Source organism: Allobosea sp. RIT-PG3_2, assembly GCF_057321085.1.
Genome location: NZ_JBXWCA010000004.1, coordinates 167,328 through 282,417 on the forward strand (window position 1 = coordinate 167,328; position 115,090 = coordinate 282,417).

Genomic DNA, 115,090 nt, shown 5'->3' on the forward strand with positions numbered 1-115,090 from the left:
CGATGCGCTCGTAGCTCTCCTTGCCGCCGTCGACCGAGATCAGCGGTATCTGGCCCTTCTTCACGCCCTGCGCCTGCAGCAGGTCGTCGATGATGTAGGCCTGTCCGTCGAAGGACGCCCAGATGCCGTTGATCTTGCCCTGGTTCTGCAGCAGCAGTGCCTGCATGCCGGCGCGGACGTCGTCGCGCCAGCTCTGGGTGCGCGCCATCGAGAATTTGCCGAGTTCCTTCACCGCCTGGTTCTCGGCGAGCACGGCGTCGAGCAGACGGCCGCGAATACGCGAGGCGACGTTGAGGTCGAAGCGGGCGCTGACGATGTTGCCCTGATAGCCGAGCTGGCCGAGCAGATAGAGCGCGGCCTCGGCGCCGACCTTGTATTCGTTGGTCTGGATGTCGAAGAGCGCGTGCGGGCTCGAACCGGACTGGACCGTGATGACGGGGATCTTGGCGTCCTTGGCCGCCTTGAACTGGGCGTCGGCCTCCACCGGCTTGCCCATGGCGATGATGATGGCGTCGACCTTCTTGGCGATCAGCGCGTCGAACTGCTCGGCGTGCTTCGGCAGCGCGCCTTCCGAGTTCAGCAGCGTGACGCCCCAGCCCTTGGCCTTGGCGGCGGCGGCCGCGGCGTTGGCGACGCGGGCATGCGTCTCCGACGAGAACTGGAAGCCGATGATGCCGACCTCGAAGGCCCCGGCCGGTTGCCCGAGCGCGACGAGCGCGGCGGCGGCCACCAGCATCTTCCTCAAACCAAGACCACTCCTGCCGAACATCGAAACCACTCCCCTCGTTATGGATCGTTTATATCCGCACTAGACCTTGAACGCCGCCTTCTTCATCGCGCTGGCCGAGAAGGCGACCGAACCGATGATGATCGCGCCGAGCACGATGTCCTGAATGTAATAGGGCGCGCCGAGCAGCACCAAGCCGTTGCCGAGCACCTTCAGCACCAGCGCCGCGAAGACCGTGCCCGGTATGTTGGGCTTGCCCGGATCGAACATGGTCATGCCGAGCAGAACGGCGGCGATGGCGTAGAGCAGGTAGTCGCCGGCCATGTTCGGCGCGGCCGAGGACAGGTTGGCCGCCAGCAGGACCGCCATGATGCTGGCGAAGACCCCGGCGAGCAGCAGTCCGATGCGCTTCATCCGCGCCGTTGCGATGCCGGCGAGCCGTGCGGCTTCGTCGGCCTCGCCGGTTGCGACCATATGGGCGCCGGTTCTGGTCCATTTGACGAGGCCCCAGGCGAAGAGCGTGGCGCCGGCCATCCAGAGCACGAGATTTGGGATGCCGAAGCTGTAGCCGCGCGCCAGCCCGGTGAAGCCGACCGGCCAGCGCCCGACGAAGGCGACGCCCTGGGTGATCATGAAGGCGAGGCCCTTGGCGATCGCCGCGGTGCCGAGCGTCATGATCAGCGAGGGGATGCGCAGCACGGTGACGCCGTAGCCGTTGAGCGAGCCGAGCACGATGCCGACGCCAAGTGCCGCCGCGACGGCGACGATGGGCGGATATTGCAATTGCACCAGCCAGCCGCAGACGACCGCGGCCAGGCTCGCCATCTCCGCCACGGAGAGATCGAGCTCCGCCACGGTGAAGGCGAGCGCGAAGCCGAGTGCCAGGATGGCGAGGAAGCTCGTATCCTTCAGCACGTTGATGATGTTGGTGGCGCTTGCGAAGTTCGGCGCGAAGATCAGGAAGAACAGGATCAGCGCCAGCCCGGCGAGAGCCGTGCCGTAGCGCCCGATCACCTCACGCGGGTCGATGCGGCCCAATTCAGGCCCCCTTCGCGATGGTGGAGATCGGCGAGAGAATCTCGATGCCGCCGGTGATCGGGATCAGCGCCCCGGTGACGAAGGCGGCGCCCGGCGAGAGCAGGAAAGCGATCACGTTGGCGACATCCTCGGGCCGTCCTAATCTCCCCAGCGGCGTACGCAGCGCCGCGCCCTCGACCAGCGCGTTGAACTGCTGGGCGAATCCGTTCCTCACCATTGGCGTATCGATGATGCCGGGCGCAACTGCATTCACGCGGATGCCGTGCCGGCCGAGCTGCTGGGCCATGCCGTAGGTCAGTGTCGCGACGCCGCCCTTGGCCGAGCCATAGGCGAGATTGGCGCCGCCATTGGCATGAGCGATCGAGGAGATGTGGACGATCGCGCCGCCTTCGCCTTGATCGATCATCTGCCTGGCGGCGGCCTTCGAGATGCGGAAGACGGCCGAGAGGTTGATGTCGACGAGCCTGTCCCACTCGTCATCCTCCATCTCGACCAATGGCACCGGGCGCGAGGCGCCGGCACCCGTGACGAGATGGTCGAGCCGGCCGAAGCGGGAGGTGGCGAGATCGACGGCGGCCTGCGCGAAGTCGCGCTCGCGGACATCGCCGGCCAGCGTCGCCGTTTCGCCCCCTGCGGCCGCGACCTCGGCGGCCACAGCGTCGAGCCCGGCCGGATCGAGCCCGCAGAGCACGAGGCGATGGCCTGCCGCTGCAAGCGCCAAGGCAAGCGCCGAGCCGATGCCGCCGGAGGCGCCGGTGACGAGGGTGACGGGCTTTGCGGGTGCGGGCCTGTCCATCTCAGGCGGCCTTGCGGGCTTCATAGGCGCGCACCAGCGCCTCGGCGCGCTTCGGGTCGACCGGATTCAGGGTCTGGCGGTCCTTCTTGATCGAGGTGCCGATGATGAAGATCTCGGCGACCTCCGCGAGCCGTGCGATATTCTCCTCGGCGACGCCGGTGCCGACCGCGACGGGCGTGTCCGAGACTTGCTTCGCGACGCGCTCGATCACCGCGATATCGGCCTCCTTGCCGGCAGCGGGCCCGCCGACGCAGACGATATCCGCAAGCCCGATGAAGACCGCGCCGGAGGCGAGCTGCTCGACCGGGCGATTGTCGAGGTTGATCGAGAAGCCCGGCGTGACGTTGCAGATGATGCGGATGTTCTCGGCGCCGAGATTGGCGCGCAGGCGCAGGGCGCGGGCGCCATCCGGCGTCATCATGCCGATATCGCCGGCGAGCAGCCCGGTCAGGAAGGCGCGCACGAAGCGCCCGCCCGTGGCATGGGCGACGGCGATGGAGGCTGGCGGGTCGATCAGCATGTTGACGCCGTGCGGCAGCTTCGTCCGCGCCTGGCATTCGGCGATCACCTCGGTCATCGCCGCGACGACCTCGACCGGCATGTTCGACTCATAGGGCATGTCGGATTCGTTGGTGTAGAGCAGAGCGTGGAAGCCGGCCTCCTCCAGGATCCTGGCTTCTTCCTTCGCCTGGTTGATGATCTTCCGCATGCCGCCGCTGCGGTCGTAGAGCGGCGTGCCGGGCAAGGCGAGCGTATGGACGCAGCCGACCAGCAGGTGGTCGCGGCCATATTCGGTCTGAACGAGGGTCTTCATGGCGTCGGGTCCTTACGGAAGCGATGGCGGGGTATGGATGCCGGGCAGGCTGCCGGCGCTGCGCGAGAGCCCGGCGAGATCTGCCGAGACGGGAGCGAGCGCGGCTTCGGCGCGCCGGAAGACGGAAAAGAGGGCGTCGTAGGCGTCGCGGCGGGCGGGGCTTGGCTCATAGCGGCGGGCAGGAGCGACGAGTGCCTCCTGCGCTGCCGCGAGCGAGGGGAAGCGGCCGAGGCCGGTCCAGGCGATGATGGCGGCGCCGAGCAGGCCGGGTTCCTTCGCCGCGCCGACCACGACCGGGCGGTTGCAGATATCCGCCTTGATCTGCGCCCAGACCGGGTTGGAAGCAGCGCCGCCGCCGAAGCGGATTTCGCCGACCGGGCCACTGAGGGCGGCTTCGGCCCGTTCGAGCACGATGCGGTTGAGGAAGGCGACGCCCTCCAGCACGGCGTAAGCGAGATCGGTCGCGCCGTGCTGGCGGCCGAGGCCGAGGAAGGCGCCGCGCAAAGCCGGATTCCAATAGGGTACGCGCTCACCCTGGAGATAGGGCAGGAAGACGAGCGGCTGCGGATGCCGGCGCCCGGCGAGGAGCCTGCCGATGCCGTCGCCGACGCTGGCGAAACCGGGTTCCGTGCCGTGGAGCAGCGAGACCAGCCAGGCGGCGGTATCGGCACCGTTCTGGCTGGGGCCGCCAAGCTGCCAGAGGCCGCGCCAGTCGACCGTCAGCAGGCCTTCCGCGGCAGCGGCGTTCTCGCCGACGACGCCGAGGACTTCGGTGGTGCCGGAGATGTTGTAGGCGAATCCGGCCCGCATCGCGCCGAGCCCGGTGACGGCGACCCATGTGTCGCTCGACGAGCAGAAGACGGGGACGCCCGCCAGCCGGCCGAGCGCACCCGGCAGACCGGGCTGAACCGGTGCCAGCACCGCACAGGGCTCCAGCACTGGCGGGATGACGGAGGCCGTCAGCCCGATGGCCGCAAGGGGGGCGCCGCTTTCCGTCCCTTCGGTGCAGGCCATGAGCCGGGCCATCGAGACGGGGTCTCCCCCTTGCTTGCCGGTGAGGCGGAAATTGAGCCAATCCTTCGGCTCCAGCACGCTGGCCAGGGCTCTGAAGCACGCGCTTTCTTCCTCGGCCAGCCAGGCGAGGCGAGCCAGCGGGTGGAAGGCGTTGATGCGCTCGGCCTCGGGATGGCTGCCGAGCCGGCCACGCAGCCGCGCCGCCGCGGCTTCCGAACGGGTATCTTTCCAGGTGATGGCCGGCCGGAGCTGGCGCCCGTCACGGCCGAGGAAGACCTGTGTGCGCGTGACGCCGCAGATGGCGATGCCCTCGACCGCGCCGAACAGCTCCGGTTCGGCCTCGGCGAGTTGGTCGGCCGCTTCGCTGAAGATCGTCCACCAGGCTTCGGCATCGACCTCCGACCAGCCCATGCGGTCGATCAGCGTCGGGCCGATGATGACGCTTTCCGCAAGCGTACGGCCCTGCGCGTCGACGAGCGCGGCGCGGAAGCTGGTGCCGCCGAGGTCGCAGGCAAGAACCACACTCATGATGCGGCGCTCCCGACCTGCCGGCGGATGGTGAAGCGGTAGATGTCGCCGCGGATCAGGTTGTCGCTGACCTCGACGACGGCTCCGATCCCATCGCGGGCGACGCGCTGCGAGCGGAAGATCGCCGTGCCGGCGGGGATGCCGAGATGGCCGGCATCCTCGACGCCCGCAGCGAGGGGCTCCAGCGTTTCCTCGACCGTGGCGACATGGATGCCGCGGCATTCGGCGAGATAGCGATAGAGCGAGGCGTTCATCAGCGCGTCCGCCTTCGCCTCGCCGAGCACGGCGGCACCGAGGCGCGAGCGCTGCAGCACGGCCGGCTGATCGTCGAGGCTGCGCAGGCGCAGGAGCTCGACGATGCCGTCTTTGGCGATATCGCCGCCGAACAGCGCGAATTCGGCCGGCGTCGCCCCGCGGGAGGTTAGAGCGAGAACCTGCGTCTTCGGCACGCGGCCCGCCATGCGGGCCTCGCTGTGGAAGTCGACGATGCTGCCGAGATGCTTGGTGATGTGGCGCGGCCGGTAGAAGGTGCCCTTGCCCTGCCGGCGCTCGATCAGCCCCTGGTCCTGCAATTGCTTCAGTGCCGCGCGGATCGTCGTGCGGCTGGCGCCGTAGCGTTCGCAGAGCTCATGCTCCGAGGGAATCGCCCGGGCAGCGTCCCCCCCGGCCGCAAGGCCGAGTTCGAGACTGTGGGCGATCTCCTGATAGCGAACCATGCGGCACTCCCGGCGGGATGCCGTATAGGAAGATACAAATCAGATACAAGTCAAGCGCTGCGGCGCGCTGCCTGCAAAATATCGTCGACGAGCCTTTGCGAGCTCAGCGCCTCCTCACCGGTGACGACGGGGTCGCGGCCTTGCGCGATCGCGTCGATGAAGTCGGCGATGACGGCCCGGTGGGCATCATGCGGGAAGTCCATGATGTTGGCGCCGCTTCCGGTCGAGCCCTCGGCCTCGACGATCTCCTCGCTTCCGTCGAGGAAAGCGAGGCGCAAGCGCCCGCCGATCAGGGCTGCGAAGCCTTTGGTGCCGGTGATCTCGATACGCTCGGGATAGCCGGGATAGGCGGCGGTCGTCGTCACCAGCGTGGCGGGCGCACCATTGCCGGTTTCCAGCAACGCCGAGACGTAGTCCTCGGTCTCCATACGATGGAGCGCGGTGGTGCGAGCCTGTGCCGCGACGACCGTGGAGACGCCGACGAGCGAGCGAAACAGGTCGAGCGAGTGGATCGCCTGCGTCAGCAGCACACCGCCACCATCGCGTGCGAGCGTGCCCCGTCCGGGCTCGTCGTAATAGCTCTGCGGGCGCCACCACGGGACGGAGAGGAAGGCGGCTTCGATCGTGCCGAGTTCGCCCGATTGCAGGGCGGCCTTCAGGCGCAAACTTGCCGGGCGGAAGCGGTGCTGCAGCACGACGCCGAAGGTCTTGCCGGTGCGGCGCGCGGTGTCGACGAGGCGCTGGCCGCGCTCGCTGGTCAATTCCAGCGGCTTCTCGACGAGAACATGTTTGCCGGCTTCAAGGCAGAATGCGGAGACGTCGAGATGGCTGCTCGGCGGGGTCAGGACGATGGCGGCATCGACGGCAGGGTCTGTCAGCACGGCATCGAAATCGGTGGTCGTCGGGAAGGGGAATTGTCTGGCATAGGCTTCGGCGCGATCCGGCGTCCGGCTCACCGCCCAGCGGACATCCGCACGATCGGCGAGGTCGAGCAGGCTTTTGGAGTGCGGCAGGGAAGCCGGGCCGAGCCCGATCACGGCGATGCCGAGCTTGCGTGTCATGTCAGGCGATCCCCGTCCTCGTTAAATCGTTCAACCGCGGTCATCCCGGACAAGCGGCGAAGCCGCGCTGATCCGGGATCCATGCCGGAGCGCTTCCGGCAAAGGTTCAGGCGTGGATCCCGGGTCTCCGCTGCGCTGCGACCCGGGATGACATTCATGCGTTATTCGGTCGAGCCGGCAGCCAGGCCGCCCTCTCCTGCGCCTCCAGCGCGAGCCGACAGACGGTGAAGGCGTGGCGCTGGCTCATCGCGGTTTCGGTCCGCGCGCCGATATCGGCGACCAGATTGCGGAAGTAAGTCAGCGGCTCGCTGGAAGCGTTGATGTGGCGGGTGCCGGCCTTGTCGACCAGGAAGACGTGGTCGGTGCCGGCGCGGCCGGCGATATCGACATATTTGCGCAGCTCGATCGTGCCTTCGGTGCCCAAAATGGTCAGGCGCCCGTCGCCCCAGGTCGACAGCCCGTCGGCGGTGAACCAGTCGACGCGGACATAGCCGCCGGCCCTGTCGCTGCGCAGCAGAACCTCGCCGAAATCCTCGAAGTCGGGCAGATCGGGGATGCCGAAATGGCCGACGCCGGAGGCGATGATCTCGGCGCCCTCCGAGCCGGTGAAATGCAGGAACTGGTCGATCTGGTGCGAGGCGATGTCGGTGAGGATGCCGCCATAATGGCGCTTGTCGAAGAACCAATCCGGCCGGATCGCGCGGTTGAGGCGGTGGGGGCCCACACCAAGCGTCTGTACGACGCGGCCGATCGCGCCATCGGAAATCAATTTGCCGGCTATGATCGTGGCGGGAACGATGAAGCGCTCGGAGAAGCAGATCGAGAAGATCCGCCCGGTCTCTGCGACGGCTTTCTCCACCGCGACAAGCTGATCGAAGCTGGTGACGCCGGGCTTGTCGACCATCACGTCCTTGCCAGCCCGCATGGCGCGGATGGCGATGTCGGCGCGCCCCGCCGGAATGGCGGCACAGACGATCAGGTCGATGGACGCGTCCTCGATCAGCCGGTCGGCCGTGCTCTCCGCCAGATCGGGAAAGCGCTCGCGGAAGCCGGTGAGGACGCGTTCATCGCTGGTCGCGGGGTCGAAGCCGACGCAGGTCGCGCCGGCTTCGAGGAGACCACCGACCATATGGTAGATATGGCGGTGGTCGAGGCCGATGGCGGCAAAGCGCATGGCTACTGGGGAGCTCCGTGGCCGATGCCGATCTCCTGGTCCCAGCGCCGGAAGGCGGCGACGAGGCGCTCGGGCGTCAGCGGCGGGCGGGTCGGCAGGCTGGTGATCAGCCCGTCATATTCCGGCCGGCCATATTCGGCGAGGATGTCGCGGCTTTCCTGCGGCGCCATGGCGAGCGTCACGCCCTTCACGGCCGGGCCAGGATAGAAATAGCCCTTGTCGTAGGTCACGGCCTGCGCCTCGGGCTTGAGCATATGGGCCATCAGCGCGACGAGGGCCGGCATCTTGTCGGCTCCCACGCCCCTGGGGATGCACATGAACTGGGTGTCGGGAATCCAGTGCGTGTTGGCGAGGACGAAGACCTTGGCCTCCTTCGGCACGATGCCGAGGACGCGGGGATTGATGTCCCAGCCCAAGGTCGAGACGATGACGTCGCGCGTGCCTTCGCCGAGCTCCTTCATCGTCGCGGCGGTGCCGCCCGGATAGTAGTCGACGCCGGTGCCGAGCTCCTTGAGATAGGCCCAGCTCTTGTCCCAGCCCTTGATCGGGTCGGTCGGGTCGGCATCGCCGAGGATGTAGGGCAGGCCCATGAGCCAGGTCCAGCCGGGGCCTGAATTGACGGGGCGGGCATAGGTGAAGCGCTTCGGGTTCTGCTTGACGTAGGCGAGCAGGTCCTCGGCCGTCTTCGGCACGCTCTTGAGGCGCTCGGGCGCATATTCGAAGAGCGGGCCCGACGGGGAATACACGACGGCGACGCCTTCGTTCTGGCCGAAGTTGCGCTGCATCATCAGCGCCTGCTCGTGATAGACCTCCTCCGGCTTCGGCAGGTCCTTGGCGTGGGACTTCCACACGTCGACCCAGAGCCCCTGCTGGATGCCGTCCGACATGGCGCCGGGGCCGGTGAGCACGAGGTCGATGTCGACGCGGTTGGCCTGCTGCTGGGCTTTGAGTTTGGCGGGCAGCTCCGGGGAAGGCGCGCGCGAGAAGTTCAGCCGCGAGATCAGCTTCGGATTGTCCTTGGCGAACTTCTCGATGGCCGCCTGCGTCAGCTGCAGGTTGCCGGCTACGTCGATGATGTTGAGTGCCACGGGGGCGCTCTGCGCCAGCGCTCCGCCGGCTTTCAAGGCGGCGAGGCCGGCTGCTCCGGCCATGACGGTACGGCGTGTCGGATAAGTCATGTTCTCTCCCTGGGTTCACGGCTCTCTTGTGTCGATGCCGTCCGCGGCATCGGGAGCTCTAGTCTGGGATACTAGTGCACCACTCGTGCGTGCGCCAGCGCATTCCGCGGCATGGCGGGCATCGGATTGGAGAATATGGCGCGGGTGGATCAGCCCCTTTCCAGCAGCAACGCCTCGGTCGCGCGGCTGAGCAAGGGCGCGGCGGCGCCGTGAATCTCGTAGAGATGGCTGGCTGGCACGCCTGCGAGGTCCGGTACCGCGAAGCCGTCCATCGTGCCTTCGGCGCGGAACAGCGTGTTGAACCGGGCCCAGAGCTGGGGATTGGCGGAGAACGGGCCGCTCACCGCGATCCGCGTGGGGAAGAGCAGGCGGCAGGCATTGGCGAGCGCGCGGGCGAGGAGTTGTGCCGCCGTCTCGATCTCCGGCAGGGCCAGCAGATCGAGACCGGCGAGCTGCCGGGCGAGGCGGATCTCGTCCTGGTCGAGGTCGGGCCAATGGCGCCGCAGCGCCGGCAGCAGCGACCAGAGCGCGGCGCCGGTCTCGAGGCAGGCGGTGTTGCCGCAGCCGCAGGGGCGCCCGTCCAGAGCCGCCAAGCGCCAATGCCCGATCTCGCCGAAGGAACCGGCCGGCGCGAAGGGCTCGCCGTCGACCGCAAAGCTGAGGCCGATGCCCCAGCCCCAGTGCAGCAGGATGGTCCCACCCGCGAATTGCTCGGGCTCGCGCGCGGCGCGGGCCCGCAATTCGGCGTCGAGGTTGCGGCAGATCTCGACCGGACCGGCAACCGGCGCGAGCACCGCGCCGATATCGAGCCCGCGCATGCGTGGCCAGCGCGAGGCCAGCAGCCATTGGCCGCGCTTCAGATCGATCAGGCCGGATAGCGAAACGGCGGTGCCGGCATGGCTCATGCCGGGTGGCATCGCGTCGAGCAGGTCGCGCGCCAGCTCCGCCATGGCCTCGGCGATCGCGGCATTGTCGGCTTGGCCGGCGATGGCGCGGCGGCGTTCGGCGACGAGATGGCCGTTGAGATCGACCAATGCGCCCGAGAGGGACTGGCTGGAGACATAGATGACGGAAGCGCCGATGCGGCGGGTATGGGCGACGAGGATCGCCGGCGGCCGCCCGCGTCCGGCGGCCTCGCCGACGGTCTCGATGACGAGGCGGCGCGCGATGAGATCGCCGACGACGCGGGAGACGCTGGTCGAGCGCAGTTCGAGCATGCGGCCGATATCGGTGCGCGAATGGGCCTGGCCGTTCAGGATCAGCCGGTAGATGCGCGCGCAGTCCCGATCATGGGCGAGGGACAGGCGGTTCTCGTCGAGGGTCAGCAGCGACACGGCAGGCTCTATTAAGAACGGTTGCGTTCAAAATTAATCATTGCGTTTCGGGCTGAGCTTCATAAGCTCGTTGCTAGAATATCGAAAATTTCCTGACGTAAAAGGTTCAAAAATCGATGATCGAGATGCATCTCGCCTCCGACAAGGAGACGCTCGGCCGGCAGGCAGCGGCGCTCGGAGCGCAGGCGATCCGGGATGAGCTTGCCCGCCACGGCGAGGCGACGATCATCGTGGCGACCGGCGCGAGCCAGTTCGAGATGCTGCAGCACCTCGTGGCGGCCGAGGGCATCGACTGGTCCAAAGTCACGGCGTTCCATCTCGACGAATATGTCGGCCTGAGCGAGAGCCATCCGGCAAGCTTCCGCCGCTATCTGCGCGAGCGTTTCATGGCGCCGCTCAACGACGCGCCGCGCTTCATCCCCGTCGACGGCGAGGGCGACCCGCAGGCGGCGGTGGAGCAGCTCAATACGCTGATCGCTGGCCGGCGCATCGCCGTCTGCTTCGCCGGGATCGGCGAGAACTGCCACCTTGCCTTCAACGACCCGCCGGCCGATTTCGAGACCGAGCAACCCTATCTGGTGGTGACGCTGGACGAGGCCTGCCGGCAACAGCAATTCGGCGAGGGCTGGTTCCCGAGCTTCGAGGCCGTGCCGCAACAGGCGATCTCGATGAGCATCCGCCAGATCCTGAAGAGCGAATTGATCATCCTGGCGGTGTCCGACACGCGCAAGGCCGAGGCCGCCAAGGCCGCGCTGGAAGGGCCGGTGAGCAATCTGGCGCCCGCCTCGATCCTGCAGACGCATAAGCGTACCGTGCTGTTCATCGATCCGGCCGCCGCGTCTCTGCTGAGCCGGAAGGGCTGACGATGCGCACGCCCGGTCTCGTCGATCTGCAGGTCAACGGCTTTGCCGGAGTGGACTTCAACTCCGGCACGATCACGGCCGCCGAACTGGACCGGGCGCTGGAGGCGATGCTGGCGACGGGCGTCACCATCTGCCTGCCGACGATCATCACCGCGCATCCGCAGGAGCTGGAAGAGCGCTTCCGAGCGCTCGACAGGGCGGTCAGCGAGAGCCGGCTCGGGCGGCTGATGTGCCCGGGCTATCACCTCGAAGGGCCGTTCCTGAACCCGTCCGCCGGCTATGCGGGCTGCCATCCGCCGGAGGCGATGACGGCCGCAACCGCCAAACTGGTCGCGCATCTCGAAACCTTGCTGTCGCGGCCGATCCTGATGGTGACGCTGGCGCCGGAGGTCGAGGGCGGCGTCGCGCTTGCCGGCAAGCTGGCGGGAATGGGCAAGGTTGTCGCCATCGGGCATTCCGCCGCGGATTTCGAGACCGTCGCGGCCGCTGCCGATGCAGGCGCGACGCTCTCGACCCATCTCGGCAACGGCCTGCCGCAGCAATTGCACAAGCTCGTCAATCCGCTTTTCGCGCAGCTCGCGGAAGATCGGCTCATGGCGGGCTTCATCGCGGATGGCATCCATATCCACCCGAAAGCCCTCAAGAGCCTGATCCGGGCCAAGGGGTTCGAACGCTCGATCCTCGTCACCGATGCGGTGGTCGCAGCGGGCGCCGTGCCGGGGCGCTACAGCTTCGCCGGCATGCCGGTCGACCTCGCTGCCGATGGCTCGGTGCGCCAGCCGGGCGGCGCTTCGCTGGCGGGCTCGGCGCTGAAGCTCGACGATGCCGTGCGCAACGTCGTGTCCTGGGGCCTCGCGACGCCGGAGGAGGCGGTCGCCATGGCCTCGACCCATGCGCTGGCCTGCATCGCCGCAGCGCTCCAAGCGGCGGGCGTCGCCCTGCCGAAGAGCGAGATCGAATGGTCGCCGGAGCTGCACGTCCGCAGCGCGCGGATCGGCGACCTCACCCGCGACTTCGCCGCCCATGCGGCAGCCTGAAGACGTCACCATCCAAAGCAAGAAGGGGAGAACAATGACTGAATTTTCCAAGGGCGTGGATCGCCGCACCGTTCTGGGCGGGCTCGGCGCGTTGACCGTCGGCGGCAGCGGCGCCTTCGCCGCCTCGCCGCCGCTGCCTTCGGCACCGGTCGGCATCAACATCATCGATGTCGGCGGCGCGCTGGCGCTGATGCAGCAGGCCTTCGACGATTATCGCAGCGCCAATCCCAAGCTGGTCTCGCGCATCACCTATGTGAAGGCGCCGGCGCCCGAGCTGGCGAGCAAGATCAAGGCGCAACAGGATGCGGGCCGCGCCGATCTCGACCTCATCCTGACCGGCTCCGACGGTCTCGCTGCCGGGCTGGAGCAGAATCTCTGGCTCAAGATCTTCCCGGATTTCGCCGACAAATTCCCGAAGATCGAGGAGAATTACGAGCCGGCGGCGCTCAATCTGCACAAGGCGCAGGGCGCGGGCTTCGGCACGGTGGTGAACTACTACCCCTCCGGCCCGCTGCTCGAATACATGCCGGACCGCGTCAAGCAGGTGCCGACCACGGCGGAAGAGCTGCTGGCCTGGGCCAAGGCCAACCCCAACAAGTTCATGTATGCGCGCCCGACCAATTCCGGCCCGGGCCGCACCTTCATGATGGGCCTGCCCTATCTGCTTGGCGACAAGGACCCGCAGGATCCGGTCAATGGCTGGGACAAGACCTGGGCTTATCTGCAGGAACTCGGCGAGCACATCGAGTATTATCCGGCCGGCACCGGCGCGACGATGAAGGAGTTCGGCGACGGCTCGCGCGACATCATCATCTCGACGACGGGCTGGGACATCAACCCGCGCGCGCTCGGCATCGTGCCGAAGGAAGCGAAGATCCAGACGCTGAAGGGCTTCCACTGGGTCTCGGACGCATTCTTCATGTGCGTACCGAAGGGCATTCCGAACGATCGCCTCGCCGTCGTGCTCGACATCATGGCGCATGTGCTGACGCCGAAGATGCAGGCCTATTCCTATGACGAGGGCTATCTCTATCCGGGCCCGGCGGTGAAGGACGTGCCGCTCTCACTGGCGCCGAAGCGCAGCCAGGACGTGATCGCGGAGTTCGGCCGGCCCGAATATGCCGATCTGATCGCCAAGAACCCGATCGAGCTGCCGCTGAAGCCCGACAAGATGGTCGTCGCGTTCCGCAAATGGGACGAGCTGGTCGGCGCCAAGCGCAAGCGCTGAGTTATTCTACGCCGTCGTTCCCGGGCGTCGCATCAGCGGCGACCCGGGAATTTTCGGGCGAGAAGGCTGGAGCCTCCTCCGGCATGAGATGCTCAGGTCTGGCCCGAGCATCGCGCAATTCAGGCTGAGGCCGGCGCCTCGGCCTCGCCCAGCCGCCAGAACAGCCTGACGCCGCCGTCTTCGGTGCTTTCGAGGCCGGGAACGGCGGCAAGCAGCTTGCGCGTATAGGCGTGCTGCGGATTGTCGAAGATGTCGTCGCGGGGACCTTCCTCGACGATGCGGCCGTCCTGCATGACGATGACGCGGTCGGCGACCTGCTCGACCACGCCGAGATCATGGCTGATGAACAGGCAGGAGAAGCCGTGCTTCTTCTGCAATTCGTCGAAGAGCTCGAGCACCTGCGCGCGGACGGTGACGTCGAGCGCCGAGACCGGCTCGTCGGCGATCACGAAGCCCGGCCGGCGCACGATGGCACGCGCGATCGCGATGCGCTGGCGCTGGCCGCCGGAGAGCTCGTGCGGATAGCGGTCAGCGAAGCCGTCCTTCAGACCGACCTCGGTGAGAACCTCGGCGACGCGCGCCTTCCTGTCGGCCGGAGTCATGTCCGGTACGAGGCGCAGCGGCTCGGCGACGAGCTGGCCGATGGTCATGCGCGGGTCGAGCGAGGAATAGGGGTCCTGGAAGACCATCTGGCAGTTCAGCCGATAGTCCCAATAGGCCGTCTCGCTCCGGGTGATCGGTTTGCCATTGAAGCGGATCTCGCCGCCGGCCGGCTTCACCAGCCCGGCGATCGACTGGCCGAGCGTGGTCTTGCCCGAGCCCGAGCCGCCGACCACGGCGACGACCTCGCCCGGCTGGACGTCGAGGCTGATGCCGTGAAGCGCGCGCTTGGCTGCCTCCTTGCGGAAGAAGCCCTGCCGGCCGGGATATTCGACGACGAGGTCGCGCACCGAGACGATCGGCGTCTTTGCCTGCGGCAGGAGTCGCGCCGGCAGCCGATGCGGCATCGCCGAGAGCAGCTTGCGCGTATAGGGGTGCTGCGGCCGGGCGAGCAGGTCCTCGGCCTTGCCCTGCTCGACCACGTCGCCCTGGCACATCACGACGATGCGGCTGCAATAGCGCGCGACCATGCCGAGATCATGCGAGATCAGCAGCACGGCGGTGTCGTTGGCCTTGGTCAGGTCGACCATCAGCTCCATCACGTCGCGCTGGACGACGGCGTCGAGGGCCGTGGTCGGCTCGTCGGCAAGCAGCAGCGCCGGCTTCAGCAGCATCACCGAGGCCAGCATGATGCGCTGGCGCATGCCGCCGGAGAACTGGTGCGGATAGGCGGTGAGCGCTCCTTCCGGATCGCGCAGGCCGACGCGGCGGAGCATGTCGAGGATCAGCGCGCGGCGCTGGGCCGCGTCGAGCTTGCGGTGCAGCGCCAGGCCCTCGTCGAGCTGGCGGCCGATCAGCATCGACGGGTTGAGCGAGGTCATCGGCTCCTGGAAGACCATGCCGACGCGGGAGCCGCGCATGGCGCGCAGGTCCTTGCCGCTCATCGCCATGACATCCTGCCCGTCGAAGCGGATGGTGCCGGAGGTGAGCGCGACTGCCGGCGGGATGAAGCCCATCACGGCGCGGGCGGCGAGCGTCTTGCCCGAGCCGGATTCGCCGACGATGCCGACGATCTCGCCGGGGAAGACCTGGAAGGAGACGTCGTTGACGACGCTGCGGCCGGAGGCGCCGATCTTGAGCGTCAGCCCGGAGACGTCGAGGAGGGGAGCGGCGCTCTTGTTCACCGCGTTGTCTTGACGCGAACCGATGCCCACTTCGCTTGAAAACGCTTGTGTCATCGCGAGCCCCTCATCCGCGGGTCGAGCCTGTCGCGCACGGCGTCGCCGAGCAGGTTGATGCCGAGCAGGGTCAGCGAGATGCACAGGCCCGGGAAGATGCCGAGCCAGACGGCCTGGCCGATATAGGGCCTGGAGCCGGCGAGCATGTTGCCCCAGGTCGGGGCCGGCGGCGGCACGCCGAGGCCGAGGAAGGAGAGCGCGCTCTCGGCCAGCAGCACATAGCCGAACATCGAGGTCGCCAGCACGGTCAGCGGCGCGATGCAGTTCGGCAGGATATGGCGGGCCATGGTGAAGGCCTCGGAGTTGCCCATGACGCGGGAGGCGGCGATGAACTCGCGCTCGCGCAGCGAGAGCACCGTGCCGCGCACGACGCGGGCGACCGAGGGCGTGTAGGCGATGCCGAGCGCGACGATGATGCCGTATTTGTTGGCCCCGACGACCGCGAGCAGGCCGAGCGCCAGCAGGATGCCGGGGAAGGCGAGCAGCGCATCGTTGAAGGCCATGATCACCCGGTCGATCCAGCCGCGCATATAGCCGGAGAACAGGCCGATCAGCGTGCCGAAGACGACGGCGAGCGAGACGGTGAGCAGGCTGATCCAGACCGAGGTCGCGGCGCCCGCCATCAGGCGCGAGAGCACGTCGCGGCCGAATTCGTCGGTGCCGAGCCAATGGGCGGCGCCGGGCGCCACGAGCTTCTCGCGGAAGGAGAGCTTGAGCGGATCGTAGGGCGTCCAGAGCGCGCCGGTGCCGGCGGCGGCGAGAAGGATGCCGATCAGCGTGCCGCCGACGATCGCATTGGGGGCGGGGAGTTTCATTCGGCCGGGCTTCTTCATGGTGCCGCCACCGCTCGTTGTGCTGTCGCTGCTCATTGCGCAGCCACCCTTGGATCGAAGACCGGATAGCAGAGGTCGATGACGAGGTTCACCAGCACATAGGTGAAGGCGACGAAGAGCATGCAGCCCTGGATCACGGGGTAGTCGCGCGCGAAAATCGCATCGACCAGGAGGCGTCCGAGGCCGGGGATGGTGAAGACCGTCTCGACCACCGCGATGCCGCCGAGCAGGTTGCCGAGCACGAGGCCGATCAGCGTCCAGGTCGGGCCGAAGGCGTTCTTGAAGGCATGGCGCCACAGCACCGCGCTCTCGGAGAGGCCCTTGGCGCGGGCATGGGTGATGTAGTCGAGCCTGAGCACTTCCAGCGTCGAGGCGCGCGCCATGCGCAGGATCACGCCGATCTCGTGCAGGAACAGCGTCATGATCGGCATGACGAGGTAGAGAATGCCGGCCCAGGGGTTCTCGGCGATCGAGACATAGCCGACGACGGGCAGCCATTCGAGCTTGAGGCCGAAGAAGAGCAGGAGCAGCAGGCCGAGCCAGAAGGTCGGGATCGAAAGCAGCAGCGTCGCCGTGGCGACGAGGCCGAGATCGATCGGCGTGTCCTGCTTCCAGGCGGCGATCACGCCGGCCGGCACGGCGACGAAGCTTGCCAGCAGCACGGCGACGAGCACGATCTGCGCTGATATCCAGAAGCGCTGCAGGATGAGCGGCAGCACGGCCTGCTGCGACGAGATCGACTGGCCGAAATCACCGGTCAATACCTTGCCGAACCAGATGCCGAACTGCGCCGGCAGGCTCTGGTCGAGGCCGAGCCGGGCGCGCAGGTCGGCCAGGCTCGCGGGCGTCGCCAGGTCGCCCAGCATCAGCTGGGCGGGATCGCCGGGAATCAGCCGGATCAGGACGAAAACCGAGACCGACACGATCAGCAGTGTCGGCAACGCCATCGCGATCCGCGTCAACGCAAATCGAAACATCGAAGACCCTCCCAAGCCTTGTTGCCGGCCCCGTCCGATGCCGCGGCCGGCTGCGCCGCCTTACTTCGCGACGCCGACTTCCCAGAGCCGCAGCTGCGACGCCCACGGCGTCACGCCGGTCACGCGCTTCGAATGGGCGATGATGTCGAGGTCGTTATGGGTGAAGATGGTCGGCACCTGATCGATGAAGCGCTTGTGCAGCTCGTCGAAGATCTTCTGGCGCTCGGCCGTGTCGGTCACCACCATCGACTTCTGGATCAGGTCGAGCGCTTCGGGATCCTCCCAGACCTTGCGCGGCTGCTTGTCCTTCGGGCCGGCGATCTGCTCGAAGCCCAGCGCAGGGTCGAAGCGGCTCGAATAGGAGAATGCCTGGATCTGGTAGTTGCCCTTGTTGTAGCGGTCGAGCTGCGTCGCCCATTCCAGCACCTCGATCTCGGCGTTGATGCCGGCCGCCTGCATCATCGCCTGCGCGATGACGGCGGTGTTGAAGCTCGGCACGCTCGAGCGCTTGTTGGCGAGGATCACGATCTTCTCGCCCTTGTAGCCGGCCTTCTGCAGCAGGGCCTTGGCCGCGGCGGGGTCGTATTTGAAGCCCTGCTTCTCTGCCTCGCCGTAATATTTCGAGGTCGTGTAGACCGGCGAGTTGTTGGGCTTGCCGAGGCCGTTGCTGACATTGGCGACGAGCTCGGGGAAATCGATCGACGCGGCGATCGCCTGACGCAGGGCCTGGTTCTTCAGGAGCGGATCGCGGGTCTGGATGATGAGGCTGTGCCGGACCGGATTAGGGGCGATCGCGAGCGCGACGTTGGGCGCGCCCTTGAGGTCGGGCACGTCCGATTCCGGCATCAGCGCCATGTCGAGCGAGCCTGCGAGCAGGCCTGCCTTCACCGTCGCGGCGTCGGGGATGACCATGAAGCGGGCTTCCTTCACCAGCGGGCGCTTGGAGCCGATATAGCCGTCGCGCTTGTCGCCCTTGGGCGATGTGTACTGGTCGAAGGCGAGGAGCTGGACCGACTGGGCGCGCTTCCATTCGCCGAGCATGAAGGGACCGGTGCCGATGGGCTTGTCCCAGCTGCCGTCGGCCTTCACAGAGTCCTTGTGGATGACGGCCGTGCCACCGCAGTCGGCGCGGGCGAGCGAGTCGAGGAAAAGACCGTTCGGCTCGTTGATCTCCATAACGAACGTGTCGGCATCCGGAGCGGTGGCCGAGACGACCTTGAGGCCGTTGCGACCGTCGAAATCGGAGAGACAGCGCCAATCGGTCTTCGGGTCCATGTAGCGGGTCCAGCTCCACAGCGCGTCCGCCGAGGTCATCGTGGCGCCGTTGTGGAACTTCACGCCCTTGCGCAGGCGGAAGGTATAGGTCTTGCCGTCCGCGGAGATGTCGACCTTCTCGGCGAGCAGCGGGCCGACCGAACCGTCTTCGGCATAGCCGACGAGCCCCTCGACGAAGTGCAGCACGACCGCGTCGGTGTTGCCGTCCCGGTTCACGCCGGGATTGGTCGAGCGGATATCGGCATTGAGCACGGCTGTCAGCGTTTGCGCGTGCACCGCGCCCGCCGAGAAGGCGAGCGCGAGGGCGGAAGCGAGCAGGCGGTTCATGGTCATTCCCCTGTTGTCGTGGGCGACATTCTCGTTAGGCGTTCGTGCCGGCGCCGATCGTCAGGCCGCCTTGCGGGCGGCGCGGAGGCGGATGAGCTCGGCGGCGAAGAAGTCCTCGACGACCGGCACGACCTTCACCCCGTCATGCGGCGTGTTCGGCACCAGGTCGAACCGCGCGGCAATGCCGTTCTCCTTGAAGGAATCGCGCAAGCTCGCCAGCCGCTCGGGCCGCGTGGCGCCGGCATGGTTGGCGTCCGGCATCCAGTTGCGGCCGCCCGGCTTGTGGGTGATCTCCCAGGTCTCGAGATCGGCGGCGCCGACGACCATCTGCACCGGCACCTTCTTCATGGCGGGGATGTCGAGCTGCTGGCCGAAGAGCTCGGCGAAATTGCGCGTACCGACCCACCAGTCGCGAGTCGGATCGAGCAGGGTCACCGAGCCCGGCGCGCCGATCGAGACGCCCCAGAGCTTATGCGGCTGCAGCATCAGGAAGCGATGGGCGAAATGGCCGCCGCCGGAATAGCCGAAGAGGCCGAAGCGGTCGAAGGCGATGCCGTAGCGTTCGGAGATCTCCTCGACGATGGCGAGCAGCACATGGTCGTAACGGAGATTGCCCTCGCGCATGTATTTGAAGCCGTCGCGATAGCCGTCGCCCATCACGCCGATCGGGAAGAGCGGCGCCAGGATGATGCAGTTGTTCCAACGGGCGAAGGACGAGAAGGCGTCGCGATAGCCGGTGAAGCCGCGGCCGGTGCCGTGCATCGCCACGACCAGCTCGGGCGCCTCGCCGGTCTTGCCGAGGCCAGGGGGCACATACAGGCAGTAAGCGAAGCGGGGATCGTGTTTTGACGCATAAATCGAGGTCGGGCCGTATTCGTAGAGCGCCTTGGCACGCGCTGCCGCCTCGATCTCGGGCTTGCCGGTCTGTTCTGCCACGGCGCTCACGGTCTCTCTCCTCTGGCGAATTTATTGGCGCCAATTATGTCGCATGTTATGGTTCGATCCGCAACCAACTTCTGTCGCGCCGTCCGAATCCTGCTAGAGAGCCTTCCATGACGTCCGAGCGGAAACGCAAAAACACCAGCCCGCGGCGGGCCATCCTCGCCAACGAGATCGCGCAGGCGATCCGGCTGCGCATGTTCAGGCCCGGCGAATGGCTGCGCCAGATCGACCTCGAGGAGCGTTTCCAGGCGACGCGTTTCGATGTGCGCAGCGCCCTCGACGAACTCGCCGTGCGCAAGACGATCGAGCATGTTCCGAACCGGGGCTATCGCGTCGCCGAGATCGACATGAAGACCTACAAGGAGATCCAGGCGACGCGGGTCATCCTCGAGACGGCGGCGGCGCACGGCATCGTCGCGCATATCGACGCGGCGGCGGTCGCTCGGCTGACGGCGGTCGCGGAGCAGTTCTCGGCCGTGGTGCTGACCGGCAGCCGTACCGAGCAAAGCGAGATCAACCGCGTCTTTCATCAGCTGCTTTATTCCTTCTGCGGCAATGCCGTGCTGGTGGAGATGATCTGGGGACTGCGCGACAGGGAGCGCGGTACGCAGATGACGGTCTGGAGCTCGCATGAATCGCTGCTGCGCAGCGATCGCGAGCACTATGCGATGATCGAGGCCCTGCAGGCCGGGGATGCTCCGCGTCTCGCCAAGGTGATCGCGGAGCATATCGTGACGGGCGGTACGCGCGCGCCGGCGGCGACCGGGGTCGCCTGACCGGCACATAGCCGCGAAGGTCACTTGGCGACGCTGACCTCCCAGAGGCGCGGCTTCGAGGCCACCCAGGGGGCGAAGCCCTGCAGGCGCTTGGAAACGACGGCCGTATCGACCTGATTGTAGAGGAAGATCAGCGGCGCATCGGCCAGCATCATGACGTGGAGCTGGTCGAAGATCTTCTTCCGCTCGGCCTCGTCGTTGATCAGGGTCGCCTTCTCGATGAGGGCATCGGCCTCGCGGTTGTCCCAGACCTTGGAGGGCAGCTTGTCCTTGGGGCCGGAGAACTGGTTGTAGCTCTGGGCGGGGTCGATCCGGGCTGAATAGCTGAAGGACATCATCTGGTAGTTGCCCTTCGAGAACCGGTCGAGCTGCGTCGCCCATTCCAGGATCTCGATATCGGCCTTGATGCCGGCGGCCTGCAGCATCGCCTGCGCCATGATCGCGACGGGGTAGCTCGGCACGGTCGAGCGCTTGTTGGCGATCAGCTTGATCGTCTCGCCCTTGTAGCCGGCCTCGGCCAGCAGCTTCTTCGTCCGGGCGGGATCGTGCGCATAGCGCTTCTTCTGGACCTCGTCATAGAAGGGCGAGGTGATGTAGACCGCGGAGTTGTTGGTCTTGCCGAGATCGTTCGAGACGGCGCCGACGATCTCGTCGAGGTCGAGCGCGGAAGCGATCGCCTGCCGCATGCGCACATCGCTCAGCAGCGGGTCGCGGGTCTGGAGCAAGATCGTGTGCTTGGTCGCGCTCGGCGCGGTCAGCACCTGAAGGCCGGTCTTCTTCATCTCCGGCACGTCCTGATCCGGCACGTCGGCGACATCGAGCGCGCCCGACATCATGCCGGCCTTGACGGTCGCGCCATCGGCGATCGACAGGAACTTGACCTCCGGCACCAGCGGGCGCTTGGAGCCGACATAGCCGTCGCGCTTGTCGCCGGGCGGCGACGCGTAGGCATCGAAGCGCTTCAGCAGGACATATTCGCCACGACGCCAGTCGGCGAGCTGGAACGGGCCGGTGCCGATCGGCTTGTCCCAGCTGCCATCGGCCTTGACCGAATCCTTGTGCAGGATCGCGACCATCGCGCAGTCGGTGCGCGCCATCGTGTCGAGGAACAGCGCGCTCGGCTTCGCGAGCTTCATCACGAAGGTCGAGGCGTCCGGGGCGGTCGCCTCCGTGACCTTGAGCCCGATGGCGCCGTCGAACTCCGCCTTGCAGCGCCAGTCGGTCTTCGCATCCATGTAGCGGTTCCAGCTCCACAGCACGTCGGCCGAGGTCATCTCGGCGCCGTTGTGGAACTTCACGCCCTTGCGGAGATGGAAGGTGTAGGTGAGGCCGTCCGGCGCGATGTCGATCGTCTCGGCGAGCAGCGGCGCGACCGCGCCGTTCTCGCGATAGCCGACGAGACCCTCGACCATGTGCAGCACGACGGCGTCGGTGTTGTCGTCGCGGTTGACGCCCGGATTGGTCGAGCGGATGTCGGCGTTGAGCGCGACATTGATCGTCTGCGCCTGCGCCGCGCTGCCGATCAGCGCGAGCGCCAGGGCAGAAGCCGAAATGCGGATCATTCCCGTTCCCCTTGTTGTTCTGTCGTCCGGCATGCCCGGAAAGGGCATGCCGTTGCGCGAAAGCCCGAAGGCGAGGGAAGGGCCGCTATTCGCCGACCGTGACTTCCCAGGAGCGCGGCAGCGAGCTGACGGTCGAGACGTAGCCCTTGGTCTTGGCGCCCATCGCGCCGCCGACGATGCCGTTATAGAGCATCACCATCGGCACATCGGCGAGGAAGCGCTTGTGCAGATCGTCGAAGATCTTCTGGCGCTCGGCCCGGTCGGTCACCACCATCGACTTGTCGAGCTGGGCCTGGACCTGCGGATCGTCCCAGAGCTTGCGCGGCTGCTTGTCCTTCGGCCCGGTCATCGACTCGAAGCTCAGCGCCGGATCCATGCGGCCCGAATAGGGGAAAGCCTGGATCTGGTAGTTGCCCTTGGAGTAGCGGTCGAGCTGCGTCGCCCATTCCAGAACCTCGATCTCGACATTGAGGCCGACCGCCTGCAGCATCTGCTGCGCGACGACCGCGGCGTCGAAGCTCTCGGGATAGCGCTTGTTGGCGAGCATCACGAGCTTCTCGCCCTTGTAGCCGGCCTCGGCGACGAGCTTCTTGGCGGCTGCGGGATCGTATTTCCAGCCTTCCTTCTGCACCGTGCCGTAATAGGCGGAGAGCGCCGGGACGATCGAATTGTTGGCCGTGCCGATGCCGTCGCTGACGGCGGCGACCAGCTCCTTGGAGTCGATCGCGGCGGCGATCGCCTGGCGCAGCTTGACGTTCTGCAGCAGCGGATCCCGGGTCTGGATGATCAGGCCGACGAGGCCCATGCTGGTGACGACGGAGGTCTTGACCCTGTCGTTCTTCTTGAGCTCCGCGATGTCGGTGTTGGCGATGTCGGGGACGATGTCGATGTCGCCACGCAGCAGGGCCGCCTTGGCGGTCGCGTTGTCGGGAATGACGAGGAAGCGGACTTCGTCGACCAGCGGTCGCTTGGCCCCGGTCAGCCCGTCGATCTTGCCGGGCAGCGAGGCGTAGCCCGCGAAGCGCTCCAGCTTGATGTATTCGCCGCGCTTCCATTCGCCGAGCTTGAAGGGGCCGGTGCCGATCGGCTTGTCGAAGCTGCCATCGGCCTTGAGCGAATCCTTATGGAGGATGCCGGTCATGGCGCAGTCGGTGCGGGCGAGCGAGGAGAGGAAGAGCGCGCTCGGCTTCTCCAGCTCGAACACGACCGTCTTCTCGTCCGGCGCGGAGACCTTCTCAACCTTGACCTGGCCGCGGCCGTCGAATTCCGAGAGGCAGCGCCAGTCGGTCTTCGGATCCATGTAGCGGTTCCAGCTCCACAGCACGTCGGCCGCGGTCAGGGGCGCACCGTTGTGGAACTTCACGCCCGGGCGCAGCGTGAAGCTGTAGCTCTTGCCGTCCTGGGAGATGTCGATCTTCTCGGCCAGCAGCGGCTTGGGCAGCGCGTCCTCGCCATAAGCGACGAGGCCTTCGACCATCTGCAGGACGACGCCATCGGTATTGGCGTCGCGATTGACGCCCGGATTGATCGAACGGATGTCGGCGCGCAGCTGGATACGCAGCGTGCTTGCCTCGGCCAACTGGACCAGACCGCCGCACAGCAGTGCGGCGGCGAGGGCGGTGGCGTTCAGGATCGGTCGGCGCATCATGTTCCCCTGTTGTTTTTTCGGTTGTGACGCGGGGCCGGGGCGGGTTATTCGGCCGCTTCGGCGAGCAGGATCGGATCCTCTGTCAGGCTGTAGCGGGTGAAGACGCGGTTCTCGGCCGGCAGCGGCGCCACCTCCATGATCCCCTTCACCGGCTGCATGATCACCATCGCGACCGTCGCCGAGAGATTGCCGGCCTCGTTGGGGCGGGCGGGGCGGCAGACCGAGTAGGGCGAGAGGAAATCGTCGAAGAAGGCCTGCTTGAGGTCGTCGACAGTGAGCTTGCGGCCGGCCTCGTCGAGCAGCTTCTTCACCCGCCAGTCGCGGTAGAAGCTTTCGGGCACGCGGGGGATGCTGGTGTTCTTCACCTTGGTCAGCGCGATCTGGCCCACCCAGTGATTGGCATGCACGATCAGGCCGTCTTCGGGATAGATCGGGAAGGCCTCGTCCGGCGCGCATTCGAAATCGATGCCGAAGCCCTTCACGGTCGAGAGCATCATGTTGTTGGAGCAGGCCTTCGGCGTGGCCGCCACCGCCTTGATTGCGAAGGCTAGATGCTCCTGCTCCAGCACCTTGCGGCGGATCAGCGCGAGCGGCACGCCGGTCTGGGTGAAGTCGCGCTCGCATTCCAGATAGTTGGCGGTGATCGAGACGCCGGCCGCGTTCATGCCGCAGCGGGCGAGGCCGCCGGCCTCGACGAAGGTCAGGAAATCCGGGCCGTCGTCACGGCGCACGCGCAGCACGATCGCCGTCTCCGCGCATTCGGCGCGCCAATCCCAGTTCTGGCCATGGATGAGCTCGCCGGTGGCGCTGCGCTCCGGCAGGATGATCGCGCCGGTGCAGCCGTCGTCGAGTTCTTCGGTCGCCTCGACCGGCTTGTTCTTGACCATCCGCGCCTTGGCGATGACCTCGGTGCGGGCATTGATCATGATGACGTCTTCGAGCGCGACGCCGGCGCCGTCGGCAATGCCGCGCATCTCCTCGACGTAATGGGCACCGAAGGCCTCGATCTCGCGGGCGAACTCGCCGATCAGGGCGGATTTCGCCTTGGCGTCGTAGCCGAGATCGCCGAGTTGGCCGCCATAGAGCTCGATCGAGCGTTTCACGCGCTGCGGCACGGCCGCGCCATGCTGGCGGCCGCGCTCATAGGGCGAGCCCGAAACGTCGACGAAGGGGCAGGGCTGGACCATGGCGCACAACTTTCCGATATGCTGGCGTGAGACTGTTCTCTAATGTATTTCATTGCTAACTAAAACAATCAAGGGCTCTCCCGATGGCGATGCCGACTCGGCTTCAGCAGGAGATCGCCGAGCGCATCCTGCAACTGGTGCGCGACGATGCGCTCAGTGCCGGCGCCTGGCTGAACGAGAACGCGACGGCGCGGCGCCTCGGCGTTTCGCGCACGCCGGTGCGCGCCGCGCTCGACCATCTCGCCGAGCAGGGCATCGTGCGCCGCCAACTCAACAAGGGCATCGAGATCCTGAAGCTGCCCGTCGCCGCCGACAGCGCGCTGCCGCCGGAGGCGATCGAGCTGGCGATGGTGCGGCTGGCGCATGAGCGGGAGAACGGGCTCCTGCCGGACGAGGTTTCCGAACTGGAAGTGATGCGGCGCTACGAGCTCGGCCGGCCGGAGGCGCAGAAGCTGCTCGCCCGGCTCGCCGATCTCGACATGGTCGAGCGCAAGGCGGGCTATGGCTGGCGCTTCCTGCACGAGCCGCGCGACAAGCGCCTGCGCGACGAGAGCTATCGCTTCCGCATGATCGTCGAGCCGATGGCGATGCTCGAACCAGGATTCCACCTCGATCCCGGCTGGATCGCCGAGATGAGGGCGCGGCACGCCGAAGCGCTGCAACGGCCCTGGCGCGAATCCTCCAGCATCGCTTTCTACGAAATGAACGCCGATTTTCACGAGGGCTTGGCCGCCGCTACGGGCAACCGCTATTTCCATTCGGCCGTGAGGCGCCAGAACCAGCTCAGGCGCCTCTCGAACTACGACTGGGGCCTCGGCTTCGAGCGCGTGCAGGTCAATTGCACGGAGCATTTGGGAATGCTCGACCATTTGGAAGCCGGCGAGAACGAGGTCGCCTCGGCTCTGATGCGCAGCCATCTGCTGCGGGCAAGCAAGCTCAGGCTCGGCACTAAGCCGGCTGAACCGACCGCGTGAAAGCGCGTCGCCCGATCACCGGATGGCTGCCCTGCCACCGCGACGGTTGACCCGGCGGCGATTTGGGCGAGCAATGGCTGATATCCCGAATCCGACAGGTCGAATGCCATGACTGCTCATCAGCGCCCGCAAGCCATTGATCCCGCTAAGCTCGACAAGCTGGCCGAGGTCGCCATCCGCGTGGGCTTGAACCTCCAGCCGGGGCAGGACCTGTTCCTGACGGCGCCGGTCGCGGCGCTGCCGTTGGTCCGGCGCATCGCCGAGCACGCCTACAAGGCCGGCGCCGGCATCGTGACGCCGATGCTCGCCGACGAGGAGATCACGCTCGCCCGCTATCGCTATGCCCCCGATGCGAGCTTCGACAAGGCGCCGGGCTGGCTCTATGAGGGCGTCGCCAAGGCCTTCTCCGCCAATACCGCCCGTCTCGCCGTGGTCGGCGACAATCCGATGCTGCTGGCGAACGAGGACCCGGCCAAGGTCGGGCGCGCCAGCAAGGCCAATTCGGTGGCCTACCAGCCGGCGCTGGAGAAGATCGCGGGCTTCGACATCAACTGGAACATCCTCGCCTATCCCAGCGCGGCCTGGGCGAAGCAGGTGTTCCCGGATGATGCCGAGGAGGTCGCTGTCGGCAAGCTGGCCGAGGCGATCTTTGCGGCGTCGCGCATCAACGAGGCCGACCCGGTCGCGGCCTGGGCGGCGCATAATGCGGCGTTGCGCACACGCCGCGACTGGCTGAACGGCCAGCGCTTCGCCTCGCTGCACTTCACCGGGCCGGGCACCGATCTCACGGTCGGGTTGGCAGATGGGCATGACTGGCAGGGCGGCGCCTCGCCGGCCAAGAACGGCGTCGTCTGCAATCCCAATATCCCGACCGAAGAGGTCTTCACCACGCCGCATGCGCGCCGGGTCGACGGCCACGTCTCAAGCACCAAGCCGCTTTCCTATCAGGGCTCGCTGATCGACCAGATTCAGGTGCGCTTCGAGGGCGGACGGATCGTCGAGGCCAAGGCCTCGCGCGGCGAAGCCGTGCTGAACAAGGTGCTCGACACCGACGAGGGCTCGCGCCGGCTCGGCGAAGTCGCGCTGGTGCCGCATTCCTCGCCGATCTCGAAGAGCGGCATCCTGTTCTACAACACGCTCTTCGACGAGAACGCCTCCTGCCACATCGCGCTCGGCCAGTGCTATTCGAAATGCTTCGTCGACGGCGCCAACCTGACGCCGGAGCAGATCGCGGCGCAGGGCGGCAACAAGAGCCTGATCCATATCGACTGGATGATTGGCTCGGGCGAGGTCGATATCGATGGCGTCCATGCCGACGGGCGCCGCGTGCCGGTGTTCCGCAAGGGTGAATGGGCCTGAGCCGCCCGAGCCGTCATGCCCGGGCTTGACCCGGGCATCTCAGGACCAGAAGGCGCCTTTTCCGGCATGAGATTCTCAGTTCTGCGCTTCGCCTCGCCCGAGAATGACGTCGAAGGTTTTCGGCTCAGGCCGGATTGGCGTGCAACCAGTCGCCCAGCGACGGACGATAATGCCCGGCCCGCCCGGTGGTGGCGGGTGCGGCCGCCATCGCGTTGAGCACGGCTTCCTGCGTCGCCTCGGTCGCGGCGCGGAAGAGAGTGTCGATGCGGTTCTCGTTGAGGGCGCGGAGCGATACGAGATCGCCCGGCTGGTCGTGGTCGATCGGATCGGCGGTGGTGAAGGCGACGGCGATGTCGCCGCTGCCATTGCCCCAGAAGGCGCCGAGCCGGGCGAGGCCGGCGCTACCGCGCCTTGCAATTCGTTGAAGCTGTCGTGATTCCAACGGCACGTCGGTCGCGATGACCAGGATCACCGAGCCACGCTCGGCTTGCAGTTTCACCTCCGGCGGAACTGGGCGGCGGCCATCGGGCAGGACGAGGTCGCCGGCATTGCCGAAATTCGCCAGCGCCAGCACGCCGAGCGTGTGATCGGTGCTGTCCAGAGTAAAGCGGCGCGAGGCCGTGCCGATGCCGCCTTTGAAGCCGAAGGCGCTCATGCCGGTGCCGGCGCCGACGGCGCCCTCCGCGACGGAGCCTGATGTGGCGGCATCGAGCGCGGCGAAGGCGTGGGCCTCGGTCAGCGCGCGGGCGCGGATATCGGAGAGATAGCCGTCATTGCATTCGAGCACGAGCGGATTGACCGTGCCGGTCTCGCGACCGATGTCGGGATTGGCGGCGAGTGCGCGTGTCACCAGCGCGTCGAAGCCCGTGCCGACCGCCAGCGTGTTGCAGAGCAGGAGCGGCGTTTCGATCTGGCCGAGCTCGGCGAGCTGCATCAGCCCGGCGCTCTTGCCGAAGCCGTTGATGACATCGACCGCAGCGCGGACCTTGCGGCGGAAGAGGTTGCCGTCATGCGGCAGCAGGGCGGTGAAGCCGGTGAGGATATCGCCCTCATGCAAGGTGCGGTGGCCGATCTTCACGTCGGGCACATCGGTGATCGCGTTGAGCGGGCCGGGCTGCATGATGCCGCAGGTGATGCCGAAGTCGCGCAGGCGCTGAGTCATGGTGCGGGGTCTCGATGAGCGTGCGGCGGGAATAGCATGCACGCCTGCCGGCACAAGCGCGGGGCGCAGAGCTCATCGAACGCCGAAGCTCCATGCGCGTTTGGAGAGTGATGAGCGCCAGCTCGTAGCCGACACCCGACCAGGGAGTGCGCCATGCCCGATCCGTTCCCGTTGCAGCGCTTCCTCGATGCGCAGGAGGATGTCTGGCAGACCGCGCTGGCGGAGCTGAAGGACGGTCTCAAGCGCACGCATTGGATCTGGTTCGTCTTCCCGCAGATGCGCGGGCTGGGCCTGTCACCGACCTCGGAGTTTTATGGCGTGGTTTCGCTCGACGAGGCGCGGGCCTATCTGGCGCATCCGGTTCTCGGCGCGAGGCTGGCGCGCTGCACCGAGGCGGTGCTGGCCCATGAAGGGCGAGGCGCCCATGCCATCTTCGGTTCGCCCGATGATATGAAGCTGCGCTCCTCGATGACGCTCTTTGATGCCGCGAGCGCAGAAGGCGACAACCTGTATCGCGCGGTGCTGCGGGGTTTCTTCGACGGTGTGCCCGATCCACGCACGCTGGAGCTGATCGGGAAAGACTAGCCCCTCAGCGCGGCAGCTTCGTCCCGAAACCCTGAGCACGGGCCTTCGTGACGACGAGATGGGCAAGGGCGAGATCGGCGAGAGCGACGCCGCGGAAGGCGAAGAAGGAGCGGCCGCCCGAGGCCGTCGGATGCGGGCCTGCGGCCAGCTCGATCAGATCGTACTGGAAGGCGACCGTCGTGACCGGGTTGCCGTCGGCGCCATAGGGCGCATGAGACTGTTCGAGGCTGTCGGTGGCGAGCACGTCGAAGGCCGGCAGCGCCTCGGGCTTCCAGCTCCGGCCGGTGTCGACAGCCGCCGCGAAGGCCACAGGCTTCATGCTGTTTGCATCGAGGAAGGGCGCCATGCCCGCCATACCCGGCACCATCGAGATTACGATGTCGCTGCGCGACAGCAGCGCCTCGGCATCATCCAGGACCTGCGCCGAGAGTCCGGCGGCCTGTGCGGCTTCGGCGAGTCGCTCTGCCGAGGCGCGGCTGCGGCTGAGCATCAGGGCGGTCGTCAGGCCGGGATAGAGATCGCGGAAGGCGGCGAGATGGGCGTGGGCCTGCAAGCCGCAACCGACGAAGCCGATGGTCTGCGGCGCGGCAGGCGCCAGGCGCGAGGCGGCAGCGGCGCTGATCGCCGCCGTGCGGATCAGGGTGATCTCGTCGCCGTCCATCACGGCCATCGGCAGGCCCGTCGCATAGTCGCTGACGCAGATCAGCGCGCTGACGGCCGGAAGCGGCGAGCCGGCGGCCACCGGCGCCATCGCCACCCATTTCATCGCGGCGATCCCCTGAGCGGAGGACGCCGCCGTCATCGCCTGGAAGCCATGGCCCGGCCCGAGCGAGAGCGTGTTCTTCGGCAGGCTGCGGTTCAGCCCGGCGGCATGGTCGCGAAAGCCCTGCAGCACGGCCTCGCGCGCCTCGCCGGGCGAAATGGCCAGCGCCCGGATGTCGCCGCGCGAGAGGTAGAACAGCGTATCGCTCATCCGGTGAACTCCGTGGCGGCAAGGCAGGCGTGTGCGCCCGGGACTGGCGAGGAGGCCGGGATACAGCCAAGCCCGGCTGGCGTCGAGGCATGCTGACACTCCGCAGGCAGGCACGCAGCCGAGCCGGTCACAGGATTGACATCTTCATTAACCTGCGTATTGTTCCTTTTATTGCAACTCAAGTTCCATTGAATGGAACTTTACCGGTAGCCGCGATGTCCATCCTGTCGTCGGCCGTGGATGTTCTCCGTTGCTTCTCCAGCATGCGTCACGACGTGACCGTGACCGATCTCGTTTCGCTTCTGGGCATGCCGAAGAGCAACGCGTCCCGCCTGCTGCGGGCGATGCGCGACGAGGGGCTTCTGGAGACAGTCGGCGACAGCAAGCGCTACCGGCCGTCGCTGCTGCTCAACCAGGTCGGCCATCTCTACCGCTTCGCCGCATCGCTGATCGACCGGGCGGACACCGTCGTCGGGCGGATCTCAGACCAGATCGGCCATACCGGCTATATCAGCGTCCGGCGCGGCAACGAGATCGTCGGCGTCACCGCCCATCCGGGGCGCCACGCGCTCAGGGTCGTCACCGCGATCGGCGATCGTCTCCCCGCCTTCGCCTCCAGTACCGGTCGTGCCCTCCTCGCGCGGCTCACGGATGGCGAGGTCCGCGCGCTTTATCCAGACGGCCTCACCGCGCCGTCCGAGACCGCGCCGCAGGACATCGACGAACTGCTGGCCCGCCTCGCGATTGTTCGGAGTGCCGGCTTCGCCGAATCCCATGACGAGGCCGTGCGCGGGGTGCGCGCGATCTCGGTCGCGGTCGGTGATCCCGCCACCGGCGACGAGGTGGCGATCTGCATTTCCTTCCCGGCCGCGACCGTCGAGCCGGCCGAGCGCCTCGCCATCATCCGTTCGCTGGGGGAAGGCGCCGCCGAGATCGCGGCCCTGACCCAGGACAAGCGCTTCACACCCTTGAATCTCTCAACCGCGGAGACCGCTCCATGAGCAATCGCTGGCGCATCGGCTTCGACATCGGCGGCACCTTCACCGATTTCATCCTCTATGACGGGCAGGAGCGCTCGGTTCGGCTCCATAAGCGCCTGACCACGCCGCACGATCCCTCGGAGGCCGCGCTGATCGGCCTCGGCGAACTCGTCGAGATGGCCGGCATCACGCTCGCCGATGTCGGCGACATCGTCCACGGCACGACGCTGGTCACCAATGCCGTGATCGAGCGCAAGGGCTCGAAGCTCGGGCTGATCACCACCAAGGGCTTCCGCGACATCCTCGAAATGGGGACCGAGCAGCGCTACGACATCTACGACCTGTTCCTGACCTTCCCCGACCCGCTGGTCTCGCGCGAACTGCGCCTCGAAGTAGCCGAGCGTATCGACCGCGACGGCAAGGTCGTGACCGCACTCGATGCGGAGGCCGTCCGCAAAGCAGCCCGCGAACTCGCCGCCGCCGGTTGCGAGGCGATCGCGGTCTGTTTCCTCAACAGCTACCGCAATCCGGCGCATGAGCAGGAAGCCGGCCGCATCGTCCGCGAGACCTGCCCCGAGCTCACCGTCTCGCTGTCGAGCGAGGTCGTCGCCGAGATCTGGGAATACCAGCGCTTCGTCACCACGGCGGCCAATGCCTATGTCCAGCCGCTGATGCGCCGCTATCTCCAGCGGCTGGAGCGCGAGCTTGCGGCCCGCTCCTTCACGGGCGCGCTCAGGTTGATGCATTCGGCTGGTGGCCTCGTCTCGCCCGAGACGGCGCGAACCTTCCCGATCCGCCTGCTCGAAAGCGGCCCGGCCGGTGGCGGCCTCGCCACGGCCCTGTTCGGCGAACTCGCCGGCCACAAGGACGTGATTTCCTTCGACATGGGCGGCACCACCGCCAAGGCCTGCATGATCGAGGATGGCCGCGCCGAGATCGCGCCCATGCTGGAGGCCGGCCGCGTCAACCGCTTCGCCAAGGGCTCCGGCCTGCCGATCAAGGCGCCCGTCATCGACATGATCGAAATCGGCGCCGGCGGCGGCTCGATCGCCGCGATCGACGAGGTCGGCCTGCTCAAGGTCGGCCCTCACTCGGCCGGCTCCGATCCGGGCCCGGCCTGCTACGGCATGGGCGGCACCAAGCCGACCGTGACCGACGCCAATCTCGTGCTCGGTTATTACGATCCGAGCTTCTTCCTCGGCGGGCGCATGGCGCTCGATCTGGAGGCGGCGCGCAAGGCCGTCGCCACGGTCGCCGAGCCGCTCGGCCTTTCGGTCGAGGAAGCCGCCTGGGGCATCCACAAGGTCGTGGTCGAGAGCATGGGCGCGGCCGCCCGCGTCCATCTCGTCGAGAAGGGCAAGGACCCCCGCCATTACGCCATGGTCGGCTTCGGCGGTGCCGGACCTGCGCATGCCGTCGACGTCGCACGCGTGCTCGGCGTCAAGCAGGTCATCATCCCGCCGGCCTCGGGCGCGGCTTCGGCGCTCGGCTTCCTCGCCGCGCCGCTCTCCTTCGACATGGTGCGCTCGCTGCCGGTCGAATTCTCCGAAGGCTTCGACGCCGCCGCTGTCAATGCGATGCTCGGCCAGCTCGAGGAAGAAGGCCGCAAGCACCTGATCGAGGCCGGGGTGAAGCTCGCCGATGTCACGGTCGAGCGCTCGGCCGATATGCGCCTCGTCGGCCAGATGCACGACATCGCCGTGCCGCTGCCGGCCGGCACCATCGATGCGTCGAGCCTCGAAGCCATCCGCGCCGCCTTCGGCAAGGCCTATTCGGCCCGCTACACCTCGGTCTATGAGGGCGCGCGGCTGGAGGCGATCAACTTCCGGGTCCGCTGTGCCGGCCCGGTGCCGACCCTGTCGCTTTCCGGCGCTGCCGGCGGCGGCGACGCGGCCGCCAAGGTCAAGGGCACCCGCAAGGCCTGGTTCGAGGGCGGCTGGAGCGAGGCCACCGTCTATGACCGCTATGCGCTCCGCTCTGGCGACACCGTCAAGGGCCCGGCGATCATCGAGGAGCGCGAGGCGACCACGATCGTGCCGCCGGGCGATAGCGTCGCCATCGACGATGTGCTGAACCTCATCGTCCATGTCGGTCAGGCCAATGCGGTCGAGACCTCGATCACCGCGGACATGCCGCTGGCCGAAGCCGCGCGCCGGATCGAGGCCGATCCGATCTCGCTGGAGATCATGTGGAGCCGGATGATCAACGTCGTCGAGGAGATGTGGCTGACCGTCTGCCGCACCGCCTTCTCGCTGGTGATCTCGGAAGCGCAGGATTTCGCCTGCGAACTGCTCGATCCCGAGGGCGAGACGCTGGCGCATTCGCCCCGTGCCATGCCGGTGTTCAACCTGACCCTGCCCCGCGCGGTGAAGGCGCTGCTGGAGCGCTATCCGGCCGAGACGCTGAAGCCCGGCGACGTGCTGATCACCAACGATCCCTGGCTCTGCGCCGGCCATCTCTTCGACATCGCGGTGGTGACGCCGGTCTTCCTCGGCGACCGCGTCGTCGGGCTGATGGGCACCGTCGGCCATGTCTCCGACATTGGCGGCACCAAGGATTCGCTGCGGGCCCGCGAGATCTACGAGGAAGGCTTCCAGATCCCGCCGATGAAGCTCTACGAAGCCGGGAAGATCAACGAGACGCTGGTGCGCCTGCTGGCCGAGAACGTGCGCAATTCCGAGCAGGTGCTCGGCGATCTCCACTCCTTCGTCGCGGCCAATGCCATCGGCGCCGAGCGTCTGCAGTCCTTCCTCGGCGACTACGGCATGCAGGATCTGCGGGCGCTCGCCCATGTCGTGCAGAGCCGTTCCGAGAAGGCGATGCGCGAGGCCATTCGCGCGCTGCCTGACGGCACCTATCACGGCACGGTCTCGAACAACCCGCTGGGCACGCCGATGACCTATCCGCTGGCGCTGACGGTGAAGGGCGACACCATCCATCTCGACTTCGCGGGCGCGCCGCCCCAGCTGCCGCAGGGCGGGCTGAACTGCACGCTCAACTATACGATGGCGCATGCGACCTACCCGTTGAAATGCATGCTGACGCCGGGCGTGCGCGGCAATGCCGGCTGCTATCGCGCCTTCTCGATCGATGCGCCGAAGGGCTCGATCCTGAATTGCGACAAGCCATTGGCGGTGAACCTGCGCACCCGGACCGGCTGGTATCTGGCGCCGAACATCTTCCGCGCCTTGTCGAAGGCGGCGCCGAAGCAGGTGCAGGCCTTCACCGGCCTGCCGGTGGCAGCAAGCGTCTATGGCCGCGACCAGGCCGGCGACACCTATTCCGACATGCTCTTCGTCGGCGGCGGCCAGGGCGGCTCGGCCCATGGCGACGGCAAGTCGGGCCTGCTCTACCCGACCTCGGCGGCCAACACCTCGATCGAGACCTTCGAATCACGCGTGCCGGTGCTGGTGGTCGAGAAGACCTATCTCACCGACTCAGGCGGCGCCGGTCAGCATCGCGGCGGCCTCGGCCAGCGCGTGCGTTTGCGCAAGCTTTCCGATGACGGCCTGCCGACGCTGGTCTCGCTCTATCCGGAAGGCGTCAACAACCCGATCCCGGGCCTGTTCGGCGGCAAGGCCGGAGGCAGCGCCTCGGGCCGGGTCATCGACGAGCAGGGCCATGTGCTGAAGGACGTCGGCACCGGCGAGCTGGTCCAGGTCAAGCAGCCGCATGAGATCGTCGAGCTCGTGCTCGCCGGTGGTGCCGGTTACGGGGCCGCTTCAGAGCGCTCACGAGAGGCGATCGCCCGCGACATCGCGCTCGGTCTCGTTTCGCCGGAAGCCGCCAAGCGCGACTACGGCGTGCAGGGGGCGCATGCCACGCAGGACGTGGGCGAGGCCAAGGCCGGCATCCTGGTTGCCTGACGGCAAGGATCGAAACGCAAACAGCCCGTAAGGGGCGAATAGGGGACTGAGGCATGAACAATCCGACTGAAGGGGTGCCTCAGCGGCACCCCAGCCTGTTCGAACCGGCGACGCTGCTGCTCATCGCGATTCTCTGCGTCTTCGGTGCGATCATCGGCATGCAGCTGCTGGTGTCGCTCGGCATCACCGCGAACACCTCGCTGATCGGCGCACTTGCTGCCATGGCGCTGGCGCGCGTGCCGCTTGCCGCCTTCACGCGCTACCGCTCGATCCATGTGCAGAACCTGGCCCAGAGCGCGATCTCCTCGGCCACCTTCGGCGCGGCGAACAGCCTGCTCCTACCAGTCGGCATTCCCTGGCTGCTCGGGCGGCCGGACCTCGTGCTGCCGATGCTGGCGGGCGCCTTCTTCGCGATGCTGCTCGACGCCTATCTGCTCTACCGGATGTTCGATTCCCGCGTCTTCCCCGCGACGGGCGCCTGGCCGCCGGGCGTCGCTGCCGCCGAGGCGATCAAGGCCGGCGACGAGGGTGGACGCAAGGCAGTGCTGATGGGCGTAGGGTTCGGCACCGGCATCCTCGTCTCCTTCGTCAAGATCCCGCTGGCCTGGATCGGCTTCGCCGGCTCGGCCGCCGTCTCGGGCATCCCGATGTCGGCCTTCGGCGTCGCCTTCATCGGCAATATCTGGGCGCTGCTGATGTTCGGCATCGGCCTCCTGCTGCGCGGCTATTCCGGCCAGCTCTTCGGCGGGCCACTCTTCGAGACCGTCATTCCCAAGGGCGACCTGATGGCCGCCTATATCCCGCACGGCTTCATGATCGGCGCCGGCCTCGTTGCGCTGCTGCAGGTCGCGCTGCTGCTGTTCCGGCGGGCGGAACCGACCAAGCCCGGCGAGGTGGGCGCAGGCGTCTCCGACGCCGAAGTGAAGCGGGCGCTCGGGCTGGGCACAGTCGGCTATCTCGTCATCGCGGTGTTCATCGCGCTGGTCGGCGGACTGATGAGCGACATGTCGATCGGCATGCTCATCCTGTTCGTGCTCTATGCCGCCTTCGCCGCCTATGTGCATGAGCTGATCGTCGGCCTCGCCGCGATGCATTCCGGCTGGTTCCCGGCTTTCGCGGTCGCGCTGATCACGCTGATCATCGGCATGCTGATCGGCTTTCCGATGCCGGCGCTGGCGCTGCTGGTCGGCTTCTCTGCCGCGACCGGGCCCGCCTTCGCCGATATGGGCTATGATCTCAAGGCCGGCTACCTGCTGCGCGGCAACGGCGCCGATCCCGCCTTCGAGCGCGAAGGCCGCCGCCAGCAGCTCTTCGCCGCGATGTTCGCCTTCGTCATCGCCGGTGCGGTCGTCCTGTTCTCCTACCAGTCCTTCTTCGACCAGAACCTCGTCGCCCCCGTGAACAAGGTCTATGCCGCGACGATCAAGGCCGGCGTGGCGCCCGGCGTCGCCTGGCAGCTCTTCCTCTGGGCGATCCCCGGCGCGATCCTGCAATTCATCGGGGGGCCGAAGCGGCAGATCGGCGTGCTCTTCGCCACCGGCCTGCTGATCAACTTCCCGATGGCAGGCTGGGCGGTGCTGGCCGGCATCCTCTGCCGGATCATCTGGGAGAAGCTGCGCGGCGCGAGCGGCGAGGGCGACATGGAGGTCTTCGCCGCCGGCGTCATCGCCGGCGATGCGATCTTCTCGTTCTTCGACTCCGTCTCCAAGAACTTCTGGAAGCGCTGAACAAGTTGGACCTGGGCGGAAAGCCACCCGGGTCCTTCGCTTCATGGAGGGCGGACAATGAGCATGCTGGGAACCCTGACCATCGGCCAGGCGCCGCGCGCCGACATCACGCCGATCCTCGACGCGGTGATCGGCGCCAGTGTGCCACAGCGCCATGCCGGCGTTCTCGACGGCCTGAGCCGCATCGAGATCGAACGGGATTTCGCAACGGAGCCGGGCCAGCCGGTGCTGATCACCAAGCTCCTCGACGGCAGCGCGGTCGTCATCGACCGCGCCCGGACGGAAGCTGCGGCACAGCACAAGCTCGCCGTGATCGAGGCCGAGGGCTGCGGCACCATCCTGATGCTCTGCACCGGCCATTTCGCGAGCCTGTCGACCGAGAAGGCGCGCCTCGTCGAACCCGACCGCATCCTGCCGCCGGCCGTGGCGGCGCTGACGCAGGGCGCGCAGCTCGGCATCATCGTGCCGCTGGCCGAGCAGATTTCCTCGGAGGCCGGCAAATGGGCGCCGCTCGGCCGCCGGCCGCTCTATGCCGCCGCGTCGCCCTATGGTGGTGCGGGCGTTTCGATCGCGGAGGCCGCGCGGGAGCTGGCCGGACGCGGCGCACAGATCCTGCTGATGGACTGCATGGGCTTCGTCGAGCGGCATCGCCGCGAGGCGGCGGAAGCCGGCCTGCCGGTCATCCTCTCCAACAGCATGATCGCGAAGCTGGTTTCCGAGATCGTCTGACGGCGGGCTGCATCCGCCACAAACGAAAAAAGGCCGCCCGTGAGGCGGCCTTTGTGCTTGTTCGGATGGAGCGGGGTTTATTTCGGCGCGAAGATGCCGACGCTGCTGGCGGTGATGTCGAAGGAGAGCGTTCCGACGACAGCCGCACCGCACCAGTTCGAACGACCCGTGCCGTTGGAGATTCCGCGCGGATCGGCGGTCAGCAGGAAGCACTCGCTCTTCGACAGGGTGGTGTCGTGGTAGCGCAGGTCGGCGGTGACGTTCTTCCAGGTGTAGGAGACGCCGGCGTTCCAGTAGCTGTAATCGGGCAGATTGGTCGGCGGCACGGTCGACCAGATGGCGAGGTTGGTGGTGCCGAGCCAGTAGTGGCCGAACTCACCGGAGACCGAGAGACCTTCCAGGAAGGGCAGGTTGTACTTCGCCGTCACCGAGGCGTAGGTGCCGCTCGCGCCGGTGCCGAGCCAGTCCCAGGCGTAGAAGACGTTGCCGCCCACCGTCAGGCTTTCGGCGAAGGTGTAGGAGACCTTGCCGTAGACCTCGGTGAAGTCAGTGTTCTTCGGTGTCCAGAACACGCCGGCAGCGTCGATCAGCTGCTTCTCGCTGGGGTAGTAGTACTGCCAGACACCGAAATCGAAGGCGAGATCGCCGAATTTCGGGCGGACACCGGCATAAAAGTCGATCTCGGCATCGGGCCTGGTGGCCAGGTCGACGCTCGATCCGTAGACGCCGAGATAGAACATGTTGTTGTAGATCTGCAGCTCGGCGCCGCCCTGAATCGCCGGCTTGCGGTCCGTTTGCGAGATGCCGCGGAAATTATAATCGGTCATGCCCTTCACGCTGACCGCGATATCGAACCAGGTGATCGCGGGGACGACGGGCGCGGGCGGCGGCCCTTTCTTGCTCGGCAGGTCGGAGGCCTGCGCCGCGCCGACGGCGGCAGCCAAAGCCAGTCCCATAATCGAGGAACGGAAAAGATCGGACATCTACGGAAACCCCTCGCCGCGCGTTGATTTGCGCTGTCGCACCATGAAACGGGCGAGCCCGGCTTGGCAGCAAGACGAGGTTTTGGGCGCTCCGCTCACGGAAAAAGCAAAAGACCTCCCAGGGGGAGGTCTTCGCGCCTGCAAAACAGGCAGTCTCGATTATCTGTCCGGCTGTTGCATTTGCGTCACGACGTGACGGCGGCCGGGCAGGGCCTCAACGCATCGCCGGCTGGCTCGCATAGCCCGCCGTCGACTGGTCGAGGCTCGACGTTTTCAGCCCGTTGGCGCGGCGGGGCGGCAGCGGCGGGCTGGTGGCGGCCGGTGTCGCGGGCGCGACGGACGCGACCGGAGCGCTGGCCACGCCTTGATCGGCCGTGGCGCTGGAGCCGCCGCCGAAGACCGGCATGAAGCTGAGGGCGCGCTGCAGCAGAGGCTTCTCCTCGGTCGGCGCGACCGGGTTCGAGGCCGCGCTCGCGAGCACCGGCGCCTGCAGGGCGTTGCCGGGTGCGACCTTGGCGAGCTGGGTAGCGGCCGGGGCTGCCGCCGGGCGCGGTGCGGCGGCCGGCTTCGCCTCGACCTTGGCAGCGTCGGGCTTTGCAGCTTCTTCCGCAGGGGCTGCGGCGATCGCGGCGAGAACGGCGTCGTTATCGGCCGAAGCGGCGCGGACGGTCGCCTTCGCCTTGCCCTTGTCGTCGAGGACGACGACCCGAGGACCGACCGACAGGGCATCGGCACGGCTGACGCCGACATCCTTCGAGGCCCAGGAAGCCGAGCGGTTGAGCGCGTCGGAGCCGCCGGTCATCAGCGCCTGCTTGAAGGAGGCGTGCTGGTCGCCGTCGTCATAGATCAGCTTGATCGCCGGTGTGCCCTTGGCGACGAGCGAAGCGACCTGGATCTCGTCCCTCTGGCGCTTCTCGGCGACGGCTGCCGGCGTCGAGCCGCCGTTGAAGACATAGCGGCCGCCGACGACGGAGACCGCGGGCTCGTCCTTGGCGACCTCGAAATAGTCGGTGCCTTCCTTCAGGTTCTTCCAGAAGGCGATGTTCGGGTCGAGGCGGTGCTTGGCCAGGTTCTCCGGCGTCATCCGGAACGGGAGGGCCTGCATCTGCACGGCGCGCTGGCCGGCATTCTGGGCCTCGCGCACCAGCGCATAGATCTCGCCGATCTGGTCGTCGGTCATCGAATAGCAGCCGGCCGAGGAGCAGGCGCCATGGACCATCAGATGGGCGCCCGTGCGGTTATGCGCCCGGTCATAGGCGTTGGGATAGCCCATGTTGAACGAGACGTAATAGGACGAGTTCGGGTTCATCTGCTGGGGAGCGATGGCATAGAAGCCTTCCGGCGCCATGCGATCTCCCTCGCGGACCTTCGGGCCGAGCTGGCCGGACCAGCGGCACATCGGGAAGGTCTTGAGCAGGGTGTACTGGCCGTCGGCCTTGCGCTTCCAGACCTCGAGCTCCGACTCCTTCTTGTAGGAGCGGATCAGGATCGGCTGGTCCTTGCTCATGCCCTTCTCGGACATCAGCGCATAGGTCGCGCTCGGAATCGGAATGTTGTGGCGCGCGGAGCCGCGATAGCGGTCCTCCTCGCAGGCCGCCACGGTCAATGCAACAAAAGCCACGAGTGCGAGTTGCTTGAGTGCCACGTCGTCAATCCCTCGAACGGCAGGCCGGGGTGCGACCTGTGACTTCGCAAGACGGCCAAATTGTGCCCGTCGACTCGTTGTAGAAGCGTTAGGCTTGAGGGTTCCTTACCATAGGCAGGGTGAGTCTGGCCACATGGTCAACGGCCGGTAAAGAAGCCTCGCCTTCGCTGGTGCGAGATATCTCGCAACGATATTGCCTAGAGATTGCGCCCGATCGCGAGGAATTTCTCCGCCCGCTTGGCGACGATATCCTCGGCTCCGAGACCGGCGAGATCGCCGAGCGCGGCGGCGATGGCATCGCCCGCGCGGCTGATCGCGGCCTGGGCGTCGCGGTGGGCGCCGCCGGTCGGCTCCTGCACGATCCGGTCGATGACCCCGAACTTCAGCAGGTCCTGCGCCGTGATCTTCATGCCGGTGGCCGCGTCCTGCGCCCGCGCCGTGTCGCGCCAGAGGATGGATGCCGCGCCTTCGGGCGAGATCACCGAATAGATCGCATGCTCCAGCATCAGCACGCGGCTGGCCGCGGCGATGGCGATGGCGCCGCCGGAGCCGCCCTCGCCGATGACGAGCGCGACGCTGGGGCTCCGCAGCCCGAGCCAGGCCTCCGTCGAGCGGGCGATAGCCTCGGCCTGGCCACGCTCCTCGGCTTCGATGCCGGGATAGGCGCCGGCGGTATCGACGAAGCTCAGGACCGGCAGGCCGAAGCGGTCGGCCAGCTCCGCGAGGCGCACGGCCTTGCGGTAGCCCTCGGGCTTGGGCATGCCGAAATTGTGCCGGATGCGGGTCTCGGTCGAATCGCCCTTCTCCTGGCCGATGACGCAGACCGGCTCGCCGCGAAAGCGGCCGAAGCCGCCGATGATGGCCTCGTCCTCGCCGAAGGCGCGGTCGCCGGCGAGCGGGGTGAATTCCGCGATCAGCCCGGCGCAGTAATCCTTGAAATGCGGACGCTGCGGATGGCGCGCCACGAGCGTCTTCTGCCAGGGCGTCAGCGCCGCATAGATGTCCTTCAGCGTCTGGCTGGCCTTGGCGTCGAGCTTGCCGATCTCTTCCGACAGGGAAATGCCGTCGCCGCGGGCCTCGAGGGCCCGCAATTCATCCGACTTCGCCTCCAGCTCGGCGACCGGTTTCTCGAAATCCAGATAGCTACGCATCGTGATCCAGTTCAGAATCCGCGCGAAAATCGGGCGGAACGGCGGTTTAGGGCAAAACCGGCATGAAAGGCGGCGGACCTTGGCCGCGCGCCGGCGAAATTGTCAACCCGTCCGCGCCGTCTCCGGCGGGTTTGACGCGCGCGGCGTCGGCGTCGGTTGCGGCAGCAGGACCGGTCTCAATGCGAAGCTGCGCCGCGTCGCGCGCAAGGGCGCGCGCCGGTAGAACTGCTTGGTGGCATCGATGACATGGACGCCGGCGAAAGGCAGCGACAGGCCGGCACCGATCTGCTCCCAGATCGGGGCGGAGCGCATCAGCAGACGCCTGTGCAGCGGCGGGACGTAGAGCGCCTCGACCCAGTGCTCCGGCGAGAACTCGGCGGCGCGCATGAGGGCGCCGAGCTGGCGGCGGCTGAAGGGCCGGCCCTGCCCGAAGGGCGTGCCGTCCATCCGGGCCCAGAGCCCGCGCCGGTTCGGCACGACGAGGATCATGCGCCCGCCGGGGTTGAGGACGCGCGAGACCTCCTCAAGCAGGTCGTCGGGGCTTTCGGTCTCCTCCAGTGCGTGCACGAGCACGACCCGGTCGATCGAGGCCGTCGGCAGCGGCAGCAGGGTGGGCTCGACCAGCGCCGAGGCCGTGAGGCCGGGAGAGGGCCAGTTCACCACGCCCTGCGCGGCTGGCATGAAGGCGATGGTGCGCTCGGCCTGCAGGCCGAGCACGGAGAGATAGGGCGTCGAATAGCCAAGGCCGAGCAGGCGTTGGCGCGAGCAATCGGGCCAGAAACGAAGCATCGCCCGGCCGATGAAGCGCCGGGCCACATGGCCGAGCGGGCTGGCATAGAAGGCGCGCAGGTCGACGACGTCGAGAGGCATGGCGCCTCACATGGAGCGCTGAAGCGCCGAACGCAAGGGAATGTCCGCACAGACCGCCCGCACTTGCCGCCCGCTCTTGCCGCAACCACCGGCTGCGCCTGCGGTGGGTTGATCGAGCGCCGGGCATGGCCCATGCAGGGGGCCGATCGTCCGTTCGGCCCGATGGGGTCGACCCCACCGGAGGAAGCCATGCCGCTCGACCTTCACGTCTTTCGCACGCTCAGCGACAACGCTGGGGCGCTGCTCCACGATCCCGCGACGGGAGCCTGCGCGGCGATCGACGTGCCCGATGCCAGCGAGATGCTGGCCGCCGCCCGGGAGAAGGGCTGGACGATCAGCGACATCTTCATCACCCATGCCCATCACGACCACACCCAGGGCGTCGATGAGGTGAAACAGGCGACCGGAGCCACTGTCGTCGGGCCGGCTGATGCCCGCTCCAGCGCGCCGCTCGACAAGGTGATCGGCGAGGGCGACAGCGTCTCGCTCGGTGGCGAACGCTTCGAGATCTGGCATACGCCCGGCCATTCCGACGGCCATCTCAGCTATGTCGGGCGTGGAGCGAAGCTCGCGCTTGTCGGCGACGTCGTCTTCGTCATGGGCTGCGGGCGCGTCCAGCCGGGCCAGATGGGGCGGATGTGGACCTCGCTGTCGCGGCTGATGGCGCTGCCGGGCGACACCCGCCTGCTCGGCGGCCATGACTACACCCTCGCCAATGCCCGCTTCGCCCGCTCAGTCGATCCCGCCAACGCCGCGCTCGCCGCCCGCTTCGCCGAAGCCGAGAAGGCCAAGGCGGAAGGCCGCTTCTGGGCCCTGACCACGGTCGGGGAAGAGCAGGCGACCAATCCGTTCTTCCGTGCCGGAGAGGGCGCGTTGGCCGCAGCGGTGGGGCTCGTCGGCGCCCCGGCCGACAAGGTCTTCACGGCGTTGCGCGAAGCTAAGAACCGGTTCTGACTATGACGATGCGGCTCGACGGCCTGACGGCGGCCGAGGTGATCCGGCTGCTCGAGCTCAAGCCCCATCCCGAGGGCGGCCACTACCGTGAGACCTTCCGCGATCCGGCCGGGCCGGAGGGCCGGGGTTTCTCGACCGCGATCTACTACCTGCTCGACACCGGCGAGACCTCGGAGTGGCATCGCGTCGATGCCGCCGAGATCTGGCATCATTATGCCGGCGCGCCGCTGGTCATCACCGTATCGCCCAATGGCCATGACGCCGCGGCTCATCATGTCGGGACCGATCTCGCCGCCGGGCAGCGGCCGCAATTCGTGGTGCCGGCCGGCTGGTGGCAGAGCGCGACCTCGCTCGGCGCCTGGACGCTGGTGGGTTGCACGGTCGCGCCGGGTTTCGAATTCAAGGGCTTCGAGATGGCGCCGCCGGGCTGGCGGCCGACGCCGCGCAAGCCGATGGGGGAATGACATGCTGATGAAGACCGACAGCGCGCTCGTGCTCGGATGCGAGCGGCGGATCATCAATGCCTGGCCGGCGCTGTCGACGCTCATCGTCGGCGACTGGGTGCTGCGCTTCGCCAACGGCTATTCCGGCCGTGCCAACGCGGCGACGCCTCTCGTCTATGGCGCCGAACTCGATGCCGACATGCTCGATCTCATCGAAGAGCTCTATCGGGCCGACGGGCTGGTGCCGAGCATCAGGCTGACGCCGCTCGTTTCCGAGGCCACGCGCGCCGCCGTTCTGGAGCGCGGCTATCGCGTCAAGGACAAGTCCTTCGGCCAGATCGCGCCGCTTGCCGCTGTCGCGCCTTCCGAAGAGGCCGAACTGCAGATCGAGGCGCGGCCGAGCCTGGAGTGGCTGACGGGCGTCGCGGCGCTGCAGAGCGGCAACAAGACCCATGTCGCCAATCTGGCGGCGATCGTCGAGAAGGTCAGGCTTCCCGCAGCCTTCGCCACCTGGCTGGTCGAGGGCGAGGCGGTGGCCTTCGGCATGGGCGTGGCCGAGCGCGGTATGGCGGAGATCGGTCTGATCTGCGTCGATCCCGACCATCGCGGCCATGGTTATGGCCGCAGGATCGTGCAGGGGCTGATGGGCTGGGCCGGCGCGATGGGCTGCGCCGACGCCTTCCTGCAGGTGGAACAAGGCAATGCGGTCGCGATCAACCTCTACGGCAGCCTCGGCTTCCGCCAGCTTTACCAGTACGAGACGCGCATTCTCGATTGACGGCGTCATTCTCGCGCTTGAGAATCTCAGGCCGGAAGAGGCCCCGGCGCCCCTGCGTCACGCGATGCGCGGGTCAAGCCCGGGCATGACGAGGGTGAATTACCGCGTCAGCAGCGCCGTGCCGTAGAGTCCCAGGCCGAAGATGGTGTGGCTGACGATGTTGAGCAGCCGGATCTGGCCGGCGTTCGGCCGGCGCGAGGCAGCGACGCCCATGCCCATGCCGGGCTGCAGGATGAACCAGCCGCAGCCGACCGTAGCCCAGCCGACGAGCAATGCCGGCAGCAAGGTCGGATTGCGCGCCCAGTCCGCGCCCCAGATGGCAAGCACGATGCCGGCGAAGAGGATGCCGACCAGATAGTGGCAGATCCAGCCGATCGCGAGCTCGCCCGCCACGGGCTCGGATTTGGCGATGTCGTCATGCCACAGGCGCCCGCGCGGCAGATGGGCGAACCAGCGGCCCGGCATCGCCCAGTTCGGCTTCGGCAGGCCGAAAAGCCGCAGGAACTGCGCCCAGAGATCGGACAGCGCGGTCGCGCCGACGCCGATGACGACCATGCGAAAGATCAGATCCGACACGTTTCGTTCCCCCAGCCCGCTTCACGGCGGCTTCCCGTCCGTTGGAGCGGCGATTGCGACGGCGGTCAACAGCCTGGCCGGCCGGATCGCGCAGAGGCGCGCTGCATGCGGCGCATCGCCTCTGCCGCGGAACCCCGCGCGCCCCTGAGGGGTTGCCTTCGCGAATCCGCGGGGGAGATCCATCATGGCCACGGCGACTGCCGACAAACCACGCAATGCCGGAACCGGGCCGCATGGCGCGGCCGAACTGCCGTCCGTCGTCGTCACCAGCTATAATCTGGAGGTTCGGGACGATGACGGCTTCGTCGGGGACAAGGCGAGCCGCCGCGCCTTCGTCGAGCATCTCGACGCGCTGCGCAGCCATCTCAAGCGCAACGGCGACGACCCGCTGAAGGGCAAGACCGCCGAGATCAGCAAGAAGGAACTCGACACGCTGCTGAAGGAGGGCGCCGCCAAGGAGGCTGCGCTGGTGCTCAGCGCGGTCGAGGGCTTCGCGCAGTCCCTCGCCTTCGTCATCCGCAGATTCGCGCGCCTGAAGAGCTGGGCCGCGGTCGAGCGCATCGTCGTCGGGGGTGGTTTCCGTGAGAGCCGCGTCGGCGAACTCGCCATTGCGCGCGCCGCCATCATCCTGCGCACCGATGGCCGCGATCTCGATCTCGTGCCCGTCAGTCATCATCCGGACGAGGCCGGGCTCGTCGGCAGCGCCCATCTCGCGCCGAAATGGATCTTCGAGGCTTATGACAGCCTGGTCGCCGTCGATATCGGGGGCTCCAACATTCGCGCGGGGATCGTCGAACTCCGGCAGGCGAAGGCGCCGGATCTGAGCCGGGCGCGCGTCTGGAAGTCGGATCTCTGGCGCCATGCCGATGAGGAGCCGAGCCGCGACGAGGCGATCAAGCGAATGGGAAAGATGCTGCGCGATCAGATCCAGAACGCGGAGAAGGAGGGCCTGAAGGTCGCGCCATTCATCGGTGTCGGCTGCCCCGGCCTGATTGAGCCGGACGGCGCGATCGAGCGCGGAGCCCAGAATCTCCCGGGCAACTGGGAAAGCAGCCGCTTCAACCTCGTCGACAGCATCCGCCAGCTCGTTCCCGAGATCGGCAGGCATGAGACGGAGGTCGTGATGCACAACGATGCCGTCATCCAGGGCCTGAGCGAGATGCCGGCGATGCAGGATGTCGAGAACTGGGCGGTGCTGACGATCGGGACCGGATTGGGCAATGCGAGCTATCGCAACCGGTTGAAAAGCAGGGCTTCCGATAAGCGCTGAGGCGCCAGAACCGACCGCGGTGCCATCTTCAGGTCGTGTTTTGCGGCGATGAGCTGACCCCGAGCCGCCGACCGGCTCATCAGAGACGCCCGTCCGCGATCCGAGGAGCACCGTTTTGCCGGCCGCCGAATTCCGCTTTCCATCTTGCCTTGCGGGCACGGCTGTGCCGAGGGTCGAGCCTCAGCCGAATCACGTGGGACAGGGTCGCACCACCATGGCAGCACGCGTGGCGCAGACGCCTTTCCAAAGCCTCAGAGGGCTTTTGGCGACGTGCCTGCTCTGGCTCGTGCTGGCGATGGCGGCTGCAACCTCCTCGTTCGCCCAGACGGCGGCGGCATCGCCCGATCCAGGCAGCGCGCGGGCGCGGCTCGATGCCGTCCGCAGCGAACTGGCGCAGATCGAAACGACGCTGGCCTCGCCCGATGCCACCGATGCCGAGCTGCAGAGGCAGCGGATCCGCCTTCAACCTTCGCTCGACCAGCTGCGCGTCATCGTCGACGAGCAGACGCCGCGCGTCGACCAGGCCAAGCTCCGGCTCGACCAGCTCGGCCCAAAACCCGAGGCCAGCGCTCCGGCCGAGAGCGCCGAGATCGCGCGTGATCGCGAGGCCCGGGCCAAGGCTTATGCCGATGCCGACGAGACGCTGAAGATCGCCAAGGCGTCGTTGCTTCAAGCCGAGCAGCTTCAGAGCCGCATCGGCGACAAGCGGCGTGAAATCTTCGCCAAGGCGCTTTTCGCCGCCGGGCCTTCGGTCGCCAATCCCGAAGTCTGGAGCAACGCCATCACCACGGCTCCGGAGGATCTGCGGGCGTCCGGATACATCTTCGGCGGCTGGCTGGAGGGGGTGCGCGATGCGTTCTCCGGATCGCGGGGTGCCGTCGTGGCGCTCGCCCTGATCGGCGCCATCCTGCTTTACGTCGCCCGCGCCCGCTATCTGCCGCGTTTCAAGGCGCGCTACGGCAACACGCAGGATACCGGCAATCTGCACTGCCTTTATGTGGCGCTCGCCCATATCGTCGCCGGCGCGGCGCCGCCGGTGCTGGCGAGCTGGCTGATCTACCAGGCGCTGAGCACCACGGGGCTTCTGCCGCCGCGCATTCAGCCGGTGATCTGGGCGCTGGTCGCCGGGCTCGCCTTCTTCGCCTTCGTTCAGGCTCTGGCCGACGCCCTGTTCGCACCGTCCAGCCCGCAGCGGCGCCTGGTCAGCGTCATGGATCCGACGGCCCGCAGTGTCGTGTGGATCGCCTCTTCGCTCGCGCTGGTGATGGCGGTGGGCAAGGTCTTCGAGGCCTGGCTCCAGGCGATCGCCGCAGGCCTTGCGGTCTCGATCATCGTCAAGGCCTTCTTCGCCATCCTCTTCGCCCTGACACTGATCGCCGGCCTTTTTCAGATACGCGATGACGACGAGGTCGAGCAGGAAGCCTGCCTTGGTCCTTACGTGCCGGTGGACGGGGCGAGCCTCGGCCCGGTTCGGATATTCGGCTGGATCATCGGCTTCCTGATCATTCTGTCGACACTCACCGGCTATGTGATCTTCGCGGCCTTCCTGGCCGAGCAGACGCTCTGGATCGGCATCGTCGCCTGCCTGTTCCTGCTGGCCTTCCAGTTCATCGATCTCGGCCTTCCGCGGCTCCTGACCGGCAAGGGCCGCTTCGCGCTGACGCTGAAGGCCGGCATGGGGTTGCGCAGCACAACGCTCGACAAGGTCGCGGTGATCAGCGTCGGCGCGTTGAAGCTGCTGCTGATCATCATCACGGTCCTGATGGTGCTCGCGCCATGGGGGCTGGAATCGACCGATTTCCTGGTCTCGCTGAGCGCGGCTTTCTTCGGCTTCCAGGTCGGCGGCGTCACGATCTCGATTTCGACCATCGTCGTCTTCGCCTTGGTCTTCGGCCTCGGCATCGCGGCGACGCGGGCGATGCAGCGCTGGCTCGACAACCAGTTCCTGCCGACGACCGCCCTCGATCCGGGGCTGCGCAACTCGATCACCACAGCGGCGGGCTATGTCGGCTATATCGGCGCGGTGGCGATCGCGGTTTCGGCTGTGGGCCTCAGCCTCGAACGTCTCACCCTCGTCGCCTCGGCCCTGTCGGTCGGTATCGGTTTCGGCCTGCAGTCGGTGGTGTCCAACTTCGTCTCGGGCCTGATCCTTCTCTGGGAGCGGCCGATCCGCGTCGGCGACCAGGTGGTGGTCGGCGACACCGAAGGCATCGTCAAGCGCATCAATGTCCGCTCGACGGAGATCGCGACCTTCGACCGCTCGACGGTGATCGTACCGAACTCGAACCTGATCTCCGGCGTGGTGCGCAACCGCGTCCGCAGCGACCGGACGGGCCGCGTGCTGATCGCGCTATCGGTGCCACGCACGCTCGAGGCCGGGCAGGTGCGGGCAATGCTCTCCGAAGTGGCTTCGAACCATGGCGACGTCATGCAGAAGCCGCCACCGGTGGTGCAGTTCAAGAAGCTCGGCACCACGACCATGGATTTTGAGCTGGTCTGCGTCGTGGCCGATGTCGAGATCGTTGGGCGCGTCACCAGTGACATGAACTTCGCCATCCACAAGCGCCTCGCCGATATGGAACCTGCCGCCGGCACGCCGGAACTGGTGGTGCGCGGGTTGGAAGGCGTCGAGTATTCACTCGAAAGCATCGCAGTGGCTGTCGGTCGGGGCGGGGGCGCGCGCAGCAGTACCGGCTGGGAGCCCGCGAAGCCGGTGGCATCGCCCGCTGCAACGCGCCGGTCGCGCAAGCCGGTTGTGGTGGAGGAGGATGAGGAGGAAGAGGCCGGGGCGACGAAGCCCGCGCCTGCTCCAGCGCCCGAGCCCGCCAAGGAAGACAGCAAGGAATGATCGCATGCCCAGCTTTCTGCGCCGCGCCGCCGGTTCGCGCGCGATGACCTGCCCGGCCGCGCTGGCGGGCGCGCTCGCCCTGCTCGGCGTCGCCGGCTGCACCGAGCCTCAGCGGCAGGGCCAGCCGGCCTTCTATCGCGACCTCGGCTCCGCATCCGCCCAGGTCGATGCCGAGCAGGCGCGCGCGATGATCTCGGCCTATCGGCTCAATGCAGGCCTCGGGGCGCTCACGCTCGACCCCGCTCTGGTCGAGGCGGCGCAGCGCGAAGCGGCAAACATGGCGGCTTCCGACAAGCCGGCGCAGGCCGACGCGGTCAAGGCGCGTCTCGCAAAGGAGGGCCAGCCCGGCGCAGAGGCCAATCTCTCGGCCGGATACCGCCGCCTCGCCGAGGCCTTCTCCGGCTGGCGGGATTCGCCCCAGCATGATCGCGTCATGAAGGATGCGAAGGCCAAGCGCATGGGCATCGCGACGGCCTATGCGCCGGGCTCGAAATATCAGGTCTACTGGGCGCTGGTCGTCGCACCCTAGGGCCGCCCGGTCTGTCGCGCGTGCGAATGGGCGGCTGGCTTCGCGGTGGCGCATCGCCTCGATGTCGCGATCCTCGTCGCGATCAATGCCGGCGTCAGCCTCGCGGGCAACAGCTTTGGCGGCGCGCGCTTCGGGTTGAGCGGGGAGTTCTGACAGAGCGCCGGAGCGTTCCGAACCCGGAACGGCTTGCGGCGGCTCCCGCCACATCCTGTCAGCGGTGCCGCCGCGGCCCCCTTACCGCCGGGAGCAGACGAAGCTAGCCTGCGGATCATGCCTCCGCGCCCCCGCAAGCCGCTCTCCCTGACGACCGAACAGGCCCGCCGCATCTGGCTGCATGCCCAGCGGCTCGATACGCGCGAGCCGTTTGGCTCCGGGCCTGACGCGGCGCGGGCGGCGATCGAGCATCTCGGCTATGTCCAGATCGACACGATCAACGTGATCGAGCGCTGTCACCACCACATCCTCTATGCCCGGATTCCCGGCTATCGCCGCAGCGATCTCGCGCATCTGCAGTCGGTCGAGAAGAGCGTCTTCGAGTACTGGACGCATGCGCTGGCCTATGTGGCGACCCGTGACATCCGCTATTTCCTGCCGGAGATGAAGGCGCATCGCGAGGAGCCGAAGCGCTGGTCGGCCGTCGGGGCGCGCGAGGAGACGCGCAAGCTGCTGCGCCGCATCCGCAAGGACGGAGCGTTGACGATCCGCGACATCGACGAGGAGCTGATCGAGAAGGCGCATCTCTGGGCCAGCAAGAAGCCGTCCAAAGGCCTGCTGGAGCGTGCCTTCTATGATGGTGAGCTCGCGATCGCGGCGCGCGCGGGGATGCTCAAGACCTACGAGCTCTTCGACCGGCACTTCCAGTGGGAGAAGAAGCCGACGCCGGCGAGCGAACGGCAGATCACGGCCTACAAGCTGGACCGGGGGTTGCGTTCGCAGGGGCTCGTCAGCCTCGATTCCGTCTGCCATCTCGATGCGCCGAGCAAGAAGGCGGTGGCGGAGCTGGTGGCCGCGCGTGTCCGGCGCAAGGAACTGGTGCCCGTCGCGGTGGAAGGCGCCGGCAAGACGCAGCACTGGGCGGCGCCAGCGATGCTGGAGCCAATATCCGAACCGGACGGGACGCTGATCCACATCCTGTCGCCCTTCGATCCCCTCGCCATCCAGCGCAAGCGGGCGAAGCTCTTCTTCGACTATGGCCACGTCTTCGAGGCCTATCTGCCGAAGGAAAAGCGCCTCTACGGCTATTTCGGCCTGCCGGTGCTGGCGGGAGACCGGGTCGTCGCCGTGCTCGACCTCAAGACCGACCGGGCGGCGGGCAAGCTTCTGATGCAGCAATGGACCTGGCTCGACGGCCACGAAACCCCCGAGCTGAAGCGCGCCATCGAGGACGAGCTTCAGCGCTTCGAGCGTTTCCAGCTGGGACAGGGGGAGATCGAGCCGGTCGTGGAAGAGACGACCACAAAAATGCCGGCTTGATCGGCGCTGTTGCCGCTCGTCGCAACCGGGGCGCGAGCAGGCGGATGGCACCGAATTTCCGGCCCGATGCGCCGGCGCGCCCGGCATCGTCGGCCTGAAGCATGCGCCCGGCGACAGGAACGCGGCGGCTACTGCCCGATCCCGGCCTCCCGGCCGCATCGCTGATTCATGCGGCGCTTCTGGCATGGCTGGCGTCCCTCGGTGTCCAGCAGCTCGCCGATCTGCCGGCCGTTACGGAGCAGAGCGTCGAGGTCGAGTTGCAGACGCCTGAGCAATTCGAGGCCATGACGCGGCCGCCGCCAGCGCCGCCTCCGATCATCCCGGTTCCCGCCCCCATCGAGCGGCCTCCGGTCGAGCCACCGCCAACGCCCGTTCAGCCTGAAGCCGATGGTCTCGTGCGGCCCCGGCGCCTGCTATCGGCCGATGTCCTGGCCAATGCGCGCAGCCGCGACACGCTGGCCATGCTCCCGCGCCTGGCGCCGGACGAACGTATCGAACAACTCTGCGGGCTGGAGGCGATGGGGCAGATCCATGCCTGGCGCCAGGATTTCGAGCCCGACCGGGTGAGCGCTTATGCGATGGCCGATATCCGGCTCGCCGATCACATTCTGCGGGCGGAGGGAGCGGCCTTCCGCAGCAGGCGGCGCTGGTATGCGCTGCGCTTCGAATGCACGGTTTCGACCGATCTCAAGCGCGTCACGGCCTTCGCCTTCCATGTCGGCGATCCCATTCCGTCAGCGCGCTGGCAGGCGCTCGGCCTGCCGGCCGTCCACTGAGGTCAGGCGCCGAGCAGGTCGATCAGCGGCGGGATCAGCGGCTCGTCGGCCGGCGGCATGGCCAGCTCCCGCAGCTTGCCGGGCCGCACCCATTTCAGCGCCTGCCCTTCGCCGGAGATCGCCGTCCCCTCCCAGCGCCGGCAGATATAGAGCGGCATCAGCAGGTGGAATTCCGGATAGGCGTAGCTGGCGAAGGTCAGCGGTGCCAGGCAATCCTCCTTCACGGTGATGCCGAGCTCCTCGGACAGCTCCCGGATCAGCGCGGGCTCCGGCCGCTCGCCGGCCTCGAGCTTGCCGCCCGGGAATTCCCAGAGCCCGGCGAGCGCCTTGCCCTCGGGGCGCTGCGTGACCAGGACGCGGTTGTCGGCATCGATCAGGGCGCAGGCGACGACGAGAAGCAGCTTCACGGGGTGTCTCAGTTGCCGGAGAGGATGACCTGGACGGGCTCGGTTTCCTTGCCCGTCAGCGCGACGCTGTCATAGACCAAGCCGCCCTCTCGCGTGAAGGCGCTCTCATCGCCCCAGATCACCTGGGTGGTGATGAAATAGCTGCCGGGTGCGACATGCTCGAAGACGAAGCGGCCATTCGCCTCGGCCTTAGTCGCACGGGTGTATTCGGCATAGGCGGGATCGACCGTGTCATTGGCCGGATAATTGCGATGCGGGACGTATTTGCCCTGGCCGTAGAGGTTGGCGAAACGCTCCCGGGCGAAGGCGGTGGCCGGGACGAGGTGTACGACCTGGCCGGCGGCATTGACCACGACGCCGCTCGGCTTGGTGCGGAAGGCATGGCCGGTGACGACGCCGGTTCCGTGCTTCTTGATGAAAGCCGCCTCCTCCGTGGAGAAAGCGACCGTTGCCGGTTTGCGCTCGACGCAACCAGCCATGATGACGCCGGCCAGAGCCGCCGCCGCGAACAATCCGATCTTCATGTCTCCCCCAGCCTGCGCGGCGCCGTCGTAACCAGGAAGACGCCAGCGAGGATGATGCAACCGCCAAGGACTTGCCGCAACTCCAAGTCTTCATGCAGGACGAGAATGCCGAGGATCACCGCAACCGTCGGTACGAGATAGCCGGTCATCGCGGCGCGCGTCGGGCCCGCGGCTCGAATCAGACGCATGAAGACCGTGACGGGGATTGCGGTGGCGAAGATGCCGAGCGCCAGCATGGCCGGCAGATGGTCGCGCAGCGGCGCGAAGGCCGTCGGGCCGACGACGGCGAGCGTCAGGATTGTCGCGATCGAGCCGGAGAACATCTGCTGGCCCAGCGCCAGCCGGGCGGGGTCGCCGGTCGCGGCGGGCACGGTGCGGACATAGAGGTTGGCGACGGTGTAGCTGAGCGTTGCTCCGATCATTGCGAGCACGCTCAGCGCGGTGCCGCCACCCTCGAACAGACGCGGCCCGATCAGCAGGGCGACGCCGATCGTCCCGAGCAGAATGCCGCCGAGGCGGCGCCGGTTCAGCCGTTCCTCGGAAAAGACGAGATGAGCGACGAGCGCGGTGACGAGCGGGCCGGCGGCCTGAATCATCGCCGCGGGGCCGCTGGCGAGCTGGACCAGCGCATAGCCGACGAGCACGTTCGGCAGCCAGCCATTGGTGGTGCCGAGCATGATCCAGGGCGCGATCTCTGCCCGGCGCGGCAGCGGATTGCGCCCGCGTCCGAGGCTCCAGAGCGACAGCACGGCCGCGCCGATTACGCCGCGGCTCGCGGCGATCGCAAGCGCCGAAACCTCGCCGCTCATCAGTTTGATGAACAGGTAGCTCGACCCCCAGAGCAGGGAGCAGATCGCGAGGTTGACGGCGATGAAGCTGCGGCTTGGCTCCTGCGGTGGCGCGGCCTCAGGAGCGATAATCGCCATTGATCTCGACATAGGCCTTGGTCAGGTCACAGGTCCAGACCGTGGCCTTGCCGCGCCCGATGCCGAGATCGGCGGTGATGACGACGGTGTCGCCCTTCATGTAGTTCGATACCGCCTCTTCGTCGTAGGACGGGGCGCGGGCGCCCTGCTTCGCCACGAGGATGTCGCCGAAGCCGATGTCGAGCTTGTCGCGATCGGCCGGCTCGCCGGCCTTGCCGACGGCCATGACGACGCGGCCCCAATTGGCGTCCTCGCCGGCAATCGCGGTCTTGACCAGGGGCGAATTGGCGATCGAGAGCGCGACGCGCTTGGCCGAGCGGGCCGAAGTCGCGCCGCTGACGCGGATCTCGACGAACTTGCGGGCGCCTTCGCCGTCCTTGCAGACGAGATGGGCGAGTTCGAGCAGGATCGCGTTCAGGGCGCGCTTGAAGCCGGAGAGTCTGATGTCGTTGACCTCGGTGATCGCCAGCACGCCGCGGGCCGCCGCCTTGCCGGTGGCGAACAGCATCAGCGTGTCCGAGGTCGAGGTGTCGCTGTCAACCGTGACCGCGTTGAAGGAGCCCTTCACGCCCTTGGAGAGCAGGGCCTGCAGTACGGGCGCGGCGATCGGCGCATCGGTGAAGACGAAGGAGAGCATCGTCGCCATGTCCGGCGCGATCATGCCGGCGCCCTTGGCGATGCCGGCGATGACGACCTCCTTGCCGTCGATCTTCGCCTTGCGGGTCAGGGCCTTCGGGAAGGTGTCGGTGGTCATGATCGCCCTGGCGGCGTCGAGCCAGGGGCCGTCAGCGGCGCGTTTGGCGCATTCGTCGAGAACGCCCTTGAACTTGGTCGCGTCGAGCGGCTCGCCGATCACGCCGGTCGAGGCGATGAAGACCTCCTCCGGCTTGCAAGCCGCAGCCTTGGCGGCGATCTCGGCGGTGAGCTTGACCGCGTCGCGACCCTTCAGCCCGGTGAAGGCGTTGGCGTTACCGGAATTGACGACGACGGCGCGCGCGTAGCCCTGCTTCAGGTTCTCGCGGCACCAGTCGACCGGGGCCGACGGGCATTTCGAGCGGGTGAAGACGCCGGCGACCTGGGTGCCCTCGTCGAGCAGCGCGAACCAGACGTCCTGGCGGCCCTTGTAGCGGATGCCGGCCTCGGCGGTGGCGAAGCGCACGCCCGGGATCGGCGGAACCTTGGGCTGGCGCTTCGGCGCGAGCGGGGAAACGGGGACATCCTTGCCGGCCATCGCGACTTCCTCCTGCGGAACACTGCTGGAAGACCGGCGAATCGTTCGTTGGCCGGGCAGTGCGTCTCGTTCGAGAGTCCCTCTGCCGCAGGCCGATGACGAAAACAAGAAGGGCGGCCGCAAGGGCCGCCCACGAAATCGAGGGTCTACGTCATGCTCGGCTCGTCCCGGGCATTTCTTCCCGGAGATTCTCGGGTCTGCGCTTCGCTTCGCCCGAGAATGACGTGGCCGATCAGTTCTTCTTCGGCTCGGCCGGCTTCGCAGCGTCGGGCTTGGCCGCGGGGGCCTCCGCCGGCTTGTCGAGGCGCTCGACCTTGGCCTTCTCGCGCATGGCGATGACGAGGTCCTGCTGGGCCTTGCGTTCGAGATACTGGTCGATCTGCGGCTTCACGGCGGCGAAGTCCGGCAGCGGCTTGGAGCGCTTGTCCTCGAGCTTGATGACGTGCCAGCCGAACTGGCTTTTGACCGGCTCGGAGACCTCGCCCTTCTTCAGCTTGAAGGCGGCCTCGGCGAATTCCGGCACCATGCGGTCCTTGCTGAACCAGCCGAGATCGCCGCCCTCCTTGCCGGAACCCGGATCCTTCGAGATCTCTCCGGCGATCTTGGCGAAATCCTCGCCCCTCTTAAGGCGCTCGACCACGGCCTTCGCCTGCGCCTCATCCTCGACGAGGATGTGGCGGGCATGGGCCTCCTCCTCGGGAGCCATCGCCTTGGTGGTCTCGTCGTAGAGCTTCTTGGCGGCGTCGGCGGTGACGGCCTTCTTGCTCTCGCGCGTCAGATATTCGTCGAGCAGTACCTTCTCGCGGTAATAGGCGAGGCGGGCCGTGAAATCGGGCGTATCGGTGATCTTGGCGTCGACGGCCGCCTTGGCGCCGAGCTTGAGGTCGACGAGATAGTTGATGACCTCGTCGCGCTTGCGATCCTCGGGGAGCTGGGCCAAGCGCTCGCCGAGATCCTCGGATGCGAGCTGGATGTCCTTCTCGGTGATGGCGATGCCGTCGACCTTGGCAACGACCTTGTCGGCCTGGGCGAAGGCCGGCGCCGCGAGCAGCGTGAAGCCGAGGACGGCGATGAAACGGGCTGAGTTCATGGGTGACGGCCTTTCGTCGGAAACCCGAGACGCTTTGGCGGCTGCACTGCCAGTTGAACGCGGCAAAGGCAAGGCAGATCAGGCGATTGCGGGTCCGATCACGCAGCTTTGCACCGTCCGGGAGGCCGAAGCTGCCGCAGTGTCGCACCATCTGCCGTCGCGCATCTTGGAAGAGGCCGGGCAAAACCCCACATCCGGAGCCGAATTCGCTTGCCGTTTCGCTGCCGATTGGACGAAACGCACGCTGGACCCTGCCCGCGCACGCGTCTAAACACGCGGTCGCATTCGAGAATACCGGACCTCCGACCCGGGCGCGAAACCACAGCCGCGCCGGCCGGAGGACCAGCATCACCTGAAAGGCCCAACATGCTTGGCGCGCTCGCAAAGAAACTCTTCGGCTCGTCGAACGACCGCCGCGTCAAGGGCTATCAGCCCCGCGTCGCCGCGATCAACGCTCTCGAGAACGAGATAGCGGCGCTGAGCGACGACGCGCTGAAGGCGCGCACCGAGGAGTTCAAGCAGCAGGTCGCCAACGGCGCCAAGCTCGACGACCTCCTGGTGCCGGCCTTCGCCACGGTGCGAGAGGCGGCCAAGCGCGTGCTCGGCCAGCGCCCCTACGACGTCCAGCTCGTCGGCGGCATGGTGCTGCACGAGGGCGCGATCGCCGAGATGAAGACCGGCGAAGGCAAGACGCTGGTCGCGACCCTGCCGACCTATCTCAATGCGCTCGAAGGCAAGGGCGTCCATGTCGTCACCGTCAACGACTATCTCGCCCGCCGCGACGCCGAATGGATGGCGAAGCTCTACAACTTCCTCGGCCTCAGCGTCGGCATCATCGTCCACGGCATCGACGACGAGGAGCGCCAGAGCGCTTATGCCTGCGACATCACCTACGGCACGAACAACGAATTCGGCTTCGACTATCTGCGCGACAACATGAAGTACGAGGTCGCGCAGATGAGCCAGCGCGGCCACCACTTCGCCATCGTCGACGAGGTCGACTCGATCCTGGTCGACGAAGCCCGCACGCCGCTGATCATCTCCGGCCCGCTCGACGACAAGTCGGATCTGTACGTCTCGATCGACAAGGTGCTGCCGGGGTTGATCGCCAGCGATTACGAGGTCGACGAGAAGCAGCGCACGGTCGCGCTGACCGAGGCCGGCAACGAGCATATCGAGGAGCTGCTGCGCGAGGCCGGCCTGCTGACGGAGGGCGACCTCTACGACGCGCACAACGTCACCCTCGTCCACCACGTCAATCAGGCGCTCAGGGCGCACGCCCTGTTCACCCGCGACAAGGACTACATCGTCCGCAACGATGAGGTCGTCATCATCGACGAGTTCACCGGCCGCATGATGCCGGGCCGACGCTATTCGGAGGGCCTGCACCAGGCGCTCGAGGCCAAGGAAGGCGTCACCGTCCAGCCCGAGAACGCGACGCTCGCCTCGATCACCTTCCAGAACTATTTCCGGCTCTACAAGAAGCTCGCCGGCATGACCGGCACGGCCGCGACCGAGGCCGACGAGTTCTTCCAGATCTACAAGCTCGAGGTCGTCGAGATCCCGACCAACGTGCCGGTCGCGCGCAGGGACGAGGATGACGAGGTCTACCGCACCTTCGAGGAGAAGGTCCGCGGCGTCATCCGCGAGATCAAGGTGGCGCAGGAGAACGGCCAGCCGCTGCTCGTCGGCACCACCTCGATCGAGCGCTCCGAGCTCGTCGCCGAGATGCTGCAGAAGGAGGGCTACAAGCTGCTCGACTTCACCGATCCCACCGCGCTGGAGCCGGTCTACCAGGCCGCGCGCGAGGGCCGGACGGTCAAGGCCTTCGCCGTGCTGAACGCCCGCTTCCACGAGCAGGAGGCCTATATCGTCGCGCAGGCCGGCGTGCCCGGCGCGATCACCATCGCCACCAACATGGCCGGCCGCGGCACCGACATCCAGCTCGGTGGCAATGCCGACATGCGGATTTCCCATGATCTCGCCGGCGTGGAGGAGGGCCCGGAGCGTGACGCGAAGGCCGCCGCCATCCGCGCCGAGGTCGCCGATTTCAAGCAGCGCGTGCTGAAGGCCGGCGGCCTCTACATCGTCGGCACCGAGCGCCATGAGAGCCGGCGCATCGACAACCAGCTGCGCGGCCGCGCCGGCCGCCAGGGCGATCCCGGCCGCTCGAAGTTCTTCCTGTCGCTGCAGGACGACCTGATGCGCATCTTCGGCTCCGACCGGATGGACGGCATGCTGCAGAAGCTCGGCCTCAAGGAGGACGAGGCCATCGTCCATCCCTGGATCAACAAGGCGGTGGAGAAGGCGCAGGGCAAGGTCGAGGCGCGCAACTTCGACATCCGCAAGAACATCCTGAAATACGACGACGTGATGAACGACCAGCGCAAGGTCGTCTTCGAGCAGCGCCGCGACTTCATGCGCCAGGCGAGCGTGCGCGAGACGATCGACGACATGCGCCATGGCGTCGTCGAGGACGTCGTCGCCCGGCACATCCCCGAGGAGGCCTATCCCGAGCAGTGGGACACCGCCGGCCTCAAGCAGGAGGTGATCCAGTCCTTCAACCTCGATCTCCCCATCGAGGACTGGGCCAAGGAAGAGGGCATCGCCGACAGCGAGATCCGCGAGCGCATCCGCAAGCTCGCCGACGAAGACTATGCCGGCCGCATCGAGCGCAACACCGACGAGGTCATGACCTATGTCGAGAAGCAGGTGCTGCTGCAGTCGTTGGATCATCTCTGGCGTGAGCATCTCGTCACGCTCGATCATCTCCGCCAGGTCATCGGCTGGCGCGGCCTCGCCCAGCGCGACCCGTTGCAGGAATACAAGCAGGAGGCGTTCGAGCTGTTCGATGGGCTGATCGGCCAGCTCCGCCAGCAGGTCACCGGGCACCTCTCGCGCGTCGAGGTGCGCTTCGATCAGCCGGAAGAGCAGGCGCCGCTCCAGATGCAGGACGGTTCCGGCTCGGGCTTCGGCGGCGATTATGGCGGGACGGGGCTGCAATTCGCCGCCCCGGATGCCGACACCACCGTGCTCGACCGCAACCCGACCGATCCCGACACCTGGGGCAAGGTCGGTCGCAACGAGCCCTGCCCCTGCGGCTCGGGCAAGAAGTTCAAGCACTGCCACGGCCAGTTCGTCTGACGCAGCGCTCTTTGGTTCCCTGCCTCACGCCCGGCCCTGCGCCGGGCGTCATGCGTTCTGAACACCCGCATACGCAGTGGCAGTGACGGTCGGCCGCTCAGATCGACGAGCCGAGTTCCCGCTGGCCTGCGGCGTGGGCGCGGGTGCCGAGCCAGGCCGGCCGCGCGAAGAGGAAGGATAGCGGCGTGTGCCTGACCAGCCGATGCAGCAGCAGCGGCACGGCAACGGAGACCGCCGTCAGCAGCAGCGCGGCGACACCGAGATCGAGCTGAACGCCGGAGCGCAGCAGCACCATCCGTCCGGCCGCCATCGGCAGGAAGAAGGCGAGGTAGATCGGCAGCGAGTTGCGCCCGCAATAGTCGAGCCAGGGCAGGTGCCCGGCCAGCAGCACCGAGCCGAGCAGGATGCCGACCACTCCGGCGATGCCCAGCAGCAGATGCACCCCCGGCGCGGCCGTCAGGATGTCGTGGCCGAGGAAGGGCGTCGCCAGCGCGCTGAGCGCAAACCAGCCGCCCCAGAGCAGGAGGGTTCTGCTGCGATGAGCAGCAGACCGATCGGCGGCGGCGCGAATCCCGGCGGAGAACACTGCCCCCGCGAGGAAGAAGACGAAATAGGCGGTGAACTGGTCGGGCACCATCCAGCCGGTGCTCAGCGGGGCGAGGGCCAGCAGCGCGGCGGCGGCCAGCGCGGCACGGCGCCAGGGCCAAACCGCCTTGGCGACGACGAAGAAGATGGTGAGCAGATAGATGAACCAGAGCACGCCGAAGGGGTCGACGAGGCCGAGCGCATAGTTCTGGGCGAAGCCGGTGAGGCCGGCTTCGCCCCAGGGCGGAACGCGCATCAGCAGGTTGATGCTGAACCAGAGCAGGTAGAAATAGGCGAGCGGCACGACCTTGCGATCGAGGAAGGCGCTCCAGCCGAGGCCGACGAGGCGCGGTACGAACAGCCCCGAGAGTAGGAACAGCCCGGGCATGCGGAACTGTTTCGCCCAGGCGATCAGCGGATCGATCCAGCTGCCTTCCCCGTCGGTGAGTTCGAGTCCGCCGGCCACATGCATCAGCACGACCAGGATGATGCAGATGCCCTTGCCCGTATCGACCCAGCCGATGCGCGCGGCCGGGCGATGAGCTGGTGCAGTCGTTTCAGCCATGATGCCGATTCCTCCGACCGGAGCCTCGCATACTCGGCTTAGCACCGGGTTAGGATCGCCGTCGGACAGGATCGGTCGCCGGTAAGCTTTCAGCAAGGGGGCGAGCGTCACGGTCGAACTCGGGCCCTGTCCGCGCCTTGCGTGGCCGGGGCGCGCGGTGCCCGATGCGGATTCAAGAGGCGGTGCGGCGCCAGCGCCGGGGGGCCGCGATGGGTGACAGCCGGCGTGCGGCCAGCTCCATGCAAGGGGTTCAGCGGCCGATCGCGCTCGATGATCTTTGCTCTCCTAACGGGAGGAGCTGTGCTTTGCGCGTGTGTCTGTTCAAGAAACTTGACTCTCCTATTCGCATATCCTGTTCTGCCAATCTGGTCGGGCGATATCAACCGCACCGTTACTTGCAAGGTGGCCCCTATGAACCTCTTGCTAAAAGAAATTCGTCATAATCCCATACTCTGGCTTTTAGCCATCGTACCGGTCGTATTTGCCGCGCAGAAGCTCAAGCCTGAAGCTCATACTCTGCTTTTCATCCTGTCCGTCCTGGCAATAGTGCCGCTGGCTGTCCTTCTGAGCCACGCCACCGAATCCGTAGCGGCCAAGACCGGTGATACGGTCGGAGGACTGCTCAACGCCACTCTGGGAAACTTGACTGAGCTTATCATCGCACTGGCCGCGTTGCGTGCCGGGCAATACGCGCTGGTCAAGGCATCCATCGCGGGAGCCATTGTCACCAATACGTTGTTCATGCTGGGGGCGTCGTTTCTGCTCGGTGGACTCAAGCACCATGTGCAGGAATACAATCGGGGCAGCGCCCGCCTCCAGGCGTGCTTGCTTTTTCTGGCAACGGTCGCGTTGCTCGTTCCGTCGGCGGTCTCTGGAGCCGATTCCACGGCGGGGTCCGTCTTCACCGCGAAATTGAGCGTGTGTCTATCTGTGTTGCTCATTGCGGCCTACGGATTGGGCCTCTTGTTCTCGCTCAAGACACATCGTGAACTCTTCGGCGGGGTGGAACACGCGGAAGCCGGCGAGGTGCCGTGGCCGATGGGGTTGGCTCTGACCACGCTGGCCGCAGTCACGGTATTGGTCGCGCTGGTGAGCGAGGTCTTCGTCGAGTCGGTTCAACAGGCGGCGTTATCGTTCGGGATGAGCCAGGCATTTGTGGGCTTCGTCATCGTGGCGCTGGTGGGGGGCGCAGCGGAGATGGCCTCGGCGTTTTCCGGCGCGCGCAAAGACCGGTTGGATCTCAGCGTGGGCATCGCGCTGGGGAGCGCGGCTCAGATCGCGCTTTTCGTCGCGCCAGTGCTGGTTCTGCTCAGTTATGTCATCGGGCCGGCGCCGATGAGCCTGCAGTTCTGGCCGGGTGTCGTCATCATGATGATCATCGCGACCATGACCGTGTCCCTGGTGACCAACAGCGGACGCTCGGCCTGGTTTGTCGGAGTGCTCCTGCTGTTGGTGTACCTGATCTTCGCGATCACCCTTTACCTGTTGCCGCCTCCGGTCGTGTGATCGCCCCCCGCCGAAGCGTTCTCGATGCTTCGCCAGGTTCTTGTGGGCGCTTTAGTCAGCGCGTGCAATATCGCCCTCCATGCGTTTTTTTGATCGCTACTGTCATGTAGCGGCGAGAATCACTGTCGCCAACGCAAATTATCGCCACACGCTCCCATTGATAGTCGTTATGATTGCTACCGTATCTTTCTTGATAGCGGCACATATTCCGGAAGTTCTTGTTTGGGCGCTGGCTTACGGAATTGTTGGAGCCCGAAAGCAGAGCTGTGCAATCTCTGCTATGGGTCGGGAATGGACGTTCCCCCTAACATGGGGCACGTCCGCTTTCGGGCAGTGGCCCAACTATCGCTTCTGGCGCAAATCGTGCTGACTTCAGCCAAACTGGATGATGACCTGTCGACGCGTAGTCGGCCTTACTTGCCGTCTCGCGAGCGCTGCGCGCAGTGCCCCGGGGCACGCCCGTGGCACTGACGAGTGCCACTTATTTCGCGGGCGATTGGAAGAAATCGACAGGCTGCAGGCTTCTAGCTCAGTATGATATATTCAGAGGCAGCCCCGAAAATTGTTGCGAGCCGCTCGGCGTAGCGGCTAGCTCACCCCCAACCTCGGCGAGGACAACGTCTGCGTCGCCATCCATTCCGATCATCTCCTGGGATCACAAAGACCAATGTCTGAAGACAACAACCAGCTTATCGATCTGTCAGCGATGGTCGTTGCGGCCTACGTGGCACATAACAATGTCACCCGCGCCGATCTGCCCGAGCTTATCGCGAAGACTCATGCAGCACTGGCTGGCTTGGGAGCTGAAGCTGCCGCGCCTGCTGCCCAGCCGCTTGTCCCAGCCGTTTCGATCAGGAAGTCGGTTACCCCGGATGCGATCATCTGCCTCGAGGACGGCAAGGCGTTCAAATCGCTGAAGCGCCATCTCAGCAGCAAGTACGATATGACGCCTGACCAGTACCGAGCGAAATGGGGCCTGCCTTCCGATTACCCGATGGTGGCACCCAACTATGCCGAAGCGCGCTCCGCCTTGGCCAAGTCGATGGGTCTTGGTCGGAAGGCTGCGACCGCTCTCGGCAAGGCTCCAATTGCCAAGAGCCCACGGCGTGTGAAGGCCAAGGCCTGACCGAGACGCTTGCTCGATAGAGCGACACCGGCCGACACGGCGACCAACGACAAAGAGGCTCCATGAACAGCGACAGAACTCGCAGGCCCACCAGCGCCCGGGACAAGGCCGAGGCGCTGTTCAAGCCCGCCGCGCCGAAAGCACCGACGCCTGCCGACACGCGGCCGAGCGTTCCCGGAGCGAAAGAACTCGTTTCGCTCCGGATCGATCGCAGTGTGCTTGACCATTTTCAGAGTGGCGGACCAGGCTGGCAGTATCGTATCAACAACGCGCTGCGGCAGGCCGCTGGCATCGGTGGAGATGAAGCGGTCATGCCCGACGAGCTGAACTCTTCGAACGACGGCTAGTGCGGCAATGGCGAAAGGGGATCCCATTCAGTAGGCCATCGGCGACGGCCGAAGCGGCGACCTCGATCCCGACATGCTCTCTTCGATCTCGCGCCGGGCGAGGCACGCGTCACGCGCCTGCTGACATCGGGACAGAGCGCGGCCGAGATCGCCAGGACATGCGGCGTATCCGTTGAGACCGTCAGGTCGCAAATCCGGCCGATACTTCAGAAATCGGGCATGCCGCCAGGCTGAGCTCGTTGGTTTCCTCGCCGGGATCGATACATTCGAGCGTTGAAAACGACGTGTTAAGACGAGATGGCAACTACCCAAGCGGACGTTGGAACCGCAAGTCTCGCGAATTGACGCTGGAAGAGGCAGGTGTCTGCCTCTTCCGCAATTTGGGATTGTTAGCCGACCTTCGCTTCACAGCCCACCAATGACCGGTTTTGGGCAAGAGCCAATGTCCGGTTGTGGCGCTCTGCAAACCGAGGCCGCGGGCACAATGAAATTCTGAACCGGGTCGATAGCCGCCTCGTTCTGCCTGGTGGCTGTGCGTTCGTCGGCAGCCGTCAATTCCGCGATCCCTTCTCGGCTGCAGCCAACCGCACCGTGCTGCGATGAACGTCCTCGGCGCGTCGAAGAATTCGGCGGCGGGCCCGGTGATTTCCTCCACCCCAAGAGTTCATCTGCAAAGCAGAGACAACCGAGCCCGAACGATTCAAGCTCAGTCCGCTCCATTAAATGCCGGGACCAACCGCCCAGGCGCGGAACGGGATATCTCGATGAGCAGGTTCAGGTGAGGTGCAGCACACACCGCGCGCCTCAAGCATGTCCTGTCCAACTGCGGGTAACGAACGGCTCGCAGGCAGAAAATCATCGATTCGTTCAAATGCTAACGACCGTTCACATGGCGCGGCCGCACCCGTCTGGCCCTGTCCGGACGTTCTGGTAAGACCGGATGCCGCTGCGGCAGAGCCCTGCTTCACGCCTGCGGCGGCGATGGTCATGCAGGTTCCGCTGGAGTAGCGGAGCCCCGGGGAGGGAACGTTGCTTGCCTGGCGTACCGAACAATACTCATCCGAGCGAAGGTTTCATTCGCGAGGACATACGGGCGAGGCTGCCGTGATTTCCGGACATTTGGTCGGCGTTCCGCGCCTGCGGCGCCGCTCGCTGCTTATTTGATGTGATTTTTGGCCAAAGGCGCCCGCGAAGGCGCTGATTCAGAACACGCAAGCGACCTCGCAATAAGGGTCGCATCACGGACTAGGGCGCTTGGCGCCTGGGGGATTCGGGCTTCGCCATGACCGTAAAGATCGAGATGAGACAGCAGGTTTGGCTGGCCGGAACAGGCGTGGATGACGAGCCTGCCCTCGAGGGCAACCAGACGGATCGAGTTGCCGCACCAATGCGCCACAGCCGCAGGCGCCGCGCAGTGCTGCTCGCCTGCACGGCGATGGTCATGCCGGTCATGGTGGCGGCGACACAACAGCCTGCGCTGGCACAGTACACCGGAGGCAATGGCGGCAATGGCTCCAGCGCGCCCAACGGGTCCACCCCGGGCGGCGGCGGAGCAGGCGGTGCTTACGGAGATGGCAGCGCGACTGCCGGCGCCGGCGGCGGCGGCTCGACGTCAGGATCAGGGAACCGCGGTGGCGGCGGTGGCGGCTCGGATGGTGCAGGTGGCGGCGGCGGTGGCTACATCGCCGGCGCTGGCGGCGGCGGCGGTGGCGCCGGTGGTGCCGGTCTGGTGCTTGGCACCGATCTGAACAATGCTGCCGCCATTACCGGCGGCAATGGCGGCAGCGGCGGTATCGGCGGCTATAATCAAAATCCGCCGGGTTCCTATGGTGGCGGTGGTGGCGGCGGCGGCGGCGGGTCCGGCGTCATCGCGGGAGCCGGTGCGAACCTCACCAATTCCGGCACGATCACCGGCGGCAACGGCGGTGGCGGCGGCTCATCCAATGGAAATATCAATCCGTTCAGCGACCCTTCGGGGAACGGCGTGGGCGGCAGAGGCGGCAATGGCATCACCGCGACCGGCTCGGCCGGTCTGACGATTACGAATACAGGCACCATCAAGGGCGGCGGCGGCGGTACCGATTTCCAGAACTTCCAGCCCTACCGGCCGCAGGCCGGCGGCTACGGAATCATCGGGCAGAACCTGACGATCATCAATAGCGGTACGATCGCGGGTGGCGCCTTGGGCGGTGCCGGAGGCCTGAACGGCGCGGCGTCGGCGGCCATCATCATCACCGGTGGCACCAACAGCATCAGAGCGCTTGCCGGCAGCTCGATCGGCGCGATCGAGCTCGGCGGCACCACGACGCTGGCGGGTGTCTTCAACAACACAATCCAGGTCAATGGCGGCGTCGCCATGTCGGTTACGGGCTCGACAGCCGCCGACGACGTGACGGGCATCACGACTTTCGCAAATCACGGCACGACCACGATCGGCGCCGGGCGCACGCTCAGCGCGCAGACCATCAACAACGCCGGGGGTTCGATCAGCATCGGCACTGGGGCCACGCTGAAGGGCATCGGCAATACGCTCAACAACAACGCGATCATCAATGTCGGCGTGGGCGGCAGCGTCATCGATGCCGGCGCGATCAACAATCAGGGCGGCGGCACGATCAATTTCAATGGCCCGACCGGGACGGCGGTGCTGTCCGCCGGCCAGGGCATCAACAATGACGGGCAGATCAAGGTGATGGGCGGCGATGTCGCCGTCACCGGCGACCTCAGCAACCAGAACAACGGCACACTCTCGCTGACCGGCGGCAACATGGCGGGCATCGGGACGCTGACCAATAGCGGTACCGCGACCGTCAACGTTGCCGGGGGCTATAATCTCGGTGTCGGGACGTTCACGATGACCGGCGGCAGCGTCACCGGCACGGGCAAGATCTCGGCCACGACCGCGTTCAACCTCTCGGCCGGCACGATCGGTGCCAGTCTTGCAGGCGCAGGCGCCCTGGCCAAGACCGGCGCGGGGACGCTGATCCTGACCGGCGCGAACACCTACACCGGCGGCACCACCATCTCCGCGGGCACCTTGCAGCTCGGCAACGGCACCATCGACGGTTCGATCGTCGGCAGCATTCTCAACAACGGCACGCTTGCCTTCAACACCTTCGGCAGCGTCAGCTATGGCGGCACGGTCACCGGTACGGGCGGCTTGACCAAGTCGGGCAGCGGCACCCTGACCCTGACCGGCGCGATCGGCAGCACCGGCGCGACGACGATCAATGGCGGCACGCTGGCACTCGGTACAGGCGGCAGCCTGAACAGCACCGGCGTGGTCTCGCTCAACGCGTCAAACAGCGTCCTCGACCTCGATGGCAATGCTCAGACGATCGCTGGGCTCGCCGGTTCCTTCGGCGAGGTCAAGCTCGGCAACAATGGTGCGCTGACGATCGGCGGCGGGGGCAATACCTTCGCTGGCATCATCTCAGGCGCCGGCTCGCTGACCAAAAGCGGTAGCGGCTTGCAGATTCTGACGGGTGAAAACACCTATAGCGGCGGCACGACGATCAGCTCCGGCATGCTGCAGATCGGCAATGGCGGAACCACGGGCTCCATCGTGGGCGATGTCGTCAACAACGCTGATCTCAGTTTCAGCCGTTCGAACAATTATACCTTCGCGGGCAATATTTCGGGCTCAGGCGCCCTGTATAAGACGTCCGGCGGCATCCTGACGCTGACCGGGACCAACACCTTTACCGGCGAGACCAACGTCAGCGGGGGCACGCTGCAGATCGGCGACGGCATCACGGATGGTTCCCTCGCCGGGAATATCTTCAACATTGCCAGCGTTACCTTCAACACCACCGGCAGCAGCAGCTATGGCGGCACCATCTACGATACCAGCGGCCCTGCCGGCACCCTGACCAAGACAGGCGCGGGGACGCTGACGCTGACCGGCGCGAACACCTATCGCGGTGGCACGACCGTGAGCGCCGGCACGCTGGCGCTGGGCAACCACGGCCGGCTGTTGGGCGATGGCGCCGTGACGGTCGACGCGGGGGCGACCTTCAATCTGGCCGGCTATGCGCAAGGCGTTGGTGCGTTCGCGGGTTCCGGTCTTGTCCAGCTCGGAACCGGTGGCGCGCTGACGGTCGGCAACGGCAATGCCTCGTCGAATTTTGCCGGCGAGATAGCCGGCGCCGGGTCGCTGACCAAGGCGGGGACGGGCACGTTCACGCTGACCGGCGCCAACAGCTTCACGGGCGGCACGACGATCGGCGGCGGCACGTTGCAGATCGGCGATGGTGGCGGTACCGGCTCGCTCGTCGGCAATGTCACCAATAACGCCACGCTCGCCTTCGACCGCACGGGAAGCCTGACCTTCGCCGGCGACGTCTCCGGCACAGGCGCGCTGACCAAGAATGGCTCCGGCACGCTCATTCTGACCGGCGCGGCCAGCCATTCCGGCGGCACCACGATCAGTGGCGGCGCGCTGCAGGTCGGCGACAATGGCTCGACCGGCTCGCTCGCCGGCAACATCCTCAATAACGGCGCGCTCAGCTTCAAGCGCGCGAACGATCTGAGCTATGCCGGCGTCATCAGCGGCAGCGGCTCGCTGACCCAGGCCGGCAGTGGCACGCTGACCCTGACCGGCACGAACAGCTATTCCGGTGGCACGACCATCAACAGCGCCGGGACGCTGCGGGTCGGCAATGACGGCACGAATGACGGCTCGCTCAGCGGCGCCATCGCCAATGACGGCATGCTCGAATTCGACAATCTGAACACCGCCAGCTTCGCCGGCGCGATTTCCGGCTCCGGCGCGCTGCGCAAGCTTGGCGGCAACACGCTGACGCTGTCCGGCGCCAACACCTATTCCGGTCCAACCTTCATCACCGCCGGCACCTTGCTGCTCGGCGGCAACGGCCGGCTGAACAACAGCGGCAATGTCTCGGTCGCTTCGGGGGCAATTTTCGACCTCGGCGGCTACACGCAGAGCATCGGCGAGCTTTCCGGCGCTGGCGAGGTCAAGCTCGGCTCGGGCGGCGCCCTGAGCGCGGGCAAGGCCACCAACTCCACCTTCACGGGCCTCGTCAGCGGCTCGGGTTCTCTGACCAAGACGGGCGCGGGTCGGCTGACCCTTGCCGGCGACAATACCTATACCGGCAGCACGACGATCGCTGCCGGCACGCTGCAACTCGGCAATGACGGCGCGACGGGCTCGCTTGCGACCGATGTCAGCAATAGCGGCGTCCTCGCCTTCAACCGCACGAACGAATACATTTTCAGCCATGTCATCGCCGATGGCGTCGGTGCCGGCGCAGTCGAGCAGAACGGCTCCGGACGGACGATCCTCACAGGCGCAAACACGTATACGGGCGGCACGACCGTCAATTCCGGCGCTCTGCAGATCGGCAACGGTCTTGCGGAGGGCTCGATCGCGGGCTCGGTCACGGTTGGATCCGGAGCCGAATTCGCCGTCAAGCGCTCGGACAGCTATGTGCTGCCCAATGCCGTCAGCGGCGCCGGCAGCTTCGCCCAGCGCGGCAGCGGCACGACGGTCCTCGGCGACGGCATGACCTATAGCGGCGGCACCTTGATCGAGGCCGGCACGCTCAAGGTCGGCAGCGGCGGCGCCCAGGGATCGCTTGGCACCGGCGACATCGCCAATGCCGGTGCGCTCGTCATCGACAAGAACAACACGATCACGATCAGCGGCGCCATCAGCGGCACCGGCAGTTTCGAGACGACCGGCGGCACCGGCGGTACAGGCGTCACCAAACTCTCGGGCGCCAGCACCTATACTGGCACGACCACGGTTAGCGGCGGCACGCTGGAGGTGTCCGGCTCGCTCGGCAATACCGCGGTCACGGTCCAGAGCGGCGCGACGCTGGCCGGCGGGGGCGCGATCGCAGGCGCGGTCACCATCGCCAACGGCGCGCGCCTCGCTCCAGGCGCCAATCCCGGCACCCTGACCACCGGCGTACTGAGCGTCGGCACGCTGACATTGTCCTCCGGTTCGCAGCTCGATTTCGATCTCGGCCAGCCCAATCTCCCGACAGGGACCGGCAGCGATCGCGTCGACGTGACCGGCAATCTCACGCTGGCCGGCACGCTCAACGTCGCGAATGCCGGCGGCTTCGGCGGCGGCATCTATCGCCTTTTCAACTATGGCGGCACGCTGACGAATAACGGCCTGACGCTCGGCACGCTGCCGGGAGGCGTTTCCGCGGGCGATCTCTCTGTGCAGACCGCCGTCGCGAGCCAGGTCAACCTCGTCAACAGCAACGGCCTCACCTTGAAATTCTGGGATGGCGGTGCGGCCGGCAACGCCAATAACGGCGTGATCGATGGCGGCGCCGGCGTCTGGAGCGCGACGAGCGGCAACTGGACCGACCAGAACGGCAGCATCAACGGCCCAGCGGCGCCGGCGCCGGGCTTCGTGGTGTTCCAGGGCACGGGCGGCATCGTCACGGTCGACACCGGCTTTGGCGCGGTCTCGGCGACGGGCATGCAGTTCGCGGCGGACGGCTACAGGATCGAGGGAGGCGCTGTTGCTCTCAGCGGCGCCCAGGCGATCATCCGCGTCGGCGACGGCACCTCGGGCGGAGCTTCCTATGTCGCCACCATCGCGTCGAACCTCACCGGGGCGAGCGACCTTGTGAAGACCGATCTCGGTACGCTCGTCCTCAGCGGCACCAACAGCTACACCGGCAACACGGTGCTGAACAGCGGCACGCTCTCGGTCTCGTCCGACGACAATCTCGGCCAGGCTGCCGGTGGCCTGGTCTTCAATGGCGGCGTGCTGCGCGTGACCGGCACGAGCTTCACCTCGACCAGCCGGGCCGTGACCTGGGACAGCAATGGTGGTGGCTTCGACATCGCAAATGCGGCCAACAGCTTCACCCTGAGCCAGGCACTCGGCGGCACCGGCGGCTTCACCAAGCTCGGCGCCGGCACGCTGATCCTGACCGGCGCGAACAGCTATAGCGGCGGCACGACGATCTCGTCCGGCACGTTGCAGCTCGGCGCTGGCGGCACGACGGGAGAGATCGCAGGCGCGGTCGTCAACAACAGCAGGATTGCCTTCAATCGTTCGGACAGCGCGACCTTCTCGGGAGCCATATCCGGCTCGGGCGCTCTGACCCAGATGGGGGCGGGCACGCTGATCTTGACAGGCGCCAACAGCTATAGCGGCGGCACCACGATCAGTGCCGGAACCCTGCAGATCGGCAATGGCGGCTCCACAGGAGCGATCAGCGGCAATGTCGCCAACAACGGCACACTGGCCTTCAACCGATCCGACCTGCTCGCCTTCTCCGGTGAGATTTCGGGGACGGGAGCGCTCAAGCAGTCCGGTACCGGCACGCTCAACCTGACCGGCGTCAACAGCTATTCCGGCGGCACCACGATCGCCGCCGGCACGCTACGCGGCAACGCGACCAGCTTCGGCAGCGGCGCGATCCTGAACAATGCCGCCCTGGTGATCGACCAGAGCAGTGACGCGCAGTTCGCCAATGCCATCAACGGCAATGGCCGCTTCACCAAAACGGGCACAGGCTCGCTCAACCTGACCGGCGCCAGCACGTTGTCGGGTCCCACCACGATCGCGGCCGGGCGCCTGGCTGTGAACGGTTCGCTCGCCAATTCCGCCGTGACCGTGGAAAGCGGCGCGACGCTGGGCGGCAATGGCACGGTTGGTCTACTGAACGTGCTCGCCGGGGGCATTGTCGCCCCGGGGAACTCGATCGGCACCCTGACCGTCAACGGCAACGTGATCTTCGCGCCGGGTTCGATCTATCAGGTCGAGGTGAATGGCGCCGGCCAGTCGGACCAGATCATCTCGACCGGCACCATCACGGTGTCCGGCGCCACGCTTGCGATCGCGGCCATCTCAGGCTCGATGCCGCCGTCGGCGCGTTTCAAGCTCTTCGACGCGACGGGCGGCGTTTCCGGCCAGTTCACCTCCGTGACGAGCAATTTCGCGTTCTTGACGCCAGGCCTGAGCTATGATGCCGCGCAGACCTATCTGACGATCGCGCGCAATGACGTGTCCTTCGGCAGCGTCGGCCAGACCCCAAACCAGACGAGCCTGGGCAGGGCGGGCGAGCAATTGGGCACCGGCAATTCCGTCTATGACGCTATCGTCAAGCTTGATGCCTCGTCGGCCCGCCAGGCCTTCGATGCCCTGTCAGGCGAGGTGCATGCCTCCGAACAGGGTATCCTGGTCGAGGAGAGCACTGTGGTCCGCGGAGCGGCGATTGATCGCCTGAGGTCGGCGTTCGGGAGCGTCGCGGCGGCGCAGCAGCCGGTCATGACCTACGGCTTCACGGCGGATCTGGCGGCGCCTGTCACCGGGCCGATGCCACGGCTCACCCCCAGCGACAGCTTCGCGGTCTGGGGGCAGGGTTTAGGCTCCTGGGGCCGCAATGATGCCCAGGGTGGCATGTCGAAACTGACCCGCTCAAGCGGCGGCTTCCTGCTCGGCGCCGATGCCTCCGTCTTCGACAACTGGCGCGTTGGCCTCTACAGCGGCTACAGCCGTTCGACCTTCGAAGCGAAGGGCAGGATTTCCTCCGGCAACAGCGACAACTACCATCTCGGCCTATATGGCGGCGGCCAATGGGGCGCCTTGGGACTGCGCGCCGGCGCGGCCTATAGCTGGCACGATCTGTCGATCGATCGCACCGTCTCCTTCAGCGGTTTCTCGGACCGGCTGAGCAGCGGCTACAACGCTGCGACGGCGCAGGTATTCGGCGAACTGGGTTATCGCATCGATGCCGGCCGCGTCGCCTTCGAGCCCTTCGCCGGGCTAGCCTATGTCAACCTGCAGAGCGACGGCTTCCAGGAACGGGGCGGGGCGGCGGCACTGACCGGTCGCAGCTCCGACATGGGCACCGCATTCACGACGCTGGGTCTGAGAGCATCGACGAATGTGACCGTGAATGGCGTGGGGCTGGCGTTGCGCGGCGCGCTCGCCTGGCGGCACGCTTTCGGCGACATCACGCCCACGTCGATTCTTTCGTTCTCCAGCGGCGGCCCTTTCGGCATTGCGGGTATCCCGATCGCGAAGAACGCGGCTGTTCTCGACGCGGGGCTTGACCTGGCAATCGCACCCAATGCGACGCTCAGCCTGACCTATGGTGGCCAGTTCAGCGCCGATGCGATCGAGCAGAGCGTCAAGGGAAGCCTCGCCGTCAGGTTCTGAACCGGGGGCTCTATGTAACCCGGGCGTCGTCTCTCGACGCATCAGGGCGGACCATGCGAAACTTCCTTCAAGGGGCGCGGCTTTGGCGTCCCTCCTCGTTCTGGTTCGCTGCATGCGTCGTCGCTCCCTTCTGGTTGCCCTGGCAACATGCGGTCTCGCGATCCCTGATCGCCCGGCGCGATCGACGGAGCCCGTAAGGCTGCTTTCGGTCGTAACCGGATTGCCACTCGATCACCCTGTCCTGCGCGTCCGGATGACGGAGCTCCGGAAGCGGCTTGCCGACCGGGGATGGGTTGAGGGCCGCAACCTGCGCTTGGTCTGGCGGTTCTCCGGCCCGAGCGAGGCTGAACTGGCTCGGGCCGCCGCTGAGACGGTCCGAGAAAAGCCCGATATCATCGTGGTCGGTTCCAGTGCCGAGACCGCGGCCGTCTTGGCCGAGACCCGGTACATTCCCGTGCTGTTCAGCACAGCGTCCGATCCCGTCGGGAGCGGTTTCGTGCGCTCCCTCGAACGTCCGGACGGCAGCGCCACGGGGTTCAGCAACAATGATCCGGCCATGTCGGAGAAATGGGTCGAGCTGCTGACCGAGATCGCGCCGGCGACGCGCCGCATCGGCGTGGTCTTCAATCCTCACACCACGCCGGCTGCGGGCGAGACCTATCTCGCGCGCTTGCGGGCTGGCATTTCGGGCGAGCGGCTCGGTCTCGCAACAGTTCACGTGAGCGAGACAGCCGCGATCGCACGCGAGATCGCCAGCTTCGCTACGCAAGGCTCCGGAGGCAGCCTGGTGTTCCTGCCCGACAGCTTCACATTCCGCAATGCGGCGCATTGCGCAGCTGTTGCCGCGCGGCAGGGACTGCCTGCCATCTACCCGTTCGACGCTTTCACGCAGCAGGGCGGGCTGATGTCCTATACCGGCGGGCGCGAGGAGGCCGGCGAACTGATCGCGTCCTATATCGACCTCATCCTGCGCGGTGCGAATGTCGCCGAACTGCCGGTGCAGTTCTCGCGCAGCTTCGAACTGGTCATCAACCAAACGGCTGCTGCAGCTCTGGGGCTGAGCTTGCCGCTTTCGCTACGGATTCGCGCAGCGCGGATCGTTTCGTGACGCAGCCCGACGCGACACGGCAGAATGGGTCTGCGCGCCCGCGCGGCGGTCTCACGCGTCGATACGCGGTTTTCGTCGGTGTCGCGATCTGCCTCGCGCTCGGGCTCAATACGGCAATCGCAACGTTCTTCGCTGTCCTGGATCAGAAAGCGCTCGTGGTGCGCGTTCAGCAGGAGCAAGCCCAGGCCGCGGCGCAGAGGATCGGCGCCTTCGTGGCCGACATCATGAACCAGCTTGATTGGGTTTCCGGGAGCGGTCCAGGCAACGACCCGCCTGAGGAACGTCGACTCGAGGGCCTGAGATTGTTGCGGCAGGTTCCCGCCATTCTCGAACTGCGCCAGATCGATCCAGCCGGACGCGAACAGCTCTCGCTCTCGCGTTTTGCGCGAGACCGAACCGGTAACGACAGCGACTGGTCGGCTGACCCGGGTTTCCAGACGGCACTCGCGCAGGGCAGCTTTCACAGCGATGTCCAGTTCTGGCGCGGTTCAGAACCCTATATGGTACTGCTCAGGCGAGCAGCATCTGCTCCAAACTGGGTTGCGCGAGCGACCGTCAACCTCGTCTTCATCCGTGATCTGGTGTCCCGGCTCAAGGTTGGCGATGCGGGTCGCGCTTATATCGTCACGCGCGCCGGACGGCTGATCGCCCATCCCGATCTGCGCTTCGTGCTCCGAAATACCAATCTCGCCGGGCTGGTGAGCGCGCATGAGGCGGCCGGCGTGCCGGCTGCTGGACTTTCGATGACGGATATCGAGGGCCGGAGAGTTCTGTCCGTCATGGCTGCGGTCCCGGATCTCGACTGGAACGTGGTGATCGACCTGCCGGAGAGTGAGGCCTTCGCATCGATCCGTGCGTCTTTCCTGCGCTCGCTGGCGCTTCTGGTCCTCGCGCTTTCTGTCGCGGTACTGGCCGGCATCGCCTTGAGCCGGAGACTCGCCGCCCCGATCAAGGCCCTCGGCGAGGGCGCTGCGCGGATTGGTCAAGGTCAGTTGCACGAGCGGATCGACATCCGCACGGGCGACGAGCTGCAGGAACTCGGCGAGCAGTTCAACCTGATGGCTCAAAGCCTCGAGGAGAGCCGCGCCGTTCTTGAAGACAAGGTCGCCGAGCGCACCGCGGCTCTCGAGTCGGCGCTGGAGCTTGCTTCTGCCGGGCAAAGGGCGGCGGAGGAAGCCACGAGGGCAAAATCCCGGTTTTTGGCCGTGGTCGGGCACGATATCCGCACGCCGCTTTCGGGGGTGCTCGGAGTTCTGGAGCTTCTCGACCGTGGCCGCTTGAGCCAGCGCGATCGCCGTCTCGTCGCCATGGCTGCGACTTCGGGCGAGGCCCTGGTCGATCTGGCCAATGCGACGCTTGATCTGTCCCGGCTGGAAGCAGGAACCGAAAGCCTGGATCTGCGCGATTTCGAGCTTGGCGCCCTGCTGATTGCGGTCGCCGCACTGATGCGTCCCTTGGCCGAGCAAAAGGGCCTTGTTCTGAAGCTGCGCCAGCTGCCGCCCAGCGGCCTGCGCCTGCACGGCGACCCCGGCAAGATCCACCGCGTCCTGATCAACCTGTTGCGCAACGCGATCAGCTTCACCGAGCAGGGTGAGATCGAGTTCGGCGCCGAGCTGCAGCCCGCGTCGTCGGGGGAGGGCACCGAGCTGACGCTCATGGTTCGTGACACAGGCATAGGCATCGACCCGGCAATGCAGCGCCGCATCTTCCAGGATTTTGTGCAGGTCGACCCGGAAACGGGCCGGCGTAACGGAGGGGTCGGGCTCGGGCTGGCGATCTGCAACAAGCTGACGGAGCTGATGGGCGGCTCGATCTCCGTCGTCAGCGCCAGGGGGCAAGGCAGCACCTTTGCCATAAAGCTGCCGATGGTGGCTGCCAAGGCCGCGGCACGGTCCGGGGACGTGGCGATAGGTCAGCCGCAACGGATTCTCGTGGTCGACGATGACCCTGTGACGCGGGAAGTCGCTCGGGTCATGGTCGGCAAGGCCGGCCACAAGGTGCGGGCCGTGGCCTCCGGCGAAGCGGCCCTGGCAACGCTGCGCAATCGCGCCTTCGACCTCGTGCTGCTCGATATGCATATGAGCGGAATCGACGGAATCGAAACCGCTTTGGCCGTCCGCGAACTGCCGGACATCACGCAGCCCCGGATCGTCGCTCTGACGGCCGACGTTTCCCCGGAGACGATGCGGCGAATGCGGGCGGCAGGGCTGACGACGATCCTGTCCAAGCCGATCACCTCTGCAGCCGTCCTCCAGGTGATAGGGCGCTCGGGCAGTCACGGCGGCCAAGGCCCGGCTGTGACCCTCTCGATGGACCTGCCTGTCGATGCAGACTTCTTCCAGACACAGAGCCGGCTGATTGGAAACGAACGTACGCGGCAACTCGTGTCGCTCTTCGCGAGCGTGTCCGAGAAAATCCTGAAGGGGATGCGGGCGGCCCTGCCGGCGCCAGACCGGGCCGAGCTGGGACGACTCGCTCACCAGCTCGCGAGTTCAGCGGGGGCAGTCGGCCTCGGGCGTGTCTTCGCCCTGGCTACTGCCCTCGAACGCGGCGCCATCGCCGCAGAGCCCGAGGCGCTTGCGCTTGCGGTCGAGACGCTCGAACTTGCCCGCAGCGACGCCTTCGAAGCCCTCGCAGCATTCGAGGGCGAGACAGCTGCCACAGCAGCCCCTCAGGGGTCGCGTTCTATAACCATGCCGAGCTTGTAGCCGATCCCGCTGAGGGTCACGATGACGCCCGACGTTCCTGCGTCTGCCAGCTTCCTGCGCAAGCGAGCGACCAACGCATCGACACTTCGGGCGTCGACATCGCCATACCGATTGCTGACGACCTCGATCAGATAGTCGCGGCTCAGGGGGAGGCCATCACTCTCGACGAGTGCCGCAAGCAAGTCGAACTCGCCTCGCGTCAGGCGGATGGGATCGCCATTGACGGTCGCGAGTTCGCGGCGCAGCAAATCCATGATGAAGGGGCCGAAGACGGCAGTGGTGCTGCGACGCGCCGTGTCGCGCTCGATCTTGCGCCGCCGCAGCAGCGAACGGGTTCTGGCGAGAAGATCTCGCAGGTCGACGGGCTTGCTGACATAGTGGTCGCCAGCGAGTTCGAGCCCGACGATCCGATCGATGTCGGCATCGCGATGTGTCACAAAGATGATGCCAGCATCGGACACCGATTGAAGTTCCCTGGCAAGTTCGAACCCGTCCCCGTCAGGCAACACGACGTCGATGAAGATCAGCTCCGGCTTGAAGCGCCGGACCGTCAGCCGTGCCTGGGCAATCGTCTCCGCCTCCTGGACCTGAAACCCCTGATCGACGAAATAGCCTGCAATGACGGCGCGGGTGACGGGATCGTCCTCGACAATGACAAGTCGCTCACGAAGTGTGGCATCCATCAGTACGTTTTCCTTGGCCAGCAGGGCTGCCCCTCCAGGGCAGGCCTCAGGTGCTGGCTGAGCGAACGATCCAACAGGGACCGATGCACCGCAAGCGATCGAAAGCCCAGCTGTGGACGGTTGTTCACGAAAAAGATCGAAAGCTGGGCAAGCTGCCCGATACGAATCCTTCTCCGAGAGGCAGGGCGTGGCGGACGCTTCGCATGCCCCTGCTAACGTGCTCCGCCCGCCGCTCGTTCGATCATTCCATCAAGGCCAGGATTTCCTCGAAGCGGGGGGCTCACCAAAAATCATCGGCGTCATCTTCGCATCGTCGCACGCGAGCGCGTCGATCATTGCTGCCGTCGGCATTGGTGCTGATGCCAAGCTGCGGATGCTGTGCCGGCCAGACTATTTCGGCAGCAACTTCGGCCGCGTTGGGATGCGCTTCCCGCAGAAGTCGCGCCGCACTTTTATGCCGTGCGGCACGCCTTTGGATTCAAAGGATCACCGCTGGTATTGCCGGCCTATTCATTCGCCGCCGTTGTCGTTCTGGACGGCGAAACACCGAAGCAGCCGTTACCGAAGGTCTTGTTTCCCTGCTGATTGGCAAGCGACTGGCAATCCCGCTGCCGGCTGCAGTTCATTTCCCTCAGCAATTCTCCATTGCCGGGAGCAACTACGCGTCGGGCGCATTCCTCTTCCCAGCTTGCCTGGCGGGCCGCAGCGGGCGTCGAACCCAGATAGCAAAGCGACACCCCCGCCAGCACCGCGATCGCGGCCGCAGAGCGAGCACGCCTGGCCATCGTCGCCTTAAAGTTTTTCGATTGAATCACAGTTATCTCCAAGTCTAACATGTCAAATGCGATGCCGTTAAATGGATCGCCCGTTGTAAGTTATCGTCGAATGGTTCGGAGCGATGTGCATTTATTCATGATGCGACATTTTGCTCTATTATTATAGAAATACATATTTGATGGCTAATGAATGCGGTGCGCGGTGAATATATAATATATATTTCTGGCTTCGATGCTCTTTCTTCGCTCTTCGGTAGAGATATATGCACGACGGCGAGCGTGTTCTCAGAGAAAGCTCAGCGTATTGTTCGCTTAGTTTTGCGCACGGCCTTCCCATGGATAGGTGCGGCGGGCGCCCGGCGGCCGGGCCGCAATTTGCGCTCATGTTTTGATAGGAGCGCACCGAAACCCTGGTGCGCTCGCGTGGTGGTTTTTCAGCTACTCGGCTGTTTGGTGCCCGAGTTGGAGCGTCGCTACGCCGCCACGCGCCGGCTCTGATGGGCTGCGGCTCTTTTGCCCCGAGCACAACGAGTAGAGCGCGGGAAGCACCAGGAGTGTCAGCAAGGTCGCGCTGGCCAACCCGCCAATTACAACAGTCGCAAGCGGCCTTTGAACCTCGGCTCCGGTCCCGGTTGCCAAAGCCATCGGGATAAAACCCAGTGCCGCGACGAGCGCCGTCATGACGACCGGGCGCAAACGCACGAGAGCGCCTGCCCGGATGGCGTCGTGCTTCGCCATTCCCTCCTCGACGAGTTGCTTGATGAAACTCAACATGACCAGGCCGTTCAGGACCGCGACGCCGGAGAGAGCGATGAAGCCAACGGCCGCGGGAACGGAGAACGGCATCTCCCTCAGCCAGAGCGCGAAGATACCGCCGGTCAGCGCCAGAGGCACGGCGCTAAACACCAAAATCGCATCGCGCGCAGATCCCAGCGCCCCAAAAAGCAGTAGGAAAATCAACAGGAAGCAGACGGGCACCACGATCATCAGGCGCTGACGTGCCGCTGCGAGGTTCTCGAATTGGCCACCCCAAGTAATGTAGTAGCCGGCAGGAAGCGACACCTCCCGGGCAATTCTTGTCTGGGCCTCAGCCACGAGCGAGGCGATGTCGCGCCCCCTGACATTCGCCGACACCACCACGCGCCGTTTGCCGTTCTCTCGGCTGATCTGATTTGGGCCTTCCGAGGTTGTGATAGAGGCAACATCCCGCAACGGGACGCTCGCTCCTGGAACTCCTTGACCGCCAGCCTGCGGCAGTGGGATCGGCAAGTTGAGAAGCGCGTCGGGGTCGGCGCGGATCGAGTCCGGGAGGCGGACCACGACGTCGAACCTCCTATCCCCTTCGAACAGGATACCGGCTTCGCGGCCGCCGATCGCCGTGCCGATGACATCCTGGACCGCGGCCAGGCTCAGACCGCGCCTTTCGATTTCCCGACGGTCGATCTGGATGTCCTGGAACGGCAAGCCGGCAGCCTGCTCGACACTGACGTCCGCGGCGCCGGGAAGCGTACGCAATGTTCCCGCGATCTTGTTCGCTGCCTCAAGCATGGGGCCGAATTCGTCGCCAAACACCTTGATTGCGAGATCTCCGCGCGTCCCCGCCAAGAGCTCGTTGAAACGCATCTGAATCGGCTGCGTGAAGGAGAGATTGTTGCCCGGAATTTTTCCGACGACGGTTTCCATCTCCTTGATCAGATCGGCCTTTGGCAGGCGCGGATCGGGCCATTCCTCCTGCGGCTTCAGGATGATGAAGGTGTCCGACGCGTTCGGCGGCATGGGATCGGCCGCGACTTCAGCCGTGCCCGTCTTGGAAAACACAAAGGCGACCTGAGGGAAGCTGTTGATTGCCTTTTCGACTTCGAATTGCATCTCCTGACTTTGCGACAATGAGGTCGATGGGATTCGCAACGCCTGCATTGCGATGTTCTTCTCGTCCAATTGGGGAATGAATTCCTGCCCGAGGCGACCAAAAACAGCCCCGGATAGGGCAAAGAGGAGAACAGCGCCAAGAATGACCACTATCGGTGCGCGAAGAGCGCTGCGCAGCAGAGGAGCATACGCAGCCTTCAGTACACGGATAATGACGTTCTCCTTCTCCTGCACCCGGCCGGTGATGACGATCGCGATCATCGCCGGGACGAAGGTAAGAGAAAGGACGAAAGCCGCGGCAAGCGCGATTATCACCGTCAAGGCCATCGGCTCGAACATCTTTCCTTCCACGCCTGTGAAGGTCAGAAGAGGCACGTAAACGAGAATGATGATTGCCTGGCCATAGACCGAGGGCTTGATCATTTCTTCCGCCGATTCGATGACCGTCCTCAAGCGCTCCTGGAGCTGAAGCTGCCGGCCAAGCCTGTGCTGCTTATCCGCCAGATGTCGCAAACTGTTCTCGGCAATGATGACGGCGCCGTCCACGATAAGCCCGAAGTCGAGGGCGCCGAGGCTCATCAGGTTCGCGCTGATCTTCCAGCTCACCATTCCGGTCATCGTCATGAGCATCACGACGGGGATGACCAGGGCTGTGATAACCGCTGCTCGTATGTTGCCCAGAAGCAGGAAGAGCACCGCAATGACCAGCAGGGCGCCTTCTGCCAGGTTCCGTGCAACCGTCTTGACCGTCGCGTTGACGAGCACGGTGCGATCGAGAACCGTCTTGGCATGAATGCCGGGCGGTAGGGACTGGTTGATCGTCTGTATCTTGGCATCCACGGCAGCCGATACGATGCGGCTGTTCTCACCGAGGAGCATCAGGGCCGTGCCTACAACCACCTCTTGCCCGTTCTCGCTGGCCGAGCCGGTTCGCAGTTCCTTTCCGATCAGGACGTCGGCGACGTCGCGGACGCGGATCGGCACCCCACCACGGGTGGCGACGACAACAAGGCCAATCTCCTCGCTGCGTTCGATCCGGCCGGCCGATCGGACGACGAAACCTTCGCCGTTACGCTCGACATAGCCGGCGCCTCGGTTGAGGTTGTTGGTCTCTATAGCGTTGGCGATGTCCGTGAATGAAAGCCCATAACCGATCAGCTTCGCAGGGTCGGGCTGCACCTGATACTGCTTCTTGTAACCGCCGATCGAGTCGACGCCCGCGACACCTTTCACCCCTCGAAGTTGCGGGATGACAATCCAATCTTGGACCGTGCGCAAATATGCCGCGCGCTCGAAGTCGCTGACCAGGCGTTGCCCTTCCGGCGTCAGATAGGTGCCGTCAATTTGCCAGCCAGGCTGTCCTGCCTCGACCGGTTTGCGATCGGCCTTCACGGCGAATTCAACCGTATACATGTAGATTTCACCGAGCCCGGTCGAGATCGGACCCATTTTCGATTCGGCGCCCGGAGGCAGGGTGCTCTTGATGTCGGAGAGGCGCTCAGCGACCTGCTGGCGTGCAAAATAGATGTCGGTCTTGGGGCTGAAAACCGCGGTCACCTGCGAGAAGCCGTTTCGCGAGAGCGAGCGGGTATATTCGAGCCCCGCGATGCCGGCGAGCGTGGTTTCGAGCGGAAACGTAATCTGCTTTTCGATATCGAACGGCGAGAGCGCCGCCGCGGCCGTGTTGATTTGAACCTGGTTGTTGGTGATGTCAGGGACCGCATCGACCGGCAGCCGGGTGAGGGAGTACCCACCGATGGCCGCCGCGATGAGGGTGAAGAGAACGACCAGCCAGCGGTGATGAACCGACAGCTCAAGAACCCGAGAGATCATCTGCCAACCTCTCAGTGCGCGTGGGATGCCTCGGCCTTGCCGAGTTCAGCCTTGAGCGTAAACGTATTGATGACCGCAATCTCTTCGCCAGCATCGAGGCCGAAAACGATCTCGCTCGAACGCGCGTCGCTTCGGCCGATCACGACCTCGCGCTTTTCAAATCCGCTGGGCACGCGCACAAAGACGACCTGATCTTTGCCGATCGTCTGAAGCGCCGCCTTCGGCACGAGTATGTCGGCCTTCTGCTCGTCCAGGATGATGTCGGCTGTGACGAAGGCACCGGGCTGCAGAAAGGCCGCCTTGTTCGGAATCTCGGCGACAACTCGAGCCGTACGGCTCTCCTGGTTAAGGATCGGGCTCTTGAATACGATTTTTCCCGAGACCCGCTCGGTCGAGCCGCTCGTCGAGACCTGGATCGCCTGACCTTCCGTCACGCTCCTCAGATCACGAGGCGACACCGCCAGTTCCACCCAAAGCATCGACAATTCCGCGATGCCGTAGAGTTCCTTTGGCTGCCCCTCGCCACCCACCGCGGCACCAAGATTGACCAACCGCTCGACGATCCGCCCCCCAATGGGCGCGCGGAGCTCATATCGCTGCAGAGCCGTCGATTGTCGGTTCAGGCCGGCGATCTCGTTCGCGGGCACTCCAAGCGCAGTCAACTTCTGACGCGCGAGGTCAACGCGAAGCTGAACTTCCGCGAAGCCGGTCCGCGCCCGCAAAAACTGCTGTTCCGCACTGATGCTCTTCTGAAAAAGAGACTGCTCACGCTCGAAAAGCGTCTTCTGAAGATCGAAATTGACGTTTGCGGCGAGATATTCGCTTTTTGCCTCGGCCACTTCTCGGCTATCGATTGCAGCGACCGCCTCCCCCGCCGCGACTTCATCGCCGAGCTGCTTATACACTTCGGCGACCGTTCCCACGACCTTCGCGGCTACCCGGCCAATTCGATCTGCTGCAGGAACAATTGTGCCAGGGACGCTCAGGTGTCGAACCAACCCACCGCCTGACGTCTTCGCTACCTGAATCCGCGCGGCAGAAATCTGCTCGGCCGTAAGCCTCAGTCCACCTTCGCGGCTTTCCGCTTCCTCGTGCCCCCCTTCGACCTCTGCCCGATCGTCCTTCGCCATTTTAGGCGAGAACGGCTCCGCCTCGTTTGCCTTGCCCAGGCTCGAAAACGGAACGACGGCCGCAAGAGCCGATCTGGTTGCGTCCGAAATCTGTGGCTGCATGCTGGCTGCGGAAACGCCTACCGCGACCCCTGCAACAACATATGTGAGTTTCAAAAGCATGACCTATCTCCAGCAAAGCGCTCTTGGAGTTCCACCGGCGTGAACGGTGCCTGCCTCGGCCGACATTCCCGCCTATTCAGGTGCTAGGGCGTCGCGGGACCCATCATCAGCTGCAACGTCCCGGGCAACGGCTCTTGCTCCGTCAGGCGCGCGGTGGCTTGAAAGGTAGAGCCGCTGGGGGCGCCTGCCTGGACGAGTAATTGCCGGCGGCAAAGGCTATTGATCTGGAGTATACTTCAGAATGAACGGTCATCATGGGACGAGCGATCGAGGTATGAGATCCGCAGTGCCCATCCTGCATCGCCACAGCATCGAGTGTGTTGCTGCGTGGACAGCCGCAATCGTTGGCATCAATCAAAGATACCTCTGGTGTCGGTTGCAGTGTCCAAGAAAAGCGTGCGGAGACTGGGGACGCCAGGCCGACGATCAGGCAAACGGCGAATAACAGAATCGTGGAGTAGATCCGACCCGCGCAGCCCGAACGAGTCCTTCTGCGACCCATTTTTCGGTATTTGTTACCGGCGGATGCGTTCAACGTTTTTCACGGTCAGATTGTACCGACCCTTTCCTATCTCGATCCCATTGTGCTTGAGAGTGATGGCGGCCCTGAATTTGTCGCGGAACGGGAAGTCAACGCTCGAGGCCAGAAAATCTCCTTGCCCGGGGCTGAACTGAACGTTTTTCGTCGCGCTGTCTTCGATCAGGACCTCCGCGCTGGCGCTGAATTCGGAGATCTTGGCTGGGCGCTCGTTGGCATCGAGGACATACAAACGGGCCTCATAGCCCTTCACCACAAGTTCGACCTCATAGGATCCGATCTGCTGGGTTTGTCCGCCATTGGCCGCATGAGAGTGGCTCTGCGCTGCTGCGAGTGTCGGAATCACCGCACTGATCGCCAGGGCGGCAAGATAAATCGAGAACATCGACATAGCCCAAATTGTCCTTCTTCCTGGATCCAACGAAATTGGGCATCTCTTCATGATATTCGCCCTGCAGCTCACGCGGAAAATTGCAGAGGATATTATCCGTTGCGTGATCTATATCTACCAAAGCTGCGGCGTTTATTGCCGCTCATTTTCTGCCCGTTTTATAATTGAACAAAAGCCCGGCGTCGGTGGAATATGTCACTCCGACTCGCGAATGCACCGCTGGAAACAGCGGCAGGTGGTGGCGGTTGCAGGATAACGAGACGGCTGCCGAACGGCAGTTAATCTAATTCAGAGGCGTAAGTTCTTCCATCGGTTGGCGACTGTATTCGATGGAGACTCGATAGAAATAACTGAATCCGAAGCGCGGTGGATCGACGGCTTCAGATCTGGAAGAATATTCGCTGAGGGAAAGCCGTCGCCTCAAGCCGATTCCGTTCAAATCATCGAGGAATTCTATCCCGTTTGTAACGAAAATCGAGCGCAGGAGCTTATTGGTTTTTGGCCGAATTCGACGTTTATTGCCCTCGAATTCAAGGATCGTTCTTAGTCCGGCCCCGGTCCTGCGGCTGAGGTCTTTTGCCGTCCAGCCGAGAAGATTTCGGGCAAGTCTGCACTGTTCGCTGTTCATCGTGCGTTACTCCGAATGGCGAAAAAAGATCCCGGCGCGAAAAGCCCTCGGGACCACCGAGGGCTTCGCTCCGGCATGGGTTAGAAGTCGCGCTGCACCCGAAGGCGGCCCTCGAAGACGTCCTGAGATCCCTTGACGAAAGTCAGGCCAGGCGTGCTGCGATTGAAGTCGACGACGCGGCCCCGGGGATCGACCCGGCGGTAAAGTACCTCAACACCCAGATCGAGGTCCTTGACCGGCGACCAGATGACATTCGAGCCGACCTGGATGAGCGAGGTATCGACCGAGTAGCCGGCCAGCGTACCGCGCGCGCCGCCGATGAGCGGCGATTCCACCGTCGGGGCGTAGTCGATCTTGGTGTAGTTGGCGAAGATCGCTTGACGCACCGTGCTCGTCCAATAGTGGCGCAGGGCTGCGGTCAGCGAGTACCCCGTCGTCGTCTTCACGCGTCCGAAGGCGTCGACTGCCGCATCGGTCTGCAGGATGCCGAGGCCACCAAGCTGACGAGCGGCGGCCGAATTGGTGATGCCGAGATACGAGAGCGCGCCCTCGGCATAGGCTGCCTGCAACCAAAGTACGTCGCCGGCCGCCAGGACTGGCAGATTGAGCGAGAGGCCGCCCTGGATGGCGAAGCCATACTCGGTGTCTTGATTGGCGGAGCTGAGTGGCTTGTTCAGCTCATGGAGCGCGCCCGAGAGCTGCGCCGAGCCCCAGCCTTGCGTCACGTTCAGGTTACCAACGATGTCCGGCATGCGCGAGCCGCCATAGGAGATCGCGGATGTGCCGGCAGGGAACACGCCAGTTCCCGCCAACCGGCGCGCCGTTGGTTCTTCTGCGCTGAGGGTCAAGCTGAGCCCGCTGCCGAAGTTGGCGGTATAGGCGAACACGACCGGATCGAAACCGTAGCTATCCGAGCCCATCGCGCCGCTCCAGTTGAGAGCGTTGGCGTAGAAGTCGAAGAACGATGTCGCTCGTCCGGCTGTGATGGGTCCGAACTGTACGAACGCTTTGTTGAGATCGACCGCCTGGGTGAAGCCCTGAGTTAAAATGGGTGTGAATACGGTCTGGCCCGTAGCCAGGCCCGCGTAGTTGCCGCCGTTACGCGTAAGCTCGTAACGGGCAAAGGCGCGCAACGTACCGTAGGCCGTCGCGGTGCGGGCATCGATGTTCAAATGAGCGCGGCCACGGAACCCTGTCGCGTCCTGAGCGCGGTTAAAGGTCTGTAAATACCGGGTCTCGGCGCGGACGCGGCCGCCGATACGAAGGCACGTCTCGGTCCCCGGAATGTAGAAGAAGCCGGCACCATATGCCGAGCAGACGCGGACATACTCGACCGGCGCGCTTTTGCGCGCCGGCAGATCAGCAGCGCTCGCGGCGCCGACGCTCACAATCAGAGCACCGGCACAGCGAAGAATGAAAGTGAGATTCTTCACCATAGCCTCCAACACAATTGGATTATTTGGCCGATGCGATGAGCATCGCCAAAGCTACGGTTACAGAATGAAATTATGGGAGCGTGTGGTAATATTCACATAGCGAGATCAATGTTATTGCTATGTGTCAACAGCGTCACAGGTGAATTCTTCCACTTGAATTCCCGATATCGACTACTTATACCGACAATAGATTTCATATTTTCGAATTGAGGCGCGAATGCATCGCGGCACGCTTTTGGCTGAGTTGGGAGGCGCGGTATTTCAGCGCATCTCACGGCTGCTGAAGGCATGCCTCGTCTTGGTAGCCTTACTCAGCGCCACTCTCAGCGTAGCCGCGCCCTTTGTTGCGTCGGAGTTTCCCGTACGCTCCGTGTTCGGGCAAACCGCGAACGTCTCCCCTCGCTCCCATGTTCAGTCCGAACTGTCCCGCCTTGATGCGCCTTTGAGCTGCAGTGAGGTTGCGAGCGACTGCCAGCTTGCCCCCACGAACGATGCGTGCTGCGATCTGGTCTGTCACGCGGCCTGGGCCTCAGGCCTCGGGGAGTGGGCCGCAGCCTACATGGGCGGCGACGTTTTCGAGCTTGTTCCGGAGCGCGGACCGTCGCGCCACCTCTTCAAGTTGAAGCGACCGCCGCGATCTTAAAGTGATCGGCTCGCGCTCTGCGCGGGTCGTGTGAGCGTCCTCGCGCCCTTCTTTCGTTGTCTGGTCGCACAATTCATGTCGTGCCCGCTTCCAAGCGGCGGCGGTCGATGTCGGCTGCCATAGCGTGACCAGACCGCCTCGCAGCGCCTAGCGGTGATCGATATGACTAGCTTGAACAAAGTTGCCCAACTCCGATTCACTGTCGGATTGGAGCTTGACCGACTACCTCGTCGCTCATTCGCACAGGGTGCGATTCTGCGGCGCCCGGACGAGACACCGGATACGGTTTATCTGATCGATACCGGTACGGTCAGGCCCTTTTTCACAAGTCCCCATGGCCTCGATGCGCTTTTCGCCGATCTGTCTTCAGGCGACTTCGTTGGCGATCTGACCGCGATCGACGGCCAGAGCCTGGACATATATTTCGAGGCGATCACTGAGACGACGGTTTTCGTTCTGCGCCGAAACCAGTTTCTCGAAATCCTGAAAAACTCGCCGGATTTCGCTTGGGATGTGGCCAGGCGCTTGTGCGAGCGGCTTAGGACCTTGAACAGGCTCTATATCGAAAACCGCGTTCTACCGATGAAGGCGAGGCTCTACGCCGAGCTGATTCGTCTGAGTTCGAGCTCGGACGATGGTGAGATTTCCATTTCGCCGCCCCCGACCCACGCTGAACTTGCCCGTAGAATTGCTTCTCAACGTGAGACCGTGACGAAACAGATAAGCGCGCTGGCGAAGGACGGCATCCTGCGCCAATCCGGAAACAAGATGATTATCGAACGCATCGACGAGTTGCGGCACCGCGTCAGCGGTTTTCTGGGTGACCTTCCCTGCGTGAGCCATCGCCCGCAGCGCCATTGCTAGCGAATGCGGGCGCCTGCCGCCTGCGGAACTCAAACGCTGTGCTCCGGGATGCCTTCGGTTCGATAATTCAGGACCGGTGAAAATGGTCACAGACAGATTGCCGATCGAAATGTCAGCATAGATTTGGGTTGAGGCCCTACAATGGGCGTCGACCTCCAAAAGAGACCCATACTTTGGAGAGGACCGGGTCTGTGATCCGGCCTCTCCTTTTTTCTATAAGTTCAGATTTTGCAATTTACGATCGCAAATACTGAAACATTTGTTTTTCAAAATACAATTCTTTGCATTGAATAGCCGAATAATCGTCCTGAGTGCAAACTTTTGATTCTTATTGGGTCGAATTCAACTAGTGTTGCCAGATTCAACGAGCCGTCCTGAGGGTCTATGTCTGAAAACGTCTCGACCAAGAGAGAATTTCGAGTTTCGACGAGAGCATTCGCGAGTGCCCTCCGGGCAATCCTTGTGGCGTCTGCGTATCTCGCGGGGGTGTCGGGCGCGCAAGCTCAGCTCGTCGCCGTGGTTGGAACAGGCACGGCGAAATGTTCGCAGTTCAATGATTCCATCGTGGTTCGAGTAGAGGAAGAGCGCGAGTATTTCGCCTGGGCTCAGGGCTATATGAGCGGTGTTCTGATTGGCGCGCCACCGAACGTCGATGATAATCTTCTTCTTATTCCTGAGGGGTTTCCGATCGCGGCGCAGATGAACTTCATGCGCTCGTTCTGCAAAAATCGCCCTTCTTCGAGTTACAGCGACGGGGTGGAGGCGCTCTACCGGGCGTTGGGGGGAAAAGCTCTGAGGTGAAAGCGGCGAGAGCTTGTCCCCGATCGGCCTAATCGAACCTCGGTATCCCGAGTGACTTCGCTCCTGCGCTGGGCAGCCGAGAACGTCAGGCTCTCGCCCGGGGAGGTCACCGTAGGGCAAACTGCCGATCGCGCGTAAAGCCCCACAAACGTCTTGTGAAATCTCACAAGACGTTTCAGACTTCGCAGCATGCTGGATACCGCCTCTCCATTTGCGTCTGCCCCGACCGCAGAACCCCGGCTCGACGTCGCCACGCGGCGGCTGCGTCGAGCCATCGTCACCTGTGAGATCGCTCCGGGCGACTTTGTCCATGAGGCGGCGCTCGCCGATCGCTTCGGGCTGGGCCGCGCGAGCGTTCGTGTCGCACTGACCGAACTCGCAGCGGCTCGCTTCGTCAGCAGGCATGCGCGCCAGGGGTGGCGGATCGCGCCGATCGACGGAGCGCTGATCGCCGCAGTGCTGGATGGACGCCGCAGGCTCGAGCCTTCGCTGGCTGTGCACAAGCTGGCAGAACCCGCGCTCTCGACGGCGACGACCCTCCTGGGGACGATCCAATCCGTCTCCGGGCGGACCGAGCCTGCAGCGATTGCGACCGCCCGCGCCTCAGAGCGCCAGCTGCGCGATCTGCTCGCTGCCGCAGCAGGCGCCTTCGCCCGAGACTGGCTCGGTGGGATTTGGGATCATGCAGACCGGATCGTGCGGATGCTCGATCTCCGCGGTCATGCCATCCCGCCGGCCGACCTCGGTGAACTGGTCGCGGCGCTCAGGGCGGGTGATGCCAATCTTGCTGCACAGGCGATCGAGCGAGACCATAGGCTTTTCGCTGACGCGATTGCCCACGGCTTTCTTGCGATGTCGGCGCAGCCGCCTCGGCCGCAAGCGCGTTCTGCCCGCCGACGCGGCGCGCGCCATCAGCCGCTCGTCGCAGCCGATCAGCCGATCCCTTCACCGAAGGAGAAGCAGTCATGACCGTTGCCTGGCGGACCTATCCTCTCGCGGCAGCCTGTGCCGCGATGCTTGCTCTGGGAAGCGTTGCTCCGGCGCAAGCCTCGAAGGAGCGCTTCGTGGTCGACCTCGTGAACGAGCCGTCCTCGCTCGATCCGCAGGTCCAGTGGAACCCCGACAGCTACTACGTCTACCGCAACATCTTCGACAATCTCGTCACCCGCGACGACAAGGGCGAGATCGTCCCGCAGGTCGCGACCTCCTGGAAATATCTGTCGGACACCGAGATCGAGTTCGAGCTCCGCCCCGATATCGCTTTTCACGACGGCTCGAAGCTGACGGCCGACGACGTCGTCTACAGCGTCAAGCGCATCACCGATCCCAAATTCGGCAGTCCCCAGCTCGGGCAGTTCGACAAGATCATCAATGCGGCGGCACTCTCGCCGACCAAGGTCAAGTTGACCACGGACGGCGCCTATCCGGCGCTGCTCGCCCAGCTCGTGAAACTCTCGATCGTGCCCAAGGCGATCGTCGAGGCTGTCGGCAAGGACGCCTTCAACCTGAAGCCGGTCGGCAGCGGGCCCTACAAGTTGGAGAGTTGGCAGCGCGGCGTTGCCGTGACGCTTGTCCGCAACGATGCCTATTGGGGCGCCAAGGGCCCGTTCCCGACCGTGGTCTTCCGCGCCGTGCCCGACGGAGCGACGCGGCTTGCCAACCTCCAGTCCGGCACCAGCGATTTCGGCGTCACCCTCGATGCCGACCAGGCCGGCCAGCTCAAATCCTCTGCCAAGGCGCAGGCGCTGATCGGTCTGACCGAACGCGTCGCCTATCTCAGGCTCAACGCGTCGAAGCCGCCCTTCGACAACGTCAAGCTGCGCCTGGCCGCGGCTTATGCGATCGACAAGGAGGGGCTCGTCGACGGCCTGCTCGGCGGCTACGACAAGCCTGTCTCGCAATTGGGAACACCGGCAAGCTTCGGTTGGATCGAAGGTCTGACGGGCCCGAACTATGACCTCGCCAAGGCCAAGGCGCTGGTGGCGGAAGCCGGCCCCGCCGCCAAGGCAGAGATCGAGCTTGCGACCGCGCCGGTCTTCGACCAGCGCATCGTGCAGGCGATCCAGCAGCAACTCGGCGATGCCGGCTTCACCGTGAAGATCGCGATGTCGGACATGGCGAGCTATCTCAAGCGCTCGCAGGCCGGCCCCGAAGGCACGTCGACGCTGAGCTTCGGGCGCTGGTCCTGCGCCTGCCAGGATGCCGACGGCACGCTCTTCCCGCTGATCCACAAGAGCAGTGGCTGGTCGGCTTATCGCAACCCGAAGGCCGATGCGCTGCTCGAGGAAGCCCGCCAGACCCTCGACAAGGAGAAGCGACTCTCCGCCTACAAGCAGGTCCAGGAGATCATCGCGGCCGACGCGCCCTTCGTGCCGCTCTATCAGGCCGCCGTCATCTATGGGGCAACCAAGAGCCTGAAATGGCAACCGACCCCGAATGAGAGCCTGTTCCTGAACCGCATGAGCTGGAGCGACTGACGACAGAGAGCGGCAGCCGAGCATGCCGCAGCTGCCAACGCCGGAAGGAGACCGGCGCCGCGAACATGAAAGAGGGGACGGTGTCATGAAGAGAACACGCACAATTCTCGCTGGCGCGCTGCTCGCCACCTGCCTGGTTCTGCCGGGCGGCGCAGCCTTTGCCGCCAAGGAGCGCCTGACGATCGATCTCGTGGGCGAGCCGAATTCGCTTGATCCGCATGTCCAATGGAACCCGGACAGCTACTACGTCTACCGCAACATCTTCGACAATCTCGTCACCCGCGACGACAAGGGCCTGATCGCGCCACAGGTCGCGACCGCGTGGAAGCAGCTCTCCGACACGCAGATCCAGTTCCAGCTGCGCGACGACATCGTCTTTCACGACGGCTCGAAGCTGACCGCCGAAGATGTCGTCTTCAGCGTCAAGCGCATCACCGATCCCAAATTCGCCAGCCCGCAGCTGGGCCAGTTCGACAAGATCACCGACGCCGTCGCCAACGACGCCAAGACAGTGACGCTCACAACCAACGGCGCCTATCCGGCCCTGCTGGCGCAACTGGCCAAGCTTTCGATCGTACCCAAGAAGGTCGTCGAAACAGTAGGCAAGGATGCCTTCAATCTCGCACCCGTCGGCAGCGGCCCTTACAAATTCGGTGCATGGCAGCGCGGCGTCGCGGTGACGCTTGCGCGCAACGACGCCTATTGGGGCACCAAGGCGCCGTTCCCGAGCGTGGTCTTCCGCGCCATTCCCGATGCCGCGACCCGCGTCGCCAATCTGATGGCGGGGACATCGGATCTCGCTGCCAATCTCGATGGCGATCTCGCGGCCCAGCTCAAGACCTCGCAGCGCGCGATGCCCGTGCCGGTGCTGACCGAGCGCGTCGCTTATCTCGCGATGAACGTCCAGAAGGAACCGCTGAACGATCCGCGCGTGCGCCGCGCCATCGCCCAGGCGATCGACAAGCAGGCGATCACCGATGGCGTGCTCGGCGGCACCGAGAAGCCGCTGGCGCAGATGCTTTCGCCGGCCCATGAGGGATTCGTCGAGGGCATCAAGGATCTGCCGTTCGATGTCGCCAAGGCCAAGGCGGAGCTTGCTGCGGTCGGCCCGAAAGCCAGGCAGGAGATCGCGCTGGTGACCGCGCCGGTCTACGACCAGCGCGTCGTGCAGGCGTTGCAGCAGATGCTCGTCGATGCCGGTCTCAACGTGAAGATCGAGATGACCGACATGGGCTCCTGGCTGAAGCGCATGCAGAGCGGGCCCGATTCCATTCCGGTTCTCGCCTTCAGCCGCTGGTCCTGCGGCTGCCAGGATGCCGACGGTGTGCTCTTCCCGATCCTGCACAGCGCCAGCGGCTGGGCCAATGCCAAGGACAAGACGATCGAGGACGCGCTCGAGGCCGGCCGCCAGACGCTCGACCCGGCCAGGCGGCTGGCCGCGTACAAGATCGTGCATGAGCGCATCGCAAGCGAGAATTACGTGATCCCGCTCTATCAGGCGGCGCAGATGTACGGCACCGCCAGGAACCTCGTCTGGACGCCGACGCCCAATGAAAGCATCTTCGTCAATCGCATGAGCTGGAAGGACTGAGCCTAGGTGCCCGGCTTCCTCCTGCAGCGCGCCGGACAGGCGCTCGTCACGATCCTGGGCGTGGCGACGCTGATCTTCTTCATCCAGCGGCTGACGGGGGATCCGACCTATCTCCTGGTGCCGGAGACGGCGACCAAGGCCGATATCGACGCCCTCCGCCACTCGCTGGGCTTCGATCGGCCGCTCTTCGTCCAGTATCTCGGCTTCCTCGCCGATCTCGCCCGTTTCGATCTCGGCCAGTCGGTGGTGCAGCGTGTGCCGGTGATCGACATCATCGCCTCGCGCCTGCCCTATACGCTGATGCTGGCGGGCGGAGCGCTGACGGTCGCCTGCGGCATCGGAATACCCGTCGGAATCCTGCTCGCGCTGTTCCGGGACAGCGCCGCCGCGAAGGTCGCCGCGGGCCTCGTGCTCGCCGCACAGAGCATGCCGACCTTCTGGAGCGGCATCCTCCTCATCCTGCTCTTCGCCGTCACCCTGGGCTGGCTGCCGCCCTCCTCGACGGGCGGCTTTTCCCATCTCGTCATGCCTTCCGTCGCGCTCGGGCTGCTTTCGATGGCGACATTCGCGCGGATCACGCGGGCGGCGTTGATGGAGGAACTGACCCGCGACTATGTCCGCACCGCGCGCGCCCGCGGCGTCGGGCCTACGCGCCTGCTTCTGCGCCATGTCGCGCGCAACGCGGCAATCCCGATCATCACCGTCGCCGCGCTCGAGATTTCGAACCTGCTTGCCGGCGCCGTCATCGTCGAGACGGTTTTTGCCTGGCCCGGTCTCGGCCAGGTCACGGTGCAGGCCATCCTCGCCCGCGACTTCCTGGTGGTGCAGGGCGTCGTCATGCTGGGAGCCCTCGTCACGGTTGGGCTCAACCTGCTTTCGGACTTTCTCTACAGCATCGTCGATCCGCGCATCGCCCTGGGGGCCGGGCGATGAGCGACCCGGCTCTTCCGCAGCCCCGCCGCCGTTTCCCGCTGAAACGCTGGTGGCCGATCGCCGTCCTCGCGCTGTTCGTCATGGCCGCGCTCTGCGCGCCTCTGCTCGCACCCTATGACCCCAATGTTCAGAACCTGGTCGGGCGGCTGAAGCCTCCGGGGACCGTCTCGCGCAGTTTCCATTACTGGCTGGGGTCGGACGAACTCGGGCGCGATCTCCTCAGCCGGATCATCTATGGCACGCGCGTTTCGCTGCTCGTCGCGGTGCTGTCGGTCTTGCTTTCAGGGGTCGTCGGAACTGCGCTCGGGCTTGTCGCCGGCTATCGGCGCGGCTGGGTCGAAACGGCGGTCATGCGCATCGCCGACGTCTTCCTGTCCATCCCGGCAGTGCTTCTCGCCATCATCACGGTCGCGGTGCTCGGCCCCGGCCTGGTCAACGTCGTCCTGGTGCTCGCCCTCACGCGCTGGCCGCGCTATGCCCGCGTGGCGCATGCGCAGACACTGGCCACGGCCGGCATGGCTTATGTCGAGAATGCCGTGCTGGCGGGTGCCGGCACGCCGCGTATTCTCTTTCGGCACATTCTGCCCAACATCGCGGGCACGCTGATCGTCGTGGCGACCCTGGAATTCGGCCTGATGGTCCTGTTCGAGGCCGGCCTTTCCTTCCTCGGCCTCGGCGTGCAGCCCCCGACCGCGAGTTGGGGTTCCATGCTTTCCACTGGCCGCAACTACGTCGCAACCGCCTGGTGGGCCGCCACTCTGCCCGGGCTTTGTCTGTTCGTGCTGGTGCTCACCGTCAACCTGACCGGCGACGCCGTGCGCGACCGTCTAGACCCCCATTTTCGCTGAGGACCGGACCATGTTCGAGGACATCAAGGGCAAGCGCGCACTCGTCACCGGGGCCTGCGGCGTGATCGGCCAATGGATTGCGGAGACGCTTCACCAAGCCGGTGCGACCCTGGCGTTGACTGACGCCAAGGGTGATGGGCTCTCGGCTTTCGCCGAGACGCTGGGTCTGAGCGGCGAGAGCTTCTGCAAGGCGGCCGATCTCACCGACGAAGCTTCGATCAAGGCGCTGGCGGACGAGATCGGAACGCGCTGGGGCGCCGCCGACATCCTCGTCAACAACGCCGGAATCTACCCCAGCGCCTTCCTGCTGGATACGTCGACCGAAGAGTTCGATCGCATCTTCTCGATCAACCTGCGCGCGCCCTTCATCCTGAGCCGCGAGCTGGCGACGCAAATGGTGCGCAAGGGCGTCAAGGGATCGATCATCAACATTTCGTCCGGCGCCTCGCGCAAGATGCGGCGGACGGCCACCGTCTATTCCACCTCGAAGACAGCGCTCGACCGTCTGACCAAGGGTTTTGCCGTCGAGCTCGCCGAATACGGCATCCGCTCGAACGCGCTCGAGCCTGGTTTTGCCGCCGGAAGCACGGTCAGCAATCTCTCCGAGGCGCATATCCGCAATACCATCGCGCAGATCCCGCTCGGCCGCCCGTCCTCGCGCGAGGATGTCGGCAACGCCCTGCTGTATCTCGCCAGCGACGCGTCGTCCTATGTCACCGGCGCGACGCTGACGGTCGATGGCGGTGGCTCGGCCGGTACGCTCGCAGTCCATCAGGACAAGAAGAGCGCGCTGTGATGAACCCGACCACCTTGTCACCGGCAACCTTCCCCAACGCCGGTTATGAATGGCCGCAGGGCAAGAGCAGTGCCTTCTGCTTCACCGTCGATGTCGACGCCGAGAGCCCCTATCAATGGAGCCTGCCGACGGATGCCCCGCAGACGCTCGGCCAGATCGAGCAGCGCCTGTTCGGCCCCCGCATCGGCATCTGGCGCATCCTCGACCTGCTCGACCGCTACGGCATCAAGGCGACGATGTTCGTGCCGGGGCTGGTCGCGAAAAACCATCCCGAATTGCTGCCGGCCTTCGTCGCGCGCGGGCACGAGATCGGCCTGCACGGCTATTTCCACGAGCTCGCGACCGAGGCCGGTCCGGAGGAATTCGCCCGCGCGCTCGATGAATCCTTGGCGTTGTTCAAGAGCCAGGCCGGTATCGTCCCGACCGGCTTTCGTTCGCCGGCCTGGGAGATGACGCCCTTCATGCTGGCCGAGGTCAAGCGGCGCGGCCTCTACGATTCCTCGTTGATGGGTTTCGATCACCCCTACAGCATCGATGGCGTCACGCAGGTGCCGGTGCTCTGGGCCGTCGATGATGCCATCTATTTCCGCTTCACCGGCAGCCCCACGGACAAGGCACCGCCCTCGCCGCAGGGCGGCATCCTCGAAGCCTGGCTCGACGAGTGGCATGTGCTGCATCGCGAGGGCCGTATGATGATGCTGACGATCCATGACTGGATCTCGGGCCGCGCCGGCCGCGTCCGCATGCTGGAAAAGCTGCTCGATGTGATCACCACCTCGCCGGGAACCTGGATCGCGACGGTCGGCGAACTCGCGGCGCATCATGCCGTCAGCGCCAATGCCGAGCGCTTCAGCGTGCCGTTGCGTCTGCCCGAGGCGAGCGCGCCCCATCGCTTCAAGGCGCCGCGCTGATGCAGACCTTCGCCATCCAGCGGCCTGCCGTGCATTCGGCTCACGGCCTCGTCGCGGCCCAGAACCGTCACGCGGCGCAGGCCGGCGCCGATGTGCTGTCGCGCGGTGGCAATGCCATGGATGCGGCTGTCGTCGCTGCGCTGGTGCTGAGCACCGTCGAACCCTGGCTCTCGGGCGTCGGCGGCGGCGGCTTTCTGGTCCATGCCGATGGCGCGACGGGAGCGACCGAGACGCTCGACTTCAATGTCCGCTCTGCCGCCGGGCTCGACCCGGCCGATTATCCGCTTGCCGATGCCCAGGCAGGGAACTGGTTCAGCTGGCCCTCGGTCGTCGGAGACCGCAACGTCTCCGGCTACAGCTCGATCTGCGTACCCGGCGCGATCGCCGGGCTTGCCGCCGCGCTGGAGCGCCATGGCTCGATCTCCTGGGAGGAAGCGCTCCAGCCTGCGATCGAGCATGCCGAGCGCGGCCTGGAAATCGACTGGTATGCCGCGCTTTGCATCGCGATCGAGGCGCCGGGCCTTGCGCGCGACCCCACGCTCTCGGCTATCCTGCTCGACCAGGGCCACGGCCCGAAGGCCGGCGCCGACACAAGACGCTTCAAGCCGATGACGCTGAAGGCCAAGTTGTTGCGCCGGCTCGCCAAGGCGGGGGCGCGCGATTTCTATGAAGGCGAGAGCGCCGCGTTGATCGCAGGCGATCTCGAAGCTGGCGGTTCGCCGCTGCGCGCCGGCGACCTTGCCTCCTATGAGGTGGTCTGGGCCCCGGCGCTGACCGGGCGCTATCGCGACTTCGACATCGCGGCGGTGCCTGGCCTGAGCGGCGGGCCGACTTTCTTCGACGCAGCGGAACGACTTGCCAGCGGCCCACTGTCCCGCGAAACGCCACCGGCCCGGACGGCCCTTCTCTATGCAACAGCCATCCGCCAGGCCTATGAAACGCGCCTGACCACGCTCGGCCATGCCGCGACGCCGCAGGCCGGATGCACCTCGCATGTCAGCGTGGTCGACCGCACGGGCACGATGGTTTCGCTGACCAACACGCTGCTCTCGCGCTTCGGCGCCAAGGTCGCCCTGCCTCGGGCCGGCATCATCATGAACAACGGCATGATGTGGTTCGACCCGCGCCCGGGCCAGCCCAACGCCGTCGCGGCCGGCAAGAAGCCGCTCGCCAATATGTGCCCGCTCATTCTGAGCCGGGCTGGCCGCCCCGTGCTTTCGATCGGCGCGGCCGGCGGCCGCACCATTTTCCCGACGATCCTGCAGTTGATCTCCGGCATGGTTGATTTCGGCCTGTCGCTGGAGGAGGTTTTTCACCGCCCGCGCCTCGACGCCTCGACGCCACGCATCAAGATCGACGCCCGTGCCGAGGCTGACGTGGCGGCGACCGTCGCCGGCGCCTTCCCCGTCGAGCTCGTCGAGGACACGTTGTATCCCGTGAATTTCTCGATCCCCTCGGCCGTGATGGCCGCCGAAGGCGGTTTCATAGGCATGGCGCATCCGACCAGTCCCTGGGCAGGCGTAGCAGCGGCCTCGGCATAAACGACGCCGTCCTCACCGTGCCGGTGCAGGCATCCGCCAAGGGTCGTCACCAGCAGCACAGCTTTGAGACAAGAAGACCGCCTACAGGTCGCTAACCGAAGTCAGGCGGAATCTTGGCACTGCGTCCGGGCGACGGGCCGGCGTCCGCTCATGGCGCGACGCGGACTCGAGCCTTTGACTTCATCTCGCCTGCAACGATCGCGCCGAGTGCCGGCAGGAAGCCGTCATCCTCGGCGATCGCCTCTCCCTTGGCGAAGACTGTGAGGATGAATTCCTGCCCGCCCGGCAGAATGGCGCGCAGGGCATCATGGCGGCGGAAATCGGCGCGCTCGTCGCCGAGCCAGCGTGTGCGCCCGGCCTTCGACCAGATCTGCGTGCCTTCGGGCATGCCGCCGGCGAGATAACCTTGAACCTGATAGGCGCCGCGGCTGACGAACGAACTCGCGAGGTCGCGTGCGAGCAGGCCGCGGACCTTGTTCCGCCCGGCCTCGCTCAGCACCGAGCCATGGAAGATCTCGTGCATCAGCCGGGCCATGGCAATCGGCGTCAGCGCATTGTGGCCGCCTGGAGAGCGGTCGAGGCCGATCTTCTCGCGGCCATAGCGGAGATCGTCCATCAGCTTCTGGTTGAGGTTGATGTCTTTCAGCTCGGGCCAGCCGAGCTGGGCGAAGAAGCGATTGACCGCTTCGCGACGCTCGCACCACGCGGCAATGTCCTGTTCGTCGAGCAGGGTGTCACCCGTCGTCTGCGTGAACAGGTCGATGATGTAATTCGTTGCCGAATTGGACGACCACAGGATCATGTCGCGCATGGCGCGATCGAGTTCCTCGTGGGCGCTGAGTTGTCCCGATTCCAGTGCGGCTTGCGCTGCGACGACAAAGAAGACTTTCACGAGCGAGCAGGGATAGCTGCGCCATTCAGGGCGCAAGGCGGCGCCTTTCGGCCGCTCGCCATCCCGACCCGGCTGCAGCAGGACGTAGCCGAACTGCTCGCTTGGGACGCCCCGCGCTCCGAAGGCGATCTCGGCCTTGTCGGTGATCAGCGATCCAATGCGCTGCAATTCCGGATCGTCGTCGAAGAAGCTCATGGACCACCTGTGAAAGGCCGATGGAGACAAGGAGGGTTCAGCCCTTGGGCCGCAGCGCGGTGTCGAGGCCCTCGCCGATCAACGCGAAGGTAACGCCGGTGTAGATGATGGCGAGCCCGGGGAAGGTCGCGATCCACCAGGCGTCGAACAGGAACTGCCGGCCATCCGAGATCATCAGCCCCCATTCCGGCGTCGGCGGCTGGATGCCGAGGCCGAGGAAACTGAGCGAGGTAACCGCGAGGATGGTGAGCACCACATCCGCCATCGCATAGACGATGGCAGGGTTGACCGCATTAGGGAGGATATGGGCGGTGACGATCCGCGGGGTCGAGCAGCCGAGGCTGCGCGCCGCCTGCACGAATTCGAGATTGCGCAGCACCAGAACTTCGCCCCGCACGATGCGGGCGAAGGAGATCCAGTTCACCAGGAGGAAGGCGAGATAGAGATTGGCCTCGCCCGGCCCGAGCACGCCGACGATGGCGATGACGAGGACATAGAACGGGAAGGCCCAGAAGATGTCGGTGATGCGCATGATGAAGGTGTCGACGCGTCCGCCGATGAAGCCCGAGATCGCGCCGATCACGACGCCGAGAATTGCCGGCGCAATGACGCAGATCAGCGCGACCTTGAGATCGACATAGCCGCCGGCCAGCACGCGCGAGGCAACGTCGCGGCCGAGATCGTCGGTGCCGAACCAGTTGGCGAGGGAGGGCTGCTGCAGCGTGTTGCCGTAGTCGATCTCGAAGGGATCGTGCGGCGTCCAGATCTGGCCGAGCGCGACGAAACCGGCCAGCAACGCCAGCATGGCGAGCCCGACCGACAGGCTCGGATTGGAGCGGAGGCGATTCATCGGCTCACTCCAGCCTGATGCGCGGATCGGCGAGCGCATAGGCGAGATCGGTCGCCAGATTGATCAGCACCACGAGGACGGCGAAGACGATGGTGAGCCCCTGGATCAGCGGATAATCGCGGGCGAAGATCGACTCGACGAACAGCGAGCCGAGGCCGGGCAGCGCGAAGACGGTCTCGATCACCACAGTGCCGCCGATCACCCAGCTCGTATGGGCGCCGAGCACGGAGATCGAGCTGATCAGCGCATTGGGCAGCACATGGACGCCCATCAGCCGGCCCGTGCCCGCGCCCTTGGCGCGCGCGGTGGTGACGTAGTCGGAGCCGAGCACGCCGAGGATGGCGCTGCGCAGGCTGCGGATGGTCAGGGAGGCCGTGGCAAGCGCGATAACGAGCGCTGGCAAAGTCGTGTGATGCAGACGAGAGAGCAGGTCGTCGCCATAGCCCGAGGTCGGGAACAAGGGCAGCCAGATCGCGAACAGGATGACGAAGATCAGCCCGAGCCAGAAGGACGGCATCGCGATCACGATGGTGAAGGCGAGCTTGATCGCCAGATCGACGGGCCCGCCACGCCGCATCGCCGACCAGAGGGCCAGCGGCACGGTCATCAGCACGGCAAGCGTCGTCGAGTAGGCGACGAGCCACAGCGTTGCCGGCAGCCGCTCGAGCACGAGCTGCATCACAGGCCGGGCATGCACGACCGAGCGGCCGAGACTGCCCGAGCCGATATCGGCAAGGAAGAGCAGGTATTGCCGCCATAGCGGCAGGTCGAGGCCGAGCCGCTGCTTCATCAGCGCGATCTCCTCGGCGCCGCCGCGCGCGCCGAGAAGCAGCGTCGCGGGGTCGCCGGGAAGGGCGCGCAGCAGCAGGAAGCAGGCCAGCGTGATGCCGAAGAGAACCGGCACCAGCTGGACGAGGCGCTTGACGATATAGATGAGCATGGCGGGCAGGAAGGCGGGCGCGCAGATGCCCTTCCCTTACTTCAGCTTGACGTCCTCGAGGCGGAAGTTCGAGGTCGGCAGAACCTCGAAGCCCTCGACATTGCTGCGATAGGCATAGGAGGTGCCGGGATAGAACAGGAAGACCGAGGGCGCGCCGTCATGGGCGAGCTTGATGATCTCCTGGAACATCTTGCCGCGCTCCGGCCCGTCCCCCGTCACGCGCTCCTTGTCGTAGAGCTCGTTGACCCGCTCGCTCTTCCATTCGGTGTGATAGGCGTTCGCGCGCTCGGGATTGACGAGCAGGAAGCCGACGAGCTGGTCAGGGTCGATCGTGTCGCTGGTCGCATAGGCGACGGCCATCTCGTAGTCGCCCGCCTTGGTCGTGGTCCAGTGCGTGCCGCCCTCGACGAGGCGGATATCGGCGGTGATACCGATCTGCTTCAACGCAGCCTGCAGGGCCTGGCCGAGCTGGCGGTGCAGCGGACGGCTGGAATCGACCAGCAGCGAGGTCTTGAAACCGTCCTTGTAGCCGGCTTCGGCCAGCAGGGCCTTGGCCTTGGCGAGGTCGTGCGCGTAGGGCTTCAGGCCGGCATCGGCATAGGCCATCGGCGGCATCGGCGAATTCGAGACCTTGCCGGTGCCGTAGAGCAGCGCCTTGACCAAGCCGTCCTTGTCGATCGCGTAGTTCAGCGCCTGCCGCACGCGAAGATCGTCGAACGGCTTCTTCCTGGTGTTCATCAGCATGAAATCGGTGCGGAAGACATTCGCGACCGCCGTCTTGATCTTGCCGTCGCGCCCGAGCGCCTGGAGCTGGTTGAGCGGAATGTCGATGGCGGCGTCGACCTCGCCGGCCTGCAGCTTCAGGACGCGGCTGTTGCCTTCCGGGATGACCATCAGCTCGGCACCGTCGAGGTCGGGCTTGCCGGCTTGCCAGTAATTCGCATTCTTCTTCAGCGACAGGCCCTGGCCCTTGTTCCAGGCTGCCACGGTAAAGGGGCCGCTGCCGATCGGCTTCTCGAAGAACTTGTCGCCTGCCGCCTCGAACGCCTTCTGCGGCAGGATCGCGGAAGAGAACAGCGCGAGGTTGTTGAGGAGCGGCGTGAACACCTTCTTGAGCTTCAGCACGACGGTGCGATCGTCCGGCGTCTCGATCACGTCGATGCCGGAGAAGAAGCGCTTCCAGCTCGAGGCGTCGCTTCCGGCGCGCTTCAATGAAAAGGCGACGTCGCCGGCCGTTACCGGTGTGCCGTCCGAGAATTTCGCCTGGCGCAGCTTGAAGCTGTAGGTCATCCCGTCGTCGCTGACCTTCCAGCTCTCGGCCAGACCGGGTTCGAGCTTCGTCGCGTCCTTGCTCGGTCGCAGCAGCGTGTCGAAGATCAGGAGCTGTGCGTAGATCGAGGCGTTGTCACTGGTTGCGATGGGATCGAGCGAAACCAGATCCTGCGTCTGCGCCAGCCGCAACGTGCCCTTGGCGAGAACGGCGGAGGGCGCGGCCATGAGAGCCGGGGCGCTGAGCGCCAGCGCGAGCGCGCCAGCCGAAATCATCGAACGAAGCTTGGTCATACCGATCCCCTGATTCCTTGGCCGCTCTGCGTCGGCGGTTTGCATCCTTCCATGAGCCATCCTATTCCTGCCAATGAAACATTCGGCAGGTTTACCAACCAGGCGGAATAGAGATGAAACTCGGCTCGCTGCTCGCAATCGATGCGTTCGTGCGGCTCGGCGGAACGGGCGAGGCGGCGCAGGGCCTCGGCATCAGCCAGTCGGCGGTGATCAAGTCGCTCAAGCAGGCCGAGCAGGAGCTGGAGCTCAGCCTCGCCACGACTATCCAGGGCCGGCTCGTGCCGACGCCGGAGGCGCAGCTCCTGGTGAGGCATGCGAAATCCCTGTTCGGCGTGCTCAAGCGCGCGCGGCACGAGGCGGACATGATCCGGGTCGGCATGGCCGATCGCTTGCGGGTGGCGACGGTGCCGGGCCTTGCTCACAGCATCTTGCCGCCGGCAATCAAGCAGACCCGACGCAGCCTCGACGAGGCCGCGGCCGTCGAGATCATGTTCGATCACGTCCGCGAGCATCTCGATGCGGGGGAAGCCGATCTCGGCATCTCCTATGGACCGATGTCGCGCGAGACGATCGCGGATGTGGCGCTGCGGCGCAGTCCCCTGGTCTGTGTCCTGTCGCCCGAACATCCGCTTATTGCCCGCGCAACCATTTCGCGCGGTGATCTCGATGGCGCCCGGCTGATCAGCTACGGCCCGGATGGCGTGAGCGCCCGCGACAGCTTCCAGGAGGCTCTCAGCGGGATAGGGCTGGCGGATCGCATCGCGATCACGGTCCGCCATACCGACACGGCCTGCCATCTGGCGCGCGAAGGCGTTGGCATCGCGCTCGTCGATGGCTTCGTCATCAGCAGCAATCTCGTCGAAGGGCTCGCCGTGCGCCCGCTCGAGGCGAGTCCTCTGGTGACAGCCTATGCCCATCATCGGCAGGGCGTTGCGCTCGACCGCGCGGCGCGGGTGCTGCTGGCCCATCTGCAGGAGAATCCGCAGCAATGACGCAATTCACGCCCGCACACGCCGCCGTTTTGCGCGCCGTCCATCGGTGCGGCACGACGGTGGAGGCCGCACGCCAGCTCAACCTTACGCAGTCGGCCATCAGCAAGATCGTCGCGCGGAGCGAGGCGAGCCTGGGCGTCCTCGTCTTCGAGCGACGCGATGGCCGTCTGACCCTGCGCGCCGAGGCCAGCGCCCTGATGGCGGCCCTCGATTCCGTCGAGCAGGAATGGCTGGGCTTGCGGAACGTCGCAGTGCGGCTGCGTGCCGGCCAGGAGACGCCGCTGCGCATCGCCTCGACACCCAGTATCGGCCATGGCGTCATTGCGCGCGCTCTGGGCCGGCTGACGAGCGAATACCCGCAGGCGCGTGTCGAGCTAATCATGGGCGACGCGCCCACGGAACTAGCGCTCGGAACGGCCGATCTCGGCTTGATGTTCTCCCCGCGCGTGACCGATGACATCGCGCTGACACCTCTTGCCGGAGGAGAGATCATCGCTTTGGTCCGGACGGGCGATGCCCTTGCAAAGCAGGGCACGGTCAGCCTGCATGACCTCAGGGCGCGTCGCCTGATCTGCTTCGATCGCGAGAAGTCGCCGCTGGGTTGGCTGATCGCACAGGCCTATGAGAGGGAGGGGCTCGAATATGCACCTTTCATGACGGTTCCCTACAGCATCTCGGCGGCGCATCTCCTGGCCGGACCTGGCGACGTGACGTTGATCGACAGCCTGCTGACGCAGGCGCAGCGTTTCGACGGGCTGGTTCAGCTTTCCGTCGAGCCTCATATTCCCATAACGATCTGCCTCATGACCGTGCGCAGCAGGCCGCTTTCTCGATTGGCCGCCCGCTTCGTAGAGATCGTCCGGGAACGCTGATGATACGGGGCGCCCGGACGGTGTCGGTGGAGATCGCTCGATGCGATCAAAAAACCGCCGGGTATTGAAGCCGGCGCATGCCGTGTTGCCCGCCTTGACCGTCAGTCCCACAGAAGAGCTGCCGGTGGCATTCAGGGCGCCAGCCCCTTCGTCTTCGATCGGCATCGCCGATAACACCATCGGATCCTTCCGTTTCCCAACGAGCGCGGAAAGCTGGAACACAGCCGCGAGATCGGAAATGGAGACCGAGATGACCAATCGCGACACGAATCCGCGCCGCATCCTTATCGCGGGAGGAAGCTCCGGCATGGGCTTCGCCCTGGCGCGGCGGCTGATAGCGGCCGGCGACCATGTGACGATCGTCGGCAGGGACGCTTCCCGGCTCAGGCGCGCGCAGGATGACCTCCGGGCCTCGCCGCTGCTCGCGGCACGGATGGCCGACATCACGTCGGAAGGAGAGGTGCGGGCATTGTTCGCGAACGGCGAGCCGCTCGATCATATCGTCTGTACGGCCGCGGATTTTACGGGCGCCTACGAAAGGCTGCCCGCGCTGGACCTGGATGCAGCGAGGCGCGCCATCGACAGCAAGATCATCGGCCCCATCCTGCTTGCCAAATACGGCAGTCCGAAGCTCGCTCCCAAGGGATCGCTGACCTTCACCTCCGGCATCGCGGCCTACCGGCCGATGGCCCGGGGAACGGTGATCGCGACCATCAATGCGGCACTGGAAGGTCTCGTCCGGGCCCTGGCTGTCGAACTGGCGCCGATCCGTGTGAATGCCGTATCGCCGGGCTGGGTCGACACGCCGATCTGGCAAGCCGTGGCGGGCGAACGCAAGGCCGAGGTTCTCGCCGGGATGGCGGAACGTCTGCCGGTCGGTCGCGTCGGTCAGCCGGACGATATCGCCGATGCCGTGGCCTTTCTCATCGGCAATGGCTTCACGACAGGCACGGTTCTTCACGTCGAAGGCGGTCATCGTCTCGTTTGAGAAAACGCCGCGCCTGCCCCGCCCGGGCCAGGAGAAGCGTGAGGCCGGGCGGCTGAACGCGCCGGCGGCGCCATACCATGTCGAGCGTCGCCGCAAGCTCGAATCCAGGCGATGGGAGCGCGACGACAGCACCGCGCTCCAGCGCTTCCCGCGCCGCGATCCGGGGCGCGAGGGCATAGCCGCTGCCGGCCGCAACCAGACGCACGATGGCCTCGATGCTGCCGACTTCGGCGACAGGCCTTGGTGGCGTCAGACCGGCCCGGCGCCAGGCCTGATCGAACAGATGCCGGTAGACGCAGCCGGGCTCGGTCGTGATGAACGGCTGGGCAGCGAGCGCGTCCGGCCCCGATGCAGGATCGAACACGCTTCCTGCGGCCGGCGGTCCAATCATGACCAGCGGCTCCCGAGCAAATTCCCGCCGGGCGAGACGCTGATCCAGCGCGCCCTTGCGAAAGCAAAAAGCGATGTCGTTCGAGCCGTCGAGAAGGCGTTGCAACAGATGATCGCTGCCCGCCACCTCGACGCGTATCCGGAGTTCGGGCCGGTGTTGCCGAAGGTCCGCGAGCAGCGCCGGCAGAACCTCCCGGGCAACGGTTTCCAGCGCGCCTATGACCAGCGATCGATCGCCCGAGAGGCTCGCGCTCTTCACCGCGGCCAATGCGTCATCCGTCGTGGTCAGAATGTCCTGGGCATAAGGCACCAGCGCCTCGCCCGCGGTCGTGAGCCGAAAGCCCTGCCTGGAGCGCTGGAACAGGCGCACCCCCAGTTCATCCTCGAGGATCTGGATCTGGTCGCTTACGCTGGATTGGGCAAGGTTGAGCTCGCCGGCCGCCCGAGTCGCCGTCCGGCAACGCGCGACGGCAAGGAAAGTCTGGAGCAGGCGCGGGGTCATATTCCGCCAGCGTAGATCATGCCGCCTGCCGGCGCGATAACGAATCTCCGGCCGCCGGCATGGAACTTCGTGTCGCCCCGGGGCGCACCGTCTTCAAGCGCGAAGGAGCTTGAGGGGGGTAGCATTCTCGACCTCTAGATCCGAACTTATCCCTATGAACCTTTCCGCCCCGCAGCCGTCGCCTCTGATTCTCGGTTCGAGTGCTGGAGGAGCGCGGCACACGCTCGAAGCCGCGCTCGTCCATGTCCCACGCGGGGTGTCGCGAGCGCCCGCCAGCGAACGTCACCGAATAGGTATCCATTTTGGTCCACCGGTAAACGCGGAATGCTCTGTCGGCGGCCTGCGAATGCGGCGCCTGCAGAAGCATGGCGATATCGATTTCGTTCCGGCGGGAGTCGACGGCGTCTGGGAGGACGACGGGGATTGCCGGATTCTGCGCTTGGGCTTTCATGCATCGCTGCTGGAGCAGGTCGCGGGGGAACTCGGAAAGGATTCCGCAAAGATCGAGTTCCTTCCGCGGCTTCAGATTCGTGATGCGCGGATCGAAGCGATAGGTTGGGCCATCAAGGCGGATCTCGACGCTGATACGCCATCCGATCCGCTCTACGTCGATCTTCTCGCCAATGCGCTGGCGGTCCGGCTGATCGAAATCGCCACTGCCCGTCGCCACCAGGCGGAAGGCTCGGATGGGCCGAGGTTGTCCGCGCGCCAACTGAGCATGCTGACCGAGTTCATCGAGGCGAATCTCGATCAGAAGCTTTTTCTCGCCGATCTGGCGGCAACGACGGGGATCAGCTCGACGCGTCTCAAGTCCCTGTTTCGAAACAGCACCGGATCGTCTGTGCATCAGTACGTGATCCGTCGTCGCATTGAATATGCACGTGGGCTGATCGCCACGACGGCCATGCCGATCAGCGAGATCGCCCTGGCCACCGGTTTTGCGCATCAGAGCCATATGGCCTCGACGATGCGTCGCGTTCTTGGCCAGACTCCCGGCGAGATCGCTGGCCCCTCGCGCAAATTCCGGCCGAAATTGCAAGGATCGGCCTGAATCTGCGCGATGCCGCCTGCTCGATCGCCTAGCGTTGCGCATCGCAATCAGGGAATCGAGCATGTTCGCAATCGTCGGCGCGGCCGGAAAGGTCGGCTATTCAACCTCATTGGCGCTACGCGAGGCGGGCCTTCCGGTCAGGGCGATCCTGCGTGATCCGGCAAAGGCGGCGCGGCTCGCAGAGATCGGCTGCGACGTTGCGCTGGCCGATCTGCAGGATTCCACAGCCCTTGCCGGTGCGATTGCCGAGGCGGAAGCCGTACAGATCATCCTTCCGGTGTCGCCGCAAGCGATGGACACGGCCGGAGATATGCGACGATCGATCGAACGCCTCGTCGCCGCCCTGAAGCAGGCGCGTCCACAACGGGTGCTGGCAATCTCGGATTATGGCGCTCACGTCGCCGAGGACATCGGAATGCCCTCGATGTTCCGGACCTTCGAGGAGCGCCTCGGCCAATTCGCCGGCCAGAAGCTGTTCCTGCGTTCTGCCGAACATATGGAAGGCTGGGCGCGCGTGGTCCCAATGGCCATGGCGTCCGGCATCCTGCCCAGCTTTCACGAGCCGGTCGACAAGCCGCTTCCGATGATCTCTGCCCGGGATCTCGGCCGAATCGCGGCAGATTTGTTGTCGAGGCGTGTGACCCCGAAAGCGCTGGAGGTCATCCATGCCGAAGGAGCGCGCCGCTACAGTCCCAATGATGTGGCGGCCGCGCTGAGCCTGCTATTGGGCCGGCCGATCGAGGCTCGGGCCGTCCCTCGCTCTCAACGGGAGGAGAGCTTGGAGCGCCTCGTGAGCGCGAGCACTGCGGAACTCCTGTTCAAGCTTTACGACGCCCACAGCAGGGGCAATCTGATAGAGATCGAGCCGAATGCCGGAGAGCTTCGCCATGGGACGACGGAGCTGGTCGACGCCCTGCGGGCACAATTGCCAAACGGCTCCGTGGTTGCATAGGCGAAGGAGGCACGGTCCTTCAGGGCTCCCGTCCATCGCGCCGCCGGATCGGAACGTGCCACAAACTCCGGCTTCGTTTCGCCGGCCGCGCCCCAGGCCACCTCGTCGAGTGTCGTGATACTCGCGCACCGACCGGCGCGTCTGGGCTGGATCGTGCCCTGCTACGCCGGCGATGCTGCGTCGCCCTCACAAAACTTATCCCCGCCCTTTCAACCCAAGCCTATTCTCGGCCCACCTCATCCCCGAGGGGCAGCCATCCGGAGGCATGTCGTGTGGCGGGATGGGGTCGGCGCCTGCGGCTGGCCTTGCACGCCAGTCCCGGGAGGCTTCGGGGCACCGCTCTGGGGGTACTACGGCCCCTGCGCGAGGAGCTCGCTGGGAGGCTCGAAGGGAAAGGTTCTGCAACCCGAGACGCGACGAGGCCGGCATCGGACCGGGAAGTGCGAACCACTTTTCGGGATCATCCGATGCACGAGACAAAGCGGAGCGCAGCGCGTTCCGTGCCGAACTGGCGTCGAGGCGAGCGGGACCGGAACCGGAGAGCTGAAGAAGCGCGGCCCGGAGTCTAGATGAGAACGCCGATAGGCGGAGCGCCACGGGGCGTGCGGAAGGTGGCTCAATCCTTCCGCGCCGCATCCTGGCTCAATGGAAGCGGCCCGATACCCCCGCGCCTCGCGGCGCTCCGCTGCCCCTCGATATTTCGAAACGCTCGTGCGGCAGCGCGGGCGGGTGAAGACGCATGCGTGAACCCCGACAGAGAACTCGCGAACTCGGGAACCCCATTCGGCCCCAGATTCCCGGGTTGACCCGGGGTCACCCAGGGATGACGGCTGATACGAGGCGGTTCCGTCTGCGGCTTGCATCCGCCGGCTGCAACGGCCAGTTTGGGCGCCGTCTGGATACGAGGCTGCGCAAGGGCGCCGCGGGGGAAGCGGAATGGATCTGTCGGGCTACAATATCGCCGTCATCGTCGTCGTTGCCCTGGTCGTCCTGACGATCGCGCGCGGCGTCCGCACCGTTCCGCAGGGCTACAACTATACCGTCGAGCGCTTCGGTCGCTATTCCCGCACGCTCAGCGCGGGTTTGGGCCTGATCGTGCCCTATATCGACCGGATCGGGCACAAGGTGAATGTGATGGAGCAGGTCCTCGACATTCCCTCGCAGGAGGCGATCACCAAGGACAATGCCGGCGTGCGTATCGATGCCGCCGCCTTCTATCAGGTGCTCGACGCTGCCAAGGCCTGCTACGAGGTCTCCTCGCTGAACGACGCGCTGATGGTCCTGACGATGACCAATATCCGCACGGTGGTCGGTTCGATGGATCTCGACCAGCTTCTCTCGCATCGCGACGAGATCAACGAGCGGCTGCTACGCGTCATGGACGCCGCCGCTTCGCCCTGGGGCGTCAAGGTCACGCGTATCGAGATCCGGGATATCCTCCCGCCCGCCGATATCGCCGGCGCGATGAACCGGCAGATGAAGGCCGAGCGCGAGAAGCGCGCTGCCGTGCTCGAGGCCGAAGGCCTCCGGCAGGCCGAAATCCTCAAGGCCGAGGGCCAGAAGCAATCGCAGATCCTCGCCGCCGAGGGCCGCAAGGAGGCGGCGCTGCGCGATGCCGAGGCCCGGGAACGGCTGGCGCAGGCGGAAGCCGCGGCCACCGCCATGGTCTCGGAGGCGATCAGCAAGGGCGACATCCAGGCCGCCAACTTCCTGATCGCGGAGCGTTATACCGATGCGCTGAAGGCGATCGCCAGCAGCAACAACAGCAAGGTGGTGATCGTGCCGATCGAGGCCGCGGCGCTCGCCGGCACGGTCGGCGGCATCGCGCAGCTCACCAAGGCCGTCTTCGGCGAGGATGCCGCCGCTGCCCGCCGCGGTCCGGGGACGGTTCCGGCCTCGGGCCGGACAAGCGGCTGAGGCTATCATGCCCGACTGGCTCATGACCCATAGCGGCTGGCTCTGGGCGATCCTCGGCCTCCTCCTTATCGGCGGGGAGATGCTGGCGCCCGGCGTCTTCCTGATCTGGCTCGGCCTCGCCGCGCTCATTACCGGCGCGATCGTCGGCATTGCCGGCCTCGGCTGGCAGGCGGCGGGAATCGTCTTCGCGATCCTTGCGGTCGCCTGCGTCGCCGCGGGGCGCGTGCTGACACGCCGCCGGAGCGAGGAGCCCGACGCCGCGACCGGTCTCAACGATCGCGGCCGCCAGCTCATCGGCAAGGTCTTCCGGCTGGAGGCGACGATGACCGGCGGAGAGGGGCGCATCCGCGTCGGCGATTCCTCCTGGCGCGTCATCGGGCCGGAGCTGCTCGCGGGCAGCGAGGTCAAGGTGGTGCGCGTCGACGGCGCGACGCTCGTGGTCGAAAAGGCGTGACGCCGCGCTGCGCTTTCGCGGCGCATTCGAACCGAAAGCGTTTGCCTCCCGCGCCATGAGGACTATAGCAACCGCTCCTCCACGAGCGCAGCAGCCATGACCAGCCCCAGCGAACGCCTTTCCCTTCCGAAGGACCGCATCAAGGTCCTGATGCTGGAAGGCATCAATGATTCCGCCGTCGAGCTGCTGCAGCAGGCCGGATATGCCAATCTGGAGCGGCTGCCGAAGGCGCTCGATCGCGATGCGCTGCTCAAGGCGATCCAGGGCGTGCATGTCCTCGGCATCCGTTCGCGCACGCAGCTCACCCCGGAAATCTTCGCCGCCGCCGACCGGCTCTTCGCCGTCGGCTGCTTCTCGGTCGGCACCAATCAGGTCGATCTGGAGGCGGCGCGCCAGCGCGGCGTGCCGATCTTCAACGCGCCCTTTTCCAACACACGCAGCGTCGCCGAGCTGACGATCGGCGAGATCGTCATGCTGCTCCGGCGGATTCCCGATCGCTCGCGTTCGGCGCATGAGGGCGGCTGGGACAAATCGGCCAACGGCTCCTTCGAGGTGCGCGGCAAGACGCTCGGCATCGTCGGCTACGGCAATATCGGCAGCCAGCTCTCGACGCTGGCCGAGGCGATGGGCATGCGCGTGGTCTATCACGATCACACCGACCGGCTGCGCCACGGCAACACCGAGCCGACGACGAGCCTGAACGCCCTGCTCGAGGTCGCCGACATCGTCTCGCTGCACGTGCCGGAGACGCCGCAGACGGCGGGCATGATCGGCGCGGCCCAGGTCGCGGCGATGAAGAAGGGCGCCTATCTCATCAACAATTCGCGCGGCACCGTCGTCGATCTCGACGCGGTCGCGGCGGCGCTGAAGAGCGGGCACCTCGCCGGCGCGGCGGTTGACGTCTTCCCGGTCGAGCCCGCCTCCAATGCCGAGCGCTTCGTCTCGCCGCTGCAGGGCTTGTCGAACGTGATCCTGACGCCGCATATCGGCGGCTCGACCGAGGAGGCGCAGGAGCGCATCGGCGCGGAGGTTGCGCGCAAGCTCGTCGATTATTCCGATGTCGGATCGACGGTCGGCGCGGTCAATTTCCCGCAGGTGCAGTTGCCCGCGCGCGCCATCGGCACGCGCTTCATCCATGTCCAGCGCAATGTGCCGGGCATGCTGCGGCGCCTAAACGACGTCTTCGCCAGCCGCCAGGTCAACATCGCCGCGCAGAATTACCAGACGGACGGCGAGGTCGGCTATGTCGTGATGGAAGCGGACGGGGTGTCGATCGACGAGGCGCGCGACATCCTCCGCGAGCTTCGCGCCCTCGACGGCACGATCCGCGCCCGCCTGCTTTACCAGCGCGATTGAGCGTCAGGTCTTCTTCGCCTTGGCGCCGGGCTTGATCGGCGTCTGTATCGCGACGGGGTCGCTGGCGGGGAAGGTGTCCTTCAAGGCCCGGTTGAGTTCGGCATCCTTGCCGTGCTCGCGCGCGTATTTGCGCTGCTCTTTCTGCTCCTGACGCAGGCTTTCCTTGGCGGGATTGGCCGTTGTCGTCATGGTCGGTCTCCTTCGGCGTGGATGGCTTGTAGGAGCAACGCGGCAGAGCCGAGCCCGTTCCGCCAGAACGCCAGCGCAGGCGCGCCATGAGGAAGCGGGCGTGCCTCTGGACCCGGGCATGCAGCCTTCCCATCTGGTGAAGCCACGTCTTCCCGCCGGCTTTCCTCCCGGCGCCAGCCAGCAGGACCCGCCATGGTCGCGATCTCCGTCCTCGATCTCGTTCCCGTCGTCGAAGGGGAGGGACCGCGCGAGGCCCTGCTGAAGTCGATCGATCTCGCCCGCCATGCCGAGAAGCTCGGCTACAACCGTTACTGGGTGGCCGAGCACCACAACATGGTCGGCATCGCCAGCGCCGCGACCTCGGTGGTGATCGGCCAGCTCGCAGCCGCCACCAGCACGATGCGGATCGGCGCCGGCGGCATCATGCTGCCGAACCACGCCCCGCTCGTCATCGCCGAGCAGTTCGGCACGCTGGAGGCGCTTTTCCCCGGCCGCATCGATCTCGGCCTCGGCCGGGCGCCCGGCACCGACCAGCTGACATTGCGCGCGCTGCGCCGCAGCCCGATGTCCTCCGACAGCTTCCCGCAGGACGTGCTGGAGCTGCAGGCGCTGTTTGCGCCGGCGGGGCCGAACCAGGCGATTCGCGCGGTGCCGGGGGAGGGGCTCAACGTGCCGCTCTGGATTCTCGGTTCGAGCCTGTTCGGTGCGCAGCTCGCGGCGGAACTCGGCCTGCCCTACAGCTTCGCTTCGCATTTCGCGCCGGATGCGCTGATGCAGGCGCTCGCGGTCTATCGCGAGCGCTTCAAGCCCTCGGAGCAGCTGCAAAGCTCCTATGCGATGCCCGGCATCAATGTCGTCGCCGCCGAGACCGACGAGGAGGCGCGCCATCTGGCGACCTCGCTGCAGCAACGCTTCGTCGGCATGGTCCGCGGTGCGCGCGGCAAGCTCCAGCCGCCGATCGACGATATCGAGCAATACTGGTCGCCGGCAGAGAAGGCGCATGTCTCGCAGATGCTGCGCTACGCTTTCATCGGCTCACCCGAAACGTTGAAGCGCTCGCTCGGGGCCTTCGTGCGCGAGACAGGCGCCGACGAGATCATGATCACGGCGCCGATCTTCGACCATGAGAAGCGCAAGCGCTCCTTCGAACTCGTGGCGGGAATCGCGTCGGAGTTCGGCAGGGTGCGCGGGGCAGCCTGAGGCTGCGCAGCCAGTCGTCGGACCGCATTATGTTGCGCAACACGCGCAACATGTTTGCTTCTGCGATGAAGATGCATTTGCAATAAAAATGCAAATGAGAGTGATTATCAGATAGGGGAATTTGCAAAACCGCGCGTTCGCGGTATCTCCGTGACATGACCGAAGTGGATCGGCGCATTGCCGTGTTCGAGAGCCAGCTCAAAGGGGCCGGGCTGCGCATGACGCAGCAGCGGCGGCTGATCCTGCGCGTGCTGGCGGAGGCCGACGACCACCCGGACGCCAAGGGCATCTTCACCCGCGCCTTCGCGCTCGATCCGACGCTGTCGCTCTCGACCGTCTATCGCACGATGAAGGTTCTGGAATCGCAGGGCGCGATCGAGCGCCATGCCTTCGAAGATGGCGTCTCGCGCTATGAGCATGCCGACCAGGAGCATCACGACCACCTGATCGATATCGAGTCGGGCCAGGTGATCGAGTTCTCCTCGGATGCGATCGAGGAGCTGCAGCGGCGCATCGCGGCCGAGCTCGGCTACGAGCTGGTTCGTCACAGGCTCGAGCTCTACGGCCGCAAGAAGCAGCCGGTGAGAAAATCGTCGCCGCGCAAGCGCAGCTAGCGCCTGCTGGGTTTTGACGGAACCACGCCGTCATTCCGGGGCTTCGCGTCAGCGAAGAGCCCGGAATCCATGAACGCGGGATCAGACGAGAGGCGCGGTGGATCGGGAGCCCTTTTGACGGGCTGTCGTGTTCATGGGTTCCGGGCTCGGGCCTGCGGCCCGCTCCGGAATGACGGCGTGGTTCCGTGTTAAACCGGCGTGCTCCAGACTTCCCGTCTTCGCAGCTGCTTCAGCCGTCGACGATGTCGTCGTATTCGCGATGTTTCGCGATCCAGCCCTTTAGGAACTCGCAGCGGATCACGGCCTTGCGCCCGCTCGCCCGGATCAGCTCGAAGACGCCCTTCGCCAGCCGCGAGCCGATGCCCTGCCCGGCGAACTGCTCGGGGACTTCGGTATGGAGCAGTACCAGCCGGTTGCCGTCGCGCCGATAAGCGACGAGGGCCGTGCCGCCGTCGAGCGTCAGTTCGAAGCGGTTCTGCTCGGGCTTCTCGACGACATCCATGTTCAGCTCCTTCGGCTCAGCCTTGCGCTTCCGAACGCCACGGATAGCTCCAGGTTTCCGTCAGCGTCTTGTTGCCGCTCCTGAGGAAGGCCCGCATCTCGGCGAGCTGGCCGGGCTCGACCACGACGTCGATGAAGGCGCGGAAGCCGTCGGTCTTCGGGTTCGGCACGATGAAGGCGCGGTCGATGCGGCCATAGGCGATCGAGGGCACGATCTCGACCTTCTCCGGCTGTTTCAGGAAGTAGTCGAGATCGCCGCCGGCGAAGTCGATGATGAAGCGCCGCGCTCCGTCCGTCACCGGCTCGCCGGAGCCGAGCGCCTTGGGCCGCGCCTGATAGGTGTTGATCACGCGCCCGCCCGGATGCAGCTCGCTGGAATCCATCATGGCGATGAGCTTGTAGCCGAAGGAGAATTCGCGGCCCGGCTCCAGCGGCGTCTTCGGCGCCCAGAGCGCGACGATGTTGTCGTTGGTCTCGTCGGTGGTCGGCAGCTCGATCAGCTCGACGACGCCTTCGCCCCAATCGCCCTGCGGCTCGATCCAGTAGGAGGGCCTGAGCTCATAGGCGAGATCGAGGTCCTGGTAATGCTCGAAGGTGCGGTCGCGCTGCATCAGGCCGAAGCCGCGGACATTGCGCTCGACGAAGGAGGAGACCGCCTGCTGCTTCGGATTGCGGAGCGGACGCCAGATCCATTCGCCGCTGCCGGAATGGATCATCAGCCCGTCGGAATCATGCAGCTCGGTGCGGAAATCGTCGAAGAAGCGGCGGTCGTTCTCGCCAGTGAAGAACATGGAGGTCAGCGGTGCTAGCCCGAGCTTCTCGACGGGCTTGCGCGGGAACAACGTCGCCGCGACGTCGATCACCGTGTCGAGATCGGGGTAGATGGTGAAGCGGTAGGCGCCGGTCACCGAGGGTGAATCGAGCAGGGCGTGGACGATGACGCGCTCCGCATCGGCGGTGGGCGACTCGATCCAGAACTCGCGGAAGACCGGGAATTCCTCGCTCGCCGTGCCGGCGCCGATCGACAGCCCGCGCGCCGAGAGGCCGTAGCGCTGGCCGCGCCCGAGCACGCGGAAATAGCTCGCGCCGATGAAGGAGATGAGTTCGTCGAGGATGCGTGGGTCGTTCAGCGCGAAGTGCAGGCGGAAGCCGGCGAAGCCGAGATTGACCGGCAGCGGCTTGTCGAACTTGACCTTGCCGTAATCGAACAGGTTGGCCGCGTAGGGCACGGGCGTCGGCACGCCGTCGCGCACGACGTTGACCGTGACGGGCCGGGTGAAGAGGAAGCCCGGATGGAACATCTGCATGCGGAAGGGCGAGCCGTTCTGCGCCAGCAGCGCCCGCTCGGGCCGGAAGCGGATGTCGCGCCAGGAATCGTAGTCGAGCCTGGCCAGCGCCTCGGGCAGGGCCGGGCTCGGCTCATAGGGAACGGCGGCTATCTCGCGGGCCCGGCGCTGGACATCCTCGAAGGCGAAGCGCGGCTGCGGCGGCGCGGCGGGCGGCGTCGGCTGGGGCGCGCCCTGGGGCTGAGGCTGCTGCGCGAGCAGGACGGAAGGCGCTGCCGAGAGGCAGAGCGCGGCTGAGAGTCCACCCAATACCCGGCGGCGGTCTGTCGTTGTCATGCGTGGTCCGTGTTCCCGTCGGGCCGGCGGCGAAACATGCGCGGCAGCCGTGACTTAAGGCCATCAAATGGGGCCGGTCTAGGGCATCTGCCATTGACAGGAGATGAAGATGCCGCAACCTTCGCGACCGGCCGGATGCGGCCAGCCGCTCGCGCCCGCAAGGGTAAGGTGAACGCATCCAGACAAGTCCCTGTCCTGATCCCGATCGACTCGTGGACGGATATCGGCAAGGCGAGCCCCGATCGATCCCG

Annotated in this window: 93 protein-coding genes and 3 pseudogenes (1 of these 96 running past the window's edge); 48 read left to right on the forward strand and 48 right to left on the reverse strand. The window is 65.8% G+C overall.

All coding sequences use genetic code 11. From position 1 onward, the window contains the following. The 10 genes from AC2FAN_RS14130 to AC2FAN_RS14175 form a co-directional block, all read right to left on the reverse strand. On the reverse strand, positions 1–730 hold the 5' portion of the coding sequence (locus AC2FAN_RS14130) for a sugar ABC transporter substrate-binding protein (RefSeq protein WP_485174836.1). Its footprint begins 191 nt before the window's first position; 730 of the gene's 921 nt are visible here — the first part of the coding sequence; its start codon is at positions 728–730; its stop codon lies off the left edge, out of view. A 78-nt stretch (positions 731–808) separates the two neighbouring features. After that, complete coding sequence (locus tag AC2FAN_RS14135; protein WP_485174838.1) at positions 809–1,765, reverse strand: ABC transporter permease; 957 nt, start codon at positions 1,763–1,765, stop codon at positions 809–811. A 1-nt stretch (position 1,766) separates the two neighbouring features. Continuing rightward, complete coding sequence (locus AC2FAN_RS14140; RefSeq protein WP_485174840.1) at positions 1,767–2,561, reverse strand: SDR family NAD(P)-dependent oxidoreductase; 795 nt, start codon at positions 2,559–2,561, stop codon at positions 1,767–1,769. A gap of 1 nt (position 2,562) precedes the next feature. After that, a complete protein-coding gene (locus AC2FAN_RS14145) occupies positions 2,563–3,375 on the reverse strand; it encodes a BtpA/SgcQ family protein (RefSeq protein ID WP_485174841.1) in 813 nt (270 codons plus the stop codon). A 12-nt stretch (positions 3,376–3,387) separates the two neighbouring features. Then, the gene (locus tag AC2FAN_RS14150) at positions 3,388–4,917 is read right to left on the reverse strand and encodes a xylulokinase (protein ID WP_485174843.1); all 1,530 of its coding nucleotides are present in this window, start codon (positions 4,915–4,917) and stop codon (positions 3,388–3,390) included. Continuing rightward, positions 4,914–5,633 carry a GntR family transcriptional regulator gene (locus AC2FAN_RS14155; protein ID WP_265050708.1) on the reverse strand — a complete coding sequence of 240 codons (720 nt, stop codon included), beginning with the start codon at positions 5,631–5,633 and terminating at the stop codon, positions 4,914–4,916. The genes AC2FAN_RS14150 and AC2FAN_RS14155 overlap by 4 nt, the downstream gene beginning before the upstream one ends. Positions 5,634–5,683: 50 nt before the next feature. Beyond that, positions 5,684–6,694, reverse strand: a complete 1,011-nt coding sequence (locus AC2FAN_RS14160; RefSeq protein ID WP_485174845.1) for a Gfo/Idh/MocA family protein — start codon at positions 6,692–6,694, stop codon at positions 5,684–5,686. A 154-nt stretch (positions 6,695–6,848) separates the two neighbouring features. Next, positions 6,849–7,868: a Gfo/Idh/MocA family protein gene (locus AC2FAN_RS14165; protein ID WP_485174847.1), complete on the reverse strand. Its 1,020-nt coding sequence runs from the start codon at positions 7,866–7,868 to the stop codon at positions 6,849–6,851. Positions 7,869–7,870: 2 nt separating this feature from the next. After that, positions 7,871–9,046, reverse strand: coding sequence for an extracellular solute-binding protein (locus tag AC2FAN_RS14170; RefSeq protein ID WP_485174849.1), 1,176 nt, complete (start codon positions 9,044–9,046; stop codon positions 7,871–7,873). A 149-nt stretch (positions 9,047–9,195) separates the two neighbouring features. Next, positions 9,196–10,380 carry an ROK family protein gene (locus tag AC2FAN_RS14175; protein ID WP_485174851.1) on the reverse strand — a complete coding sequence of 395 codons (1,185 nt, stop codon included), beginning with the start codon at positions 10,378–10,380 and terminating at the stop codon, positions 9,196–9,198. 116 nt (positions 10,381–10,496) lie between these two features. On the opposite strand from AC2FAN_RS14175, the gene AC2FAN_RS14180 reads away from it, so the two are divergent. From AC2FAN_RS14180 to AC2FAN_RS14190, 3 genes are read left to right on the forward strand one after another with little or no spacing between them, the layout of a single operon-like run. Further along, positions 10,497–11,243, forward strand: coding sequence for a glucosamine-6-phosphate deaminase (locus tag AC2FAN_RS14180; protein ID WP_485174853.1), 747 nt, complete (start codon positions 10,497–10,499; stop codon positions 11,241–11,243). 2 nt (positions 11,244–11,245) lie between these two features. Beyond that, on the forward strand, positions 11,246–12,280 hold the full coding sequence (locus tag AC2FAN_RS14185; RefSeq protein ID WP_485174855.1) for an N-acetylglucosamine-6-phosphate deacetylase: 1,035 nt from the start codon (positions 11,246–11,248) through the stop codon (positions 12,278–12,280). A 34-nt stretch (positions 12,281–12,314) separates the two neighbouring features. After that, the gene (locus AC2FAN_RS14190) at positions 12,315–13,508 is read left to right on the forward strand and encodes an extracellular solute-binding protein (protein WP_485174857.1); all 1,194 of its coding nucleotides are present in this window, start codon (positions 12,315–12,317) and stop codon (positions 13,506–13,508) included. A 119-nt stretch (positions 13,509–13,627) separates the two neighbouring features. Here AC2FAN_RS14190 and AC2FAN_RS14195 read toward each other — a convergent pair whose 3' ends face one another. Genes AC2FAN_RS14195 through AC2FAN_RS14215 form a run of 5 tightly spaced genes read right to left on the reverse strand, consistent with a single transcriptional unit; the run spans position 13,628 to position 19,703 of the window. Further along, complete coding sequence (locus AC2FAN_RS14195) at positions 13,628–15,292, reverse strand: ABC transporter ATP-binding protein (RefSeq protein ID WP_485174859.1); 1,665 nt, start codon at positions 15,290–15,292, stop codon at positions 13,628–13,630. A 50-nt stretch (positions 15,293–15,342) separates the two neighbouring features. Further along, positions 15,343–16,161, reverse strand: a complete 819-nt coding sequence (locus AC2FAN_RS14200) for an ABC transporter permease (RefSeq protein ID WP_265050699.1) — start codon at positions 16,159–16,161, stop codon at positions 15,343–15,345. Positions 16,162–16,211: 50 nt separating this feature from the next. After that, on the reverse strand, positions 16,212–17,156 hold the full coding sequence (locus AC2FAN_RS14205) for an ABC transporter permease (protein WP_265050698.1): 945 nt from the start codon (positions 17,154–17,156) through the stop codon (positions 16,212–16,214). Positions 17,157–17,216: 60 nt separating this feature from the next. Then, on the reverse strand, positions 17,217–18,758 hold the full coding sequence (locus AC2FAN_RS14210) for an ABC transporter substrate-binding protein (RefSeq protein ID WP_265050697.1): 1,542 nt from the start codon (positions 18,756–18,758) through the stop codon (positions 17,217–17,219). Between the two features lie 60 nt (positions 18,759–18,818). Then, positions 18,819–19,703 (reverse strand): alpha/beta hydrolase family protein, encoded by an 885-nt coding sequence (locus AC2FAN_RS14215; RefSeq protein WP_485174862.1) that lies wholly within the window; start codon positions 19,701–19,703, stop codon positions 18,819–18,821. A gap of 107 nt (positions 19,704–19,810) precedes the next feature. Here AC2FAN_RS14215 and AC2FAN_RS14220 point away from each other — a divergent pair, with 107 nt between their 5' ends. Beyond that, positions 19,811–20,476, forward strand: a complete 666-nt coding sequence (locus AC2FAN_RS14220) for a GntR family transcriptional regulator (protein WP_485174864.1) — start codon at positions 19,811–19,813, stop codon at positions 20,474–20,476. Positions 20,477–20,496: 20 nt separating this feature from the next. Here the strand turns inward: AC2FAN_RS14220 and AC2FAN_RS14225 are convergent, their stop codons facing one another. From AC2FAN_RS14225 to AC2FAN_RS14235, 3 genes are all read right to left on the reverse strand, one after another. Beyond that, positions 20,497–22,038 (reverse strand): ABC transporter substrate-binding protein, encoded by a 1,542-nt coding sequence (locus AC2FAN_RS14225; RefSeq protein ID WP_485174866.1) that lies wholly within the window; start codon positions 22,036–22,038, stop codon positions 20,497–20,499. Positions 22,039–22,123: 85 nt separating this feature from the next. Further along, complete coding sequence (locus tag AC2FAN_RS14230) at positions 22,124–23,683, reverse strand: ABC transporter substrate-binding protein (protein ID WP_485174868.1); 1,560 nt, start codon at positions 23,681–23,683, stop codon at positions 22,124–22,126. Between the two features lie 47 nt (positions 23,684–23,730). Beyond that, complete coding sequence (locus AC2FAN_RS14235) at positions 23,731–24,873, reverse strand: C45 family autoproteolytic acyltransferase/hydrolase (RefSeq protein ID WP_485174870.1); 1,143 nt, start codon at positions 24,871–24,873, stop codon at positions 23,731–23,733. An 83-nt stretch (positions 24,874–24,956) separates the two neighbouring features. On the opposite strand from AC2FAN_RS14235, the gene AC2FAN_RS14240 reads away from it, so the two are divergent. Next, positions 24,957–25,847: a GntR family transcriptional regulator gene (locus AC2FAN_RS14240; protein WP_485174872.1), complete on the forward strand. Its 891-nt coding sequence runs from the start codon at positions 24,957–24,959 to the stop codon at positions 25,845–25,847. Between the two features lie 108 nt (positions 25,848–25,955). Beyond that, the gene (locus AC2FAN_RS14245) at positions 25,956–27,206 is read left to right on the forward strand and encodes an aminopeptidase (RefSeq protein ID WP_485174874.1); all 1,251 of its coding nucleotides are present in this window, start codon (positions 25,956–25,958) and stop codon (positions 27,204–27,206) included. Positions 27,207–27,330: 124 nt separating this feature from the next. On the opposite strand, the gene AC2FAN_RS14250 is transcribed toward AC2FAN_RS14245, so the two are convergent. Then, positions 27,331–28,368, reverse strand: a complete 1,038-nt coding sequence (locus AC2FAN_RS14250; protein ID WP_485174876.1) for a DmpA family aminopeptidase — start codon at positions 28,366–28,368, stop codon at positions 27,331–27,333. A 153-nt stretch (positions 28,369–28,521) separates the two neighbouring features. Between AC2FAN_RS14250 and AC2FAN_RS14255 the strand changes: the two genes are divergently transcribed. Further along, positions 28,522–28,953, forward strand: a complete 432-nt coding sequence (locus AC2FAN_RS14255) for a DUF1810 domain-containing protein (protein ID WP_485174878.1) — start codon at positions 28,522–28,524, stop codon at positions 28,951–28,953. A gap of 4 nt (positions 28,954–28,957) precedes the next feature. Here AC2FAN_RS14255 and AC2FAN_RS14260 read toward each other — a convergent pair whose 3' ends face one another. Beyond that, a complete protein-coding gene (locus AC2FAN_RS14260; RefSeq protein WP_485174880.1) occupies positions 28,958–29,926 on the reverse strand; it encodes an ornithine cyclodeaminase family protein in 969 nt (322 codons plus the stop codon). 89 nt (positions 29,927–30,015) lie between these two features. On the opposite strand from AC2FAN_RS14260, the gene AC2FAN_RS14265 reads away from it, so the two are divergent. The 4 genes from AC2FAN_RS14265 to AC2FAN_RS14280 are packed head-to-tail and all read left to right on the forward strand — an operon-like array spanning position 30,016 to position 37,228. Next, on the forward strand, positions 30,016–30,927 hold the full coding sequence (locus AC2FAN_RS14265) for an IclR family transcriptional regulator (RefSeq protein WP_485174882.1): 912 nt from the start codon (positions 30,016–30,018) through the stop codon (positions 30,925–30,927). Then, complete coding sequence (locus AC2FAN_RS14270) at positions 30,924–34,772, forward strand: hydantoinase B/oxoprolinase family protein (RefSeq protein WP_485174884.1); 3,849 nt, start codon at positions 30,924–30,926, stop codon at positions 34,770–34,772. Before AC2FAN_RS14265 ends, AC2FAN_RS14270 begins: the two co-directional genes overlap by 4 nt. 53 nt (positions 34,773–34,825) lie before the next feature. After that, the gene (locus AC2FAN_RS14275) at positions 34,826–36,499 is read left to right on the forward strand and encodes an OPT/YSL family transporter (RefSeq protein ID WP_485174886.1); all 1,674 of its coding nucleotides are present in this window, start codon (positions 34,826–34,828) and stop codon (positions 36,497–36,499) included. A 57-nt stretch (positions 36,500–36,556) separates the two neighbouring features. Next, entirely contained in the window at positions 36,557–37,228 is a 672-nt protein-coding gene (locus AC2FAN_RS14280; RefSeq protein WP_485174888.1) for an AroM family protein, read from the forward strand. Between the two features lie 77 nt (positions 37,229–37,305). Here AC2FAN_RS14280 and AC2FAN_RS14285 read toward each other — a convergent pair whose 3' ends face one another. From AC2FAN_RS14285 to AC2FAN_RS14300, 4 genes are all read right to left on the reverse strand, one after another. Continuing rightward, positions 37,306–38,211, reverse strand: a complete 906-nt coding sequence (locus tag AC2FAN_RS14285) for a TorF family putative porin (RefSeq protein ID WP_265050681.1) — start codon at positions 38,209–38,211, stop codon at positions 37,306–37,308. 214 nt (positions 38,212–38,425) lie between these two features. Next, positions 38,426–39,856: a L,D-transpeptidase family protein gene (locus tag AC2FAN_RS14290; protein WP_485174890.1), complete on the reverse strand. Its 1,431-nt coding sequence runs from the start codon at positions 39,854–39,856 to the stop codon at positions 38,426–38,428. Between the two features lie 197 nt (positions 39,857–40,053). Continuing rightward, entirely contained in the window at positions 40,054–41,007 is a 954-nt protein-coding gene (locus tag AC2FAN_RS14295; RefSeq protein ID WP_265050679.1) for an acetyl-CoA carboxylase carboxyltransferase subunit alpha, read from the reverse strand. 102 nt (positions 41,008–41,109) lie between these two features. Then, positions 41,110–41,877 (reverse strand): class I SAM-dependent methyltransferase, encoded by a 768-nt coding sequence (locus AC2FAN_RS14300; protein WP_485174892.1) that lies wholly within the window; start codon positions 41,875–41,877, stop codon positions 41,110–41,112. A gap of 189 nt (positions 41,878–42,066) precedes the next feature. Here AC2FAN_RS14300 and gloB point away from each other — a divergent pair, with 189 nt between their 5' ends. Genes gloB through AC2FAN_RS14315 form a run of 3 tightly spaced genes read left to right on the forward strand, consistent with a single transcriptional unit; the run spans position 42,067 to position 44,052 of the window. After that, a complete protein-coding gene (gene gloB, locus AC2FAN_RS14305) occupies positions 42,067–42,831 on the forward strand; it encodes a hydroxyacylglutathione hydrolase (protein WP_485174894.1) in 765 nt (254 codons plus the stop codon). 8 nt (positions 42,832–42,839) lie between these two features. Next, the gene (locus AC2FAN_RS14310; RefSeq protein ID WP_485175242.1) at positions 42,840–43,295 is read left to right on the forward strand and encodes a cupin domain-containing protein; all 456 of its coding nucleotides are present in this window, start codon (positions 42,840–42,842) and stop codon (positions 43,293–43,295) included. 1 nt (position 43,296) lies between these two features. After that, positions 43,297–44,052: a GNAT family N-acetyltransferase gene (locus AC2FAN_RS14315; RefSeq protein ID WP_485174896.1), complete on the forward strand. Its 756-nt coding sequence runs from the start codon at positions 43,297–43,299 to the stop codon at positions 44,050–44,052. 99 nt (positions 44,053–44,151) lie between these two features. Here AC2FAN_RS14315 and AC2FAN_RS14320 read toward each other — a convergent pair whose 3' ends face one another. After that, positions 44,152–44,628, reverse strand: coding sequence for a DUF2938 domain-containing protein (locus AC2FAN_RS14320; protein ID WP_485174898.1), 477 nt, complete (start codon positions 44,626–44,628; stop codon positions 44,152–44,154). A gap of 184 nt (positions 44,629–44,812) precedes the next feature. Between AC2FAN_RS14320 and AC2FAN_RS14325 the strand changes: the two genes are divergently transcribed. From AC2FAN_RS14325 to AC2FAN_RS14345, 5 genes are all read left to right on the forward strand, one after another. Further along, entirely contained in the window at positions 44,813–45,898 is a 1,086-nt protein-coding gene (locus AC2FAN_RS14325) for an ROK family protein (RefSeq protein ID WP_476805531.1), read from the forward strand. A gap of 214 nt (positions 45,899–46,112) precedes the next feature. Further along, positions 46,113–48,746 (forward strand): DUF3772 domain-containing protein, encoded by a 2,634-nt coding sequence (locus tag AC2FAN_RS14330; RefSeq protein WP_485174900.1) that lies wholly within the window; start codon positions 46,113–46,115, stop codon positions 48,744–48,746. 4 nt (positions 48,747–48,750) lie between these two features. After that, a complete protein-coding gene (locus AC2FAN_RS14335; RefSeq protein ID WP_485174902.1) occupies positions 48,751–49,275 on the forward strand; it encodes a CAP domain-containing protein in 525 nt (174 codons plus the stop codon). A gap of 270 nt (positions 49,276–49,545) precedes the next feature. Continuing rightward, positions 49,546–50,748 (forward strand): winged helix-turn-helix domain-containing protein, encoded by a 1,203-nt coding sequence (locus AC2FAN_RS14340; RefSeq protein ID WP_485174904.1) that lies wholly within the window; start codon positions 49,546–49,548, stop codon positions 50,746–50,748. Between the two features lie 101 nt (positions 50,749–50,849). After that, a complete protein-coding gene (locus AC2FAN_RS14345) occupies positions 50,850–51,524 on the forward strand; it encodes a DUF930 domain-containing protein (RefSeq protein WP_485174906.1) in 675 nt (224 codons plus the stop codon). 2 nt (positions 51,525–51,526) lie between these two features. On the opposite strand, the gene mutT is transcribed toward AC2FAN_RS14345, so the two are convergent. The 5 genes from mutT to AC2FAN_RS14370 all read right to left on the reverse strand — a co-directional run bounded on the left by mutT (position 51,527) and on the right by AC2FAN_RS14370 (position 55,702). After that, positions 51,527–51,943, reverse strand: coding sequence for an 8-oxo-dGTP diphosphatase MutT (gene mutT / locus AC2FAN_RS14350; protein WP_476805549.1), 417 nt, complete (start codon positions 51,941–51,943; stop codon positions 51,527–51,529). Then, on the reverse strand, positions 51,940–52,455 hold the full coding sequence (locus tag AC2FAN_RS14355; RefSeq protein ID WP_485174908.1) for a carboxypeptidase regulatory-like domain-containing protein: 516 nt from the start codon (positions 52,453–52,455) through the stop codon (positions 51,940–51,942). The genes mutT and AC2FAN_RS14355 overlap by 4 nt, the downstream gene beginning before the upstream one ends. Beyond that, complete coding sequence (locus tag AC2FAN_RS14360) at positions 52,452–53,381, reverse strand: DMT family transporter (protein WP_485174910.1); 930 nt, start codon at positions 53,379–53,381, stop codon at positions 52,452–52,454. Before AC2FAN_RS14360 ends, AC2FAN_RS14355 begins: the two co-directional genes overlap by 4 nt. Further along, positions 53,362–54,612, reverse strand: a complete 1,251-nt coding sequence (gene argJ, locus AC2FAN_RS14365) for a bifunctional glutamate N-acetyltransferase/amino-acid acetyltransferase ArgJ (protein WP_485174912.1) — start codon at positions 54,610–54,612, stop codon at positions 53,362–53,364. Before argJ ends, AC2FAN_RS14360 begins: the two co-directional genes overlap by 20 nt. Positions 54,613–54,844: 232 nt before the next feature. Further along, positions 54,845–55,702, reverse strand: a complete 858-nt coding sequence (locus AC2FAN_RS14370) for a peptidylprolyl isomerase (protein WP_485174914.1) — start codon at positions 55,700–55,702, stop codon at positions 54,845–54,847. On the opposite strand from AC2FAN_RS14370, the gene AC2FAN_RS14375 reads away from it, so the two are divergent. After that, positions 55,683–55,973, forward strand: coding sequence for a hypothetical protein (locus AC2FAN_RS14375; protein WP_485174915.1), 291 nt, complete (start codon positions 55,683–55,685; stop codon positions 55,971–55,973). The genes AC2FAN_RS14370 and AC2FAN_RS14375 overlap by 20 nt on opposite strands. Before the next feature lie 95 nt (positions 55,974–56,068). After that, positions 56,069–58,846, forward strand: a complete 2,778-nt coding sequence (gene secA, locus AC2FAN_RS14380; protein WP_485174917.1) for a preprotein translocase subunit SecA — start codon at positions 56,069–56,071, stop codon at positions 58,844–58,846. 97 nt (positions 58,847–58,943) lie between these two features. On the opposite strand, the gene AC2FAN_RS14385 is transcribed toward secA, so the two are convergent. Further along, a complete protein-coding gene (locus tag AC2FAN_RS14385; RefSeq protein ID WP_485174919.1) occupies positions 58,944–59,996 on the reverse strand; it encodes an acyltransferase family protein in 1,053 nt (350 codons plus the stop codon). 411 nt (positions 59,997–60,407) lie between these two features. On the opposite strand from AC2FAN_RS14385, the gene cax reads away from it, so the two are divergent. The 7 genes and pseudogenes from cax to AC2FAN_RS14420 all read left to right on the forward strand — a co-directional run bounded on the left by cax (position 60,408) and on the right by AC2FAN_RS14420 (position 75,948). After that, positions 60,408–61,502 (forward strand): calcium/proton exchanger, encoded by a 1,095-nt coding sequence (gene cax, locus AC2FAN_RS14390; protein ID WP_485174921.1) that lies wholly within the window; start codon positions 60,408–60,410, stop codon positions 61,500–61,502. A gap of 667 nt (positions 61,503–62,169) precedes the next feature. Continuing rightward, positions 62,170–62,628: a Ros/MucR family transcriptional regulator gene (locus AC2FAN_RS14395; RefSeq protein WP_485174923.1), complete on the forward strand. Its 459-nt coding sequence runs from the start codon at positions 62,170–62,172 to the stop codon at positions 62,626–62,628. 62 nt (positions 62,629–62,690) lie between these two features. Then, entirely contained in the window at positions 62,691–62,975 is a 285-nt protein-coding gene (locus tag AC2FAN_RS14400; RefSeq protein ID WP_485174925.1) for a BrnA antitoxin family protein, read from the forward strand. 105 nt (positions 62,976–63,080) lie between these two features. Then, positions 63,081–63,209 (forward strand): annotated as a pseudogene (locus AC2FAN_RS14405) (helix-turn-helix transcriptional regulator); the annotation flags it as partial. Positions 63,210–64,275: 1,066 nt separating this feature from the next. After that, on the forward strand, positions 64,276–72,132 hold the full coding sequence (locus tag AC2FAN_RS14410) for an autotransporter-associated beta strand repeat-containing protein (protein WP_485174926.1): 7,857 nt from the start codon (positions 64,276–64,278) through the stop codon (positions 72,130–72,132). Between the two features lie 112 nt (positions 72,133–72,244). Next, a complete protein-coding gene (locus AC2FAN_RS14415; RefSeq protein WP_485175244.1) occupies positions 72,245–73,240 on the forward strand; it encodes an ABC transporter substrate-binding protein in 996 nt (331 codons plus the stop codon). Then, positions 73,237–75,948: an ATP-binding protein gene (locus AC2FAN_RS14420; RefSeq protein ID WP_485174928.1), complete on the forward strand. Its 2,712-nt coding sequence runs from the start codon at positions 73,237–73,239 to the stop codon at positions 75,946–75,948. The genes AC2FAN_RS14415 and AC2FAN_RS14420 overlap by 4 nt, the downstream gene beginning before the upstream one ends. Here AC2FAN_RS14420 and AC2FAN_RS14425 read toward each other — a convergent pair. The 7 genes from AC2FAN_RS14425 to AC2FAN_RS14455 all read right to left on the reverse strand — a co-directional run bounded on the left by AC2FAN_RS14425 (position 75,912) and on the right by AC2FAN_RS14455 (position 85,391). After that, on the reverse strand, positions 75,912–76,631 hold the full coding sequence (locus tag AC2FAN_RS14425) for a response regulator (protein ID WP_485174930.1): 720 nt from the start codon (positions 76,629–76,631) through the stop codon (positions 75,912–75,914). The two genes, AC2FAN_RS14420 and AC2FAN_RS14425, sit on opposite strands and share 37 nt — an antisense overlap. Positions 76,632–77,137: 506 nt before the next feature. Further along, positions 77,138–77,446, reverse strand: a complete 309-nt coding sequence (locus AC2FAN_RS14430; protein ID WP_485174932.1) for a hypothetical protein — start codon at positions 77,444–77,446, stop codon at positions 77,138–77,140. A gap of 399 nt (positions 77,447–77,845) precedes the next feature. Next, on the reverse strand, positions 77,846–81,109 hold the full coding sequence (locus AC2FAN_RS14435) for an efflux RND transporter permease subunit (protein ID WP_485174934.1): 3,264 nt from the start codon (positions 81,107–81,109) through the stop codon (positions 77,846–77,848). Between the two features lie 11 nt (positions 81,110–81,120). Next, on the reverse strand, positions 81,121–82,401 hold the full coding sequence (locus AC2FAN_RS14440) for an efflux RND transporter periplasmic adaptor subunit (RefSeq protein ID WP_485174936.1): 1,281 nt from the start codon (positions 82,399–82,401) through the stop codon (positions 81,121–81,123). A gap of 515 nt (positions 82,402–82,916) precedes the next feature. Next, positions 82,917–83,330 (reverse strand): hypothetical protein, encoded by a 414-nt coding sequence (locus tag AC2FAN_RS14445; RefSeq protein ID WP_485174938.1) that lies wholly within the window; start codon positions 83,328–83,330, stop codon positions 82,917–82,919. Positions 83,331–83,613: 283 nt separating this feature from the next. Further along, complete coding sequence (locus AC2FAN_RS14450; RefSeq protein WP_485174940.1) at positions 83,614–83,958, reverse strand: helix-turn-helix domain-containing protein; 345 nt, start codon at positions 83,956–83,958, stop codon at positions 83,614–83,616. 80 nt (positions 83,959–84,038) lie between these two features. Then, a complete protein-coding gene (locus tag AC2FAN_RS14455) occupies positions 84,039–85,391 on the reverse strand; it encodes a porin (RefSeq protein ID WP_485174942.1) in 1,353 nt (450 codons plus the stop codon). A gap of 817 nt (positions 85,392–86,208) precedes the next feature. On the opposite strand from AC2FAN_RS14455, the gene AC2FAN_RS14460 reads away from it, so the two are divergent. The 3 genes and pseudogenes from AC2FAN_RS14460 to AC2FAN_RS14470 all read left to right on the forward strand — a co-directional run. Next, entirely contained in the window at positions 86,209–86,901 is a 693-nt protein-coding gene (locus tag AC2FAN_RS14460; protein WP_485174944.1) for a Crp/Fnr family transcriptional regulator, read from the forward strand. A gap of 384 nt (positions 86,902–87,285) precedes the next feature. Further along, the gene (locus AC2FAN_RS14465; protein ID WP_265050659.1) at positions 87,286–87,702 is read left to right on the forward strand and encodes a hypothetical protein; all 417 of its coding nucleotides are present in this window, start codon (positions 87,286–87,288) and stop codon (positions 87,700–87,702) included. A gap of 189 nt (positions 87,703–87,891) precedes the next feature. After that, positions 87,892–88,116, forward strand: a pseudogene (locus AC2FAN_RS14470) (GntR family transcriptional regulator); the annotation flags it as partial. 189 nt (positions 88,117–88,305) lie between these two features. On the opposite strand, the gene AC2FAN_RS14475 reads toward AC2FAN_RS14470, so the two are convergent. After that, positions 88,306–88,614 carry a hypothetical protein gene (locus tag AC2FAN_RS14475; protein ID WP_265050658.1) on the reverse strand — a complete coding sequence of 103 codons (309 nt, stop codon included), beginning with the start codon at positions 88,612–88,614 and terminating at the stop codon, positions 88,306–88,308. Positions 88,615–88,667: 53 nt separating this feature from the next. Between AC2FAN_RS14475 and AC2FAN_RS14480 the strand changes: the two genes are divergently transcribed. From AC2FAN_RS14480 to AC2FAN_RS14510, 7 genes are all read left to right on the forward strand, one after another. Beyond that, the gene (locus AC2FAN_RS14480; RefSeq protein WP_485174947.1) at positions 88,668–90,179 is read left to right on the forward strand and encodes an ABC transporter substrate-binding protein; all 1,512 of its coding nucleotides are present in this window, start codon (positions 88,668–88,670) and stop codon (positions 90,177–90,179) included. An 85-nt stretch (positions 90,180–90,264) separates the two neighbouring features. Beyond that, entirely contained in the window at positions 90,265–91,770 is a 1,506-nt protein-coding gene (locus tag AC2FAN_RS14485) for an ABC transporter substrate-binding protein (RefSeq protein ID WP_485174948.1), read from the forward strand. A 6-nt stretch (positions 91,771–91,776) separates the two neighbouring features. Beyond that, on the forward strand, positions 91,777–92,703 hold the full coding sequence (locus AC2FAN_RS14490) for an ABC transporter permease (RefSeq protein WP_265050655.1): 927 nt from the start codon (positions 91,777–91,779) through the stop codon (positions 92,701–92,703). Beyond that, positions 92,700–93,551, forward strand: a complete 852-nt coding sequence (locus tag AC2FAN_RS14495) for an ABC transporter permease (protein ID WP_265050654.1) — start codon at positions 92,700–92,702, stop codon at positions 93,549–93,551. Before AC2FAN_RS14490 ends, AC2FAN_RS14495 begins: the two co-directional genes overlap by 4 nt. Before the next feature lie 10 nt (positions 93,552–93,561). After that, positions 93,562–94,347 carry an SDR family NAD(P)-dependent oxidoreductase gene (locus tag AC2FAN_RS14500; RefSeq protein WP_485174951.1) on the forward strand — a complete coding sequence of 262 codons (786 nt, stop codon included), beginning with the start codon at positions 93,562–93,564 and terminating at the stop codon, positions 94,345–94,347. After that, positions 94,347–95,258 (forward strand): polysaccharide deacetylase family protein, encoded by a 912-nt coding sequence (locus AC2FAN_RS14505; protein ID WP_485174953.1) that lies wholly within the window; start codon positions 94,347–94,349, stop codon positions 95,256–95,258. Before AC2FAN_RS14500 ends, AC2FAN_RS14505 begins: the two co-directional genes overlap by 1 nt. Further along, positions 95,258–96,799, forward strand: a complete 1,542-nt coding sequence (locus AC2FAN_RS14510) for a gamma-glutamyltransferase (RefSeq protein WP_485174955.1) — start codon at positions 95,258–95,260, stop codon at positions 96,797–96,799. The genes AC2FAN_RS14505 and AC2FAN_RS14510 overlap by 1 nt, the downstream gene beginning before the upstream one ends. Positions 96,800–96,947: 148 nt before the next feature. On the opposite strand, the gene AC2FAN_RS14515 is transcribed toward AC2FAN_RS14510, so the two are convergent. Genes AC2FAN_RS14515 through AC2FAN_RS14530 form a run of 4 tightly spaced genes read right to left on the reverse strand, consistent with a single transcriptional unit; the run spans position 96,948 to position 101,239 of the window. Beyond that, complete coding sequence (locus AC2FAN_RS14515; protein ID WP_485174957.1) at positions 96,948–97,886, reverse strand: serine hydrolase; 939 nt, start codon at positions 97,884–97,886, stop codon at positions 96,948–96,950. A 37-nt stretch (positions 97,887–97,923) separates the two neighbouring features. Next, entirely contained in the window at positions 97,924–98,736 is an 813-nt protein-coding gene (locus AC2FAN_RS14520) for an ABC transporter permease (RefSeq protein WP_485174959.1), read from the reverse strand. Positions 98,737–98,740: 4 nt separating this feature from the next. Then, positions 98,741–99,676 carry an ABC transporter permease gene (locus AC2FAN_RS14525; RefSeq protein WP_265050648.1) on the reverse strand — a complete coding sequence of 312 codons (936 nt, stop codon included), beginning with the start codon at positions 99,674–99,676 and terminating at the stop codon, positions 98,741–98,743. A 36-nt stretch (positions 99,677–99,712) separates the two neighbouring features. Continuing rightward, positions 99,713–101,239, reverse strand: a complete 1,527-nt coding sequence (locus tag AC2FAN_RS14530) for an ABC transporter substrate-binding protein (RefSeq protein WP_485174961.1) — start codon at positions 101,237–101,239, stop codon at positions 99,713–99,715. A gap of 113 nt (positions 101,240–101,352) precedes the next feature. Here AC2FAN_RS14530 and AC2FAN_RS14535 point away from each other — a divergent pair, with 113 nt between their 5' ends. The 3 genes from AC2FAN_RS14535 (at position 101,353) to AC2FAN_RS14545 (ending at position 104,091) form a co-directional block, all read left to right on the forward strand. Beyond that, positions 101,353–102,231: a LysR family transcriptional regulator gene (locus tag AC2FAN_RS14535; protein WP_476806991.1), complete on the forward strand. Its 879-nt coding sequence runs from the start codon at positions 101,353–101,355 to the stop codon at positions 102,229–102,231. Beyond that, complete coding sequence (locus AC2FAN_RS14540; protein ID WP_485174964.1) at positions 102,228–103,103, forward strand: LysR substrate-binding domain-containing protein; 876 nt, start codon at positions 102,228–102,230, stop codon at positions 103,101–103,103. Before AC2FAN_RS14535 ends, AC2FAN_RS14540 begins: the two co-directional genes overlap by 4 nt. A gap of 250 nt (positions 103,104–103,353) precedes the next feature. Next, the gene (locus tag AC2FAN_RS14545; RefSeq protein ID WP_485175246.1) at positions 103,354–104,091 is read left to right on the forward strand and encodes an SDR family oxidoreductase; all 738 of its coding nucleotides are present in this window, start codon (positions 103,354–103,356) and stop codon (positions 104,089–104,091) included. On the opposite strand, the gene AC2FAN_RS14550 is transcribed toward AC2FAN_RS14545, so the two are convergent. Next, complete coding sequence (locus AC2FAN_RS14550) at positions 104,042–104,983, reverse strand: LysR family transcriptional regulator (RefSeq protein WP_485174966.1); 942 nt, start codon at positions 104,981–104,983, stop codon at positions 104,042–104,044. The two genes, AC2FAN_RS14545 and AC2FAN_RS14550, sit on opposite strands and share 50 nt — an antisense overlap. 346 nt (positions 104,984–105,329) lie before the next feature. Here AC2FAN_RS14550 and AC2FAN_RS14555 point away from each other — a divergent pair, with 346 nt between their 5' ends. Continuing rightward, a complete protein-coding gene (locus tag AC2FAN_RS14555; protein ID WP_485174968.1) occupies positions 105,330–106,034 on the forward strand; it encodes a helix-turn-helix transcriptional regulator in 705 nt (234 codons plus the stop codon). 61 nt (positions 106,035–106,095) lie between these two features. Next, positions 106,096–106,986: an NmrA family NAD(P)-binding protein gene (locus AC2FAN_RS14560; RefSeq protein ID WP_485174970.1), complete on the forward strand. Its 891-nt coding sequence runs from the start codon at positions 106,096–106,098 to the stop codon at positions 106,984–106,986. On the opposite strand, the pseudogene AC2FAN_RS14565 reads toward AC2FAN_RS14560, so the two are convergent. Next, positions 106,977–107,142 (reverse strand): annotated as a pseudogene (locus AC2FAN_RS14565) (IS5/IS1182 family transposase); the annotation flags it as partial. The gene AC2FAN_RS14560 and the pseudogene AC2FAN_RS14565 sit on opposite strands and share 10 nt — an antisense overlap. 780 nt (positions 107,143–107,922) lie before the next feature. Here AC2FAN_RS14565 and AC2FAN_RS14570 point away from each other — a divergent pair. The 3 genes from AC2FAN_RS14570 to serA all read left to right on the forward strand — a co-directional run bounded on the left by AC2FAN_RS14570 (position 107,923) and on the right by serA (position 110,713). Further along, entirely contained in the window at positions 107,923–108,903 is a 981-nt protein-coding gene (locus tag AC2FAN_RS14570; RefSeq protein ID WP_485174972.1) for an SPFH domain-containing protein, read from the forward strand. Between the two features lie 7 nt (positions 108,904–108,910). Next, complete coding sequence (locus AC2FAN_RS14575; protein ID WP_485174974.1) at positions 108,911–109,357, forward strand: NfeD family protein; 447 nt, start codon at positions 108,911–108,913, stop codon at positions 109,355–109,357. 96 nt (positions 109,358–109,453) lie between these two features. Continuing rightward, complete coding sequence (gene serA, locus AC2FAN_RS14580) at positions 109,454–110,713, forward strand: phosphoglycerate dehydrogenase (RefSeq protein WP_265050638.1); 1,260 nt, start codon at positions 109,454–109,456, stop codon at positions 110,711–110,713. Positions 110,714–110,716: 3 nt separating this feature from the next. Here the strand turns inward: serA and AC2FAN_RS14585 are convergent, their stop codons facing one another. Next, positions 110,717–110,902 carry a hypothetical protein gene (locus tag AC2FAN_RS14585; protein ID WP_476806999.1) on the reverse strand — a complete coding sequence of 62 codons (186 nt, stop codon included), beginning with the start codon at positions 110,900–110,902 and terminating at the stop codon, positions 110,717–110,719. A 192-nt stretch (positions 110,903–111,094) separates the two neighbouring features. Here AC2FAN_RS14585 and AC2FAN_RS14590 point away from each other — a divergent pair, with 192 nt between their 5' ends. Further along, positions 111,095–112,102 (forward strand): LLM class flavin-dependent oxidoreductase, encoded by a 1,008-nt coding sequence (locus AC2FAN_RS14590; protein ID WP_476807000.1) that lies wholly within the window; start codon positions 111,095–111,097, stop codon positions 112,100–112,102. Between the two features lie 155 nt (positions 112,103–112,257). Beyond that, the gene (locus AC2FAN_RS14595; protein ID WP_265050636.1) at positions 112,258–112,716 is read left to right on the forward strand and encodes a Fur family transcriptional regulator; all 459 of its coding nucleotides are present in this window, start codon (positions 112,258–112,260) and stop codon (positions 112,714–112,716) included. 229 nt (positions 112,717–112,945) lie between these two features. Here the strand turns inward: AC2FAN_RS14595 and AC2FAN_RS14600 are convergent, their stop codons facing one another. Both AC2FAN_RS14600 and AC2FAN_RS14605 read right to left on the reverse strand, forming a co-directional pair. After that, the gene (locus tag AC2FAN_RS14600; protein WP_485174977.1) at positions 112,946–113,218 is read right to left on the reverse strand and encodes a GNAT family N-acetyltransferase; all 273 of its coding nucleotides are present in this window, start codon (positions 113,216–113,218) and stop codon (positions 112,946–112,948) included. Positions 113,219–113,234: 16 nt separating this feature from the next. Beyond that, positions 113,235–114,839 carry an OpgD/OpgG family glucan biosynthesis protein gene (locus tag AC2FAN_RS14605; protein WP_265050634.1) on the reverse strand — a complete coding sequence of 535 codons (1,605 nt, stop codon included), beginning with the start codon at positions 114,837–114,839 and terminating at the stop codon, positions 113,235–113,237. Between the last annotated feature and the right edge of the window lie 251 nt (positions 114,840–115,090).

Bases quoted from the DNA above. Each gene is read 5' to 3' on its own strand.
- AC2FAN_RS14385 (WP_485174919.1), bottom strand. From the start codon at position 59,996: ATGGCTGAAACGACTGCACCAGCTCATCGCCCGGCCGCGCGCATCGGC.
- AC2FAN_RS14575 (WP_485174974.1), top strand. From the start codon at position 108,911: ATGCCCGACTGGCTCATGACCCATAGCGGCTGGCTCTGGGCGATCCTC.
- AC2FAN_RS14315 (WP_485174896.1), top strand. From the start codon at position 43,297: ATGCTGATGAAGACCGACAGCGCGCTCGTGCTCGGATGCGAGCGGCGG.
- AC2FAN_RS14440 (WP_485174936.1), bottom strand. From the start codon at position 82,401: ATGCTTTTGAAACTCACATATGTTGTTGCAGGGGTCGCGGTAGGCGTT.
- AC2FAN_RS14510 (WP_485174955.1), top strand. From the start codon at position 95,258: ATGCAGACCTTCGCCATCCAGCGGCCTGCCGTGCATTCGGCTCACGGC.
- AC2FAN_RS14540 (WP_485174964.1), top strand. From the start codon at position 102,228: ATGACGCAATTCACGCCCGCACACGCCGCCGTTTTGCGCGCCGTCCAT.
- AC2FAN_RS14415 (WP_485175244.1), top strand. From the start codon at position 72,245: ATGCGTCGTCGCTCCCTTCTGGTTGCCCTGGCAACATGCGGTCTCGCG.
- AC2FAN_RS14555 (WP_485174968.1), top strand. From the start codon at position 105,330: ATGCGGCGCCTGCAGAAGCATGGCGATATCGATTTCGTTCCGGCGGGA.
- AC2FAN_RS14295 (WP_265050679.1), bottom strand. From the start codon at position 41,007: ATGCGTAGCTATCTGGATTTCGAGAAACCGGTCGCCGAGCTGGAGGCG.
- AC2FAN_RS14500 (WP_485174951.1), top strand. From the start codon at position 93,562: ATGTTCGAGGACATCAAGGGCAAGCGCGCACTCGTCACCGGGGCCTGC.
- AC2FAN_RS14325 (WP_476805531.1), top strand. From the start codon at position 44,813: ATGGCCACGGCGACTGCCGACAAACCACGCAATGCCGGAACCGGGCCG.
- AC2FAN_RS14310 (WP_485175242.1), top strand. From the start codon at position 42,840: ATGCGGCTCGACGGCCTGACGGCGGCCGAGGTGATCCGGCTGCTCGAG.
- AC2FAN_RS14525 (WP_265050648.1), bottom strand. From the start codon at position 99,676: ATGCTCATCTATATCGTCAAGCGCCTCGTCCAGCTGGTGCCGGTTCTC.
- AC2FAN_RS14600 (WP_485174977.1), bottom strand. From the start codon at position 113,218: ATGGATGTCGTCGAGAAGCCCGAGCAGAACCGCTTCGAACTGACGCTC.
- AC2FAN_RS14520 (WP_485174959.1), bottom strand. From the start codon at position 98,736: ATGAATCGCCTCCGCTCCAATCCGAGCCTGTCGGTCGGGCTCGCCATG.
- AC2FAN_RS14150 (WP_485174843.1), bottom strand. From the start codon at position 4,917: ATGAGTGTGGTTCTTGCCTGCGACCTCGGCGGCACCAGCTTCCGCGCC.
- AC2FAN_RS14155 (WP_265050708.1), bottom strand. From the start codon at position 5,633: ATGGTTCGCTATCAGGAGATCGCCCACAGTCTCGAACTCGGCCTTGCG.
- AC2FAN_RS14335 (WP_485174902.1), top strand. From the start codon at position 48,751: ATGCCCAGCTTTCTGCGCCGCGCCGCCGGTTCGCGCGCGATGACCTGC.
- AC2FAN_RS14535 (WP_476806991.1), top strand. From the start codon at position 101,353: ATGAAACTCGGCTCGCTGCTCGCAATCGATGCGTTCGTGCGGCTCGGC.
- AC2FAN_RS14235 (WP_485174870.1), bottom strand. From the start codon at position 24,873: ATGGTCCAGCCCTGCCCCTTCGTCGACGTTTCGGGCTCGCCCTATGAG.
- AC2FAN_RS14375 (WP_485174915.1), top strand. From the start codon at position 55,683: ATGAAACGGGCTGAGTTCATGGGTGACGGCCTTTCGTCGGAAACCCGA.
- AC2FAN_RS14145 (WP_485174841.1), bottom strand. From the start codon at position 3,375: ATGAAGACCCTCGTTCAGACCGAATATGGCCGCGACCACCTGCTGGTC.
- AC2FAN_RS14140 (WP_485174840.1), bottom strand. From the start codon at position 2,561: ATGGACAGGCCCGCACCCGCAAAGCCCGTCACCCTCGTCACCGGCGCC.
- AC2FAN_RS14605 (WP_265050634.1), bottom strand. From the start codon at position 114,839: ATGACAACGACAGACCGCCGCCGGGTATTGGGTGGACTCTCAGCCGCG.
- AC2FAN_RS14560 (WP_485174970.1), top strand. From the start codon at position 106,096: ATGTTCGCAATCGTCGGCGCGGCCGGAAAGGTCGGCTATTCAACCTCA.
- AC2FAN_RS14505 (WP_485174953.1), top strand. From the start codon at position 94,347: ATGAACCCGACCACCTTGTCACCGGCAACCTTCCCCAACGCCGGTTAT.
- AC2FAN_RS14355 (WP_485174908.1), bottom strand. From the start codon at position 52,455: ATGAAGATCGGATTGTTCGCGGCGGCGGCTCTGGCCGGCGTCATCATG.
- AC2FAN_RS14340 (WP_485174904.1), top strand. From the start codon at position 49,546: ATGCCTCCGCGCCCCCGCAAGCCGCTCTCCCTGACGACCGAACAGGCC.
- AC2FAN_RS14370 (WP_485174914.1), bottom strand. From the start codon at position 55,702: ATGAACTCAGCCCGTTTCATCGCCGTCCTCGGCTTCACGCTGCTCGCG.
- AC2FAN_RS14285 (WP_265050681.1), bottom strand. From the start codon at position 38,211: ATGTCCGATCTTTTCCGTTCCTCGATTATGGGACTGGCTTTGGCTGCC.
- secA (WP_485174917.1), top strand. From the start codon at position 56,069: ATGCTTGGCGCGCTCGCAAAGAAACTCTTCGGCTCGTCGAACGACCGC.
- AC2FAN_RS14475 (WP_265050658.1), bottom strand. From the start codon at position 88,614: ATGGCGCGCGCCGCGTCGGCGGGCAGAACGCGCTTGCGGCCGAGGCGG.
- AC2FAN_RS14465 (WP_265050659.1), top strand. From the start codon at position 87,286: ATGTCTGAAAACGTCTCGACCAAGAGAGAATTTCGAGTTTCGACGAGA.
- AC2FAN_RS14260 (WP_485174880.1), bottom strand. From the start codon at position 29,926: ATGAGCGATACGCTGTTCTACCTCTCGCGCGGCGACATCCGGGCGCTG.
- AC2FAN_RS14395 (WP_485174923.1), top strand. From the start codon at position 62,170: ATGTCTGAAGACAACAACCAGCTTATCGATCTGTCAGCGATGGTCGTT.
- AC2FAN_RS14595 (WP_265050636.1), top strand. From the start codon at position 112,258: ATGACCGAAGTGGATCGGCGCATTGCCGTGTTCGAGAGCCAGCTCAAA.
- AC2FAN_RS14185 (WP_485174855.1), top strand. From the start codon at position 11,246: ATGCGCACGCCCGGTCTCGTCGATCTGCAGGTCAACGGCTTTGCCGGA.
- gloB (WP_485174894.1), top strand. From the start codon at position 42,067: ATGCCGCTCGACCTTCACGTCTTTCGCACGCTCAGCGACAACGCTGGG.
- AC2FAN_RS14360 (WP_485174910.1), bottom strand. From the start codon at position 53,381: ATGGCGATTATCGCTCCTGAGGCCGCGCCACCGCAGGAGCCAAGCCGC.
- AC2FAN_RS14230 (WP_485174868.1), bottom strand. From the start codon at position 23,683: ATGCGCCGACCGATCCTGAACGCCACCGCCCTCGCCGCCGCACTGCTG.
- AC2FAN_RS14205 (WP_265050698.1), bottom strand. From the start codon at position 17,156: ATGTTTCGATTTGCGTTGACGCGGATCGCGATGGCGTTGCCGACACTG.
- AC2FAN_RS14345 (WP_485174906.1), top strand. From the start codon at position 50,850: ATGCGCCCGGCGACAGGAACGCGGCGGCTACTGCCCGATCCCGGCCTC.
- AC2FAN_RS14265 (WP_485174882.1), top strand. From the start codon at position 30,016: ATGCTGACACTCCGCAGGCAGGCACGCAGCCGAGCCGGTCACAGGATT.
- AC2FAN_RS14480 (WP_485174947.1), top strand. From the start codon at position 88,668: ATGACCGTTGCCTGGCGGACCTATCCTCTCGCGGCAGCCTGTGCCGCG.
- cax (WP_485174921.1), top strand. From the start codon at position 60,408: ATGAACCTCTTGCTAAAAGAAATTCGTCATAATCCCATACTCTGGCTT.
- AC2FAN_RS14200 (WP_265050699.1), bottom strand. From the start codon at position 16,161: ATGAAACTCCCCGCCCCCAATGCGATCGTCGGCGGCACGCTGATCGGC.
- AC2FAN_RS14445 (WP_485174938.1), bottom strand. From the start codon at position 83,330: ATGTCGATGTTCTCGATTTATCTTGCCGCCCTGGCGATCAGTGCGGTG.
- AC2FAN_RS14170 (WP_485174849.1), bottom strand. From the start codon at position 9,046: ATGACTTATCCGACACGCCGTACCGTCATGGCCGGAGCAGCCGGCCTC.
- AC2FAN_RS14165 (WP_485174847.1), bottom strand. From the start codon at position 7,868: ATGCGCTTTGCCGCCATCGGCCTCGACCACCGCCATATCTACCATATG.
- AC2FAN_RS14425 (WP_485174930.1), bottom strand. From the start codon at position 76,631: ATGGATGCCACACTTCGTGAGCGACTTGTCATTGTCGAGGACGATCCC.
- AC2FAN_RS14400 (WP_485174925.1), top strand. From the start codon at position 62,691: ATGAACAGCGACAGAACTCGCAGGCCCACCAGCGCCCGGGACAAGGCC.
- AC2FAN_RS14485 (WP_485174948.1), top strand. From the start codon at position 90,265: ATGAAGAGAACACGCACAATTCTCGCTGGCGCGCTGCTCGCCACCTGC.
- AC2FAN_RS14210 (WP_265050697.1), bottom strand. From the start codon at position 18,758: ATGAACCGCCTGCTCGCTTCCGCCCTCGCGCTCGCCTTCTCGGCGGGC.
- AC2FAN_RS14530 (WP_485174961.1), bottom strand. From the start codon at position 101,239: ATGACCAAGCTTCGTTCGATGATTTCGGCTGGCGCGCTCGCGCTGGCG.
- AC2FAN_RS14450 (WP_485174940.1), bottom strand. From the start codon at position 83,958: ATGAACAGCGAACAGTGCAGACTTGCCCGAAATCTTCTCGGCTGGACG.
- serA (WP_265050638.1), top strand. From the start codon at position 109,454: ATGACCAGCCCCAGCGAACGCCTTTCCCTTCCGAAGGACCGCATCAAG.
- AC2FAN_RS14245 (WP_485174874.1), top strand. From the start codon at position 25,956: ATGACTGCTCATCAGCGCCCGCAAGCCATTGATCCCGCTAAGCTCGAC.
- AC2FAN_RS14270 (WP_485174884.1), top strand. From the start codon at position 30,924: ATGAGCAATCGCTGGCGCATCGGCTTCGACATCGGCGGCACCTTCACC.
- AC2FAN_RS14590 (WP_476807000.1), top strand. From the start codon at position 111,095: ATGGTCGCGATCTCCGTCCTCGATCTCGTTCCCGTCGTCGAAGGGGAG.
- AC2FAN_RS14255 (WP_485174878.1), top strand. From the start codon at position 28,522: ATGCCCGATCCGTTCCCGTTGCAGCGCTTCCTCGATGCGCAGGAGGAT.
- AC2FAN_RS14545 (WP_485175246.1), top strand. From the start codon at position 103,354: ATGACCAATCGCGACACGAATCCGCGCCGCATCCTTATCGCGGGAGGA.
- AC2FAN_RS14180 (WP_485174853.1), top strand. From the start codon at position 10,497: ATGATCGAGATGCATCTCGCCTCCGACAAGGAGACGCTCGGCCGGCAG.
- AC2FAN_RS14250 (WP_485174876.1), bottom strand. From the start codon at position 28,368: ATGACTCAGCGCCTGCGCGACTTCGGCATCACCTGCGGCATCATGCAG.
- AC2FAN_RS14300 (WP_485174892.1), bottom strand. From the start codon at position 41,877: ATGCCTCTCGACGTCGTCGACCTGCGCGCCTTCTATGCCAGCCCGCTC.
- AC2FAN_RS14160 (WP_485174845.1), bottom strand. From the start codon at position 6,694: ATGACACGCAAGCTCGGCATCGCCGTGATCGGGCTCGGCCCGGCTTCC.
- AC2FAN_RS14280 (WP_485174888.1), top strand. From the start codon at position 36,557: ATGAGCATGCTGGGAACCCTGACCATCGGCCAGGCGCCGCGCGCCGAC.
- AC2FAN_RS14495 (WP_265050654.1), top strand. From the start codon at position 92,700: ATGAGCGACCCGGCTCTTCCGCAGCCCCGCCGCCGTTTCCCGCTGAAA.
- AC2FAN_RS14550 (WP_485174966.1), bottom strand. From the start codon at position 104,983: ATGACCCCGCGCCTGCTCCAGACTTTCCTTGCCGTCGCGCGTTGCCGG.
- AC2FAN_RS14275 (WP_485174886.1), top strand. From the start codon at position 34,826: ATGAACAATCCGACTGAAGGGGTGCCTCAGCGGCACCCCAGCCTGTTC.
- AC2FAN_RS14570 (WP_485174972.1), top strand. From the start codon at position 107,923: ATGGATCTGTCGGGCTACAATATCGCCGTCATCGTCGTCGTTGCCCTG.
- AC2FAN_RS14585 (WP_476806999.1), bottom strand. From the start codon at position 110,902: ATGACGACAACGGCCAATCCCGCCAAGGAAAGCCTGCGTCAGGAGCAG.
- AC2FAN_RS14225 (WP_485174866.1), bottom strand. From the start codon at position 22,038: ATGATCCGCATTTCGGCTTCTGCCCTGGCGCTCGCGCTGATCGGCAGC.
- AC2FAN_RS14220 (WP_485174864.1), top strand. From the start codon at position 19,811: ATGACGTCCGAGCGGAAACGCAAAAACACCAGCCCGCGGCGGGCCATC.
- AC2FAN_RS14330 (WP_485174900.1), top strand. From the start codon at position 46,113: ATGGCAGCACGCGTGGCGCAGACGCCTTTCCAAAGCCTCAGAGGGCTT.
- argJ (WP_485174912.1), bottom strand. From the start codon at position 54,612: ATGGCCGGCAAGGATGTCCCCGTTTCCCCGCTCGCGCCGAAGCGCCAG.
- AC2FAN_RS14190 (WP_485174857.1), top strand. From the start codon at position 12,315: ATGACTGAATTTTCCAAGGGCGTGGATCGCCGCACCGTTCTGGGCGGG.
- AC2FAN_RS14515 (WP_485174957.1), bottom strand. From the start codon at position 97,886: ATGAGCTTCTTCGACGACGATCCGGAATTGCAGCGCATTGGATCGCTG.
- AC2FAN_RS14410 (WP_485174926.1), top strand. From the start codon at position 64,276: ATGAGACAGCAGGTTTGGCTGGCCGGAACAGGCGTGGATGACGAGCCT.
- AC2FAN_RS14435 (WP_485174934.1), bottom strand. From the start codon at position 81,109: ATGATCTCTCGGGTTCTTGAGCTGTCGGTTCATCACCGCTGGCTGGTC.
- AC2FAN_RS14240 (WP_485174872.1), top strand. From the start codon at position 24,957: ATGGCGATGCCGACTCGGCTTCAGCAGGAGATCGCCGAGCGCATCCTG.